The organism is Methyloversatilis sp. NSM2, assembly GCF_038066675.1.
GTDB lineage: Bacteria > Pseudomonadota > Gammaproteobacteria > Burkholderiales > Rhodocyclaceae > Methyloversatilis > Methyloversatilis discipulorum_A.
The window spans coordinates 53,905-169,247 of record NZ_JBBUKV010000017.1 but is presented as its reverse complement, the minus strand read 5'-3'; the positions used below and the strand labels follow the sequence as shown (position 1 = coordinate 169,247).

Sequence of the window (115,343 nt, the reverse complement as noted above, 5' to 3'; positions counted from 1 at the left end):
TTGATGAAGTGGAACGGCACCTTGGTGTGCAGCTTGTGCGTGGCATCGACGCGCTGGAAGTCGACATGCAGCACCTGCAGCTTGTAGGCGTGCATCTGGGTGTCGCGCAGCAGCACGGTTTCCTTCGTGCCTTCGACGTTCAGCGTCAGCACGGATGCGTGGAAGGCTTCCTTGCGCAGGGCGTGGAAGATTTCGTTGTGGTCGAGCGTGATCGGCGTGGCGGGCTTGTCGCCGCCGTAGATGATGGCCGGGACCTGGTCGGCGCGACGCAGGCGGCGGCTCGCTCCGGTGCCCTGCGCATCGCGCTTCTTGACGTTCATTTCGATGGACATGATGACTCCTGGTGGATGAAGGGTCGCCCGCGACCAGGCGACCCGGGGTGTCCCGCTTCAATTACTCCATGAAGAGGGACGAAACGGATTCCTCGTTGCTGATGCGCAGCAGGGTTTCGGCCAGCAGCTCGGCGATGGACACGACACGGATGCGGCCGCAGGCCTGGGCGGCCGGCGACAGCGGGATGGTGTCGGTCACGACCAGCTGGTCGAGATCGGAATTCTGGATGCGATTGACGGCCTCGCCCGACAGCACGGCGTGGGTACAGTAGGCCAGCACGCGGGCGGCGCCGTGCTCCTTCAGCGCCTGCGCCGCCTTGCACAGCGTGCCGGCGGTGTCGACCATGTCATCCATGATGACGCAGGTGCGACCGGTCACGTCGCCGATGATGTTCATCACCTCGGACACGTTCGCCTTCGGGCGACGCTTGTCGATGATGGCGAGATCGCACTCGAGACGCTTGGCAAAGGCACGTGCGCGCACCACGCCGCCGACGTCGGGCGAAACGGCCATCAGGTTCGGATATTCCTGCTTCCAGATGTCGCCAAGCAGGATGGGCGTGGCGTAGATGTTGTCGACCGGAATGTCGAAGAAGCCCTGGATCTGGTCGGCGTGGAGGTCCACCGTCAGCAGGCGCTGCACGCCCACGGCCTGCAGCATGTTTGCCACCACCTTGGCGGTGATCGGCACGCGCGCGCTGCGCGGGCGGCGATCCTGGCGGGCGTAGCCGAAATAGGGCATCGCCGCGGTGATGCGGCCGGCCGAGGCGCGCTTCAGCGCATCGACCAGGATGACCAGTTCCATCAGGCTGTCGTTGGTCGGCGCACAGGTCGATTGCAGCACGAACACGTCCTTGCCGCGGACGTTCTCGAGGATTTCGACGTTGACTTCGCCGTCGGAGAAACGGCCCACCTGCGCGCGGCCGAGCGACATGTTGAGCCGCTTGGCAACGTCCGCCGCCAGTTTGGGGTTGGCGTTGCCGGTAAAGATCATCAGGCTGTCGTAAGCCATGCTGCCTCGCGAAACTCGGTGATTGCTGAATTGAAACCGGGAGAACCGGTCCTGCTCTTTCCAGGCGGATGACCGGTTTCAACCCGTCGGCATGCCTGCTGCCCTGAAAACACATCGGGCAGGCCCGCACTCCCTGCGGGCCCGCCCGATCAAATTTGGCTGAGGAGGAAGGATTCGAACCTTCGAATGCCGGAATCAAAATCCGGTGCCTTGACCAACTTGGCGACTCCCCAAACTCTGCATCGACCGTGTCGCGCCTTCGCGCCACCCGGTGTCAAACCTGTGCAGACATCCGGTACAGTGGGTGCTCGTCCAGCCCCTGTGCAACGAATCCCTGCCAGCCCGCCGGCCACGATGCCGACGACGCCTTCATCAAATCCTGTGCTGCCTGCAGATCGGCGCATTGTACAAACACGCACGCGCCCGAACCGCTCATTCTTACCGCGCCGCGCCCGGCCAGTGCCGCCAGCATGTCGATGGCCTGTCTGACTTCCGGGTACAGCCTTGCTGCGACCGGCTCAAGATCGTTGCGCCCGAAAAGCGCCGCCGAGTCGGCTGCTGCAGCAAAGTCCGCTATTGTGCAAGCTTCAGTATTTCGTGTCAATTCCGGGTCGGCAAAAATCCGTGGCGTCGGTACCGACACGCCGGGCGCCACGACGAGGTAGGCCGCCGGCCGCAGTTCGAGCGGTTGCAACAGCTCGCCAACGCCCTCGGCAAAGGCGCTGCGACCGAACACGAAAACCGGCACGTCGGCCCCCAGCCGCAGCCCCAGCGCCTGCAACTGCGCGCGCGGAAGATCAAGTTCCCACAGTCGATTCAAGGCCAGCAGCACGGTCGCGGCGTCGGAACTGCCGCCGCCGACGCCACCGCCCATCGGCAGCCGCTTGTCCAGTTCGATGTCCACGCCACGCCGGCAGCCGGTTTCCGTCTGCAGCAAACGGGCAGCACGCACGCACAGGTCGTCGGCCTCGGGCACGCCGGGCAGCGGGTTGACGCGCCTCACCTCGCCATCGTCCCGTGGCGAGAAGCGCAGGCGGTCGCCGAAATCGACGAAGCGGAAGGCGGTCTGCAGCAGATGGTAGCCATCCGGGCGGCGGCCGGTCACGTGCAGGAACAGATTGATCTTGGCCGGCGCGTCGAGCCAGACCTGCCAGTCGATACGCGCAGTCACGGCAACGGGTACCAGGCGTCGATGCGCAGACGGAAGCTGTGTTCGCCGTCGCTGGCGTCGATCTGTCGCGGCAGCGCGTCCGGGCTTTCACCGTCGTACTCGGTGAATTCGACCCGCCAGGACTGTTCGGTCAGCACCGCGACACGGCCGGCGGCGTCGCGCGACCGCACGTCGGCGCTCCCCGGCCGACCGGTCACCCAGTAGGCGGCCCGCGACAGCGGCAGTTCGGCGCCGAACACCGCACGCGACAGTTCGTCGAGCGTCGCCGCCTCGGTGACGCGCTGGCGCTCGTCGATCAGGCGCACCCCCTGTTCGTCGCGCACCAGCTGCGCCAATACCTTGCCGAGTGGTCCGTTGATCTGCAGTTCGTCGCGATCGCGGGCATGCTGCCAGTCCAGCGCCGCCGAGGCGGTCTGTTCGGGCCCTTTCACGACGAAGCGCCCGCTCAGCGAAAAAGCGGGATTGACCGCGTCACGCGCACGTTCGCGCAGCGCGAGCACCTGCGGATCTTCGACAGCCGGCGGCGGAAGCGCGGCACAACCGGCCAGCGCCAGAGCGCCGGCGCACAGCAGCACCCGCATCACGGGATGTAGCGCTTGATGGTCGATTCCAGCGCGGCGTTGTCCGGATGCTGTGCAGCAACCGTGCGCCACAGCTTCTCGGCGTCCTCGCGACGACCGAGCAGCCACTGCACTTCGCCGAGGTGAGCGGCGATTTCCGGGTCGGGGCGGATCGCGAAAGCGCGCTCCAGATAGGTCAGGGCGCCGTTCAGATCGCCGCGCCGGAACAGCACCCAGCCCATGCTGTCGAGAATGAAAGGGTCATCCGGCGCCAGTTCGAGCCCCTTGGCGATCAGCGCCTGCGCCTCGTCGAGGCGGATGTTGCGATCGGCGAGCGAATAGCCGAGCGCGTTGTAGGCATGGGCATGATCCGGTTTCACCTCGATCACCCGGCGCAGACGCTGTTCGGCGACCTCGATGCGGTTCTGCCGCTCGGCGATCATCGCCGTCTCATAAAGCAGTTCCGCATTGTCCGGCTGCGCCACCAGTGCCTCCTCGAGCACGGCGTAACCTTCCTCGACCCGGTTCGCATCGCGCAGCAGCTGGAATTCCATCAGCGCCGAACGCGCCTTGTCGCCACCCGGCCGCGCGGCCAGTTCGCGCAGGTGGGCACGCGCTTCGTCGAGCCGCCCGGTACGACTGAGCAGCAGGACGTAACGCCCTTGCGCGCCGAGGTAGTGGTCCCCCTGCCCGACCTGGCGATACCAGTCGAGCGCTTCGTCCGGCTGCTTCAGCTCCTCGGCCAACTGACCGAGATAGAGCTTGATCAGGTTCATGTCCTGATAGCGCAGCGTCAGCAGCCGCTTGAAATAGGTCTGCGCGCCAGCGTAGTCCTGCATCTGCATCGCCAGCACGCCGACCGCGAACACGACGTCCGGATTGTTCGGCGCGCCGCCGAGGATGTTCTCGAACTGCTTGCGCGCCTCGGGGAAATTGCGTTCGGCGACCAGCGAGCGTGCATATTGCAGCCGCACGTCGCGCGCCTGCGGATACTTCTTCAGGTAGTCACCCATCAGCCGCGTTGCCGCGTGCGGATCGCTTTCGGCGGTGGCCTGCGCCTTCAGCAGCAGGCCGGGCTCCCATTCCGGACGCATGTCGTGCGCCTTGGTCGCATCGGCCAGCGCACGCTTCGGCTCGCGCGCCTGCATCGCCGCCTGCGAACGCGCGAACCATGCCTCCGGGTACTGCAGATAGGGCTCGGTCAGGCGATCGACCATGGCCAGCACCTCGGCCTTGTCCGACAGGCGCCCCAGCACACGGTTGAGCCGCAGCAGACTTTCGCCTATCTGGTTGCCCTCCTGCGCGAGCAGGCTGGCGAGTTGCGGTTCGAGTTCCTGCGGCCGGTTCGCGTTGACCAGCAGGCCGGTCAGCATCTGCCGCGCCTGTACCGACTCGGGATCAAGTTCCAGCCAGAGCTGGGTGGCCTGCAGCGCGATGTCGTTCTGCCGGCTGAAGGCCGATATTTCGGCCGCGCGTTTGGCGATGCGCGGGTCGCGGGTCGACTGCGCCAGATCCATATAGGCCGACGCCGACAAACCCAGTTCGCCGCGCTGTGCCGCCACTTCGCCGAGCAGCAGCTGATAGGTGATCTGGCGCGTCAGTTCGATTTCGGGCAGCTGCGGTGCGCGTGGCGGCGCGGCCTCTGCCGGAGCCTCGGTCGGCGCAGCCGCCACCGGCGGCCGCTTGGCGGTCTGCGCGCAGGCGCCGAGCACGAGAGGAAGAAGGACAGCGAGCAGGAGGGGTCGGGTCGTCATGGGCATGATCGCCAGTGGCCAGGGTGATTTCGCAACGGACTGAAGCGCTTACGGCCTTTGAGTGTGACGGCTAGAATTCGTTGCAGCGCCCCCGGCGCACCGCCCTATGCGGCGCCAATGCCGGAAACGGCTTCGATCTTATTCCAAAACACGCCCCCGCCGCCGTGCCGCGGCTCACCTTTCCGATGCCTGAACTGCCCGAAGTCGAAGTGACACGCCGTGGCATTGCCGCGCCCCTGACCGGTCGCGTGGCGACCGCGGTCACGCTCCGCAACGCGCGGCTGCGCTGGCCGGTGCCCGCCGACCTGCCCGCCACGCTGCCCGGCCAGACGCTGCGCGACATCGACCGGCGTGCCAAATACCTGCTGCTGCGCTTCGACCGCGGCACGCTCATCCTGCACCTCGGCATGTCCGGCAGCCTGCGCGTGCTCGACCGCGACGTGCCGGCGGCCACGCACGATCATGTCGACATCGTTTTCGGCGACCGCGTGCTGCGGCTGCGCGACCCCCGCCGCTTCGGCGCGGTGCTGTGGCACGAGGGCGCCGACGCGACCCACCCGCTGCTCGCCGGCCTCGGTCCCGAGCCGCTGGGCGAGGACTTCAGCGCCGCCGGGCTGCACGCCGCACTGACGCGGCGGCAGTGCGCGATCAAGCTGGCCATCATGGACAGCGCGGTGGTGGTCGGCGTCGGCAACATCTACGCGTCGGAGAGCCTGTTCCGTGCCCGCCTGCGCCCGGGCATGGCGGCCCGACGCCTGACCCGGCCGCAGTGCGCGCGTCTGTACGACGAGATCCGCGCCACGCTGCGCGACGCGCTCGACGCCGGCGGCAGCACGCTGCGCGACTTCATGCATGCCGACGGCGAACCCGGCTATTTCCAGCAGTCCTATTTCGTCTACGGACGGGATGGCCAGCCCTGCCGCGTCTGCGGCACGGCGGTGCGCAACCGCCGGATGGGCGGACGTTCGACCTTCTTCTGTCCAGCCTGCCAGCGATAGCGCGCAGCGCCTGTGCTAGATTGACATTTGCGTGGAGGAGACGGCGATGGGCATGCAGGAGGAATTGTCGGCATATGGCGCCTGGCGTACGCGGGTCGAACAGACCATCGTGCGTCTGCGCGGCTGGCTGTTCGAAAGCAACCTGAACGACAGCCACAACGATCTGTGCATCGAACAGCTGCTGCAGAAGCTGCGCGACGACCGCCTGGTCGTCGCCTTCGTCGCCGAGTTCTCGCGCGGCAAGTCCGAACTGATCAACGCCATCTTCTTCGGCGACCAGGGCGCGCGCGTGCTGCCGTCCAGCTCGGGCCGCACCACGATGTGCCCGACCGAACTGATGTACGACGGCTCTCGCCCGGCCTGCATAGACCTGCTGCCGATCGACACCCGGCGTGGCACCACGACGGTGTCCGACCTGAAAGCACAGCCCGGCGCCTGGAAGCGCATCGAGCTCGACACCACCTCGACGGCGGCGATGCAGCAGGCGCTCGGACGCGTCAGCGAACAGCGCAAGGTGGCCATAGGCGAAGCCGAAGCGTTGGGCTTCCGCATCGACCTGAGTGGCGAAAACGGCCTGCAGCCCGATTCGCAGGGCATGGTCGAGGTGCCGGCGTGGCGCCATGCCATCATCAATCTGCCGCACCCGCTGCTGCGCCAGGGGCTGGTCATCCTCGACACACCGGGCCTGAACGCGATCGGCGCCGAACCCGAACTGACGCTGTCGCTGCTGCCGTCGGCACACGCGGTGCTGTTCGTGCTCGGCATGGACACCGGCGTCACGCAGAGCGACCTCGGCGTCTGGAAGACGCATGTCACTGCAGCCGGCGGTTCGCGTCAGGGCCGCATCGCCGTACTGAACAAGATGGACAGCCTGTGGGACGGCCTGCGCTCGGAAACCCAGATCGAGTCGGAAATCGCGCGCCAGATCGCCTCCTGTGCAGCCACGCTGGACATCCCGGAGTCGCGCGTGTTTCCGGTGTCGGCGCAGAAAGGGCTGCTGGCGCGCATCCAGCATGACGGCGCGCTGCTGTCGCGCAGCCGTCTGCCGCAGCTCGAACGCGCACTGGTCGAGGATCTGCTGCCGGCCAAGCGCGACATCGTCGGCGCCGCCGTCGACAAGGACGCACGCGAGCTGATCGCCCGCACGCGCGAGGTGCTGGCCGGCCGCCGACGCAGCATCGACGACCAGCTGGCCGAATTCTCCGACCTGCGCGGCAAGAACCGCGGCGTCATCCAGTACATGCTGAAGCGGGTGCGGGCGGAAAAGGAGGAGTTCGAACGCGGCCTCGAACGTTTCTACGCCACACGAAACGTGTTCTCGTCGCAGACCAATGTGCTGTTCGCCCACCTCGGCATGGACGCGCTGCGCGCGCGCACCAACCACACGCGCGAACAGATGGAGGCAGCCAACTTCTCGCTGCAGCTGCGCGACGCGATGAACGCCTTCTTCGACGACGTGCGTGACAGCCTGACCCGCTCGGCCGCCAGCGTGGATGAAATCTTCCGCATGATGGAAGCGATGTACCAGCGCTTCTCGACCGAACACGACCTGCGGCTGGGCGTGCCGGTGCCGTTCTCGGTCCATCGTTACGAGAAGGACATCACCCGGCTGGAAAAGGCCTTCCACCAGCAGTTCAATACCTGGCTGAACATGCTCACCACCGAAAAGCGCCAGCTCACGCAGCGCTTCTTCGAAACCGTCGCTGTGCAGGTGCGCAAGCACATGGAAGTGGTGAACCGCGACGTCGAGCACTGGCTGCGCGCCATCATGGCGCCGCTCGAGAACCAGGTGCGCGAGCACCAGAAACAGCTGAAACGCCGGTTGGAGAGCGTCAAGCGCATCCACGAGGCGACCGACACGCTGGAGGAGCGGATCGAGGAACTCCGGCAGAACGGCGCGGCGATCGATCAGCAGCTGGAGGAACTGGCACGCCTCGAAAGCGCGCTCGATTCGGCGCTCAAGGCGCCGGTACTGCGGGTCATCTCGGCCGCGGCCGCCTGAGCACGCCGCGGCCGGCGAGCGTCAGGCCTTGGCGGTGAGGTGGTTGTACTTCTCCAGCAGCTGTTCGCGGGTTTCCTTGTTGTTCGGATCCAGCGGAATGCAATCGACCGGGCAGACCTGCTGGCACTGCGGCTCGTCGAAATGGCCGACGCACTCGGTGCACTTGGACGGATCGATCACATAGATCTCCGGTCCCTGCGAAATCGCCCCGTTCGGGCACTCCGGCTCGCACACATCGCAGTTGATGCATTCGTCGGTGATTATCAAAGACACTTCATTTGCCTCCACGCATTGCTTCAACCTTGTCGCCTATCCGTGCCAGCACCGAAGGCTGCACGAACTTGCTGACGTCACCGCCCAGCGAGGCGATTTCCCGGACCATCGTCGCCGAGATGAACATGTACTGATCGGCCGGCGTCAGGAACACCGTTTCGACGTCAGGACGGAGCACCCGGTTCATGCCGGCCATCTGGAATTCGTATTCGAAGTCGGACACCGCGCGCAGACCGCGCACGATGATCCGCGCCTGGCACTCGCTCAGGAAGTCCATCAGCAGGCAGGAAAACCCGCGCACCTCGACGTTAGGATAGGCCGCGAGTATTTCGCGCGCCATGTCGACCCGTTCTTCGGTGGTGAAGAAGGGCCGTTTGGAACGGCTTTCGGCGACGCCGACGATGACGCGGTCGAACATCGCCGCTGCGCGCCGCACGAGGTCTTCGTGGCCGCGCGTGATCGGGTCGAAAGTGCCCGGATAGACCGCAATGGTGCCGTTCATGATCGTTCCAGCAGCTGGTAATGGACTTGCCCTGCCCGCCCCGCCCGCGTCGCCCGGTAATCGCCGAGCGCCGGCACGGGCTGTTCGGCCTCGCAGTAGATCACCGCGTCGTCGGTCAGCAGGTGCGGCAGATGCGGTACCACGCGATCGAGCAGGCCCTTGCCGTAAGGCGGGTCGATAAAGAGTACATCGAAGCGCTGCGGTGGCTGGGCGGCGAATTCTAGCGCATCGCCCCTGACCAGCCTGACCTGTGGTGCAGGCAGCAGTTCGACCGCTTCGCGCAGCTTGCCGAATGCGCGGGCATCGCGCTCGACCAGCGTGACCGAGGCGGCGCCGCGGGACGCGGCCTCGAAGCCGAGCACGCCGGTGCCGGCAAAGAGATCGAGGCAATGCAGCCCGTTCAGGTCCTGGCCCAGCCAGTTGAACAGGCGCTCGCGCACCGAATCCGGAGTGGGACGCAGCCCCGGCACCGCCGCGACCGGAAGGAGGCGGCTGCGCCACTGGCCGCCGATGATGCGTATGCGGGACATGCCGAGATTCTACCTGCGCGCCCGCAGGCACTTGTGGCGGCTTGTTTCGTGAAGCCGGGCGCCGCCGCAGGCCGCAGCCGGTCCTCAGTCGCCGGCGACGATCACCCGCACCATGTGATCGGCGGACAGGCGGCGCTGGAAAGCCTCCTTCACCTGTGCCGCCGTCACCGCCTCGACCCGCTCCTGGAACTTGCTGAGCCAGTCCAGCGGCAGCCCGTAGAAACCGATGGTCGCGAGGCTGTCGAGCAGCTTGCGATTGCTGTCCAGGCGCAGCGAGAAGCCATCGACCAGATTGCGCTTGGCCGCCTTCAGCTCGTCAGCGGTCGGACCTTTGGCGATGAAGGACGCCAGCGTTTCATCAACCACCTTCAGCGCATCCGCCGCCTGGGCCCGCTGCGTCTGCAGACCGATCTGGAACGGACCGGGCTGGCGCTGCGGGCTGAAATAGCTGTACACGCTGTAGGCGTATCCGCGCTTCTCGCGCACCTCCTTGGTCAGCCGCGACACGAAGCCACCGCCGCCGAGGATGTAGTTGCCGACCTGCAGCGGGAAGAAATCCGGGTCACCGCGGCGGGTCACCGGCTGACCGACGAAGATGTGGCTCTGGTTGGCCGGATGCGCGACGCGCTCGGTCGCCGCCTTGGGCATCGTCACGTCGGCGATCGGCGGCAGCGGTTCGCCGGCCGGCAGGTCGCCGGTCAGCTGCAGCGCGATCGCTTCCGCCTGTTCGCGCGTCACGTCGCCGACGATGGACACCACCGCGCGCGAGGCGACGTAATGGCGGCGGTAGTGCGCCAGCACGTCGTCGCGGGTGATGGCGGCGATCGACTCGACGGTGGCGCTGCGGCCGTAGGGGTGGTCGCCGTACAGCGCTTTCGCGAAGCGCTTGGCGCCGATCTGGTCCGGTTTGGTGTCGGCTTCGCGCAGGCTGGCGATGGCACGCGCCTTCTCGCGTTCGAGCACGGCGGCCGGAAATTCGGGCGCCGTCAGCACGGTGCGCATCAGCGCCAGCGCGCCCTCGCGCTCACGTGCGCTGGCCAGTGTGCGCAGCGACAGCCCGGCGCGGTCGTTGTCGGCCGAACCGGACAGGCGGGCGCCCAGATCGCTGAGCTTTTCGGCCAGCGCGTCCTCGTCGAGGCCACCGGCACCGGAGTCGAGCAGGCCATGGGTCATGCCGGCGAGGCCGCTGCGTCCCTCGGGGTCACGCGCCGAGCCGGCGTCGAAATCGACCTGTACGTCGAGTATCGGCAGCACGTGGCTTTCGACGAAATAGACGCGTGCGCCGTTGGCGGCCGTCCAGTGCTGGATATCGACATTGGCCAGCGCCGGCGTTGCGAACGCCAGCACGCTGACTGCGCGCAGCAGCGCGCTGCGGAAGAATCGGATCATCGGAATCACCTGCAGGAAATCGTTGTGCGTACGCATCAGTGGCGCAGACCGGCCGGCTTGGCGCGGGGCTTCGCGTCCGGGTCGAGCGGCTGCGGATCGAGCACGGCGACAGTCAGCGTGTCATCGCCGAAATACTTGCGCGCGACCGCCTGCACCTCGTCGGCGGTGACCGAGCGCAGCTTTTCCAGCATGCGGTCGGCGTCCTGCCAGCGGTAGCCGGACGCTTCAAGGCGACCGATCTCCATCGCCTGCACATAGGTGGAATCGAGCTTGTATATCTGCGAAGCAACGGTCAGCGTCTTGATACGCTCAAGTTCGGCCGCCGACACACCTTCATCGGCGATGCGCTTCACTTCCGCCCGCAGCGCGGTCTCCAGTTCGGCCACCGTGTGCCCCTTGGCCGGCGTACCGCCGAGCATGAAAGTCACCTCGCCGCGCGCGGTCGAGTCGTAGTAGGCGCCCACCTCGACCGCGATCTGGCTGCTGCGCACCAGCGCACGCGGCAGTCGCGACGCCGCGTGACCGTCGAGAATGCCGGCCAGCACCTCCAGCGCGTACGGTTCGCGATCGTTCTCGACGTCGCTCAGCTTCGGCACCTTCCACGCCATCGCCAGTTGTGGCAGTTCGGCCGGCGCCTTGACGGTGATGCGGCGCTCGCCGGTCTGTGGCGGCTCGGCAGTCACCTTGCGCACCGGCTGCGCCACCGGCTTCATGTGTCCGTAGTGCTTCTTCACCAGCTCGAACACCTTCTTGTGGTCGACGTCGCCGACCACCACCACGTAGGCGTTGTTCGGCGCGTACCAGAGCCGGTACCAGTCGCGCGCGTCGTCCGGACGCATGTTCTCCAGATCGTTCATCCAGCCGATGACCGGACGGCGGTAGGGGTGGGCGATGAAGGTGCTGGCCATCAGCTGTTCGTGCAGCTGCGACTGCGGCTGGTCGTCGGTACGCAGCCGGCGCTCTTCCATCACCACCTTCAGCTCACGCGCGAACTCGTCGTCGCCGATGACCAGATTGCGCATGCGGTCCGCTTCCAGCGCGATCATCTTCGGCAACGCCGCGGCGGGTACGCGCTGGAAATAGGCGGTGTAGTCGTGGCTGGTGAAGGCGTTGTCGTTGCCGCCGGCGCGGGCGACGATGTCGTTGAACTCGCCCGGCTTCAGTTTCTTCGTGCCCTTGAACATCATGTGTTCGAGCAGGTGGGCGACACCGGTGGTGCCGTCCTTCTCGTCCATCGCGCCGACGCGGTACCACACCATGTGCATCGCCACCGGCGCCCGGCGATCTTCCTTGACGATGACGCGCAGGCCGTTGCTCAAGGTGGTTTCAAAGGGGTTGGCGCGGGCCGGTGACGCCACTGCAAGCGTCAGGGCCAGTGCGCCACACAGTGCGATGCCATTGGAAAAACGGCGCAAATCCATCTGATACACTCTCCGCCAAAGTACGCGATCCGGGCCAAACCCTTGATCGCGCCTGTATTTTCAAGCCGTGCGGCTGTCTGCACGGTGCTTCACTGACCGTCCCCCACATGTTTGGTTTCTTCAAGAAGGACAAGCCGGCCGCACCCGAAGCGGTCGCGCAGCCGGAAACTGCGCCGACTGCGGTCGCGCAGGATAGCGCGCCCGAGGCGGCCGCGCCGAAACTGTCCTGGGCGCAGCGCCTGCGCGCCGGGCTGTCGAAGACCCGTGCTCAGCTCGGCGGCCAGCTCAGCGCGCTGTTTTCGCGCACCAAGGTCGACGACGAACTGCTGGAAGAGCTGGAAACCCTGCTCATCACCTCCGACGTCGGCCTCGACGCCACCACCCACCTGCTGGACGTGCTGCGCGAGCGCGTGCGCCGCGAGCGGATCGAGGACCCGGCCAGGCTGCGTGACGTGCTGAAGGAAGAGCTGACAAAGCTGATCGCACCGCTGGAAAAGCCGCTCGATCTGGACGCGCACAAGCCCTTCATCATCATGATCGCCGGCGTCAATGGCGCCGGAAAGACCACCTCGATCGGCAAGCTGGCCAAGCACTTCCAGGCCCAGGGCAAGAGCGTGCTGCTGGCTGCCGGTGACACCTTCCGTGCCGCCGCGCGCGAGCAGCTGGAAACCTGGGGCGCCCGCAACAACGTGGCGGTGATCGCGCAGGATTCCGGCGACCCTGCTGCGGTCGTGTTCGACGCCGTCAATGCCGCCCGCGCACGCAATATCGATGTCGTGCTGGCCGACACTGCCGGCCGCCTGCCCACCCAGCTGCACCTGATGGACGAGATCGCCAAGGTGAAGCGGGTGATAGCCAAGGCCGACCCGACCGGCCCGCACGAGGTGCTGCTGGTACTGGACGGCAACATCGGCCAGAACGCGCTGGCGCAGGTGAAAGCCTTCGACGCCGCCATCGGTGTGACCGGCCTGGTCATGACCAAGCTGGACGGCACCGCGCGCGGCGGCGTCATCGCCGCCATCGCCAAGCAGCATGCGCCGTCGCGCCCGATCGCGCTGCGCTACATCGGCGTCGGCGAAGGCGTGGACGACCTGCAGCCCTTCCGCGCCGCCGAATTCGTCGACGCGCTGTTCGACTCTCCGCAAGGCGCCTGATCGACGCATGATCCGTTTCGAACAGGTCACCAAGCGTTACCCGGGCGGCCACACCGCACTCGAACGCGTCGACATCGACATCGCACGCGGCGAAATGGTGGTCGTGACTGGCCACTCCGGCGCCGGCAAGAGCACGCTGCTCAAGCTGCTGGCCGTACTCGAACGGCCGACCGAAGGCCAGGTGCTGGTCGGCGGCGAGAACGTATCGGCGCTCAAGCGCGCCGCCCTGCCCTACTGGCGCCGCTCGATCGGTCTCATCATGCAGGACCAGCGCCTGCTGTTCGATCGCAGCGCCTTCGACAACGTGATGCTGCCGCTGGCCATCAGCAGCCACCCGCCGCGCGAGGCGGCAAAGCGGGTCAGCGCCGCGCTGGAACGGGTCGGCCTGGCCGGTCGCGACAAGGCGATGCCGGTCGAACTGTCCGGCGGCGAACAGCAGCGCCTCACCATCGCCCGCGCCATCGTGAACCGGCCGCAGATCCTGCTTGCCGACGAACCGACCGCCCACCTCGACGACGCCTACGCGCGCGACATCGCCGACCTGTTCCGCTCGTTCAACGAAGCGGGCGTGACCGTGCTGCTGACCACGCACGACGGCGGGCTGTTCGAACGCTACGCACCGCGCCGGCTGTCGCTGGCACACGGGAAGCTGCAATGAACTGGCTGCGTCTACAGATGCGCGCAGGGCTGCGCGCCGCCCGGCAGATGGTCCGCCAGCCCTTCAACACGCTGCTGGCCGCACTGGTGGTCGGCATCGCCGCCGCACTGCCGGCCACCGGCTACATGCTGCTCGGCAATCTGCAGCGGCTGGCCGGCAATGTCAGCGCCGCGCCGGAAATATCGGTGTTCATGCAGCCGGGTGCGAGCGCCGACGTGGTGAAGGACAGCGAGAAGAAGATCCGCGCGCTGGCCAAGGAGGGCCGCGTCGAACTGATTTCGCGCGACGCGGCGCTGAAGCGCTTCCGCGACAACGACGCGCTGGCCGAAATCCTCGACGCGCTGCCGGACAACCCCTTCGCCGACGCCTTCGTCGTGCGACTGAAGGACGCCGACGCCGAGCGCCTCGAAGCGCTGCGCGCCGATCTGGCGAAGCTGCCCGAAGTCGAACACGTACAGCTCGATTCCGACTGGGCCAAGCGGCTGGACGCGCTGATCGCGCTTGGCCGGCAGGCGCTGTCCATGCTGGCCGGCGTGCTCGGCCTCGGTCTGGTCGCGGTGACCTTCAACACGATACGGCTGCAGTTGCTGACCCAGCGCGACGAGATCGAAGTGAGCCGCCTGCTTGGCGCCACCGACGCCTGGATACGCCGCCCCTTCCACTGGTTCGGCGCGCTGCAGGGCCTGCTCGGCGGCGCGCTTGCCGGCCTGCTGACGCTGGTCGCCACGCGCATGCTGGCGCAGCCGATGAGCGAACTGGCCGGCCTCTACAGTCTGGAATTCGTGCTGCGTCCGCTGGCCGTCCTCGACTGGGCGGCGCTGCTGGCCCTCTGCGCACTGCTCGGCTGGCTGGGTGCCAGCGCCTCGGTGCGCCGCCACCTGTCGCGCATCGCCTGAGCCGATGCGTCTGCTGCTCGGTGCGCTGCTGACCCTGCTGTCGCCGCTCGCGCTGGCGGTGCTGCCGGCGCCAGTACTGCAGGCGCTGCGCTCGGCCGACATCCCGCCGTCGGCGATATCGGTGGTGGTGCAATCGGTCGAAGGCGGTCCGGCACGGATCAGCCACCGCGCGAAGCAGCCGATGAACCCGGCGTCGGTGATGAAGCTGGTCACCACCTACGCCGCGCTCGATACGCTGGGCCCCGCCTACAGCTGGCGCACTGAACTGCTCGCCACGGTAGCACCGCGCGACGGCGTACTCGACGGCGACCTCTACATCCGCGGCAGCGGCGACCCGGCGCTGTCGATGGAACAGTTCTGGCTGCTGCTGCGCGAATTGCGCAGCCGCGGCATCCGTGACATCCGCGGCGACGTGATCACCGATCGCAGCCGCTACGCTCTGCTCGCGCACGACCCTGGCGCCTTCGACAACGAACCGCTGGCGCCCTACAACGTCGGCCCGGACGCGCTGCTGCTGGCTCACAATGCCTTGCGCATCCGGCTGCAGCCCACCGAAGGTGGCGCCCTCGTACTGTGGTCGGAACCGCCGCTGGATGGCGTGCAGATCGACAACCGGGTACAGCTGGTGGCAGGCGACTGCGGCGACTGGAAGGACACGCTGTTCGCCGCCGTCCAACCGGCCGGCAATGGTGCGCTGACCTTGCAGATCAGCGGCCGCTACGCGCGCGATTGCGGCGAGCGCATCTGGAATGTCGCGCCGCTGCCGCACGCCGACTTCTTCGCCCGCGCGCTGCGCGCGATGTGGGCGGAACTGGGCGGACGCATCACCGGCCGCGTGCGCGAAGGGGTTGTGCCGATCAACGCAGCGGTGCTCGGCGGCATCGATTCGCCGCCGCTGGCCGAGGTGATCCGCGACATCAACAAGTACAGCAACAACGTGATGGCGCGCCAGCTCTTCCTCGCGCTGTCCCCGTCCGGTGTGCCGGCGGACACGGTCGGTGCGGCCGCTGGCGTGCGTGCCTGGGCGGCGCAGCGCAACCTGCCGCTGCCCAGCCTGGTGATGGACAACGGCTCGGGTCTGTCACGGACGGAGCGGCTTTCGGCCTATGACCTGGCGGCGCTGCTGCGCCGCGCCTGGGCCAGCCCGGTCATGCCCGAATTCGTGTCGTCGATGCCGGTGCTGGCGGTCGACGGCACGCTGCGCCGGCGGCTGAAAACATCGCCGCTGGCCGGCCAGGCCCACCTGAAGACCGGCTCGCTGGCCGATACGCGCTCGATCGCCGGCTATGTGCTGGACCGCAACGGTCAGCGCGTGCTGATGGTCGCCTGGCTTAACCACCCGAACGCGAAGCGCGCTCAGCCAGTGCTGGAGGCGCTGCTCGAATGGGTGTGGAACGGCAATCCGCAGCCCTTGCCGACTACGGACTGAAGCGCGCCGCAAGGAGCCCGCGCATGCGCGGGGGCGGGCTAGCCCGCTCCCGCGCACGACGGGCGCCGATCAGAGGCCTTCCAGTTCCTTCTGCAGTTCGCCCGACTGGAACATCTCCTTCATGATGTCGCAGCCGCCGATGAACTCGCCGCGGATGTAGAGCTGCGGGATGGTCGGCCAGTTGGCGTAATCCTTGATGCCCTGGCGGATTTCGGCGTCTTCGAGCACGTTCACGGTGTGCAGGTTCTGCACGCCGAGGTGCTTCAGGATCTGGATGGCAGTGGCGGAGAAGCCGCACTGCGGGAACTGCGGCGTGCCCTTCATGTACAGCACGACCGGGTTGCCGGTAACGGTTTCCTTGATGCGTTCCTGGGCGCTCATGTCTCTTTCCTTTGCGGATGTTTGAAAGTCAGCTGTCTGACCGCGCCTGCGCACGGACAGTGTGTAGGGACGCAGACGGGGCGCAAACGCCTCATCCACGTCGGATCATTCCGGGGCCAGCCGTCCTCCGCTGACCCGTTCGATGCCGGCAATATCGCGCCACGACGCGACGTCGGCAAGCCCGGCGCAACGCATCAGCGCGCGTACTGCCGGCGCCTGATCGTAACCGTGTTCGCACAGCAGCCAGCCGCCTTCGGCCAGTCGCTGCGGAGCCTGCCGGCACAGCGTGCGCAAGGCATCCAGCCCGTCCTCACCACTGGCCAGCGCTGCCGGTGGCTCGAAACGCAGGTCGCCCTGCGCCAGATGCGGATCGTCCGCCCGAATATACGGCGGATTCGACACGATGCAATCGAAGCCTTCGTCGACGATCGCTTCCAGCCAGTTTGAGGCGACGAAGCGGACTTCAAGCCCGAGCCGCTGCGCGTTGCCGCGGGCGATCGCCAGCGCCGCTTCGGAGCGGTCGAGCGCGGTCAGTTGCGCCTGCGGACACTGCGCCTTGATCGCCAGCGCGATGGCGCCGGAGCCGGTGCCGGCGTCAAGCACGCGCGGCGACGCGAGGCCGGCGATACGCGCCAGCGCCAGGTCCACCAGCCCCTCGGTTTCCGGCCGCGGAATCAGCACGCCGGGCGCGACCGCCAGATCCAGCCCGAAAAATTCACGCCGGCCGACCAGATAGGCCACCGGCTCGCCGGCCGCGCGCCGTTCAAGCAGGGCATCGAGAGTGGCCAGCGCGGCCTCGTCCAGCGCGTCGCGCCCGCGCGCGATCAGGCCGGCGCGGTCGCAGCCCAGCGCGTGCGCGGCCAGAACCTGGGCATCGCGACTGTCGATGCGGGCGCGCGCGGCGCGCAGCCAGTCGTCGAGCGTCATGCATGGGCGCCGGTCAGGCGCCCTCCTCCGCCAGCTGCGCGAGCTGTTCGGCCTGGTGCTCGTGCGCCAGCGCGTCCATCAGTTCGCCCAGGTCGCCGTCCATGATGGCGTCCAGCTTGTACAGCGTCAGGTTGATGCGGTGATCGGTCATCCGGCCCTGCGGGAAGTTGTAGGTGCGGATGCGTTCCGAACGGTCGCCGCTGCCGACCAGGCTCTTGCGGGTCGAGGCGATCTGGCTGTCGCGCGCGCGCACCTGTGCGTCGCGGATGCGCGCCGCCAGCACCGACATCGCCTGCGCCTTGTTGCGGTGCTGACTGCGGTCGTCCTGACACTCGACCACGATGCCGGTCGGAATGTGCGTGATGCGCACCGCCGAGTCGGTCTTGTTGATGTGCTGACCGCCGGCGCCGGAGGCGCGGAAGGTGTCGATGCGCAGGTCGGCCGGATTGATGTCGATCTCGGCCACCTCATCGACCTCGGCCATCACCGCAACGGTGCACGCCGAGGTGTGGATACGGCCCTGGGTTTCGGTTACCGGCACGCGCTGCACGCGATGGCCGCCGGATTCGAACTTGAGCCGCTGATAGACGCCGTCACCGGTCACCCGGGCGATGATTTCGCGGTAGCCGCCCAGATCCGACTCGCTGGCCGACACCACTTCGACCTTCCAGCGATTGCGCTCGGCGTAGCGCGAATACATGCGGAACAGGTCGGCCGCGAAAAGCGCCGATTCGTCGCCGCCCGTGCCGGCCCGGATTTCCAGGAACACGTTGCGACCGTCATCCGGGTCCTTCGGCAGCAGCGCACGCTGCAGCTCGCCCTCCAGCCGCTCCATGTCGGCGGCCGATTGCTCGATTTCGAGCTGGGCCAGTTCCTTCATGTCGGCGTCGGCCAGCAGGCCACGCGCCGCCTCACCGTCGTCGCGCGCCCGGCACCAGGCCTGGTACAGCGCGATGACCGGCGTCAGCTCGGCGTGTTCGCGCGTGAGCTTGCGGTAATGATCGATGTCGGCGGTGACGCCCGGATCGGCCAGCGCGGCGTCGAGATCGGCCAGACGGGTCGACAGCTGTTCGAGTTTTTCGGCGATGCGCGGCTTCATGCGGAGGAATTCGGGGAGAGGAACGAGCGCCGGACAGGCCGGCACGGCGGACGGACAGGCGCGCCGCTAGGCGTCCCGGTCGTGCTGCGGGAACAGGCGCTGGACCAGCCCTTCGATCTGCTCGCGCGCTTCCGGCGGCGCTTCGTTGAGCAAGCGCGTCGGCCCGTGCAGCAGCTTGTTGGTCAGATTGCGCGACAGCGTGTCGAGCACGCGGTCCGGCGCTTCGCCGCGGGCGATGGCGCGCAGCGCGCGTTCGAGTTCGGCGGCGCGCATTTCCTCGGCGTGACCGCGCAGCGCACGGATGGCCGGCACCGCCTCGCGTGCCTGCACCCACTGCAGGAAGTTGGACACCCGCGCATCGATGATGGCCTGCGCCTCGACCACGGCCGCCTGTCTCGATTCGAGGCCGGAATCGACGATCTGCGCCAGATCGTCGACGGTGTAGAGGAATACGTCGCCCAGCTTGTCGACTTCCGCTTCGATGTCGCGCGGCACGGCGAGATCGACCATCACCATCGGTCGATGCCGGCGCTGCTTCAGCGCCCGCTCGACCATGCCCAGACCGATGATGGGCAGCGGACTGGCCGTACAGGACAGCACGATGTCGAAGTCGGCCAGGCGCTCGCCCAGTTCGTCGAGGCGGATCGCACCGACCTTGAGATCGCTGCGCGCGAAGCGCTCGGCCAGCACCTGAGCGCGATCCAGCGTGCGGTTGGCAATCACCATGTCGCGCGGCGTACAGCCGGCGAAGTGCGCCGCACAGAGCTCCATCATTTCGCCGGCACCGACACAGAGCACGCGCTGGCCGGAAATGCTGCCGAAGATGCGCTCCGAAAGGTGCACGGCCGCCGCCGCCATCGACACGATGTTGGCGCCGATCGCAGTGGTCGAACGCACTTCCTTGGCGACGGCGAAACTGCGCTGGAACAGCGTGTGCAGCAACGCGCCCAGCGTGCCTGCGCCCTCTGCGAGGCGCACCGCCTGCTTCATCTGGCCAAGTATCTGCGGCTCGCCCAGCACCATCGAATCGAGGCCGCTGGCTACCCGGAACACGTGGCGCACCGCCTGCTGGTGTTCCAGCCTGTATATATAGGGGGCGATCTCGGATGGGCCGATGCGGTGGTACTCGGCCATCCAGTCGAGCGCGCTGTCCGGGTCGTTGGTCGCGCAGTACAGCTCGGTGCGATTACAGGTGGACAGGATGGCCGCCTCCTGCACCGGTCGCACGCGCGTCAACTGGCCGAGCGCATCGGGCAGCGCTTCCGGCAGGAAGGTCATGCGTTCGCGCACGGCAAGCGGTGCCGTGTGGTGGTTGAGACCGAGCGCAAACAGGGACATGGACGGGCGTTGGGGCAGCAGGTTCGGCAGGATTGATCGGCAGAATAAGCCGAAAGTGCCGCGAATTATAGCAGCCGCGGTTTTCGCGCCCGCGCCGCCTCAGCGCACGGTGGCGAGCAGGGCCGACAGATGGCTGGCCGGTATCGCGTAACTGATGCCGCTCGGCTGCGACAACACGCTTTCCTTGCCCGCCTTGACCAGCACCATATTGATCACGCCGATCACTTCGCCGCTGTCCGGATCGAACAGTGGACTGCCGCTGTTGCCCGGGTAGGCGGTGGCGTCGAGCTGGAACACGGTGAAGGTGCCTCGCGCCAGCCGGTTGCGGTTGGCCGCGTTGAGCTGGCTCACGTTATCGACCGGAATCACCATCGGGGTGATGGCCGACACGATGCCGCGATGGGTGACCGGGGTGAAGCCCAGTACGCTGCCGATCGGGAAACCGGTGAAGGCCACCGACTGGCCTTCACGCACGTTGGCCGAGTCGCCGATCTTCAGCGCCGGCAATGCGGCACCCTGGATCTTCAGGATCGCCAGATCATTCTCGGTGCTCGACGCGACGATACGCGCCTCGCGCAGTTGCTGACGGCCGTCGACGCTGGCGATCACCGCCAGCGTTTCGAAACGGTCGGCGTCGAGCGGCACGCTGGCCACGTGTGCATTGGTCGCGACCAGCGTGCCGTCACCGATGACGAAGCCGCTGCCCTTCAGTTCGAAGCTGGGCGCGCGCGATCGCATATTGGTGCCGACGATGACGATGGACGGCTTGACGCGCACGATGGTGTCGCTCAGCGCGGCGCGCGCCAGCAGCGGCGACGACAGCAGCGCTGCGCAGACGAGGCGGCGCCGGCGATCGTCCGGTGCGCGCTCAGCCACGACGGGACACGAGCGTGCGCAGCACCGGCGAAGGCGTGGTCACGTTCTGGTCGTAGCGATGCTCGGTCTTGCGGAACAGGGTCTGGATGCGCTTCACGTACTCGCGTGTCTCGCGGTAGGGCGGTACGCCCTTGTAGCGGTCAACCGCCCCTTCGCCGGCGTTGTAGCCGGCGGTTGCCAGCACGACGTCACCTTCGAAATAGGCGAGCAGCCAGCGCAGATAGGCCATGCCGCCGCGGATGTTCTGTACCGGGTCATACGTGTCGCGCACGTTGAAGCGCTGCGCGGTTTCCGGAATCAGCTGCATCAGGCCCTGCGCGTTCTTCGGTGAGCGCGCCTTGGGATTGAAGTTCGACTCGGTGCCGATCACGGCCAGCACCAGTTGCGGGTCGATGTCGAAATGCGGTGCCAGTTCGCGCACGATTTCGATCACGCGCTTGCGGTCGGCGGTAGTACCGAAGGCCGCTTCGAGATCGGGATCGATGTCGGCAACCATCACCGGTTCGGGCTCCGGTGGATCCTGCATGCACAGCGGCAGTTCGCGCGTCGGCGCACCGGTGAAGCGCAGCATGCGCTGCGCGTGTTCGTGACCCTGGCGGGCCGCCAGATCGAAGAAGGTCGCCGCCAGCGCGTCGTCGCGGTCCACACCGCGTCCGTTGGCGTACATCCAGGCCAGGTTGAACTGCGCCTCGGCGTCGCCGAGCTTGGCCGCCTGGCAGTAGAGCGCCGCCGCGCGGGCGGTGTCGCGTCGCACGCCCTCGCCGTGCTCGAAGGATCGCGCCTCGGCAAGCAGGCTGCGCGCAGCCGCTTCGGGCTCGAGCGCGTGCACCGGCGCGCTGGCGCAGCAGGCAATCAACAGGGCGAGTCGTACAGGCTTCATCGTCAGGCAAGCGTCGCCGGCGCAAAACGCGCCACATACCAGTTCATCGCCTCGGCCAGACCGCGCGACACGTCGTGTGTCGGCGCGTAGCCAAGAAGTGTTTGCGCGCGGGTGATGTCGGCCAGCGAATGGCGCACGTCACCAGCCCGGAAATCGCGATAGTGCGCCCGGGCGCCGGCAATGTCCGGGAATCGTTTCACGAGTTCGTCGCGCATCGCTACAAACAATTGATTCAGCGAGGTCTGACGGTGAGCGGCGACGTTGTAGACGGTGTTCACCGCGTCGGTACGCTCGGTCAGCCCGGCCAGCAGATTGGCCTGCACCGCGTTGTCGACGTAGCAGAAGTCGCGACTGGTTTCGCCGTCGCCGTTGATCTGCACGGTATCGCCGAGCAGCAGCGCGCGCGCCCAGCGCGGAATCACCGCGGCGTAGGCGCCTTCCGGGTCCTGCCGCGCGCCGAACACGTTGAAGTAGCGCAGGCCCACGCAGGGCAGGCCATAGCAGCGGCCGAACACGTCGGCGTACAGCTCGTTGATGTACTTGGTCACCGCGTAAGGCGACAGCGGCTTGCCGATCACGTCCTCGACCTTGGGCAGAGTGGGCGAATCGCCGTAGGTCGAACTCGACGCGGCATAGACGAAGCGACCGACGCCGGCGTCGCGCGCCGCGACCAGCATGTTCAGGAAGCCGTTTACGTTCGAATCGTGCGAGGTGATCGGGTCGGCCAGCGAACGCGGCACCGAGCCGAGCGCCGCCTGGTGCAGCACCACGTCGACACCGCTGCACACCCGGGCGCAGGTCGCCAGATCGCGGATGTCGCCCTCGACGAAATCGAGGCGTGCGGCGGCCTGCGACGGCAGGCCGCCGAGCACCTCGTCGAGGTTGCGCTGATGACCGGTCGAGAAGTTGTCCAGCGCCACCACGTTCTGGCCGGCGTGCAGCAGCACTTCGACCAGATGCGAACCGATGAAGCCAGCCGCACCGGTCACCAGCCAGCGGCGCGGGCGCGCGGCCAGCGCGGCGGACAGGGACTCGGGCAGGGTTGCAGGCAGGGTCACGGGCGGCTCACAGGCGCCAGACGCTGACGCCCTGCGCCTCGAGCGCGGCCGTATCGAACTGGTACTTGATGTCGGCCAGCACGCCGCCAGCCTTCAGCTTGCCGACGTAATCGGACAGCGGACGGGCGGCAAACTCCTTGTGCGACACGGCGGCGACGATGGCCTCGACCTTGGGAATGTCGTCCCAGTCGGTCAGCGACACGCCGTATTCATGTTCGGCTTCCTTCGACTCGGCCACCGGGTCATGCACGATGACCTCGACGCCGTAGCTCTGCAGTTCGCGGATCACGTCGATCACGCGCGAATTGCGCAGGTCGGGACAGTTCTCCTTGAAGGTAAGGCCAAGCACCAGCGCCTTCGCGCCCTTGACCGACGCACCGCTCTGGATCAGCTTTTTAACCGTCTGTTCGGCGACGTACTTGCCCATGCCGTCGTTGATGCGGCGACCGGCCAGGATGACCTGCGGGTGATAACCCAGCATGTCGGCCTTGTGGGTGAGGTAGTACGGATCGACGCCGATGCAGTGGCCGCCGACCAGGCCCGGACGGAAGGGCAGGAAGTTCCACTTGGTGCCCGCCGCCTTCAGCACCTCTTCGGTATCGATGCCGATCTTGCCGAAGATGATGGCCAGTTCGTTCACGAAGGCGATGTTGAGGTCGCGCTGCGTGTTCTCGATCACCTTGGCCGCTTCGGCCACCTTGATGCTCGAGGCCTCATAGACGCCGGCGGTGATGACCGCCTTGTACAGGTCGGACACCTTCTTCAGCGTATCCGGCGTGTCGCCCGATACCACCTTCAGGATCTTGGTAACCGTGCGTTCCTTGTCGCCCGGGTTGATGCGTTCCGGCGAGTAGCCGACATTGAAGTCCTGCAGCCACTTCAGGCCGGAGAACTTCTCGATCACCGGAATGCACACCTCTTCGGTCGCGCCCGGATAGACGGTCGATTCGAACACGACGATGGCGCCGCGCTTCATGTACTTGCCGCAGGTTTCCGAAGCGCCGACCAGCGGCGAGAAATCCGGCTGGTGCGCGTCATCGACCGGGGTCGGCACGGCGACGATGATGTAGTCCGCTTCGGCCAGCGCCGCGCCGTCGGTGGTCACCGTCAGCTGGGTGGCGGCGCGCAGGTCCTCGCTGCTCACCTCCCCGGTCGGATCGACGAACTCGCGGTAGGCGGCCACCTTGGCGGCCGACATGTCCACACCGATGGTCGGCATCTTCTTGCCGAATTCGACAGCCAGGGGCAGGCCGACGTAGCCGAGGCCGATCACAGCAACTTTGGTCATGATTTTCTATCCGGATTCAGTTCAAAGAGTTTTCATCAGATCGGCCACCTCGGCGGCACGTTCGTACTTGCTGCCCAGCGCAACCAGCGGCTCCAATTCCTTGCGCGCATCGTCCTTGCGTCCGGCGCCGGCAAGCCCACGCGCCAGATTCAGGCGAAGATCGTTGGCGAACGGCGCCGCCGAAACCGCCTGGCGCATCATCTGCAGGCCACGATCGGCGTCGCCAGCGGCAAGCAGAATGCCGCCGTAGGTGTCGAGCACGGCGGGATTGCGCGGCGCCAGCGCGTAGGCTTTTTCGGCGTAGCTGCGAGCCCGCGCATCCTTCTGCTGGGCGGCGATCCAGGCCAGGTTGTTCAGCGCGATCACGTTGTTCGCGGAGCGCGCGAGCGCGGCTTCGTAACGCATCCGAGCCTCATCGAGCGACTTGCGGACCAGCGCGACGTCGCCCAGGTAGAGCAGCACCTCGACGTCCTTCGGATTGTCCTTGAGCCAGCCATCGACCAGCGTGCGCGCATCGGCTGCCTTGTCGTCCCGCTCGAGGGCCGCGTGCAGGCGGGTCACGTTGGTGGCCGTGCGCTCACGGCTCAAGGCCTCGCGATACGCCTTGATCGCCTGGTCCGCCTTCGACGAGGACATCATCAGCTCGCCTTCCATCACGTAACCCAGCGCCGCCTTGGGCCGCTGACGCTGGACGTCGCGCGCCACGCGGAGCGCTTCGTCGACCGCGTTCCGGCTGCGGTGGATGGTGATCAGCATGTTCTGAGCCTCGACCGTTTCCGGCTGCAGCGCCAGCACCTTGCGCAGCGTCTGGATCGCCTCGGCGTCCCGCTTGGCGGCAACCTGGGTCGCCGCGAGGTTCAGTTGGGCGCGGACCGATGTCGGGTCGCGCTCGACCAGCTTGGTACGCGTGGCGACCGATGCCTCCAGTTCGCCGGCACGTGCCTGCGCCAGCGCCAGTGCGTCGAGTACTCGCGGTTCGTCCGGCATCGCGTTGAGTGCCTCGTTTGCGGCCGCCAGCGCCTTGCCACGGTCGCCCGAAAGTTGGTGCAGCTCGATCAGCGCAAGCCGCGGATTCACCTGCTTCGGATTGGCGTCGATGGCCTGCCGCAGCAGTTTGAGCGACTCCGGCGTGCCCTCCGGCGTGCGTGCCTTGAGACCGGCGAGCGCCATCAGCGCGTCGGCGTTCTTCGGCGACTTGGCGACGAACTGCTGCAGCACCGCCTCCGCGTCGGCGATCTTGTCTTCGGTCACATACATGCGGGCGAGGTTGTTGGCCGCGCTGAAATACGCTGGATCGACGTCGAGCGCACGCTTGAACTCGGCGCGCGCGCGGTCGGGGTCGTTCTTCAGCAGATAGGCAGTGCCACGCAGATTGATGCTGACCGGGTCGGTCTGGCGCTTCTTTTCCAGCGCATCGATCGCCGCCAGCGCGCGGTCGGCGTCGCGGTTGCGCAGATGCGCAACGATCAGCACCAGGTCCGGCCGGCCGCTTTCCGTATCAAGCCTGACCGCCTGCTCCAGCGCGGCGATACCGCCCTCACGATCGCCTGCCGCCAGCCGGCTCAGGCCCAGCCGCGATTGCGCGTCGGCATCTTCGCTCTGCTTTTTCGCGGCGATCTCGAACGCTGCCTCGGCGCCCTTGGCGTCGCCACCCGTCAGATAGACCTGACCGGCGAGCGCCTGCACCTCGGGGTTCCCCGGGCTGGACTTGAGCAGCGGCGCCAGCGCCTGTCTCGCCTTGTCCAGCCGGCCGGTCCTCAGATAGGCACCGACCAGCACCTTACGGATGAACAGGGAGTCACCGCCATGCGCGATCACCTTTTCGGCGTGCTGTTCGGCCAGCGCATAGGATTGCAGCTCGAATTCGGTCAGCGCGGCCAGTCCGAGCGCCGGCACGTAGTTCGGCGCGACAGCGAGCGTCTTGTTCAGACGGTCCCGCGCCTCGATGAACTTGCGCTCCTTCACCAGCAGCAGACCGTCCAGATAGTTGGCTTCCGGCGCCTTCGGCGACACCTTGCGCAGCGCCGTCAGTTCCTTGCGCGCTTCGTCGATCTTGCCTTCGTTCGCCAGCGCCGATACGACGACGAAGCGCGCCGTGACATTGCTCGGCTTGACCTCGTAGACCTTGCGATAGGACGCCATCGACTGCTCGAACTGCCCCTGCGCCGATCTCATCTCGGCATCGAGGAACCAGGCCTCGGCACTCTTCGGGTCGGCGGCCAGCACCTTGTCGAGCAGCGCGTGGGCACTGGCGAATTCGCGCTGCGTACCGAGCAGGCGCGCCTTGCCCAGTCCGGCGTAGAGATGGTTGGGGTCGGCCGCGAGCACCTCGTCGAAAGCCGCTTTCGCGCCGTCCTTGTTGCCCACCGCAAGCTGCGCATGACCGATCGCGGCCCTGAGGTCGGCGCTGGCGGCCGGCGTCGACAGCTTGGTCGTGCCCAGACGTTCGATCGCCTGCTTGCTCTCGCCGGCCTCGACCATGGCGCGCGCCAGCAGGGGGGCTACCTGTTCCGCCGGATGCCCGGCATCGAGCGCACGGGTCAGTTCCTTGACCGCCGACGGTGCGTCGCCAGTCAGCATGTGGAGACGTCCCAATTCGTAGCGGGCGGCGGCGTTCGAAGGATCCTTCTGCAGCAGGTTCTTCAGCTGGATCGCCGTCGTCTGCAGGTCATTGCGCTCGAACGCCGAACGCGCCTCCGCCAGCAACTCCTCGGGCGGCTTGCTGCGGTCGCACGCAGCCAGCGCAGATGCGCAGAGAAGTATGGCGAGCAGTCGGCTGACTCGCGGAAGGGTCGGGAATGTCGGGTTCAAGAGCGATGCTCCAGGTCGGTTTCAGCGCAGGCCGAAACGATTCATCAGGTCGTAAAGGGTCGGCCGGCTCACGCCGAGCATTTCGGCGGCCTTGACCATATTGCCGTCGACGCGCGCCAGCACGCTGACGACGGCCTTGCGCTCGGCTTCCTCGCGGATCTGGCGCAGATTGAAGAAGCTGCCGTTCTCTTCCGCCGGCTTCAGGCCGAGATCGGGCACCATGATCTGGTTGCCGTCGGCCATGATGGTGGCGCGCTTGATGCAGTTCTCCAGCTCGCGCACATTGCCCGGCCACTTGTGCGCCTCGATCGCCGCCACCGCCTCGCGCGACAGCGACATCGAACTGCGTCCCTGCTCGCCGGCGAAGCGCTTGACGAAGGAATGCGCCAGCAGCGCGGCGTCGCCCTCGCGCTCGCGCAGCGGGGGTATCGTGACGACGATTTCGGCGAGGCGGTAGTAAAGATCCTCGCGGAAGCGGCTTTCGCCGATCAGCGTCTGCAGGTTCTGGTGGGTGGCGCACACCACGCGCACGTCGATCGGAATCTCGTCGCGGCCGCCCAGTCGCTCGATCACCCGCTCCTGCAGGAAGCGCAGCAGCTTGGCCTGCAGCGGGCCCGGCAGGTCGCCGATCTCGTCGAGGAAGAGCGTGCCCTTGTTGGCGACCTCGATCTTGCCCGGCGTCTGCTTGGTGGCGCCGGTGAACGCGCCCTTCTCGTAGCCGAACAGTTCGCTTTCGAGCAGGTTGTCGGGGATGGCCGCGCAGTTGATCGCGACGAAGCGTTCGCCAGCGCGCTCCGAACGGTCGTGCAGCGTCTTCGCCAGCACTTCCTTGCCGGTGCCGCTTTCGCCCAGCAGCAGCACGGTGGCGCGCGTTGCCGACACCTTCTCGATGGTGCGCAGCACGCGCAGCATGTTGGCGTCGCGCGTGATGAAGCGGCCTTCGACACCGAGGTTCTGGTTGGCCAGGCGCGTGTTCTCGGTCTGCAGGTCATGCAGGCGGAAGGCGCGCTCGATCAGCAGCGCCAGCAGTTCGGGTTCGAAGGGTTTGGCGTAGAAGTCGTAGGCGCCCATGCCGATCGCGCGCAAGGCGTTGGCGCGGTCGTTCTGTCCGGTCAGCACGATCACCTTGGACTGCGGCGCCAGCGCCATGATTTCGCCGAGCAGGGCCATGCCTTCGGTCACATCGTCCGGCGCCGGCGGCAGGCCCAGGTCCATCGTGATGACCGCCGGCTCGTGGCGCCGTATCTGCGCCAGCGCCGATTCGCGGTCACTGGCAAGCACCACTTCGTAATCGTCGAAGCTCCAGCGCATCTGCTTCTGCAGCGCAGGATCGTCCTCGACGATCAACAGCGTACGACCCTTGTCAGCCATGTCACTCCCGGTCAGGCGACGGCCGCCGCGGCCGTCTGCTGAGGAAACACGAGCCGGAACAGGCTGCCCCGCCCCGGCTCGCTGATTACTTCGATGCGTCCACCCAGATCCTGGATGTAGCGGAAACTTTCATAGGCACCGATGCCCATGCCGTTCGCCTTGGTGGACTGGAACGGCTTGAACAGGCGCTCGCGCACGAACTCTTCGGTCATGCCGCAGCCGTTGTCCTCGACCTCGACCACGACGCCCTCCTGTCCGCTGCGCGCCCTGATGCTGACTTTACCGTTTTGCGGCGTGGCATCCAGTGCATTCTGCACAAGATGCCCCACAACCCGCTCTATCCGGTCTTCATGAGCACGGATCACCAGTCCGCTCTCGACTTCGAGCGCCAGCGCGCAGCCACTGCGCGCACGTGACCGATGCAGCCTTTCGAGCAGCGGCGTCAGCGATACCGGCGCCGCCTGTTCGATCGGCTGGGTGCCGGAGCGCAGCTGCAGCAGCATGCTGTTCATGCGGCCGACCGCGTGCTCGATGGTGTCCAGCATGTCCTGCTGGAATTCCGGGTTGTCGCGATGCTTCTGTGCGTTGCGCAGCAGCAGCGTGAGCTGGGCAATGAGGTTCTTCAGGTCGTGCACGACGAAGGCGCTCATCTTCGAGAAGGCTTCGAACTTCTTCGCCTCGATCAGCGCCTCCATCGCCTGCGTCTGGTTCAGCACGCCCGCCACCTGGCGGCCCGCCGTCTTCAGCAGGTCGCGCACCTCCCAGTTCAGGTCGACCAGGGCGCGCGGGCGGCACAGCACGACGAAGCCGAGCGGCATGTCCTCGCTGCCGAGCGGGCAGATGAGCCAGGCCTCGGGAATCTGCGCCACCCATTCAGGCAGGCGCATGTGGCCATAGACGCCGGGGCGCGAGCGGTGCTCCTCGATATTGACCACCCACATGCGACCGAGCAGCAGCGCGATCAGCGGACTGTCGGCCGGCTCGCGCGCGTCGATGGCCGGCAGGTTGAGCCGCGCCGCCGGCGCATACACGCCCTGCTCGTTGCGCAGCCACAGCATGCCGCCCGGGCTTTCGACCAGATCGGCCATCACCCGTATCGACGCCTCGCGCAAGGTGTCGACGTTGGAGGCGCTGTACAGCGTGTCGGCCAGTTTCAGCCACTCCGCCCGGTAGTCATAGCGCAGGCTGAAGAAGTGCTTGTTCACGAATACGCGCAGCCAGGCGCGCACGCTGCCGGAGGCGATGGACGCCACCAGCCCCAGCGCACCGGCTGCCAGCACCACGGTCTGCAGTGCCGCACCCCACTCTCCGCCGAAGAAACGGACGTAGTAGCCGGCCAGCGCGATGATGAGCAGCGCTGCCCCGGTCATCACCAGCGCCGAAGTGTGGAACACCGCTTCGCGCGACACATTGAGCCGGATCGACCACTCGCGGATGCGCGCCGAGGACGCGGCGAACAGCGGAATGGCGATGGCGTGCACCAGACCGCGCACCGCCCACAGGGTCGGATCCAGTTCGCGGAACATCAGCGCTTCGGAAAAGAAGTACAGGTCGAACACCAGCGTGAAGCCCAGACCCAGCGTCATCGGCTTGACGCCCCAGCGCCACTGCTGCGGCGTGTTGCGATAGAACTGCTCGGTCATCACCGCGCCCAGCAGGCTCAGCGCCAGGCCGCACCCCATCAGCCAGACCAGCACCCCCGCGTCGCGCGGCAACACCCAGGACAGCACGGCGTAGGCAAGCGCACAGGGCAGGACCGTGATCAGGGCCAGCCGTATCAGCCAGGAAGGTTTGCGTACCAGCCCGCGCAGGGGCTGGCGCCCATCGGGGTCGACCACGCAGGCGGCCAGGAAGAACAGGAAGAGCAGGTAGTGCAGGGCATCGGCCGCGTGCGCCAGCGTCCACCACAGCGGATGGGGGCGCCACACGAATCCGGTCATCGCGGCACACCACAGGGCGCCGCCCACCATGCACCAGCCGAGCAGGCGGGCGCGCGGCGACCGGCTGGCGCTCATGAAAAGCTGCAGGCAGAAAGCGGCGAATCCGAGCGCGGCCGCAGCGTATGCGTAAAGCGCAAAGGCGGCGGGGAGGGAATCCATCAGGACGCGGCGTCAGGAGTGTTGCAATGAACCGCATTGTGCCCGTGACCCGCCGGACGCGCAGCGCGCGGCCGACCGGACACGGGGGCGACGATCAGCGGGCGCCGTCGCCGGTCAGCACGACACGCACGGTCTGCAGCAGCACCAGGATGTCGAGGAAGAGGGTGTGGTTCTTCACGTAGTAGAGGTCGTACTGCAGCTTCTGCACCGCGTCGTCGACCGAGGCGCCGTAGCTGTAACGTACCTGGGCCCAGCCGGTGATGCCCGGCTTGACGCTGTGACGGGCGGCGTAGAACGGGATCTGGTCGGTCAGCTGATCGACGAAGAAAGGACGCTCCGGGCGCGGACCGACGAAGCTCATGTCGCCGTGCAGCACGTTGAAGATCTGCGGCAGTTCGTCGATGCGGGTCTTGCGGATGAAGTGGCCGACGCGGGTGATGCGGTCGTCGTTGCTACCGGCCCAGCGCGGCTTGCCATCGGCTTCGGCGTCCAGACGCATGCTGCGGAACTTGAGTACCTTGAAGGTACGGCCGCCCTGACCGACCCGCTCCTGGCGGTAGATGACCGGGAAGCCGGATTCGATCGCAATCGCGATGGCAGCCAGCAGCATGATGGGCGCGGTCACGACCAGCAGCACGCTGGCGGCGACGATGTCGAACACGCGCTTGACCGCGCTACGGGCAAAGCCCTGGCGGAAGCCGTCGCCGTAGATGAGCCAGCTGGCACGCAGCGTGTCCAGACGGACCTGGCCGCGCATGCGCTCGAAGAAACTCGACAGGTCGTTCACGGTGACGCCCGCCAACTTGCAGTCCAGCAGCTCGCGCAGCGGCAGCACGCCACCGCGGCGCTCGCGCACCGCCACGACGATCTCGTTGGCGCGGTGGTCGCGGGCCAGCTGCATCACACAGCTGCCTTCCGGCATCACCAGCGTGGCCGGCACTTCGACCGCCTCTTCGGCACCGACCGGCACGAAACCGACGATAGTGTGGGTGGCGCTGGCCGAGGTCGATACGCTGGCCCACACGGAAGCCGCCTCAGCGCCGGTACCGACGACCAGGATGCGCCGCGTGAACATGCCGGCACCGTCGGCCTGCAGGAAGGACGCCGCGCGCAGCAGCAGGATGCCGCCGAAACCCATGCACAGCGACACATCGAGTGCCGGCATCGCGACGCTGCCCTGCGGCAGCAGGCGGAACACCATGTAGGCAACCGGCAGGCCGAGCAGGAAGGCAAACAGCACGCGCCCGACCAGTTCGGACAGATTGCGCGGCTGTTCCCGCTGGTACAGGCCCAGCGCGCTCATCAGCAGCGTCATCAGGATGGCGAACACCGAAGCCGGCAGCAGTGCGGGCAGCAACGATTCCATGCTGGCGGGCGCGCTGATCCAGGCGGCGCCGAAACCGGCGATCAACAGCACGATCGCCTCGGCGATAAGTCTCATGAGCGTGACGGAAGGTACGTAGTGACTGAACAGTCTGACCACAATCAACCCCTTTTCGGCCGCCCGGACGATGCTTCGGACCAGCCGCAAATATTGTCCCGACGCGGGGGCGCCGGCTTGTTGAGCGCGAACGATATGGGCTGAGCCGGGGATCACGCGTGAATCTGGTCACAAGAAGCCGCGGCGCACAGGGGCGGTGATAACTAACGCACGTTGCGACGCCGTTTCAGGGCTACTGGCCAGGCGGGGAGACACAAATTTCCACAATGAAAAAGCGCATTCCGGCGCCCGGAGGCGGCTTCAGGCAGCCAGCGCGACCGCAAACACCGTCAGGAAACAGAGCAGCAGCAGCACCTTGCGCCGACGCCCCGTGGTGAGCAGGCGGGCCGGCAAGGCACGGAGTCTGGCCGGCAGACCGTGGTCGAGCAGTGCCGATCCGCCGGTCGCGTAGGCGTCGGCCAGCGCCTCGACCGACACGAAACACAGCGTCGGGTAGCGCTTGCAGGCCTCGGCGATCAGGCTGTCGATGGCTGCCAGACTGTCCTGGTGCCGGGCCTGCCGACCGACGAAGTTCGAGCGGTGCGTTTCCAGCAGCAGCGGGCGTCGCTGCGCCCACTTGCGCGCCAGCGCCTCCAGCCCGCGCTCAGCGCGGTGGCCGCGCACCGGTTCGTAATAATCGTCGCGCACCAGCGCCGTCAGCCCGGAAGCACAGCGCTGGCCGTTCCGGTAGAGCCGGCCGCTATCGACCGGCAGGCCGTCGGCGCCGCGCCGCTCGTAGCGTTCGCCCGGCGTCACCAGCGCGCGCACGCCAGCCGCCGCCCAGGCGGTCTCGACCTCATCGTTCCAGACGAAGGTCGGTGGCACGGCCACCGCCGGCATCACGCCGAAGACGCGGGCGAAGGTCGACACCTCGGCCGTCGCGCGACTGACGATGTCGGCCCTGTCCAGCGCCTGCGAGGGCAGGCTGGACGCGTCGGTCCAGCGGCTCTGCAACGGCGACGGCAGGTCTTCGGTGGCTGGAAAGGGCTGGTTTCGCCACGCCCGCAGCGCCGGATCCTGCGCGCAGGCCCTGTCGAGCACAGCCGGGTGATAGTGCTGCATGCCATGCAGCTGCAGCGAGAACACGCCGCGCGCCACGCCGGCGCGCATTTCCGCCAGCACTGGCGCCAGCCGGGCGTCGTCCAGCGCGACGCAGGCTTCCGCCTCGTCCGGTCGGGCCGCGTCCGGTCCGGCCAGGATGACGCCCAGCGTCATCACCGGGTGACGGCCCTGCACATCGGCATGCGCCGACAGCACGCGCGCGATGTCGCGCAGCGCGTCGGCCTGTTCCAGCGGGCCATAACCCCAGTCGTCGCCCTCGAACACCATGACCGGGTGGCGCAGGCAGGGCTCGGCCCAGGCGCGCGCAAGATCGCGCCTGACGCAGTAAAGCGCGACCGCCCACAGCAGCAATGCCCCGTAAAGCCCGTACATCGTCCCCTCCTCCGGGTGCGCACTTTCGCACAGACCGGCCGCCGACTCCCGCTCCGGCCCGCGGCCGATCGTGACTGATGGCACTTCCGGCAGCGACAAGCCGCCGCCACCCCCTATCGGCCGCCGGTGCCGGTCCGGATAATCGCCGCGCACGTCCTCTGTCAGTCAGCCCCTCGTCCCCGTCCATGCCCTTCGAAGCGCGCCACACCCGGAACGTCCTCGCGGCATGCGTCGTCTATACCGCGCTGATCCTGTGGGGCAGCCTCTACCCCTTCACCGGCTGGCGACCGACCGCCGATGCACTGGCCTTTCTCGGCGTGTGGAACACGAAGGCGCTGTCGGCGCCCGATCTGGTCGTCAATGCCCTCATATACATACCGCTGGGCATCGGACTGCGCTGGCTGACGCGAAGCTGGCCGGCGCTGCTGTCTATCGCGCTGGCGACGGCCTTCGCCGCCGCCCTCAGTTTCGGGGTCGAAGCTGCGCAGGCGCATCTGCCGCAGCGGGTGCCGTCGCTGGCCGACTTCATCCTGAACACCGGTGGCGGGCTGGTCGGCGCCACGATCGCCGCGCTGCTGACGCCGCGCTGGCGCCTGGTCGCCCGCCTGCAGGCCTGGCGCGCGCGCAGCTTCCAGCCGACGCGCGACGCCGATCTGGCCCTCGTCGCCATTGCCGGCTGGGCCCTGTCGCAGCTGTCACCCTTCGTGCCCTCGCTCGACCTTGGCACCCTGCGCAACGGCCTCGCACCGCTGGCGGCCACGCTGGGCGACCCGGCCAGCTTCGATTTCGCACGGATGGCCGCTTACGCGCTGGAACTGTTCGCGCTCACACTGCTGGCGCGCGACGCCCGCCAGCGCACGGCGTCGCTGACGCGCTTTCTGTGGCTGTTCGTGCTGGCAGTGCTGCTGCTCAAGGTGGCGGTGATCAGTCGCCAGCTTTCGGCCGAAGCGCTGGCCGGCGCGGCGGCCGGCCTGCTGTTCGGGCTGGCACTGCCGCGCCGCCTCAAACCGGCACGCCCCGCGCTGGCGGCGCTGGCCATGGTGCTGGCGCTGTCCATCGGCGAACTGACACCGGAGCCCGGCGCGCTGCGACAGCTGAACTGGACGCCCTTCGTCGCTCACCTGAACAATCCGATGCTGGGCCTGAGCGTGCTGATCGACACCTTCTGGCCCTATGTAGCACTGGCGGCAGCTCTGCACCGTCTGTCGGGCGGCGGGCGCGGCATCACTCCGGTCATCGTGCTGGTCTGCGGCGGCCTCGCCTTCGGGCTGGAATGGATGCAGCAGTACGTGCCTGGCCGCACGCCCGACATCACGACGGTGGTGATGGCGCTGGCCGGCGCCGTGCTGGCGGTCCGGCATCTGGCGCCGGCAGCCGGTGAAGCGCCGCGGCCGCGCTCGCCGGTGCGTCCGCGACTGGCATTCACACTGGTCGCCGCACTGCTGCTGAGCAGCGCCAGCGCGGTGTGGTCGCTCGCACGCACGCCCCCTCCAACCGTACTCGCCTCAGCGCGCAGCAAACCGACGCTGCCACTGCCCGAGGAACTTCAACTGCCCGCCCTGCCCGGCTTCCGCCACGCGCATCCGCGGCTGCCCTACCCGTCGGCCGGCGACATCGTCCGCCTGCGCGCCGAAAACCCCGACTACATCGCTCAGCTCGTCAAGCGCGCCAAAGGCGGCAGCGGCGATCTGAGCGCGGCCATCGAGGCGGCGGTGCTGGCGCCGGAAACGCAGGACGTGCGTGTCATCGTCGAGCGCGTCGTCCGGATGAAGCCCAACTGGCGCGGCCACGCGCAGACCAAGCCGATCGCCCAGGTCTATGACTGGCTGCACGACCGCGTACCGCCGGAACTGATGCCGAAGCTGAAGGACAAGGTGATCGAGGCCTGCAATCACCAGATCCGCGTCATCCGCCTGGAGGCGCTGTCGCCGTACAACGTCTACCTGTACAACGCGCCCTTCCAGGCGCTGATGGCCTGCGCGCTGTCCATCCACGGCGACGATCCACGCGCGGCGCCGGTGATGGCCTTCACCTACGACTACTGGATCAACCGCGTGCTGCCGGTGTGGCGGCAGATCGGCGGACGCAACGGTGGCTGGCACGAAGGCAACGAGTACGTCGGCATCGGCATCGGCCAGGCCATCTACCAGGTGCCCGCCATGTGGCGATCGGCTACCGGCGAGGACCTGTTCCGGCAGGAGCCGGCGCTGCGCGGCTTCCTCGATTTTCTGGTCATGCGCCAGCTGCCGGACGGCAGCAGCGTCAAGATCGGCGACGGCCGTTTCGGCCGCCGCGCGGTGGACGACGCACAGGCGCTGGCGCTCGAATACCGCCACGCGGCCGCCTACACGCTGTACGGCAAGCCCGACCGCAAGCCGGTCCCGACCTCGTGGCCCTGGGGGCCGCTGACCGACACCACGCTGTACTCGCCGGCCGCGGTGCAGACACAGCCGCTCACCCATTACGCCGACGGCCTGGGCTGGCTGCTCGCCCGCAGCAGCTGGCGCGACGATGCCACCCATCTGAGCTTCAAGGCCGGCGACAACTACTGGTCGCACAGCCATCTCGACCAGGGCAGCTTCACGCTGTACAAAGGCGCGCCGCTGGCGCTGGACAGCGGCTGCTACTGCGGCTACGGCACCGACCACCATCTGAACTACCACTACCAGACCATCGCCCACAACACGCTGACGGTGACCGATCCGGCCGACACGCTGCCGATGCCGGCGCGCCAGAACAAGAAGCCGCGCACCATCGCCAACGACGGCGGCCAGCGCCGTGTCGGTTCCGGCTGGGACCTGCACGCCGCGCCGATGGACCTCGAAGACTGGCGCAGCAAGTACGACGACTTCCACACCGGCCGCATGGTGCGCGTGGTCGAACAGGACGGCCTGCTGATCGCGCTGGCCGACATCACAGCCGCCTACACCAGCGCACAGACCGGCGCCCACAGCTTCCACCACCGCACACGGCGGGTCGAGCGCGCCTGGCGCATCTTCATCTACGACCGCGCGGCCGACATGCTGGTCGTGCAGGACACGCTGGAAGCGACGCGCGCCGAATTCACCAAGCGCTGGCTGCTGCACAGCGCCGAGGCGCCGCGCATCGACGGTCGGCGCTTCGTGATCGAACGCGCGCCGGTGATGCAGGTCGCCGGCCTGCCGCGGCTGGAGGGCGAGGTGCTCTACCCGCGCGACGCGCGCATCGTGCCGATCGGCGGCAAGGGCTTCGAGTTCTTCGTCGACGGACTCAATTTCGATGAGAACGGCACGCTGGCCGCCAACATCGCGCGCGGCCCGTCCGACCTCGATCCGGGCGCCTGGCGGCTGGAAATCTCGCCCGCGGCGCCGGCGCTCGAAGACCGCTTCCTGGTCGTGCTGCGCCCGAGTCTGGGCGCACTGCCGCCGCTGGACGCCACGGTGGTCGAACAGGCGGATGGCATCGTCGCCGACATTTCGCTGCCGGGCCGCCGGCTGGCGCTGCGTTACCCGCACGACCGGCTGGCGGTCGAGGCGACCGTCACGCTGGCCGACGGCAGCCGCCGCACGCTCAGCGTCGAGGGCGAAGGCACGCGCGCGCCGGCCGCCGGATGGATAGATCAACTTCGCGCCTGGGTGTCCCGATGAACAGAGGATGGACTGCCGCGCTGGGCCCGGCAGCATGGATTGCGCTGGCCCTGCTGGCCTGCTTCGAACTGGCACTGCACAGCGACGCGGTGCTGCAGCGCTACCGCGCCGTGTTCGCGGTCGGCCGCGCCACCGACAAGATCGATTTTGTCGAACACGCCCAGCCGTCGTTGCTGGTGCTCGGCAACAGCCGCGCCGATAACGGCATCGCGCCCGACGCCCTGCTCGCCGCGGCCGGATCGCCCGCCGGTGTGCGCGCCTTCAACCTCGGCATGCCGGGTGCCAACGCACTGGTGCTGCACGGCGTGGCCGACCGTCTGCTCGAAGCCGGCGCCCGACCCAGTGACGTACTGATCACGCTGGACGAAACGCTGTTCCAGCACGAGGACTCGCTCGGCTACTACGGCTTTCTGGCCGAGCGCGACGCGCTGCTCGACGGCGGCTTTCATGCCGAGCTGTTCGGTTCGCTGCTGCGTACCTGGTATTACAGCGGCAATCTGCGGCAACTGCGCGAACCGGACAAACTGCTGCGCTTCGCCGAGGCGACGGTCGGCGAGGTCGAGCCGGTGGGCGGCAGCGCCGCGCAGAACATGGGCTACCGCGCCGGTTTCAAGGGCCGCTTCCAGAACCGCGAACAGCTGATGGCGCAGGAGGCGGGCACACGTGCGCCACCCGATCCGCGCATGGTCGATGCGATGCACAAGCTGGTCGACCGCCTGGTCAGGGCAGGCGTACGCGTGCACCTGATCGCCACCCCGCTGTTCGGCCGCGAATCGGCCTTCGGCCCCGGCGCCGCGCCCGGCCCCTACGCCAGCGTCACACCGGCGCTGGAAGCGCTCGGCGCGCGCTGGCTCCAGGTCGATGTGCCGGCCCTCGAACCCGACCACTTCGCCGACCCCGGTCACCTGAACGACGGCGGCGCCCGCCTGTACAGCGCCGCCCTGGGCGACGCCTGGCGCAAGGACACCGCACGATGATCTTCAGCCAGCCCGTCTTCTTCGTCTTCCTTGCCGCGCTGCTGGCGATCTACGGCCTGTGCCGCACGCAGCCGCAGCGCGCGGTCGTGCTGCTGGCCGGCAGCCTCATCTTCTACGCGTCGTGGAAACCGGCCTACCTCATCCTGCTGGTGCTGTCGGTCAGCATCAACTACCTGTTCTACAGCGCACTGTCGCGCACACGCAGCAAGCGCACGCTGGTGATCGCGCTGGTGCTAAATCTGGCGCTGCTCGGCGGCATCAAGTACCTGGGCATGCTGATCGACACGGCGATCGCCGTCGCCGCCTTCGCCGGCCATACCGACACCGGCCTCGACAGCCACTGGACGCACTGGGCGCTGCCGCTGGGCATCAGCTTCTACACCTTCCACATGCTGTCGGTGATGATCGACGTGTACCGCGGCGAATGGACCACGCGCATTTCCTTCCGCTCGTGGTGGCTGTACATCAGCTTCTTCCCGCACATGGTGGCCGGCCCCATCCTGCGCGCCTCCGAACTGGTCGAGCAGCTGGAGCGCCTGGGGCCGCTGCAGGCGCGTGACCTCAAGGTGGGTGCGCTCATCTTCATGGGCGGGCTGATCAAGAAGATACTGTTCGCCGACAACTTCGCCGGCCTGGCCGACGAACTGTGGGCCGACCCGTCGCGGCTGGACACTGCCACCGCGTGGCTGGCGGTCACCGCCTTCGCGCTGCAGATCTACTTCGACTTCTCCGGCTACAGCGAAATGGCGATCGGTCTGGCGCGCGGCTTCGGCGTCGATCTGCCGCGCAATTTCCGCTACCCCTACATCAGCCGCAGCCCGCAGGAATTCTGGCAGCGCTGGCACATCACGCTGTCGCGCTGGCTGCGCGATTACCTCTATGTGTCGCTCGGCGGCAACCGCGCCGGCTACGCGCGCACGCTGGCCAACCTGATGATCACCATGGTGCTCGGCGGGCTGTGGCACGGTGCCGCCTGGACCTTCGTCATCTGGGGTTTCCTGCACGGCGCCTGGCTGGTGGCGCACCGCGTCGTCCAGCCCTGGCTGCCGAAGCCGCAGGCGCCGGCAGGGCAGATCGCTTACGCCGTGCTCGCCTGGGGCTGCAGCATGGTCGTCGTCTGGGTCACCTGGGTGTTCTTCCGTGCCGGATCGACCACACAGGCCTTCGACATCTGCGCGCGCATGGCCGGGCTGGCCGGCAGCGACGCCAGTCCACCGGCGGTGCGCAGCTATGTCTGGCTGCTGACCGCGCTCACCTGCGTCCTGGTGCTGCTGGAGTCGCGCATCGTCAGCGCCTGCGCCAGCGGCCTCGACCGCTGGTCGCGGGTGACGCCGCTGCTGCGCGGTGGCGTCTATGCGGCCGCGATACTGTGTGTGGTAGTTTTCGGCGGCAGCACGCAGCGTTTCATCTATTTCGACTTCTGATCCGTGAGCGACATCCAGCGCTACCCCGATTCCCCGCGCAGCGAAATGCAGCGCTTCGTGCCCGCAGGCGCCCGCCGGCTGCTCGACGTCGGCTGCCACACCGGCGCCTTCGGCCACGCGCTGAAACAGGTACGCGACATCGAGGTATGGGGCATGGAGCCGGCCGCCGACGCCGCCGCGCTGGCAGCGACCCGGCTCGACCGGGTGCTCGCCGAGCCGATGGCGGCAGGCTGCGCTCTGCCGGACGCCCACTTCGACGCCATCGTGTTCAACGACGTGCTCGAGCACATGGAATCGCCGTGGCAGACGCTGGAACTGGCGCAGCGCTGGCTCACGCCGGACGGCGTCGTCATCATTTCGCTGCCCAATCTGCTGCACGTCGAGAACGTCGAGCACATGCTGTTCGAACGCGATTTCCGCTACGAAGGCCGCGGCGTGCGCGACCGCACCCATCTGCGTTTCTTCACCCGCAAGAGCGCGCTGCGCATGATCGAGGACTGCGGCTACCGGGTGGACACCGCAGTGGGCATCAACGAATCGTGGTGGTCGCCGTCACCGCTGCGCCGCCTCACCTTCCGCCTGTTCGACCGCTGGCTGGCCGAATTCAAGCCGCAGCAGTTCGCCTTCGTGGCGCGACCGCAACGCTGAGCTGCCATGGATGCGCCGTCGATCAGCGTCGTCATGCCGGTGTTCAACGGCGCAGCACATCTGGCCGAAGCCCTCGATTCGGTGCTCGCGCAGAGCCTGCCGGCGGCGCGCGTCGTCGTCGTCGATGACGGCTCGACCGATGGCAGCGCTGCGCTGCTGCAGCACTACGGCGACCGGATTACGCTGGTGTCGCAGACCAATCACGGCCAGGCGCACGCGCGTCGCACCGGCGCCGCCGCTGCCGGTGGCGAACTGATCGCCTTCATCGACCAGGACGACGTGTGGGATGCCGACAAGCTGGCGCGCCAGGTCGATCTGATGCAGCGCTTTCCGGAAGCGGGTGCCACCTACTGTGATCACCGGCGCATCGACGCCGACGGCAAGCTGCTGGCCGCCACCGGCTCGGGCTATGGCCTGCGCGGCAGCGGTCGCATCCTCGACGCACTGCTGCGCGGCAACTTCATCCTCAGTGCCTCGCTGGTGATGATCCGCCGCAGCGCCTACGAAGCAGCCGGCGGCTTCCTGCCGCAGCGCGGCTTCTGGGCCGACGACTACAGCCTGTGGCTGCGCACGGCCGCACACGCCCCCATCCTCTATCAGGCGGAAACGCTGGTGAGTTACCGCCAGCATGCGAACAACACCTCGGGCGACCGCTATGAGCAGGCGCGCGGCGACATCCAGGCGCTAGAGGAACTGTGCGCCCATCTGCGCGCAGCAGACATGACCGCGGCACTGCCGGCGGCCCGGCGCGCCCTGCGCGACGCCTGCATCGGCACCGCGATGCTGGCGCGACAGCGTGGCGAGTGGCGGCAGGCGCTGCGCCATCGCGTCGCCGCCTGGCGGACATGAGCGCGATCACGGACAGCGCCGCGCCGCTCGTGTCGGTGGTGATACCGACGCACAACCGGCCCGGACTGCTGCGCGAGGCGCTCGCCTCGATCGCCGCGCAGACCTGCACCGACTGGGAAGTGGTGGTGGTCGACGACGGCTCGACGCCGCCGATCGACGCCGCCGAGCTGGAAACCATCGTCGGCCCGCGGCTGCGCCTGGTCCGTCACGAACAGCCGCGCGGTGTCGCCGCCGCGCGCAACAGCGGCTTCGCAGCCGCCCGCGGCGAACTGATCGCGCAGCTCGACGACGACGACAGGCTGGCGCCGGAAGCCCTGTCCGCCGCCGCAGCGGCGCTGCGTGAAGCCGACGTGGCCTTCATCGGGGTGGACGCGTTCGGCGACGAGGCGGACGACGTCAATCTGCGACAGCGGAGTGCGACACGACGAGCACTGCGCCTCGCGAGCGCCCGCGCCGGAGACGACAGAGGTGTCATCACCTTTGATGGTCGCTTGTTTGCGTCGCTGCTGCTCGGCGTGCCGGCTTCGTTCCAGCACCCGGTGTTCCGGCGCACTGCACTGGATTCCATCAGCCCGATGGACAACGACCACTGGCCCGAATCGGCGTGGGCGATCGAGGCCGCTGCACGTGGGCTGCGCTGTGCGCTGGTCGATCAGCCGCTCTACCAGTGGCGGCGCGACGGTCAGAGCTATTTTTCACAGGCCGCGTTGGCCAGCCGCATGCACGAGCACGACGTAAAAATGAAACGCGCGCTGTTCGAGCGACTGCAGCCGGTGCTGCAAGCCGAACAGGGCCGGCTGCTCGGGCGCGCACTCGGCAATGCCCTGTTCGACCGCTGCTGGGCGACGCAGGGTGCCGCGCCCGGTTTCTGGCGAGATTTCATCCGTTCGCTGCGCCTGGCACCGCGGGCAGGCCATCTGGCGCTGCTGCTCAGGCGGCTGCGCGCCGACTGAGAACGCTTACTCGGCCGCTGCGGGCGCCGGCTCAGCCGCGGGAGCAGTCGCCGCGCCCGGCTCCGCCGCGGGCGCCGACTCGGCGGCCGGCGCCGCTTCCGGCGCCGCTTCCGGCGCCGCTGCGCCCTCTGCGGCCGGCGGCGCTTCCGCCGGCTTGGGCTTGGGAACGGACACCACCTCGACCGCCGCCGGCTTGATTCCGGCCGCACGCATCTCGGCGATGCGCAGGTCTATCTTCTTGTTCTCGCCGCAGTACTCACTCGCCTGCAGCAGCACCGACAGCGCATCCGACTTCTTGCCCGCCTGGTAGTACATGTCACTCATCGCGACCCAGGCGTCGACCAGCTTTGGATTGAGCTTGAGCGCCTCGTAGAACTTCTGCCGTGCAATGTCGTACTCCCCGCGGAGCTGGTGGCCGCGGCCGAGATTCACGTAGGCGTCCGGTCGCAGGTAGAAGGTTCTTTCCGTGCTGTCGACGATGTAGTTGAAGTTGCCGACCACCGCATTGGCCATGAACTCGCGCTGCTGCTTGTTGTTCAGATTGGCGTAAGCCAGATTCAGCGCCTTCAGGCCGAAACAGAAGTGGTGGATGTGCAGGTAGTTCTTCGGGCCCAGCCGCTGGGTCCAGTAATCCACCAGTTCCTTCGGCTCGCGTTCGATGCGTGCGCGACAGAACGGCGGATACAGCGCAAAGTCCTGCTCCGTCCAGTTGGTGGTCTCATTTCTGCGCGCTGAGACATCTGCAGCGAACACGAACAGCGGGAGCATCCAGACAAGGTGCCGCCAGCGACGGGAGTTTGGGGATCGCAGGATCGACGGAAGCATGCAAGGTCTCTCCGGTGGGTCACAAGGTCGAACAGTAGACCACGCGAAGCGCGGCGCGAACAGCGACGCAGCTAACGCTTGGCTTCAGACCGGCAACGCTGGCCTGCGCCACGGCGTGACAGGGTGTGCAAGGCATCGACTCCGTCTGATGCGATACTTTCGCGCTCACTCCCGCCGCAGAGGCGGATCTTCCGGAACCTGCCCCTTCATTCGCCCGCATGGCCGCCAGTCACAGCTTCAGACACAGCGTCGGTTGGCTCTTCCTGGGCAACACCAGCATCCAGATACTCACCTTCGCCTTCGGCATCGTGCTGGCGCGCCTGCTCGCGCCGGCCGAGTTCGGCATGCTGGTGACGATACAGGTGTTCACCGGCCTGGCCGGTTTCGTGTCGGGCGGCGGCATGGGTCAGGCGCTGGTGCGCGCCAAGGAGGCCACGAAGCACGACTACGACGTGGTGTTCACGCTGCAGCTGCTGATCGGCATAGCGATCTACGCGGTGTTCTTCTGCGCCGCGCCCTGGTTCGCCCGCTGGTACGACACACCGCTGTACGAGCAGCTGCTGCGCGTGTCGGCGCTCACCTTCATCACGCGGCCGCTGGTCAATCTGCCGAACAGCATTCTGCACCGTGAAATGCGCTTCAAGGCGCAAACCGTCGCCCGCGTGCTCACGCTGTTCGTGGCCAGCGGCACCAGCATCGGGCTGGCCTTTGCCGGCTGGAGCGTGTGGAGTCTGGTGCTCGGCGGGCTCGCCGGCTCCTTCACCAACGCGCTGGCGCTGTCGCTGATCGCGCGCTGGCGGCCGGGCCTGAGCTTCGAGTTTTCGCGCGGGCGCGAACTGGCACGCTACGGCTTCCTGGTGTCGGTGAACGACATCGTGGTCTATCTGCGCAACCAGGCGTCGAACTTCGTGCTCGGCCGCACGCTGGGCATGAGCGCGGTCGGTCTGTTCAACAAGTCCGACAGTCTGGTGCGCATGCCCAATATGTTCATCGTCGGCTCGGTCTACCAGGTGCTGTTCCGGGCACTGGCACGCGAACAGCACGACGACGCGAAATCGCGCCACATGTTCCTGCACAGCATCCGTCTGGTCGCCGTCTATGCGGCGCCCTTCTATGTGCTGCTGCACCTGTTGGCCGCTCCGATGATGAACGTGCTGTACGGTGCCCGCTGGATCGAAGCCGCCGGTCCGCTGTCGCTGCTGGCCATTGCCAGCCCCTTCCTGATGATCGCCAACCTGTGCGGGGCCGTGCTGGCCGCGCGCAACTGGCTGCACCGTGAACTGAAGGTGCAGATCGCGTTGCTGCTGCTGACCGGGGGCGCCACGCTGGCGGGCCTCGAGTACGGACTGAACGGCGTCGCGGCGGCGCTGATCGTGGTCGCCGCCTACAACGCGACGCATATGTACTGGCTGGCGTCGCGCTGCCTGGGCACCCGCTGGCGCGAACTGCTCGGCGCGCTGACGCCGGCGCTGCTGTTGGCCGCATTGATGGTCGCCGTCGCGTTGCCGGTCGAGCACTACGCGCAGAACCTGCCGGAACTGCTGCACCTGATCGTCGTCGGCGGCTGCAGCGCGGCCGTCTACGGGCTGTGTTTCCTGTTCCTGCCGATCGCAGCGCTTGCCGGCGAGCAGCAGAAGTGGAAGGCAAAGATTCCCTTCCTGCGTGCGGAGCCGCGCAAATGAGCGATCCGGTCTCGCGCCTGCTGCTGCGCCGGGCCGGTGGGCACGGCCCCGTCATGCTGATGTACCACTCGGTGGCTGCGGGAAGCGGCCGGCCGGACTGGCCGTGGGCGGCGTCCATGCAGCAGTTCCGCGCGCAGATGGACATCCTGCAGGCAGGTGGCTGGGCGACGCCGACCATGGGCGAACTGCTGGCCGAGCCATCGCGCTGGCAGGGCCGGGTCGCCGTCATCACCTTCGACGACGGCTATGCGGACAATCTGGCCGCCTTCGATCTGCTGCGCGAACGGCAGATGCGTGCCACCTGCTTCATCGTGACCGGTTCGATCGGCGAAGCGCCACGCTGGAGCTCGACGAACCGCCCTCCGCTGACACTGCTCGACCGCGCGCAATTGCGTGCCCTCGCGGAATCGGGCATCGAGATCGGCTCGCACACGGTGAATCACCTGCGCCTGCCGGCGCTCGACGACAACGCATTGGCGAACGAGCTGCGCGATTCACGCGCAGCGCTGGAAGACATCACCGGCGCGCAGGTGCGCAGCTTCGCCTACCCCTACGGCGCCTGGGACGCACGCTGTGCCGCAGCCGTACGCGACGCGGGTTATGCCGGCGCCTGCACCACGCGCACCGGCTGGGCGCTGCGCGACGGTGACCCCTACAGCCTGCGCCGCCTGACGCTGTACAACTCGGACAACAGCGGCAGCTTCATGCGCAAGCTGGCGGCCGGCACCAACGACGTAGGCTGGCCGGCGACGATGCGCCGGCTTCTGCATAGAAAAGGCTGAGCCGGGATGCTGTTCAACTCGTGGGAATTCCTGCTTGTATTCCTGCCGTTGAGCTTCTCCGGTTTCTTCCTGCTCGCTCGCGCGAACCGCCGCATCGCCGCCGGCTGGCTGTTCATCGCGTCGCTCGCCTTCTACGGCTGGTGGGAGCCAATACACGTCCTGCTGCTGCTCGCCTCGATCGCCTTCAATTTCACGGTCGGTTCCGCCATCTCGTCGGCGCATGCGGCCGGCGCGATGGCACGCGCAAAGCGTCTGCTGTGGCTGGGCATCGTCGCCGACCTGGCGCTGCTGGGCTGGTTCAAGTACGCGAACTTCGTCGTGAACAGCGCGAACGCGGTCGGTGACTTCGGCTGGCAGCTCGAACACGTCGTGCTGCCGCTGGGCGTGTCCTTCTTCACCTTCACCCAGATCGCCTTCCTGGTCGACGCCTTCCGCGGCGAAGTGAAGGAACGCAACCCCATCCACTACGGCCTGTTCGTGACCTGGTTTCCGCACCTGATCGCCGGGCCGGTACTGCATCACAAGGAAATGATGCCGCAGTTCGCCGCTGCGGCGACCTACCGCTTCAGCTGGGAGAACGTCGCCGTCGGCGGCACGATGTTCGTCATCGGGCTGTTCAAGAAAGTAGTGCTGGCCGACGGCGTTGCGGTGTACGTGGCGCCGGTTTTTTCGGCCGCCGGCAATGGCGTGCAGCCCGGCATCATCGAAGCCTGGTGCGGCGCACTGGCCTACACGCTGCAGCTCTACTTCGACTTCTCCGGCTACTCCGACATGGCGATCGGCCTGTCGCGCATGTTCGGCGTGCGCCTGCCGCTGAATTTCGATTCGCCCTACAAGGCGGCCAACATGATCGAGTTCTGGCGGCGCTGGCACATGACGCTGTCGCGCTTCCTGCGCGATTACCTGTACTTCGCGCTGGGCGGCAACCGGCGAGGGCCGCTGCGCCGCTACGTCAACCTGCTGCTCACCATGGTGCTGGGCGGTCTGTGGCATGGCGCCGGCTGGACCTTCGTCGTCTGGGGCGCGCTGCACGGGCTCTATCTGTGCGTGAACCACGGCTGGCGGGCACTGCGCGCGCGCCTGTCCTGCCGCCCGGCCGGCAGCGCTGAACGCCTCGCCGGCGCGGCACTCACCTTCGTCGCCGTGGTGCTGGCCTGGGTGTTCTTCCGCGCCAGCGACTTCGATGCCGCCTGGCGGATGATGGCCGCGATGCGCGGCGAGGCAGCCTTGCAGGTGCCCGCCAACTGGCCGCTGGCCTGGCAGCTGACCGCCGCGCTGAAGGCAATCGGACTGAGCGCGACACAGGGCGTGCCGGTGACTGCCTTCGATCCGTCCGGTCACGCGCCGTTCTGGATCGCCGGCCTGCTCGCCATCGTCTGGCTGGCGCCCAATTCACAGCAGATCATGGCGCGCTTCGAGCCCGCGCTCGAACACGCACAGGCATCGAGGATCGCCTGGCGGCCGACCCGGCTGACGGCAATCTGCGCCGGCTGCGCCTTCGGCTTCGCGCTGCTGCACCTGAATCGCGTCAGCGAATTTCTCTACTTCCAGTTCTGACGCGCATGAGCCGACCGCTGATTTCCTTCCGCCGCTACATGGCCCTGACGGCACTCAGCGCGGCGGCAGTCTGCGCCATCGCCTTCGCCATCAATGCGGCGGTCGACCCGCTGTGGCATTTCGGCGGCAACCGCTTCACTGGCGTCAATCCGCATTTCAACGAACGCCTGTCCAAGATCAACCTGCTGCAGCGCCGGATGGCCGATTACGACTGCCTGATCTTCGGCAGCTCACGCGGCACGCTGATGCCGGGTGACGCCTTCGCGCCGCACCGCTGCTTCAACCTGTCCTTCGCGAGCGGGCAGATCGAGGAATTCATCGCCTACGCCGACTACCTGCGCCATCTCGGCATGCGGCCGAAGCTCGTCGTGGTCGGCGTCGATGGCTTCAACTTCCTGCGCGAAGGGCGTGATCCGCCGTCGATTCCCGATTTCGTCCGCGAACTGCGCGCGCCGCCCGGCGTGCTGGCCGACTACCTGTCGGCCGGCAGCCTCGCGCTGTCCTGGCAGGCGCTGACACAGCCCGGCACGCCGCGCTACTACGACCGCAATTTCGACTGCGTCATCCGCGCCGATGCCCCCGCCTTCGACCCGGCGCGCTTCCGCAGCGCGGAAGGCCTGCAGCGCAACGACGCCCGGCGCCGCCAGTCGATTCCGTTCGACAGCGCCAACTCGCGCCTGTACGGCGAACTGGCGAAGCGCTTTCCGGACGCCCGCGTGCTCGCCTACGTGCCGCCGGTCAGCGCCTGGCGCATCGACGAAATGGAGCGCAACGGCCTGCTCGACGGCTATCTCGACGCGCTGTACGCGACCGCCGGGCACTTCCCGCGCCTGATCGACTTTTCGCTGCCCGGCGAGCGGACAGCCCGCACCGACAACACCTACGACGGCTCGCACTACGCGGTAGCGGTGAACCGCGACATGGCCGCACAACTGATGTCGGAGGGGGCGCCCGCCTGGGGCGTCGAGGTCACCGGCACGGGCCGTGACGTATACCAGCGCCGTTATCGGCAAGCGCTGCTAGCATTCCGGGACGCTCAAGAGTTTCGCGCATCCGCCCACCTACCGTGACCACCGCCGTCCGACCGTCCCTCGCCCCTTCCGCAACCCTGCCGCCTTCAGCCCAGCGGAGCAGCGCGGCGTGACGCCTGCCATCTCCATCGTCATGCCGTGCTACAACGGCGCCCGTCACCTCGCCCAGAGCGTGGCCAGCGTTCAGGCGCAGACGCGCGGCGACTGGGAACTGATCATCGTCGACGATGGCTCGCGCGACGACTCCTGGCAGGTCATGCAGGCGCTGGCCAACGCTGACCCGCGCATCGTGCCGCTGCAACAGACGAACGCCGGCGCCGCCGCCGCGCGCAATACCGGGCTGGCGCGGGCACGCGGTCGCCTGCTGGCCTTCCTCGACTCGGACGACACCTGGCACCCGGAATTCCTCGAACGCATGTCGGCCGCGCTGGCCGGCCGCGAAGACGAAGCACTCGCCTACTGCGGCTGGCAGAACATCGGCGTCGGCCGCGAGGGCAGCAAGCCCTTCGTGCCGCCCGACTACGAGACACCGGACAAGGTCGAAGCACTGCTCGGCGGCTGCCGCTGGCCCATCCATGGCGCCATGCTCGGCATGGCGGCGATACGCCGCCACGGCGCCTTCGACACCGCGCTCAGTTCGTGCATGGATTACGACCTGTGGCTGCGGCTGGGCAGCGTGCTGCCTCTGGTGCGTGTCCCCGAGGTGCTGGCCTTCTACCACTTCCACGACGGCGAGCAGATCACCAAGAACCGCTCGCGCATCGCCTTCAACCACCTGCGCGCGCAGCGCAAGTTTCTCGCCGCCAACCCGGACATTGCCGACCGTCTGGGCCGGCACAAGGTACGCGACATCACCGACGGCGAACTGCTGCACCGCGCCTACACCAGCTACTGGAAGGGCGACCTGCTGACCGCGCGTCCACTGTTCCGCGCCGTCATGAAGAGCGGCTATGGCGGCGCAAAGGACTGGCTCTACATGTTGCCCGCCCTGCTGCCGCTGCCGCTGCACCGCCTGTTGCTGAACACCCGGCGCCGCCCGAATGCGGCAGATACCCGGAGCAAGTCGTCATGATCAGTTTCGCCTTCTGTACCTACAACCGCTCGGACCGGCTGGAGGCGCTGGTTGCCGCGATGCGCGCGCAGCAGTGTGCCGAGCCGTTCGAAATCCTCGTCATCAACAACAACAGCAGCGACGACACGCTGGCCGTGCTCGAACGTCTGGCCGCCCAGCCGGGCGTGCCGCTGCGCTACGTGACCGAATCGACCCAGGGCATCGTGCCAGCGCGCAACCGCGGCCTGGCCGAAGCGATGGACAGTGACATCCTGATCTACGTGGACGACGACGAACTGCCGCATCCCGGGCTGGTCGAGGCGGCGCGGCACGCCATCCGCGAAGAAGGCGCCCACTGCGCCGGCGGCCGCGTCGAGGTGAGCTTCGCGCCGGGCCAGCGCCCGCGCTGGCTGGAGAACAATCTGCTCGGCTTCCTCGCCGAGGTGAATCACGGCCCGGATGCGTTCTGGATCAAGGACGACACGACGCCGGTGTGGACCGCCAACGTCGCCTACGACATGCGCATCTTCCGCGACGACCCGACCCTGCGCTTCGACAAGCGCTTCGACCGCGTCGGCAACGTGATAGGCGGCGGATCCGACGCGGTCATGTTCCGCGCCCTGCTCGAACGCAAGCTGAAGCTGCGCTATCGGCCGGACATGGTGGTCGACCATTTCGTCGAAACATGGCGCCTGAAACGCAGCTACTTCCTGCGTCTGCATTACCGCGGCGGCCTGCGCTTCGGCGAACACCGGATGGAACGCGCGCCGAAGGAACTGTTCGGGGTACCGCCCTTCCTGCTGCGGCAGCTGCTGTCGCACACGGCACGCTGGCTGCGCATGTGGGTGACCGCTCAACCCGGCGCACTGCGCCAGGGCATGAACGCGGCGCACACCTTCGGCATGCTGCGCGGCTACCGCCGCCGCGGCCGCAGCGGCGCGCCGCAAGGCAGCGCCGCCTGAGGCTTCGCGCTGCGCAATGCCGTCACTGACCATACTGATCTGCACGCATAACCGCCGCACGCTGCTGGCAAAGGCGCTGGCTTCGCTCGACGCGGCACGCCGGCCAGCGGGCTGGACGGTGCGCATCATGGTCATGGCAAACGCCTGCAGCGACGACACGCTGGCCTGGCTGGCAACGCGCCAGCACGGCCTGCCACTGCTCGCCGACCGCGAGCCAACGCCAGGCAAGTCGCACGCGCTGAACCGCGCGCTGACACGCATCGACAGCGACTGCATCGCCTTCGTCGACGACGACCACCGCGTCGATGCAGGCTATATCGAGGCGGTGTGCGCGGCGTTCGACCGCCATCCGGATGCCGCCCTGCTGTGCGGCCGCATCCTGCCCGACTGGGACGGCAGCGAGCCGGCATGGGCACGCGATACCGGGCCCTACCGCGTCTATCCGCTGCCGGTGCCGCGCTTCGATCTCGGCGACGAAGGCATGGAAGTACCGGTTGGCAGGGCGGTGCCCGGCGGCGGCAATCTGGCGGTGCGAACCGAGTGGGCGACCCGCATCGGCCGCTTCTCGACCGAACTGGGCCCGCAAGGACACGACCTCGGTGGCGCCGAGGACTTCGACTGGGTGACCCGCGGGCTGGCGATGGGCGCACGTCTCGTGTACGTACCCGACATGATCCAGTACCACTATGTCGATGGCGCGCGACTGCGCACCGGCTATGTCGTGCGCAAGGCCTTCATCCGCTCGTCGTCGGTCGCCCACGTCGAAGGCATCCGGCCGGCCGCCTACATGCTGCGCAAGGCGCTGGGCTATCTCGGCGCACTGGCGACCTCGCTGTCGTCCGACCGCCGCCGTCACTATCTCGTGCGTCTGGCCGCCTCGCTCGGCGAGTTGCACGGCGCGCTGAAGAATCGCTGAACGGACCCCGATGCTGAACAAACTGGCCAAGCTGCGCGATCCCGACATCGTCGCCAAGAACATCGTCGAACTGCAGCGCGACGCGCGCGGCCTGTGGTGGGACCTGACCCGCCCGACGCCGCAGCCGCCGGTCTTCCTGGTCGGCTGTTCGCGTTCCGGCACCACGGTCACCTTCGAAACCATAGGCGCGTCGAAACAGCTGGTGAACCTCGGTTTCGAAATCCCGCAGTTCTGGAACGAGCTGTACGGTCCGCTCAACAACGGCTGGCATTCGGAAGCCGCCGGCGCCGAACACGCGAAGCCCGAACACCGCGACGCCGCGCTGCGCTTCTTCTACCGCCGGCTGGGCGGTGGCCGCGTGCTCGACAAGACCTGCATCAACGTGATGCGCATCGGCTATCTGCACGCGCTGTTCCCGGAAGCGAAGTTCGTGTTCATCCAGCGCGACGGCCGCGACAACATCAGTTCGATGATCGATGGCTGGCGCCTCGGCCGCACCGACGGCGACTTCCATCTGTCGCAGTTCCTCGGCGATTTCCCGGAGCCGGTGGCGATCAATGGCGGCGAGTACACCGACTGGGCCTTCTTCCTCGCGCCCGGCTGGCAGGCCTACAACCACGCGCCGATCGAGGAGGTGTGCGCCTTCCAGTGGATCAGCGCCAACCAGCTCGCGCTCGACGCCGCAGCCGCGCTGCCGGCCGACCGCTGGATACATCTGCGCTACGAGGACCTGTTCGAGCGGCCGGTCGACATGTTCCGCGACGTCTATGCGCGGCTCGACCTCGATTTCACGACGGACATCGAACAGCGCTGCCGCACGCTGGACCAGCGGCCGACCAGCATCGTCAAGGGCAAGCCGGCGAAGGCGAAGTGGAAGCAGCAGAACCCGGAACTGATCGAGCGCATCCTCGACCGCATCGCGCCGATGCAGACCCGCCTCGGCTACGACACCGGCGCATGAGCACGCCGCGCGTCAGCATCGTCATGCCGGCGTACAACTGCGCCTGGTGCATTGACCGCGCGATCGATTCGGTACAGGCGCAGACCTTCACCGATTTCGAACTGATCGTCGTAGACGACGGCAGCACCGACGACACGCCCACCCTGCTCGCCCGCCGCGGCGACGCGCTGCGCGTGATCCGTCAGGACAACGCCGGCATGTCGGCCGCGCGCAACACCGGCATTGCCGCCGCACGCGGCGAATTCATCGCCTTTCTCGACAGCGACGACTGGTGGCGCCCGCACAAGCTCGCGCAGCAGGTTGCACTGCTCGACGCGGAACCCGACATCGGCTTCTGCTCGCACGCTACCGAACTGCAGTCGCCGGAGGGCGTCAAGGTCGGCGAATGGGGCTGTCCGCCGGATGCCGAGAACCTCGTGGCACGCATACTCGGCGGCCACTCGGCGGTGGCCGGCGGCGCGTCGTCGGTAATGGTCAGGCGCGGGCTGCTCGAGCGCACCGGCGGCTTCGACGCCCGTCTGCGCGGCGCCGAGGACACCGATCAGTGGGTGCGCCTCGCCGCCGCCGGCCGCTACGCCTGCCTGCCCGATCTGCAGGTCGTGGTGACGCGCAATCCCGGCAGCGTCAGCCGCAACCGCGAGGCGATGCGCCGCGGCGCCCTCGACTGCCTGGACAAGAACCGCGCGCTGCTGCCTGTGGCGCAGCAGTCCGCCTTCTGGCGCAGCTGCCGTGCCAGCGTGCTGGCCGACTATGCCAAGTGGCGCTACCGCGACGGCGAGCGCGCGGCCGCGCTGCGCGATCTCGCACAGGCCTTCGCACTGGCACCGCTGGCGCGCGGCCGCCTCATCCTGTCGCTGGCGCTGGCCATGCTGACCGGCCGCCCGGTCTGACGCTGCCATGCTGAGCGTCGTCATCCCGGCGCATAACGCGGCCCGCTGGATCGCCGATGCGGTCGCCAGCGTGCAGGCCCAGCCGCTGTCTTCCGCACCCGACATCATCGTCGTCGCCAACCACTGCAGCGACGACACCGCGGACATCGCCCGCGCAGCCGGTGCCCGCGTCATCGACAGCCCGGCGCCCGGACCCGCCGCCGCACGCAATGCCGGCGTAGCCGCGAGCAGCGGCGAGTTCGTCGCCTTCCTCGACGCCGACGACCTGTGGCCGGCCGACAGCCTGCCAGCGCGACTCGCGCTGCTGGAAGCGACGCCCGATGCGGCGATGGTGTTCGGCGACTGCCGCCAGTTCGACGACGCCGGCGACGGCACGACTCGGCCACACGCACGGACGCTGTTCGAGCAGGGCGGTCTGGACACCAATTTCTTTGGCGACGCGGCGCGGGTGATCGATCCGCTCGACAAGCTGCTCGACGCCGACTTCGTCACTACCGGCAGCGTCGTGATGCGACGCCACGCCTTCGAGGCGCTCGGCGGTTTCGACAGCTCGCTCGCGCTGGTCGAGGATCTCGACCTGTGGCTGCGCTGCGCCGCACGTGTCCCGCTGCTGTGGCATCCGGGCCTGGCGCTGCTGCGCCGCCGTCATGACAGCAATCTGTCGCGCGACACCACGGCGATGCAGCATGCCTACATCGACGTGCTTGGACGCCTCGCGCAATGGCCGCAGGCACAGCATCTCAAGGCGCGCATCGATGCGCTGCGCCGGCGCGAACTGCGCTCGCTGGCGCGGCAATCGCTGTCCGCCGGTCACCCGCTGACCGCGCTGCGTCAGTGGCTCCGGGCGGTATCGGCATGAACGCGACAGCGCACGGACGTTTCGATCCGCGCAGCGGCCAACTGACGCTGTCGCCGGAATGGTCCCGGCCGCCAGCGGCAGCGGCGGATCTGCATCTCGCCGGCGAGCTGTTCCGCGGCCAGACGCTGAACGACCCGCTGCGTGACGGCGTCGCTCCGGACGCCGACGGCCGTTACGCGCTGGCGGCCTGCGACCGCGCACAACGCCGCCTGCTGCTGGCGCGCGACCCGGCCGGCTCGGTGTCGCTGTTCTGGCACCGTGACGCGCAGGGCTGCCTGCATTTCGCCACCGGTCTCGACACCCTGCTCGCACAACTACCGACCCGGCCCGGCATGTCGCCGCGCGGGCTCGACGAGTTCCTGCGCTTTCTCGACATCGCTGCGCCGAACACGATTCATGACGGCGTCTATGCGCTCGAAGCGGGTGCGGCGCTGTTGTTCGACAGCGGCGGCGTACGCGCGCTGCCGCATGCGGCAGCGCCGCCTTTGCCGGCCAGCTACGACGCCGCCTGCGACGACATCCACGACCGTCTGCTGGCCGCCATCGCTCGCCGGCTGGACGGCGCGCGCGCGCCGGCCGCCTTCCTCAGCGGCGGCGTCGATTCGGCCCTGCTGTGCGCACTGGCCCGGCACGGCGGTCACGCGATCGAGGCGTGGTCGGTCGGCTTCGACGACGCAACGCTGGACGAATCCGCCACCGCGGCGCGCATCGCCGGCCACCTCGGCCTGCGCCACCACGTGCTGCGCCCCGACCTCGACGCACTGGAAGCCGTGTTCGAGCGGGCGCACGCGCAGGCCGAACAGCCCTACTGCGACCCCGCCGGCATGCCGACGCGGCTGCTGTACGAGGCATGCGCGCAGCAGTCCGACCGCGCGCTCGACGGCACCGGCGCCGAAGCACTGGCCGGACTGATGCCGGCGCGCTGGCGACGCATCGCCCACGATCACGTGGCCCGCGTCCCGGCGCCGCTGCGCCGCGCCATCGCCGGCACCGTGCAGGCACTGCCGCTGATCGACGGCTACGCGCGGATGTTCCGCTTCGACGTGGCGCAGGACCTGTTCATCCGCTGGAACGGCTTCAACACCGCCGACATCGCCCGCCTGACCGGTCGCGCGGCTGATCTGTCCGGTACCCGCTTCTACCGCGAGCACGAGGCGCTGGCCGGCAGTTCGCATCTGCAGCGCCTGTCGGTGCTGCAGGGCGAGGCGCAGCCGGACGACCGCATCCGTCAGGCCGCGCTGGCGACCGGCTTGCGTGTCGAGCACCCGTTCGGCGCCGCCGACGTCAGCCGCCTGCTGCAAGCGATGCCGGAGGCGTGGTGCTGGCAGGCAGGACGCGAAAAACGGCTGTTGCGCGACCTGCTGGCGCGGCACGTGCCCGAGGCGATCTGGGATACACCGAAGCGCGGCTTCAATATCGACCTCGTCGCGCTGCTGCGCGGCCACGACCATCGCATGGTGCGACGCCATCTGGGCGACGCGGGCGCCATCGAACGAACCGGCCTCGATCCGGCAGAAGTGGTCCGCTGGCGCGATCGCTTCATCGCCGGAGACGTAGGCGCCGCCCACCGCGTATGGGGGCTGATCAACCTCGCGGCGTGGCGGGCGCGGCACGACAGCTGACCGGGCGAACACCCTGCAGTGCGGCATCTTCCCTCGTCGCCGGGGCACAGGCTCGGCTACAGTAGGCGCCCATTACGCACCCGACCGCCTCCGGCCCGCATGAGCCTGCACAGCGCATCGAGCACACCGTCCCAGCAGGACCTCACGCCCGCCAGTCTGGCTGCGGCGCGGCCGCTGCGCGTGCTCATGTACTCGACCTATTTCCCGCCCGAGTTCAGCGGCGCGGCGCAGCAGGCGCTGATGCTGGCGCGGCAGTTGCGGAGGATCGGCCATCATGTCGAATTCGTGACGGTACGCTGGCGCGACCTGCCCGAGCACGACACGGTGGATGGCTTCCCGGTCACCCGCCTGTATGCCGGGCGCGGCGTGAAGCATCGCGAACTGCGGCTGTGGGCCAATCTGTGCGCCTATGTATGGCGCCGCCGCCACGAGTTCGACGTGCTGCACAGCCATGGCGCCTATTACACGAACGCCATCGTCGGTCCGCTGGCCCGTGCCGCCGGTCTGAAGTCCATCGTCAAGGCCAGTCTGGCCAACGACGATCTGCACGACATCGGCCGCACGCTGAGCGGTCGGCTGCACCGAGCGCTGCTGCGGCAGGTCGACGCCTGCGTCGCGATCAGCCGCGATCTGGTACGCGAATTCAACGACTGCGGACTGCCGGCCGAGCGCATTCACTATCTGCCGAACGGCGTTGACACCGCACTCTTTCACCCGGCCGACGCCGACGCCCGCACGGCGCTGCGCAGTGAGCTCGGGCTGCCGGCCGACGTGCCGGTGGCGCTGTACGCCGGTGTGATGGACGCGCGCAAGAACATCGAATGGCTGGCCACGCAGTGGGTGCAGCAGGACGCCTTCGGCACCGGCGCGCTGCTGGTCGCCGTCGGCCCGCAGAGCCGTGAGGACCCGAACGGCGAACTGATCGCCCGCCTCAACGCACTCGGCAGGCAGGCGCCACAGCGTTTCATGCTGCGGCCGCGCAGTGCCGACGTCGAGCGCTATCTGCGCGCCGCCGACCTGCTGGTGCTGCCGTCGCATCGCGAAGGCCTGCCCAACGTGGTACTGGAAGCGATGGCCAGCGGCCTGCCCTGCGTCGCGGCCGACGTGAGCGGCACCCGCGATCTGGTGCAGCATGGCCGCACCGGTTACACCTATTCGCCGGATGATCCGCAGGCGCTGGCGCTGGCCGTCTGCAGCGGCCTGTCACCGGCCGGCCGCGCCTTGGGCGAGAACGGCCGGCGCATCGCCGAAGAGCAGTTCTCGCTTAACAGCGTCGCACAGGGATACAGCCGGCTGTATGACCGCCTGGTTGGAGCACAACGATGAAGACGTACCGCGCAAACGGCACCAGCGAGTGCGTCCGCACTGAAAAGGAAGAACGATGAGCAAGATCTGCGGCTGGCTTGACGGCCCGAATCCGCCCAATGCACCGCTCGACGATCGCACCGGGCTGATCGGCAGCATGGCCGAGCGGCTCGGTGGTCTGTCCGATGCCGGCGTGCAGTTCCGTCTCGGCGGCCGCGCCGCGGTGGCGGTGCGCGCCCGTCCCGGCGATACGGAAGTGTGCAAGGACGGCGACCTGCTGCTGGCGCTGGCCGGCAAGCCGTCGTGGGCGGACGCCGAGCTGGCCGCGCGCGCCGCGCACACCGGCATGGCGCAGTCCCTGCTGCAGGCCTGGCGCGAGCGCGGCCCGGCATTGCTCGAATCGCTGCACGGACGCTTCTCGCTCGCGTTGGTCGACGGCGCACGGCACGAAGCACTGCTCGCCATCGATCGCGTCGGCGCGCAGGAGCTGTGCTACGCGCTGCGCGGCAGCACGCTGGTGTTCGGTGCAACGACCGACGCGGTGACCGCGCACCCGGCGGTGCGCCCGGCGATCGATCCGCAGTCGCTGTACGACTACCTCTACTGCCACATGGTGCCGGCGCCGGCCACCATCTACCGCGACGTATTCAAGCTGCTGCCGGCGCAATACGTGCATCTGCGCGACGGCGCTCTGCGCACCGGCTTCTACTGGAGCATGCCCTACGCCGACGACACGCCCGACGACTACGCCCGCTACGCGGCGCAGTTCCGCGAACTGCTCGAAGCGTCGGTGCGCGACGCGACCACCCGCGACAGCGTCGGCGCCTTTCTCAGCGGCGGCACCGACAGTTCGACCGTCGCCGGCATGATGGCCCGTGTTGCCGGTCGAGGCCCAGACACCTATTCCATTGGCTTCGACGCCGACGGCTTCGACGAGATGGAATTTGCGCGCATCGCCGCCGGTCATTTCGGCTGCACCGCCCACGAGTACTACGTCACCCCGGCCGACGTTGCCGAAGCGATCCCGAAGATCGCCGCCATCTACGACGAACCCTTCGGCAACGCTTCGGCGGTGCCGACCTATTTCTGCGCCCGCATGGCGCGCGCCGACGGCCGCACGCTGATGCTGGCCGGCGACGGTGGCGACGAGATCTTCGGCGGCAATGCGCGCTATGCAGATCAGGAAGTGTTCGAGCGCTACGGCCGTATGCCGGCGCCGCTGCGCGCGCTGCTGAATGGCGTGCTCGGCCATCTGCCCGACGCGCTGGCGGTCGGCGTGCTGCGCAAGGGTCGCAACTACGTGCAGCGCGCGAGCATTCCGCTGCCGGACCGGATGGAAGTGTTCAACCACGTCGAACGCGAGGGTGCATCGCGCATCCTGCCCGAGCGGCTGCTGCGCGGCATCGACCCGGATCACCCGCGCGCGATCGCGCGCGAGGTGTACGGCCGCACGCGATCGCAGGCGATGGTCAACCGCATGATGCATCTGGACCTGAAGCAGACGCTGGCCGACAGCGATCTGCGCAAGGTGTCGCGCATGTGCGAACTGGCCGACATCGAGGTGCATTACCCGCTGCTCGACGAGCGGCTGCTGGACTTCTCGGCCATGCTGCCGGCCGACTACAAGGTGCGCAATGGCCAGCTGCGCTGGTTCTTCAAGGACGCACTGAAGGACTTCCTGCCGCAGGCGACGATCACCAAATCCAAGCACGGCTTCGGTCTGCCCTTCGGCCTGTGGATGCAGCAGGACCCGCAGCTCAGCCGCATGGCACACGACGCGCTGGACGCGCTGGCGCAGCGCGGCGTCGTGCAGCCCGCCTTCGTCAAGCATCTGCTGGAGCGCCACCGCAGCGAACACGCCTCCTACTATGGCGTGATGATCTGGGTGCTGATGATGCTCGAACACTGGCTGGCCGCGCATCCGAATGCGCGACTGGACGGGTGAGGCGATGAACACGCCCGACGCACGATTCCTGGTCATCACCGAACTGTTCCAGCCCACCAAGGGCGGGACGGCGGTGTGGTTCGACGAGGTGTACCGCCGCATGGGCGGCGCCGGCACGCACATCCTGACCGCCGACGTGCCGGGTGCGGAAGAGCACGACCGCGCCAGCCCGAACACCATCCATCGTCTCGGGCTCAAGCGCTATCCGTGGCTGAGGCCGGAATCCCTTCCGGTCTATCTGGAGTTCTTCCTGAAGACGCTGAGCGTGGGCTGGCGTCATCCGGTCACCCAGATCCACGCTGGCCGCGTGCTGCCCGAAGGTCTGGTCGCCGTGCGCGCAGGCAGATTGCTGCGTCTGCCGGTCGTCATCTACGCGCACGGCGAGGAAATCACCACCTGGCGCCAGCCGCGTCGGGTCAAGGCGATGCGCGAGGCGTATTGCGGCGCGCAGCTGGTGATCGCCAACAGCGAATTCACCCGCGGTCTTCTGCTCGACATGGGCGTGCAGCCTGAACGTGTGGTCATCATCAATCCGGGTGTGGACACCGAGCGCTTCCGCCCGGGGCTGGATGGCTCGAAGCTGCGCGCCTCGCTCGGCCTGAAGCCGGAAGCCAAACTCATCCTGTCGGTCGGCCGGCTGTCGCGGCGCAAGGGTTTCGACTACGTGATGCAGTCGGTGCCGGAACTGGTGCGCCGCGGGCTGGACGTGCATCACGCGGTGATCGGCAAGGGCGAGGACGCCGAGTATCTTGCCGGCATCCGCGCCGCGTCGGAAATGCCGGAACGCATCCACCTGCTCGGCGGCGTCAGCGCCGACGATCTGCCGCTGTGGTACGCGGCAAGCGACCTGTTCGCGATGCCCAACCGCGACATCGGTGCCGACACCGAAGGTTTCGGCATGGTCTATATCGAGGCGGCGGCCTGCGGCCGGACCTCGCTGACCGGCATGGCCGGCGGCACCGGCTCGGCCGTGCTCGACGGCGAAACCGGCCTGCGCTGCGACGGCAATTCACTGCCCGCGGTGACTGAAGCGCTGTTCACGCTGCTCGACCCGGCAACCGGCTTCGGTGCGGCCTGCGCCGCCCGTGCCGAAACGCGGGCACATCGGGATTTCTCTTGGGCGGCGGTGATGCGGCAGACGGTGGAACACACGCGCGACCTGAAACGCTGATACCGAGCCGCTGATCAGTTCGCCTGTTGCCAGAAGCGCCCGACGGTCAGGTCCCATTCGTCCGGACGGAAGCGCATGCGACCACCCAGCGGCGTGAAGGTCATTTCGCCGAAATAGACCTGTCCGTGCACGTTGTACAGATCGACGCGGACGAAATCGAAACCTTCGGCGAGACGGGCGCCGACTTCGAGCAGCCGGTCGAGATTGGCCGGGCGCGGCATGTCGAAGTCCTTCTGGTTGTCGCGGTAGCGGAAGGGCAGCAATGTCCAGTCGCGATCGTAGAAGGCGTTGATGCCATGCCGGCAGTCGTCGACCTGCACGAGCTGCGGCACGCCGTCGAAACACCACAGCTTGTAATCCAGAGGGCCGTTTTCCTGACCATCGTCGAGATAGGCCTCGATCACGACGCGCGGCTTGATCTTCGCGTAGTGATACTCGTGGTCGATCCAGTAGTAGTCCTTGCCCAGCCACTCCGTCAGCCGCGCGATGATTTCATCGCGGTCGAACGCGCCGTCGATCAGGATGTTGCCGCCGGAGCCATTGTTCGTCTTGATGACGCACTTCGGCGGCAGGCGGTCGAAAGGAATGCGCCGCGGGTCGGTGCCCGACCAGATCAGATCGACCAGATGAGCGTCGCCAACCTTCTCGCGCACATAGTCGCGCACCGCGAACTTGTCGCTGAGGCGTGAATAGAGTGCATTGCCGTGCCTGTTCACGACCAGCATGCGCTGCAGCACCTTTTCGGTGAAGCGCTCGACGCGTGCCGGGTCGAATGGGCGCCCGTGCACCTTCTGATAGCGCTTCATCAGTTGCGCTTCGCCGATCGCGCGTCTGTTCAGACGTCGGCGCAGGGTGCGCCAGGCCTCCATCAGATCCATGCAGGGACTCCCGTTCTCAACCCGGAGCACCGGGCTGGGCCGGTTGCGGTTTCGGCTTCCAGGGCCACAGCCGTGGAATGCGGCCACCGGCGAACAGACCGGCCGGCCGCGCGCGGGCCCAGTCGGCGTCGGGCAGGCCTGCGATGCGCCGGCGGATCAGCCAGGTCGTGGCGACGACGATCACGATGAGGGTGTAGTAGTAATCGAAATAGGCCAGACCGAGGAAGAGGCCGGCGGTCGCGTAGGCGATGAGACTCACCTGGACCATGCGCATCATGTCCGCCACCCAGGCGATGTCGGGCATCTTGCGCGCCCGGCGGGCGCTCCAGCCTGCACTGAGCCAGGTGCACAGCCCCAGGGCAAAGAACAGCCCGAGCCCGATGTAACCGTGTTCGCCCAGCACTTCGAACACGACGCTGTGAACGTCGCGCACGTTCGTCGGATCAGGTGCATACATCGCGAATACCTGTCGCTTCCAGCACTCGAAACCGCCGCCGAAAATGCGGTCGTTCGCCATGTTGAAGCTGGTCCACCAGGCGTTGACCCGCCCCTGTGCAGACTTGTCCTCCTCGTGCGTCTCGATCGTACCCATGCGGTCGTACCAGGACTGAGGCATGAAGTTGGCGATCGCGTAGCCGGTCACGGCCAGCAGGATGGCGGTTTGTATCTTCTTGCGACTGTTCAGCCAGATAAAGACCGTCATCGACGCCATGCCCAGCAGCGCGCCACGCGATTGCGTGCCGATCGCCGCAAAGGCGGTCAGCACCACCCAGGTGGTCAGGAAGGCCTTGAGCAGCGGATTGGCCGCCCGCGAACGCATGAAGTAGAGCAGCGGCACCGTCATCGCCAGCGCCAGACCGATCTCGTTATTGCCGCCGATGAAGGTGCCTTGCGGACCCTGCACGCGGAACACGCCGCCGCGCAGGATGGTGAAGATGCCGCCCTTGAAGCCGTAGAAGCCGATGGACGCTGCCGACACCCAGACCAGCGCCTCGATGCGGTCGAAACTGCGCATCATCATCAGGGCGACGAAAATCATCAGCTGGATCTTCAGCACCTTGTCCAACTGGATCTGCGCGTCGGCCGGGTAGATCGCCTGCGTCGTCGTGATGCACATCCAGATGACGAACATCGCGAGAATGATGCTCTCCCGCGTCCAGATGATCTTCTTGATCTCTTTCGAGAACATCAGCGACACCAGCGTGGTCAGCGCCACGATCATCGCGAACGGAAAGCTCAGCGAAAAACCATAGGCCAGCCGGTGCGGGTTCATCAGGCTGAGCCAAGTGAATACAAGGATGCCTATCCACGGCGAGCGCAGGATGAAGGGCAGCATGCCGAATACGGCAATGGTGACGACGATGTCACGCACGGCGCGTCACCTCGATCATGCAGCCACCTTGCTGACGACGTAGCGGAACTTGCCCGAGCCTTCGGCCGCGATCTGCGCGACGTGCTCGACCACGACCTCGACCGATTCGCCGAGCCGCGCCTTCATGCCGACACGGATGCGTGCATCGCCGTCGGCCGGGAAGCCGGGCTCGGTGACCACCTTGACGCGGGTGAGATCGAGGCTTTCCTGCTCGATGCGGAAGCCGGCCACGCCGGGCATGTCGCGCACGATGTAGATCAAGGCCAGACCGTGCATCACCGTGCCGTCCCGGGCAACGATGAAGTCGGTACTGCGGCCCTGCACTTCCTTCAGTACCGGCAGCGTGCGGCCGCAGGCACAGGGCGCATCGTCTGGCGCCGCCAGTACACCGACGTCGCCGGTGCGGTAGCGCACGAAGGGGAAATCACGGGTGGCCAGATGGGTGACGACAATCTCGCCGGACTCGCCCGGCGGCAGCACCCGACCTTCGCGGTCGACGATTTCTACGATGAGGTCCTCGGCCGTGATGTGCAGCGAGCCGGACGGACACTGGTGGGCGATGAAGCCGGCGTCACGCCCGCCGTAGCCGTTGGCCACCGGCGCGCCGAAACTCTGCTCGATCAGCGTGCGCTGGTGGTCGTACAGCCGCTCCGACGTGACGAACACCACCTTGATGCCGAGATCGTCCATGCGCACACCCTGTCGTTGCGCGTGGCGGGCGATGTGGGCGAACGCCGACGGATAGCCGAACAGCATCCTCGGCCGCAGCGTGCGAATTTCGTCGATGAAGCCATCGACCTTCGCGTCGGACATTTCGAAAGCCGGCAGCAGCCGGGTACGCATCAGGCGATCGCGCAGCAGACGCACGCGGTCCTGCGCGCCCAGTTCGATCGGGCTGCCCCACAGCACGATCTCCGGGTCACCGATATCGACGCCCCACCAGCGGGTGGCCCGCCATTTGGCGGCGACGTCGCGGCTGACGCGTTCGAGACCGATGTAGAAGATGAGCGGCACGCCGCTCGACCCGCCGGTGTTGAAACGCGCCAGACCACGTGCGTCATCGGCCTTCAGCGCATCGGTGTGGGCACGGATCAGCGGCTTGTCGAGGAAGGGCAGGCGCTGCAGATCGGTCAGGCTGGACATCGCAGCAGGATCGAAGCCGATGCGCGCGAACAGGTCGCGGTAGTAGGGAACGTGTGCAGCCGCATGCGTCAGCAGCGCGCGCAGCCGCTGCACGCGCAGCGCTTCCAGCCGCTCGCGCGGCCACCACTGGCTATCCTCCATCGCGCGGCGGTCAGCGACCGTGCTGTGCTTCTTCAGTCTTTCCTGCAGCGGAAAGACGAGGCCAGACACCAGACGGGTGCGCAGATCAGGCATGCGTCCCCCGCACGGCGGCAAAGCGCGCCATCAGTTCGTCGCACAGCTGGGCAACGGCCGGTTCGACCGGCGGCGGCGCCTTCTTGCTGATCGAACTGGCGAACACCTTGCGCGTGATGAAGGGTGTGAACGGCAGGTCGATGAAGCGGAAGGCGGCTTCGCACTCCTCGACCGGACGGGTCACCAGCGATTCGTAGGACAGCAGCTTCACCCGCGGATTGCGGTCCAGCTTCATCTGGAAGAACAGCAGGTTGCGGAAATACCAGATCAGCGCGGCAGCGGTCGCCTCATTCATGTCGGGACGCCACAGCTCGCGCACCAGACGCAGCGTGTCGTCCGACATGCCGCCGGCGAACCACTCGCCATCGGCCTTGCCGCGCACGATGCGGTCGATCTGCTGCGAAAAGCGGCCGAAGGACACCAGCGCCGAATTCACCGCGTCACGGTACTCGCGGACGATCCACAGGGCCTTCGACGGCTGGAACTCGCTCATCAGCGCCGGCAGGCGATCGAGTTCGCACAGGCACTTGATGACGAAGTGCGGCGCGCGCGACTGCTCGACCAGCCGACGGATCACCGGCAGCTCGCGCATCATGTAGTTGTCGAAAGCGCGCGGGTCGCGCTCGTGATAGACGTCGGTCAGCATGCTGCGCTCGATCAGGTCCATCAGCATATTGGTGCCCGAACGCTGCATGCCGGCGACAAACACGTGACGGCGCGCGCCCGCTGCGCGCGGCAGGCGCTGCACGCACCACTTGGACGCGAGCAGGGTCCGGTACTCGATCTGCTCGCGCACGTGCGCCCATTTCGATGCTTCAGCCAACTCGTCTGACTCCTTCGTCGGTGGCGGCGACCGCTCCGCTGCGGTACAGCGCCCTGAACGCGGTGACCAGCGCGGCCACGCGTCCATCCCATTCATTGTCCCGCGCATAGGCCAGGATGGCATCCCGGTCCCAGTCGCGCGCGAGCGCGGCGGACAGCGCGGTCTGCAACGCGGCCGCGTCGCCGAAGGGTACGACGGTACCCAGTTCGTCGCGACAGACGACTTCGCGATTGCCGCCGACATCGGTCGTCACGACCGGCAGCCGGCAGGCCATCGCTTCGAGAAACACATTGGCCCAACCTTCATTGCGCGTCGCCAGTACGAACACATCGGCCGCCGACAGCGGCTGCTTGAGCGCCTCCGGCGGCATCGTGCCGAGAAAGCGCACGCAGTCCTCCAGCCCGAGTTCGCGCACCTGTTGCCTGAGCTGCGGCCCCCAGTCACCTTCGGCGCTGGCGCCACCGATAACCAGCAACTGCAGCTTCGGCACTTCGCGGCGCAGCGCCGGCAGCAGCTCGATCACACGGTGGAAGCCCTTGCGCTCGGTCAGGCCGCCGACGCTGATCAGCACCGTGGCGTCGGCCGGAATGCCCAGCGCGCGCCGCGCCTCGTCGCGGTCGACCGGATGGAACTTGCGCGTATCGACGCCATTGCCCACCACCTGCAGCTTGTCGCGGGCAATGCCCAGACCGACGGCGATGTCAGCCAGCGACGAGGAGACCGAAAACACGCGGTCGGCGCGTTCGAGCGCGGCGTGCAGGCGTTCGCGCAGCCCCGGCGTACGTGCGTGTCGGGTTTCCGTGCCGCGCAGCGTGATCGTGAACGGCACGCGCAGCCAGCGCGCCAGCAGACTGGCCGCATGACCATCGGGATACCCGAAGTGGGCGTCGAGCACATCCAGCTTCCCTTCGCGCCGCAGACGCGCCAGCGTGCCGCGCGCGCCGAGCGCCAGCAGCACGCCGTCGAGATTCTTGAACAGGCCGGGCACCGACAGGAAGCGCGGATGCAGCACCGTGACGCCCTGCTGCACCTCGACCCGCGGCACGTCTGGCCGGAAGTGCGGCCGGATCAGACGCAGCAGCGACTGGAACGGAAACCAGGGCACCGGCGCGACCACGGTCAGCGGCAGCTGTGCGCCTACGCGGAACATGCGCTCACGGATGAACACGCCCGCCTGCGGCTGCGCACTGTTCGGGAACAGCGTCGAGAATACGACGATGTGCGGCCCGTCCTGCGTCATGCAGCGGCACGGCCGGTCAGCCGGCCATAGACGTCGCGATAGCGCGCGACCGAGTTCGTCCAGTTGCGTTCGGTTTCGACATAACGACGGCCCGCCTCACGCAACTGCGGCCAGCGGTCCTGCATGGACAGCAGACGCAGCACGCTGCGCGCCAGATCATCTGCGTCGCCGGCACGGAACAGCATGCCGGTCTCGCCGTCGCGGATCAGCTCCTTGTGACCGCCAACGTCGGACGCCACCAGCAGCAGGCCCTGGGCCATCGCTTCAAGCGGCTTGAGCGGCGTCACCAAATCGGTCAGACGCATCGAATGGCGCGGATAGACCAGCACGTCGACCAGGCTGTAGTAGCGCTGCACCTGGGCGTGCGGCACGCGACCGGTGAATTTCACGTGGTCCTGCAGGCCGAGTTCCTGCGTCATCTTCTTCAGGTTCTCTTCCTGCGGACCACCGCCGGTCAGCAGCAGCGCGACATCCGGTGCCTGCTGAAGGATGGCCGGCAGCGCGCGCAGCAGCAGGTCCAGACCTTCGTAGGCGTAGAAGGAGCCGATGAAGCCGAGCACCCGCTTGCCGGTCAGACCCAGTTCGGCGCGCAGCGCATCGTCGCCGGGCACGCCGAAGGCGAAATTGTCGATGTCCACCGCGTTCGGGATGACGGTGATCTTCGACTCCGGCACGCCACGCGCGACCAGGTCACGCCGCAGGCCCTCGCAGATCGTCGTCACCGCATCGACCGTATGCACGGCGCGCGTTTCCATCGCGCGCGTCGCCCGGTAGCGCAGGCTGCCTTCGGTGGTAGTGCCGTGGTCGACCGCCGCGTCCTCCCAGAAGGCGCGGATTTCATAAACGACCGGAATATCCAGCCGGCGCCCGACCAGCAGCGCCGGAAAGGCATTCAGTACCGGCGAATGCGCGTGGATCACGTCCGGCTTCAGTTCAGTCGCCACCTCGAGCAGACGCTTTTCCAGCGCGCGCATCTGTGCGCGCTCGCGCAACACCGGCACACGGTCGATCGGGCCAGGCGTCCACGGCGTGCGGTGGAAGGTGAGGCCATCGACTTCCTCGACCAGCGGGCCGGGCGCGGTGTGTTTGACGCTGGTGACGTGGTGCGTGTCCCAGCCGAGCTTGCGCTGCTCGCGCAGGATGGCGGCGGTGCGGAAGGTGTAGCCGCTGTGCAGCGGAATCGAGTGATCCAGTACGTGCAGGATGCGCATCGGTATCGGTGTCTCTTTCAGGCGGCGGCACGGATGGCCGACGCTTCCTGGTTGCGCAGGAAGGCGTCGAACATGAGCAGGGTCCACAGCGACGCGCTGTAGTCGCGCAGGCCGGACTGGTGCGCGTCGACCAGGTGTTCGAGATAGGGGCGGTTGAACCAGCCGGTGTCGGCCAGACGGCTGCCGAGCACGGCATCGCGCACGCGCTGTTTCAGCGGGCCACGGAACCAGCGTGCCAGCGGCACCGAAAAGCCCATCTTCGGCCGGTACATGATGTCGTGCGGCAGATGCGGTTCGAGCGATTTCTTCAGCAGGTACTTGCCTTCCTGCCCACGTATCTTCAGCGAGGCCGGCAGCGTAGCCAGCCATTCGACCAGCGGATGGTCCATCAGCGGTTCGCGCACTTCGAGCGAATGCGCCATGCTGGCGCGATCGACCTTGGTGTTGATGTCGCCGACCAGATAGGTGTTCAGATCAAGGTACTGCACCAGCGACAGCGGTTCGTCCGAGGTATGGCGCGCCGCGTGGCGGTGGAACACCTCGACCGCGTTGTAGCCACCGAGCGCCGCCTTCATCCGCGGACTGAACAGCTGGGCGCGCATCGGATCGCGCAGGATGGACACCGAGTGGAAATAGGCTTCCACCGAAGTGCGCGCCAGCGATTCGAAGGTGCTCTTGGCGCGGAACACACGCGGCGCCCAGTCGGCCTTCGGATAGATCTGGCCCAGCGTGCCGAACAGCGGCTTGCGCACGCCCAGCGGCAGGCGCGAACGCAGGCGCTCTTCCATCAGGTGCATGCGATAGCGGCGATAGCCGCCGAAGCTTTCGTCGCCGCCGTCGCCGGACAGCGCCACGGTCACGTGCTTGCGCGCCAGCTGGCACACGCGGTAGGTCGGCAGCGCAGAACTGTCGGCATAGGGCTCGTCATACAGCCAGGCCAGCGTGTCGATCAGGTCGAAGTCGTCGGACGCCACCATTTCGACGCGGTGGTTGGTGCGGTAGCGGTCGGCCACCTGCTGTGCGAACTTCGATTCGTCGAAGGCCGGATCGTCGAAGGCGATCGCACAGGTGTTCACCGGCGTGTCGGAGGACTGCGCCATCATCGCGACCACCGCCGACGAATCGACGCCGCCGGACAGGAAGGCGCCCAGCGGCACTTCGGAAATCATGCGCAGGCTGACCGATTCGCGCAGCCGGCGGATCAGTTCTTCCTCGGCCTGCACCTCGTCGATCTGTTCGACCTGGCCGAAGTCGACGTCCCAGTAGCGGCGCGGCGCCGGCGGCGTCTCGCCGCGGCGGATGCGCAGGCTGTGTGCCGGTTCCAGCTTGAAGGCGTGGCGGTAGATGGTGCGCGGGTCAGCCACGTAGCCGAGCGCGAAATACTCTTCGACCGCCAGCGGATCGAGATCGAGATTCAGGCCGCCGTGCGCGGTCAGCGCCTTCAGCTCGGAGCCGAAGATGAGCTGGCCGTCAGGCAGCAGCGAATAGAACAGCGGCTTCACGCCAAGGCGGTCGCGCGCGAGTAAAAGCACGTCCTGATTGCGATCGAACAGCGCGAACGCGAACATGCCGCGGAAACGCTCGACGCAGGCTTCGCCCCACTGCTCCCAGGCGTGCACGATCACTTCGGTGTCGCTGCGCGTGCGGAAGGTGTGGCCGAGCGCGGTCAGCTCCGGAATCAGCGACTGGAAGTTGTAGATCTCGCCGTTGAACACGACGATGACCGAACCGTCCTCGTTGGCCAGCGGCTGCTGACCGCTCGCCACGTCGATGATGGACAGCCGGCGGTGACCGAGACCGACGCCGGGTTCGAGATGCAGATCGCCCTCGTCCGGACCGCGGTGATGCTGTGCCTCGTTCATCCGGTGCAGCACGTCGCGACCTACATCACGCCGGTTGCGCGTGTCGAAAATGCCAACGAAACCGCACATGCGGGAAATCCTGTCAGGTGGTGGAGCTGCCGGGGCGACCTTGCTTCGCGGACAGCGCAAGATAGGCGTCGCGATACGCGGCAACCATGGCTTCAATGCTAAAGGAGGCCTCGATTTTCTGCCGTGATGCACTTCCGTGCGCATCCCGCAGCGCCGCATCGGATGCGTATTCCTGCACGCAGGCCGACAGCGCCGCGACGTCGCCGGGCACGAACAGCCGACCGTTGATGCCGTCGTCCACCAGTTCCGGCGTGCCGCCGACCGCAGTGGACACGATGGGCAGACCACAGGCCATCGCTTCGAGGATGGTGTTGGAAATGCCTTCGCCCAGCGACGGCAGCACGAACAGGTCGAAGGCCTGCATCAGCTCCGGAATGTCCTTGCGCTCGCCAGTGAGCCAGGCGCGGTCGGCCACTCCGGCTTCGTCCAGCAGCGCCTGGCAGCCGGCGCGCTCGCCGCCGTCGCCGACGATGACCAGGCGCAGGCGCTCGCCACCCGGCTGCCGCGCAGCGTCGATGAAAGCGCGCACCAGGGTCGGGTAGTCCTTCACGCCGACCATGCGGCCGACGCTGCCAATCACGAAGGCGTCACCGCGAAAGGTCTCGGGCAAGACATTCCGTGAGGCATCGACACGCGGCCGGAAGCGCTGCTTGTCCACCCCGTTGTAGATCTGCGTAACGCGCGCTGCATCGACGCCGATGGCTTCGCGCAGCCAGTTCTGCAGATCGCGACTGACCGTCAGATAGCGGTGGACGAAGGGACGCACCAGCCGGCGCAGCCGGTTGTAGCGCGTGTTGCTGCCGTCGAGGTCGAACACGTCGCGTCCGTGCTCGCCGTGGATGCGCACCGGCACGCCGGCCAGCCAGCCGATCAGCACCGCTTCCAGCGCCGACAGATTGCGCGTGTGCAGGATGTCGGGACGCAGCGCACGCAGCATCTTCCACAGTCGCAGGTAGTGCGCCGGGTCCTTGCCCGGTGCCTTCTTCACGTCGTGGAAGGTGACCCTCCCGTCGCGGATGCGCTCGACGAAGTGCGAGTAGCCCTGCAGACAGACCACGTGGTGCTCGAAATCACCTGGCGGAAAGTTGTTGAACAGGTTCACCATCCCGTTCTCCATGCCGCCGGTGCCGAAATGATGCACCACGTGAACGACCCGCTTCACGGCGCAGTCGCCTTGCCCAGGTGCGGTTCGATCACGGCGGCGAATGCGGCCAGCCGCGCGCGCGCCGCCGGATCCTCGCCCTGCTGCGGCGTCCACAGCACCACGGCGTAGCCGCTGTCCTCGCCGTCGAGCAGCAAGGACCGGGCGAACATGAGCTTGGCGCGCACGCTGCTGACGGTGGGCTCACCGCCGACGACAAACCAGTCGTGAATCAGCAGGCGCAGCGCGGTCGATCGCAGGCGCGTCTCGCGCACCGGGTGCGCCGACGTGTCGATCACGCGCTCGCCGACGTTGGACCACGTGTCGTGCTCCTGCCGGATCATGAAGTTGCGCGAATTGATCAGTTCGGCGTCCTGTCGCTGGCGACCGTACCAGGCCAGGTGAACGGCCACGACCTCGTCGCCGCGACGGTACTGCACGGAGCGCTCGCGGTCCGGGTTCTGGAAGGTGGGCCGCCAGTCGGTCAGCGCCGGTCGGGCATCGAGCGCCCAGCCGTCGCCCGGTTCGGCCGGCAGCGCCAGTTGCGGCGACGCTGGCAGTTCGCGCTGCGCCAGTTGCGCCGCGTAGAGCGGCGGCAGCAGCAGCACGAGCGCCGCCGCAGCCGCCGTCAGCGCGGTGCGCAGCATCGATACCGGCCGCAGCGCGACCGAGCCGGCGTCGGGTGCGACATCGTCGGCTTCCTTCTCCTGCCAGAACGAGCCGACCCAGAACAGCAGCAGCATGATGACGCCGAAGAACACCCAGCCGTAGATGATGTGGTCTACACCAGTCGCCAGCTTCATGTCCGAATAGTGCGCGAGCAGCACGATCATCAACGCGCGGAAGCCGTTGGCAATGATGGGCACGACGAAGGACGCGACGATGAAGGCGGCGCGACGCCACAGCGTGCGATAGCTCAGGTAGGCGAACAGCGCGCCGACGGTCAGCGACGCGATCAGGTAACGCAGTCCGCTGCAGGCCTCGATCACCGACCAGCTGCCGGACGGCAGTTCGAAGAAGGTACCTTCGCGATAGACCGGGAAGCCGAGCAGTTGCAGCGACGCGACGGTGAAGTCGGCCGTGTAGTTCATCAGCGGCACCATCAGGCCTTCGCCCATCGGTACGCCGAGGAAAAGGAAGGCCAGCGGGTAGGCGATGACCCAGGCGACACGCCAGCCGAGAACGGCGACGACCAGCGACGGAATGCTGGCGACGAAGGCCAGCTGGCGCACCACCTGCACGCCGGCGACGTCGGCCACCAGCCAGCCAGCCAGCGACGCGGCCAGCGCGGCCAGCCCCCACGCGCTGGGCTGCGGCACGTGTGCCGCCAGCGCCGCCCGCTTGCGCCACACCAGCCAGAGGAAGATGGGCGGCACGATGAGGCCGTGCGCGAAGGTTTCCGATCGCCACCAGATTTCCGCCATCGATACGGCGGTACCCCAGTAGAGCCACAGCAGCAGTGCGAACAGCAGCAGGAATACCGGCCCGGCCGTCCGCCAGGACGCAGCACTGCGTCCGGTATCAGCCGCGGGCATGGAGGACGTCGGGTTGTACATCGGGTGTGCTTCCGTGTTGGGTTGAACGCGCCGGAGCAGGCGCATCGAGCCAGGCATCGAGCGCGGCCAGCGCGCTGTCCCAGCGGTAGACCCGTTCGATCCGGGCACGCGCAGCCTGGCCGATCGCCTGCGCGTAAGCAGGATCGAACAATGCCAGCACGCGCTCGGCGTAGCTGGCCGCGTCGGCGGCGAGGAAATCGCGCCCCGGCTGTGCGTCGAGGCTGGCCGACAGCGTATGCCAGACGACCACCGGCCGCGCCAGCGCCATCGCTTCCAGCACCTTGTTCTGGATGCCGCGCGCGACGCGCAGCGGCGCCACCGCGCAGGCAGCGTGGGCGACCCAGGGGCGCACGTTGTCGACGCGGCCGGTCACCGTGACGAAGCCGGTCTTCTCCAGTTCGCGCACGGCAGGCGCCGGATTCATGCCGACGACGAAGAAATGCGCGGCCGGCTCGACGGCACGGATGCGCGGCATCACCTCGTTGGCGAACCAGCAGGCGGCGTCGATATTGGGCCAGTAATCCATCGCACCGGTAAACACGACCGGCTTCACGCCCGAGGCGTACGGGTTCGCGCCGGCGTTCGCCGGGTTGAAGAAGTCGACATCGACGCCGTTAGGCAGCGCCTCGACGCGCCCCTTCAGCGCGGGCGCCAGCGATTCGAACAGCGCCACCTCGGCTGGCGTAACCAGCAGGCTGCGGTCGGCGGCGGCAACCACGCCCGCCTCGAAATCGAGCAGCGTGCGCGCTTCGCGCCGGTACAGCCAGGACATCGGCCAGCGGTGGCGCGGCGCGTACTCGGACCACTTGGCCGAATCGACATCGACCAGATCGACGATGCGGTGCACCTGCGGATGGCGGTCGAGGTACTGCGCCATGGTCGAGCAGAACACGACGGCCTTGGTGATGCCGTGACGAGCGATGGTGTCATCGACCCAGCGCTGCATCGCTGCCGACCGGTAGTAGACGACGCTGAGCGCTTCGCCGGTCGCCAGCGCGCGCAGCGACAGCAGTTTGCGGCTGCGCGGGGCGATGGTTTCGGTGTGCAGTTGCACGCACATCGCCGCCAGTTCGGGCAGGTGAGGCAGGTCGGCCGGGTCGTCGACGAAGGTGCCGACGTGCAGCGCATGGCGACGCGCCAGATGCTTCAGCAGGTGGAAGGAGCGGATCTTGTCGCCCTTGTTGGGCGGAAAGGGCAGCCGATGGGCGAGGAAGAGCAGCGGCTCCACGCCGGTCAGCCCAGATTGCGGACGATGAAGGGCCCGATCGTGTTCGCGAAGCTGCGCGGCATGCGGCGCCACACTTCGATCATCAGCCTGTACTTCGGGTTCGACGGGTTGTTGCGCGGCAGGCTGTCGCGCTTGTACAGACAGTACTCGTAATGCAGCGGCGTCGGTTCGAAGCCCCAGTTCTTCTTGAACGAATAGGAACCGGTGCCCTGCTTGCTGCGACCGTAGTCGAACACGCGGATGCCGCGCTCGCAGGCGTGGCGCATCAGTTCCCAGTACTTGAAGTCGTTCGCCGCGAGGTCGCGCGCCGCCACCGCGTCGCCGGCGTAGTAGGGCAGGATTTCGTCGCGGAAATAGAAGCTCATGACGCTGCTGAGCAGCGCGCCGTCCGGCCCTTCGACCGTCATGACCGAACAGCGCTCGCCGAAGGTGCGGCGCAGCGTGTCGAAGTAGCGGCGCGACATCGCCGGCGTGCCGTGGCGATGCACGTTGTCGGAATACAGCTCGAAGAAACGGCTGTTGTCGGCGTCGAACACCGCCTTCAGGCCGTTGTTGATGCCCTTGCGCACCATCGCGCGCTGCTTGCGCGGGATGGCTTTCATGTTCTCTTCGACGTCCGGCGAAATCTGCTTGCGGAAGGTGACGTACAGGTCTTCGGTCGGCCAGTCGGAATGGCGCGCCTCGACGTTGCGGAATTCGAGGTGATCGACGCCGAGCGACTGCGCGATGCGCTGCGCTTCGGCTTCGAGCGCCAGCGCCGCTTCGTCGTCATCCGCCGCAACACCGCCATAGACCCCGAAGGGCAGCGATACCAGCGAGTGGCCGAACAGCCGGCTCTTCACCTGGGCCAGCGGCAGCACGCCGCAGATGCGACCGCCACGCTCAGCCAGCAGGTAGTGCGTCGCGTGACCGAACACGTCGCGCATGATGTCGCGCCACTCGAACAAGTGAAAGAAGCTTGCCGTCGGGCAGGCTTCGACGAAGGCATTCCAGTTCGCGCGATCGGCGTCGGCCGGGGCGCGCACGGTGACTGCAGTCATGAACTCCGCCTCAGGCCGCACGGGCGATCTCCGGAAACACTTCGTCCATCCGGCCCCAGCGGAAATCACGCATCAGGCGGGCAAGACGGCCCTCGGTGCGGTGCAGGTTGATGTAGTGGCGGAAGCGCGACTTGGCATCCACGCCCTGCACGCGCGGCTGGTCGGCGTCGATCTCCCACGGATGGCAGTAGAACATCGCCGGCTTGCCGTCGCGCTTGTTCACCTGGCTCAGCAGCCAGCGCGAGGTGGCATAGGGCAGCAGACGGAAGTAGCCGCCACCTCCCGCCGGCAGATTGCGGCTGCCCATGCGCACGGTGGTGACCGGCACTTCCATCAGACCGTCGCGCGACGCGAACGGGAAGCGCGGTGCGTCCGGCATGCCGTAGTGGTCGTGCTTGACCGGGTAGATGCTGGAGCTGTAGCGGTAGCCAGCCTGCGCGACACAGTCGAGTGCCCACGGATTGGTGTGGCCGATCGAGAAACTGGGCGCGCGGTAGCCGCGGACTTCGGCGCCAGTAATGTCTTCCAGCACCTTCTTGGCGCGCGTGATGTCGTCGAGGAATTCGGCCGGCGACTGTTCGGTCGCACGCAGATGGGCGGTGCCGTGGCTGGCAATCTCGTGCCCGGCAGCGGCGATGCGCCGGACCATGTCCGGATGGCGCTCGGCAATCCAGCCCAGCGTAAAGAAGGTAGCCCGGTTGCCGCTGTCAGCAAGCAGCGCAAGGATGCGCTCGACATTGCGCTCGACGCGGCATTCGATCGAATCCCAGCGGCTGCGCTCGATATAGGGTGCCAGCGCCGACACCTGGAAGTAATCCTCGACGTCGACGGTAAAAGCGTTGCGGATATCGGTCCGGGCGCTCATGTCAGTGCGCGCTCCGCTGCAGCAGCCAGTCGTGCAGGTCGGCGGCGATGCGCTGTGCGGCATTGCCGTCCCAGTATTCGGGCACGCGACCGCGCTTGCCGCCGGTGGCGAGGATGTCGTCGAGGCTGCGCACGAACAGCGCCTCGTCGGCGCCGATGACGGTGTTCGTGCCCTGCTCCACCGTGATCGGTCGCTCGGTGTTCTCGCGCAAGGTCAGGCAGGGCACCGACAGCGCCGTCGTCTCTTCCTGCAGACCGCCGGAGTCGGTGATCATGACGGTCGCACCACTCATCAGGCCGAGCATTTCGAGATAGCCGAGCGGCGGCAGCAATGCGATGCGCGGATTGTCGAGCAGCGCACCGAGGCCGAACTTCTCCAGATTGCCGCGCGTGCGCGGATGGATCGCGAACAGCAGCGGCAGCCGTGCCGCCGCCTGCGTCAGCATCGCGGCCAGACGCTTCAGTTGTTCGGGATCGTCCACATTGCTCGGACGATGCAGCGTCACGACACCGTAGCGGCCGTCGGCGATCAGCGCCGGGTCGATGTCGTGCTCGGCCAGTGTCTTCGCCGGCGGCACCGCCAGCGCGCGGCTGGACAGCAGCGAATCGATCATCACGTTGCCGGCGAAATGCACCCACGAGGCGTCGACGCCTTCGCCAGTCAGATTACCGAGCGCGCTGCGCTCGGTCGTGTACAGACGGTCGGAAATGCGATCGACGAGGATGCGGTTGATTTCCTCCGGCATCGCGCGGTCGCCGCTGCGCAGTCCGGCTTCGACATGCACCACCGGCACGTGCTTCTTCACCGCCACCAGCGCGCAGGCCAGCGTCGAATTGACGTCGCCCACGACCAGCACGCAGGACGGCTTGAGTTCATCGACCAGCGGTTCGAAGCGTTTCATGATCTCGGCGGTCTGCACCGCGTGCGTACCGGAGCCGACTTCGAGATTGTGGTGTGGCGTCGGCAGACGAAGCCCGCTGAACAGGCGCTCGTTCATCGCGTGATCGTAGTGCTGGCCGGTATGCACCAGCACCCACGGAATCGTCGGCACGTGCTCGTCGAAGGCGCGCAGTATGGGCGCCATCTTCATGTAGTTCGGCCGTGCGCCGACGACGCACAGCACCGGAGCGATCACCTGGGCAGCGCTCATTCCGCCTCCTTGTCCGCCTGCTCGGTCGAGCGCTCGGCGATTTCATACAGCAGGGCCAGTGTCTGTTCGAGCGTACGCTCCATCCGTGACAGTCGTTCTTCGAGATTGCCCGCCTGATGCGCGTTCACGTAGTCGCGCACCCGCTGCGCCGAGTCGGCGTCGAGTCGGAACTGCGACATGTCGAGATCGAACAGCGCCGGCGAACCTCGCAGCCCGGCGCCGTTGAAAGCGGCGTGCGCCGCCGTGTCGGACGGCATCGGGCCGTCCGGCCGCTTGGCCATCGCGGCGGCAGCCGCGGCGTCGCCCGCTTCGTCCTTGATTTCGCTGACCACACCGGCAACGTCCTGCGCGGTGAAGGCTGTCGCACCGCCGAGGAAGCCGGCCAGCATCAGGCGGTCGCATAGCGTATTGATGCGTCGCGGCACACCCTCGGTCGCCTTGAAGATCGCTTCGTGCGCGCCGGCCTGGAAAGCCGGGGACCCGCGCCAGCCGACGTGCTTCAGGCGGTGCTCGATATAGGCCTCGGTTTCGGCCGCGTCCATCGGCCCGAGGTGGTAGGACGCGATCACCCGCTGACGCAGCTGCTCCATGTGCGGGCTCTGCATCGTTTCACGGAATTCCGGCTGACCGACCAGGAAGCTCTGCAGCAACGCGTGCTCGCCGAGCTGGAAGTTCGACAGCATGCGCAGTTCCTCGACCGCGCGCGGCGTCAGGTTCTGCGCCTCATCGACGATGAGCAGTGCGCGCTTGCCAGCAGCGGTCAGCGACAGCAGGAACATTTCGATCGACAGCAGCAGGTCGGCCTTCTTCAGCTGCTTGTTCGGCAGGCCGAAGGCCGCGGCCACGAGGCGCAGCGTGTCCTCGGCGTCGAGGTGGGTGCTGACCAGCTGCGCCGCCACCACCTTCTTCGAATCAAGCTTCTGCAGCAGGCTGCGCACCAGCGTGGTCTTGCCGGCGCCGATCTCGCCGGTAATGACGATGAAGCCCTCGCTCTGATGCAGCCCGTACTCGAGGTAGGCGAGCGCGCGCCGGTGGCCCTTGCTGCCGAAGAAGAACGACGGATCGGGATTGAGCTGGAAAGGCTTGCCGGAAAGACCGTAGAAAGACTCGTACATGGATCTCGATCGTTGGGTACCCGCCCCTCAGGGCTTCGGTGGCGCTGCACGGTTCGGCAGCCTGCGCATCACGGCGCCCGCGTCAGAAGAAGCGCGTACTCACCGTGGCGATCAGTGCATTTTCGTCTACATCGCCGGCGGCGACTGTGCCACGCATCATGCGCAGACCAATGGAGCCGCTGGTGTAGGCACCGAGCGCCGTGGAATAAGTCGCATTGAAGACGTTGCGCTCGGTCGTCGTGCGGGAGGTCACACGACCACTGGTGTCGAAAGAGTTCAGCGAAAAGTTCAGCGAGCTGACTGGCGAGAGCCGATGCGACAGACCGATGGTCCAGCCCTTCTGGACAATGACCGAAGCCTCGGCAAAATCGCCGACCAGGGATCCGCCGACGGAGCCGATTCCGCTGTCGTTGGTCGACTGGTACATCGTGAACGACAGCGTGTTGCGGGCACCGGTATGCACCACGCCGAGCGACCAGCGCGAGCGCCGGTATTCGCGGTCGGTCAGGATGGGCGAATCGAGCGAACCGTAGCCCGGGATACGCCCGGCCAGCGCATCGGCACGGATCGCATCGCGCCGCTCTTCCGGATCGGCGATGCTCGCGTAGGGCTCGACGAAGGCCAGCGTCTCGTAAAGATCTTCGAGGCCCGAACCTTCGAGCAAGGTGTCGATCCGGCTCACGATGTTGCGCGTGTAGGCCGCGTTGAAAGCTGTCCTGGGCAGACGATGCGACAGCTTGTAGTTGGCGGTACTGCCGTACGGCCGCTCGTCGTAATCAAGCGACAGAGCCGTGCGCTGCGACGGACGCCAGTCCAGGCCGCCGCCATAGGTGGCGCCGTCCCGCCGATTGCCTATCGTCGACTTTTCGTAGCCGTAGCGGCCGGTCAGTTCGATCTGGACATCCGGTTTGTAGATCAGCGAACCGACGATGCTCTCGCGTTCGCTGTTGTTGGCATTGCCCGAGTCGGTCACGCGCGAACTGAGCACGCCCTTCCAGCTCAGCGTCGCCGGAGCGCCCTGCAGCGTGCCGGAGAACGTGCGGGTGGTCAGTGCGCCCTCGCGGCGCGACGATTCACTGCGCGCGATGGTGTAGCTGGATTTCCATGTCGCGATGTCGCCGAGCCGGACCGTGCCGCGCATCGACGGCGACAGCGAGAACACCCGCGTCTCGGTCGAATCGCCCAGCGTGCTGTTCAGCAGGTTGGGCTGGGCGTTGAACACCGATCGCCGACGCTGCGTCTGACTCGCCTTGGCGTCGAGGAAGAAGAGGTCGTCGACGACCTCGAACGATCCGTTCGCGCTCATGTTGTTCGCGATGCGCGACGGGAAGGTGTCGTCCGCGTAATACATCATCCGCGGCGAGTAATTGGCATTGAGCTTCAGGCGCGGACTGCTGCGTCGCAGATCGACGGTCGGCGTGACTTCGGTCAGCACGTCGCTCGACGGCGCAACCGGCGAGAAGTTGATGTTGTCGGACACGATCATCTGTACCGACGCGCTGGTCGACAGGCGCCAGCCTTCGGCATGCGCCGAACCGAAACCGCTGGCGATGCCCAGGATGGCCAGGGAGATCGGGCGAAGCATCGGTCGTCCTGTCCTCATTCAACCCGCCTTGGCCGCGTCGCGATAACCGGTTTCGGAGCCGTAGCCGTAACCGTAACCGTAGTAACCGTAGTAGCCATCGGTACGGGCATAGCGCGCCTTGTTCAACACCAGCATCTTGACCGGGCAGCCCTGTACCTTGGCCAGCGCCTGCTTCACCATCGCGTGCGTGGTGCGCCCGGCCTCGACCACCATGACCAGTTGCCCCATCGATTGCGCAAGCACCGGCGCCTCGGTCGTCACCATCAGCGGCGGCGAATCGAAAATGATGATGCGGTCCGGATAGCGGTGCGCCAGTTCGACCAGCAGCGAACGCATCGCACCGCTGGCCAGCAGTTCGGTCGCGTTCTTGTGCGGCATGCCTGCCGGCAGCAGCGTGAGCTTCTCGACATTGGTACGGAGCAGCACGTCGGGCAGACCGACGTCCTCGTCGAGCAGCACGTCCATCAGGCCCTTAGCGGGCGGCAGACCGAGCAGGTTCAGGATGGAGGGGCGCGCCACGTCGGCATCGACCAGCAGGACACGGTTGTCCAGTTCCATCGCGATGCTCATCGCGAGGTTGATCGAATTGAAGCTCTTGCCCTCACCCGGCACCGAACTGGTCACCATGATGAGGTTGCCGTTATCGACCGGCGCGGCACCCTTGCCGTGGGCGTTGGCCAGAATGGGGCGCTTGATCACGCGGAATTCTTCGGCGATCTGCGAACGCGGCGCCGACGGCACGACCAGACCCATCCCGTCGAGCCGCGCCAGATCGAGTTCGACGTAGCGGGATGAATCAATGGACGTTCCGCTCGCCACCTGCACCGGCGCGGCGACTTCACCCGCCGGCGGTACGGCGGCGGCAGGTACCGCCGCAGGAGCGGGCGCGAGAACAGGCGCAGCCGCTGGCGGCGCCTCGGGCGCCGCTGCCGGTTCCTCGCCGATATCGACGCCCGCCCGCTTCAGGTGGGCCATTCGTTCGATTGCTTGTTCGATGATGCTCATGATCTATCCTCAGGCGCTGCGCATCACGAGCGACACGAAAGCCAGCATCGCCACATAGGCGGCCACCAGCCCGCCAAGACCGCCGAAGAACACGACGCTGCGGCGACGCTCGTAACGCTTGCGCTCGTTCGCGAGCAGCATGGACACCGAACCCAGCACCGGTACGCCGGCCACCTCGGCCAGCATCCTGCCGTCGTGGAACACCGGTCGCAGTTGCGATACGGCGAACGATGCTGCACCACCGACGACGATGGCCGCTGCCAGCACGACGGTCAGCAGGATGAGCCGGTTGGGCGCCGCCGGCTTGGGATCGACACGCGGCGGCTCGATCAGACGGAATTCCGCCACGCCGGTCGCGTCCATCTCTTCCGAAATCGAGGCCGATTCGCGGCGCGATACCAGGTTGTTGTAATTGGTCCGATGCACCTCGTAGTCGCGGTTGAGCTGGCTGAACTCCGCTTCCAGTTCCGGCACCAGTCGCGACGACTGCTTCAATGCGTCGAGACGCGTCTGATACTCGCCGACCCGCGCGCTCAGCGAGGCAACCGAGGCCTCGGCCGAAGCCAGTGCGACCTTGATCTGCTGGTAGACCGGATTGGGCATCTGCGCACCGCCGGTCGCCGCGGGCTTCGCTTCGGGCTTGGCGTCCGCCGGCTTGCTTGCGGCCTCCTTGGCCGCTTCGGCCGCGTGCTTTTCGATGATCTGCTTGCGCTCATCCTCGAGATTGCGGATGCGCGCGCGCAGTTGAAGAATGTCCGGGTGCTTGTCGGTGTAGCGCTGCAGCAGGCCTTCGACCTCGTTCTTCATGCCGGAGATGCGCATGTCGATCTCGGCGGTCGACGGCCCCCCCGGGCCGGAGGGCGCGAAGGTCATGGCCGAATTGTCGGCACTGATGGTCGGTTCCTCACCCAGCAGCTGGCGCTTCAGCGCGTCGCGCGAATTGGTCGCCTCACGCAGGTCGAGCTGCGCCTGATTGAGCTGGGCCTGCACCTCGCCCAGGCTGCCGAAGTAGTCCTTCTGTCCACCGCCCGGTCGCTCGAGGTTCTTGAGCTTGAACTCCTTCAGCCGGTTTTCCGCCTCCAGAAGCTTGGCCTCGTAGGCCTTGATCTGCTCTTCGATGAACTTGCGCGCCTGGTCCGCATCCTGTCGCTTGCTGCCGAGGCCGGATTCGACGAACAGTGTCACCATGGCCTGCACCACCTTCTGCGCCCGCGCCGGCTTCTGATCGCGATAGGACACGATGTAGAGGTTGTCGCGGCCGGAACTGGTGAGCTTCACGCTGGCAATCAGATCGTCGATCAGCTTTTCGCGTTCGGTCTTGGTCTTGGCCTCCAGATCGAGGTCAGCCATGCGAATCAGCTTCTCGATGTTCGGCCGGCTGATCAGCGTGCGGCTCAGCATGTTGATCTGCTGGTCGAGATTGGGCTGAACGGCGAGGCCTGACATCAGCGGACGCAGGATGGACTGGGTGTCGACATAGATCTTCGCCGACGCCTGGTATTGGTCCGGCAGCACGAGCACCACGCCCATGCCGATGATGCCGACCACCCAGGCGACCAGCAGCCCTATCCAGCGATAGCCCCACGCCGACCTGAGATAGCCAGAAAACTGGCGCAGAAAATCATCCACAGCTACACGATCCTTCCGGCGGACGCCTCATGACTGAGCTGCTCAGAACCAGCTCTGCGGAATGATGAGAATGTCACCCGGCTTGACGTCGACATTGGCCGTCACGTCGCCGCGGCGGACCAGGTCTTTCAGGCGCACGTTGTACTGCTTGTCGCCCTCGGAGGTGCGCAGAATGGTGGCCGCGTTGCCGTCGGCGAATTCGGTGATGCCGCCAACCGCGATCATCACGTCGAGCAGCGTCATCTTCTGCTTGTAGGCCAGCGCCTGCGGCTTGGCCGCCTCGCCGATCACGCGGATCTGCTCGCTGTAGGGACCGATGCCGCCGGCCACGATGACCGTCACGATGGGGTCACGGATGTACTTCGACAACACCTGCTCGATCTCTCGCGCCAGCGTCGTGGGATCGCGGCCGGCAGCCGGCAGATCCTCGAACAGGGTGCCGGTGATCTTGCCGTCCGGGCGGATGGTGACCGTGGACGAGATTTCGGGATTGCGCCAGACGACGATGTTCACCGAGTCACCGGGACCCAGGATGTAGTTGTAGTCGTCGCTGTAAGCCTGAGTCGGCGCGGCCGGATAGGGCGACGACGAGCAGGCCGTGAAGGCAAGCGGCACGAGCAGCAGCGCAAGCACGCGCAGTGCGGACATTAGACGGTCAGAACTCAACATTGCATCCTCCACAGGACAGCAGCCAGACAAGCCGCGAATCATAGCCAACGCATCCGGACGCGCGCTCTAATGCGTCACGACCGGTCAGATGTTGTACCGCAACGCATCGACGATGGGCGTACGCGAAACCTTGCGTGCCGGCAGCAAGGCCGCCACCACGGTCGCGCCCAATCCCACCGTGAAGGCCAGCAGCACGGTTTCGGGCAGCACACGTATCGACGCCGTGTACCCCACGTTCGAGTTCGGCGGCGGCGGCATCGGAATGCCCACCTCGCTGATCGCCAGCGCGACGAGCACCCCCACTACCACGCCGATCGCCGCGCCGGTCAGACCGAGCAGGGCATTTTCGGCGAGCACGAGCCGGAATACGTATCCTCGCGAATTTCCGAGCGCCATCAGCGTTCCGAATTCACCGACGCGCTCGAAGACACTCATGTTTACAGTATTGAAGACGCTCAGCAGCACCATGATCAGCACGATCCATTGCAGCACGCCGAACTGGGTGCGGTAGAGCTCCACGGTCTTCGAATAGAAATCCGAAAGCTGCACCCAGTCGCGGATGTCGAATCCCAGCGACGCCAGCTTGGGCACCAGCAGATCCTTCACCCGCCAGGTGTCCGCTGTCCGGTGCAGCAGCAGCACGATGGCGTTGGAGCCATCACGCGCAACCAGATTTCGAGCCGCCGCGATGGGAATCCTTACGGCACGGGCGTCGAAATCTTTCGAAAAGCTCTGGAAAACCCCGACCACCGCAAATTCGGTCGTGTTCAATGCGCCGTCGGCAGTGTTCATGATCAGCGTGACGGTGTCGCCCGGCGCCAGTGCCAGGGCCTTGGCGACGCCATCGCCGATCAGGATGCCGCCGGTGTCGCTGTCGCGCAGCGCCCGGCCAGCGGTGATCCGGACGAAGGTGCCGAGCCGGTTTTCCTTGTCCGGCTCCACACCCTCGCCCATGACCGCCCAGTCCGCCTTGCCGTTGTTCAGCAGGCCAGTGAAATTGACGCGCTGCAGCACTGCATCCGCCTCCGGCATGCGGGCAGCAAACTCGGCGACCTTGTCGGCGTCGTCGATCATGAACTTCTCGGGCGAACGCGCACCCTGCTCGTAGAAGCCGCTGCGGAAGACCTGCACGTGGCCGAGCTGGCTGTGTATGGTCGCTTCGCCCAGCTGCGTCAGCACATCGGCGACGAAGCCGCCGCTCAGTATCAGTCCGGCAACGCCAAAGACGATGGCGGCCAGAGTCATCGCTGTCCGCGATTTCTGCCGGAGTATGTTGCGGAGCGCGAGCTTGAACATGGCGTTCAGCGACTCTGCCGCAGTGCGTCGACGATATTCATGCGCGACGCTCGCCAGGCAGGGTAAAGGCTGGACACGAAGGCACTGACCACGGCAATCGCCAGTGCCTTGGCGACGATGCCGAAAGTCAGCCGGATCTCGCCGTCGAACCCCTGCTCCATGCCGGGCGGCGGCGGCAGCGGAATGCCGACCGCCGAGATCGCCAGCGCCAGCGCACAGCCGATGACCACCCCGAGCCCGCCGCCGACCAGACCGAGCATCACGCCCTCCGACATGAAGATGCGCCGTATGCGCGCCCGCGTCAGGCCCAGCGCCATGCAGGTCCCGATCTCGCTGACGCGCTCCATCACGCTCATCGACAGCGTGTTGGAAATGCTGAGCACGATGATCATCAGGATGATGAACTGCACGACGTTGACCTGGCTGGCAAACAGATCGCGCGTCTTGTTGTAGAAGTCGGACAGGCGATACCAGGGCACCAGTTCGAAGTTCGCGGCCGGCAGCACCTTGCCCAGTTCGGCCAGCTTGGCGTCGGTCTTGTCGGTGTCGTCGAGCAGCACCAGCCATTGCTGCGCGCCATTCACCCGCACCAGTTGCTGCGCCAGCGCCAGCGGCATGCGCAACGCCGAATCATCGTATTCCTTGCTGACGGAGATGAAGATGCCGACGACCGGCGCCTCGACTGCATTGACGTTGCCAGCGGCGGTCGTCGTCATCAGCACCACGGTGTCGCCGACGGTGACGCCCAGATTGGCTGCCAGCCCCCGCCCCATGATCATTTCGTTGACGCCGTCGGGCGACAGGTTGCGCCCGCGCGATATCGTGACCGAACTCGACAGCACCGCTTCCGCCTTTGCCGAGACGCCCTGGCCGAGGAAGGCCAGCGTGTTGTCGCCCTTGCTGGCGAGGCCGTTGAAACTGAGACGTGGCGCCACGACCTTGACGCCCTCACCCTGCTCGACCTTGCGCTGCGCCGCGTCCTCACCATCGATCACGAATCCGAAGGGATCGGAGGTGCCTCGTTCCACATACCCTGGTCGCACCACCTGGACGTGGCCCAGCTGCGACTTGATGGTGGATTCGCGCATTCCCTCCATCAACCACTCGATGAACCCGGCCGACAGGATCATCGCAATCACACCGAAGCTCACCGCGCCGATGGCAATCAGCGTGCGTCGCCCCTGGCGGAGCACGCTGCGCATCGCAAGCCAAAGGTCGAGCAGCCAAAACTTCATGCGAATTCAAGACTTCAGATGCTAAGGTATTGCCAGCATAACAGTTTTTACCTCACCATCCGATGTCCCGGAAGCATGCCCCGCAGCCAACGGACATACAAGGCGACGCCATGAGCTCTGCTTTCAGTTACGACGAGGCCTTCAGCCGCAACCTCGGCTGGTTCACCGAGGCCGAACAGGCCCGACTTCGGCGCAGCACGGTCGCCATCGCCGGCCTCGGCGGTGTCGGCGGCGCCCACCTGCTGACGCTGGCCCGGCTCGGCATCGGACGATTCCGCATCGCCGATTTCGACACCTTCGGTGTACACAATTTCAACCGGCAGGTCGGCGCCATGATGAGCACGGTCGATCGGCCCAAGATCGAGGTGCTGGCCGAACAGGCGCGCGACATCAATCCCGAGGCCGACATAACGTGCTTTCCGGAAGGCGTGGCACCGGAGCAGCCGGACGCCTTCCTGCAGGGCTGCGATGTCTATGTAGACGGCCTCGATTTCTTCGCCTTCTCCGCCCGCAGGTCCACCTTCGCAGCCTGCCACCGCCTGGGCATCCCGGCGGTGACGGCAGCCCCGCTCGGGATGGGCACCGGATTGCTCGTTTTTTCGCCGCGCGGCATGAGTTTCGAGGACTACTTCCAGCTGGAGGGCCACGACGAGACCGAACAGGCGCTGAGATTCCTGGTCGGCCTTGCCCCCGCCGGACTGCATCGCCCCTATCTGGTCGAGCCCTGGCGCATCGACCTCGCAGGACGCAAAGGCCCGTCGACGATGATCGGGTGCAATCTGTGCGCGGGCGTCGCTGCGGCGGAAACGGTCAAGCTTCTGCTTGGCCGCGGCGAAGTCCGGGCGGCACCGTGGGCGTTGCAGTTCGACGCCTACCGCAACCGGATGGTGCGCACCTGGCGCCCGGGTGGAAACCGGCACCCGCTGCAGCGGCTCATTCTTGCACTCGGTCGGCGCCAGTTGCTGAAACAAATCAACGCCCGCTGAACACGCAGCTCACTGGAGAAACGAATGCGCACCGTAGACAAGATCCTCGACCTCGCGCGCTGGGCGCCAAGCGGCGACAACACCCAGATCTGGCGTTTCGAGGTGCTCGCCGACGATCACGTGCGGGTGCATGGTTTCGACACCCGACACTGGTGCGTGTATGACCTCGAAGGGCACGCCAGCCAGATTGCGGTCGGCGCGATGCTGGAAACATTGTCCATTGCAGCAACAGCCCACGGCCTTCGCGCCGATATAGCTCGCCGGCCGGACACGCCGGACACTCATCTGCACTTCGACATCCGGCTGGTCGCCGACCCGGCAGTCGCGCCCGACCCGCTGCTCCCGTGCATAACGACGCGCTCCGTACAGCGCCGTGCAATGGGCAGCCGACCGTTGGCGGACGAGGAGCGGCAGGCGCTCGAAGCAGCCGTGTTTCCCTACCGTATCGTCTGGTTCGGCGGATTCCGGGATCGCCTGCGCATCGCCAAGCTGAATTTCGACAGCGCGCAGATCCGCCTGACCATTCCGGAAGCCTTCCAGACTCACAGCCGCGTGATCGAGTGGGGCGCGCGTTTCAGCGAGGACCGCATCCCCGAAGCAGCTGTCGGCGTCGACCCGCTCACCGGCAAGCTGATGCGTTTCGTCATGGCGAGCTGGAGCCGCGTCGAATTCTTTAACAGGTGGCTCTTCGGCACTTTCGCACCACGGCTGCAACTCGACCTGATTCCAGGCATCGCGTGCTCTGCTCACGCCTTCATGATCGCGCCAACCCGCCCAGACCGCATCGACGATTACGTCGCTACCGGCCGCGCCATGCAACGGCTCTGGCTGACAGTGGAAAAGCTGGGGCTCCAGTCACAGCCCGAGATGACGCCGCTCATCTTCAACCAGTACGCACGGGCGGGGCGGCGATTCACGGAGAACGGCGAAGCGCTCGCCCGCGCCGACGATCTGGCGCAAAGACTGGGCAGCCTGCTGCCGGAAGAGGACGTGGAACGCGCGGTCTGGGCGTGCCGCATCGGTCGCAGCCGAAACATCCCCGGCCGCTCACTGCGCCTGCCCCTCGAACGGTTGCAGAACCACGAAGAGTCTTGAAACCAGAATGTCGGTGAACTTTACACGCGGCGGCAGGGCACGTCCGCCAACCGCCACAGCCACCCAAGACACAGATTTTTCTTGTTTATATTCAACAAACTAAAACACACGAAGAAAACTGGCCCGCCGATTGCTTATAGCCAACCGTGGTTCTCCCAAGCCAACAAACGGAGTCAATGAAATGATCAAGTTCAAGCAAATTGCAGTTGCAGTGGCACTGGCAGGCACTTTCGCTGCCGCGCACGCTGCCCCGGTTTCGATCACCACGCCGAACGGCAACGTGAACGGCATCACCGCTTTCGACTGGGCACCGTCCCCGGTTCTGGCGCAAGGCGGCAACCAAGCCTTCGTCAACTTCATCAACAACCCGGCTGGTGGCACCGTCGAAGGCATGAACGGTGGCATGGGCTACGGCTTCAACGTGTTCTCGCAAGGCCGTCTGGCCGTACTGCAGGGCGGCACCGGTGCCGCTGCTAGCGGCCTGTACAACGGTTCCGGCAGCACCGCCGGCAAGTACGAAATCACGTTCGAACTGGCCTACCAGGAAGTCGTGACCACCGCCGTGAGCGTGCCGGGCGCCAACATCGCCGTGTTCGACTTCGCCAAGGTCCAGACCAACAACTACTTCCGCGTCTATGTGAAGGATCTGGATTCCGACGCCGCTGCCAACTACGCGGCCGGCACCGGCTTCAACACCGGCACGCTGGTGTTCGACGGCACGATCGCTCCGGGCGCTGCAGGTTCGGTGTCCAACTTCAACGCGAACACTGGTGCCCTGGGCACGGTGGGCAGCGATGGCCAGCCGCTCAACGGCACTTCGCCGCTGTCCGGCACCCCGTCGGTGACGGGTTCGGGCGCCACGCCGGAATTCGATCTGCTGACCGTTCTGCCGAACTTCATCGACACGGATTTCTGGAATGAAGAGCTGATCTCCTTCCTGGTGACCAACATCAGCCAGAACCTGCCGTTCCAGTCGGTTGATCCGTCGGCCATCATCGCCGGCCAAGTGCCGAACATCGGTGCGGTGAACGGTGGCACGGTTTGCGGCCCGACGGGTTGCGTTGCAGCCGGCCCGGACATCATCTTCCAGACCGACTTCAACGGTCCGGTGCAAGGTATCCCTGAGCCGGGCACGCTGGCTCTGGCCGGCCTGGCACTCGGTGGTCTGGCTCTGGCCCGTCGCCGCAAGGTCTGATTCAGGTAGTCGAAGCAGCATGAAAAACGGGAGCGAAAGCTCCCGTTTTTCTTTTGCGCGTTCGAAAGCGCACGTTCCAAACCCGTCGCTGCCCGGCCAGAACCCCGCTATGCGGATACAACCAGCCCGTTCAGAATCGAGCGGGTATTGAAACTGGCGAAGTCCTGCTGAACCGCTTTTGCGGCCCGCCTGAAACCTGCACCGTCATCCCCGACCATGCGCCCGAGTGCCGTCCGCAACTGTTCATAGTTCGCGCTGCCCGCACGCAATGAAATCCCCGCCCCGGCATCGACCACACGCGACATGGTGAGGAACTGATCCATGTTCGAACACAGACCGATGACCGGCGTGCCGGTCGACAAGGCCTGATAGACCGTCGCACTTCCGCCATTGCAGATGACGAAATCGGCGCGCGCAGCGGCTTCGAGCCCTGGCAGATAGTCGGCAACGAAACAGTGCGGTCCGGGCGAAGCCACGTCGGAGCGCCCCGCCGTGGCCGTCATCGCATTGACCTGCACATCGGCCAGCGCGCGAAATACCTCCGGCAGCAGATCGACCCGCCCGGTGGAACCCAGCGTGACATAGGCAAGCGGCCCGGACGGCATCGACGTCCACCAGTCCGGCAGCGGCATCGAGGGCGACCAGATGATGGGCCCGATGAAATGGTGGTTGGGCGGACAGTCCGGACGCGCCGGCACCAGGCCCGGCGTGTCGGCGTACAGCGTCAGATCACCGTCGGTGTAGGCATGGCGCACATCGGGAAAGCCGCTCAGGCCATGCTTTCTGCGTACCGCGTTGAGCGGCCCGGCGTGCAGCCGGAAGGCGAGTGGCTGCGCGAGCCGGAAAATCGGCTCTGCCAGCGCAGGTCCGAGCACCCGGGTCAGGGTGATGTCAGGCAAGGGGAACCGTGAATGCGCCGACCAGGGACTCCAGTGTGCGTTGCACAGCGCGAAGTAGGGGATGCCGACAAGCCTCGCCGAAACGCTCAGCGACAGACGGAAATCGCCGATCACCACATCGGGACGTTCGCGCTGCAGCAACGCGATGTCGGCCTCGACATAGCGCTCGAGCTCGGCACGAGTGTACAGCGGCGCACCGGCCGCGAGGCGATCGAGAAAGAGCTTGGCCGGAATACTCTCCAGCCCGAGCCTGCGAAGGTCCGTTCTGCGAAAGCACAGATCGAAGGCCGGTGCGGACGCGACCGACACATCATGCTGCGCCGCGAGACCCGATGCCAGCACGACCGGCCGGGCGACATGCGCAAGAGATACCGCCTCCGCCACGAACAGAACGCGGCGGCGGGTCGACATCAGGCGCCCTCGGCACGACCGAACAGGCCGAAGCGCGTCAGTTCGGCGACGGTCTGCTGATAGCGATCCTCCGATGGCTGCCCGCCCGCCCAAGCGGCGAACTCCGCCATGCCCTGATCAAGCGTACGCGCCGGCTCGTAACCGAGCACTGCGCGCGAGTGCGCCAGATCGGCAACGCACCCGAAGATGTCGCCGACACGGAACTCGCCCTTGTCCTCCATCGTTACCGGCTTGCCGACTGCACGTGCGAGCGCGTTGGCGATGTCGGCGATCGTGCTCGCCTCGCCGGCGCCGACGTTGAAGACGGAGCCCGGCGCCACGTCGGCGACCAGCGCACGCATATTCGCCGCAACCACGTCGGACACATGCACGAAATCGCGCACCGGCAGGCCGCCCTCGTACACCGAGATCGGCTGACCGGCGCAGATGCGCGAATAGAAGATCGATACCACGCCGGTGTAGGGATTCTTCAGCGACTGACGCGAGCCGAAAACGTTGAAGTAACGCAGCACGACCGCCGGAATACCGAACGTGTTCGCCGCGTAGCGCACGTAATCTTCCTGATGCTTCTTGGTGATCGCATAGACCGAGAACGGCTCTGACACCTTGTCTTCCGGCGTCGGTACCGCGTCGAGATCATCGCCGCAAACCGGGCAGGGCATCGCGAACTTGCCCGCCTGCAGGCGCTCGCGCGAGCGAGCACCCGGAAACTGGGCGCCGTGCTCACGGCAGACATAGGCACCCTCGCCGTAGATCGCACGCGACGAAGACAGCACCAGCCGCTTCAGCACATGGCCACCCTTTACGATGCCCTCGATCAGGGTGGTCGTACCCAGCCCATTGACCCGCGCGTAATGGGTCATGTCGTACATGCTCTGGCCAACGCCGGTCAGCGCAGCGAAGTGGTAGACCGAGTCGATGCCGTCGAGCGCGCGCGCGACGTCGTCGGCATTGCAGACGTCACCGACCTGCAGTTCCACCTCAGGCGCGAGATAGGCCGGCCGTTGGCGGCTTTCGCCATGTATCTGCGGATCGAGAATGTCCAGCGCACGCACGCTGTGGCCGGCGGCCAGCAGCGCGTCCGCCGTGTGTGAGCCGATGAAGCCGGCACCGCCCGTGATCAGCACTCGCATGTGGCACCTCCGCCCGAATCAGAAGGAGTAGCGCAGCTCGCCGTAGTAGCGGTCCGAGTTGCCGAAACGCCCGAAATAGCCATTGGAATTGCCGCCGAACAGATCCGCACCGAACTGCGCGCGCCAGTTGGACTGCACGCGCCAGATCAGCTTGGGGCGGAACATGTAGTCGTTGCGTACCAGCGACTGCACCCACAGCAGTTCGCCTTCGAGCCGCTCGTCGAACTTGTGGTTGTACAGCACCGCCATGCCGTTCTCGCGCCGGCTCGCCAGCAGGTCTGGCGCCTTGTCCATGTGGGCGCGCTCGAAGTACTGGAGATTGAGCCGCGACTCCGACATGAAGGGAATATCGATGCCGATCGCGTAATCGACCATGTCCTGACGGACCAGTCCGTCGGGCCGTGCCGACAGCGGCGACACAGGGAGGTAGCGATCGTAGGTCAGCACCGCTTCGGCCTTCAGCAGAAAGCTGCCGAAGTCCTTGGTCAGCGTTGCACCATACTGATGAATCCAGTCGTGTCGCGGCGTGTAGACCACCGCAGTCGGGGCGACGAATCGACGACTGAAGGTCGGATTCACGTCCAGGCTACGGTAGTAGAAGGCAGCCAGATCCCAGCCCTGTACCAGGGTACCGACTCGGAGGCCGTAGTTCGAGTTGCTCAGCTTGCGATCCGGTCGCACCTGCGCGTCATAGGTCGCGCTGATGCCCTGCAGGTCGGGTTGCGTCAGGTAGAAATCGCCGCCGAAGCGGCCGATGTTGTCGACGCTCACGTAGGGCACCCAGATCAGCTCGGCGCGCCAGTCGTTCTTGAAGTACTCGGCGCGTGCCGCCCACTGCGGGATGCGCTGCTGGTCGAATTCCTGCGTGAAGAATTCGCGCATGTCACGCGCCGACACCACGTCGGCGAAGAACAGGCCGACCATTTCGCCCCACACGATGTGCTGGCGACCAAGGCGCAGTTCGACGTCGCCGACCGGCATGTCGAGATAGACCTCGCGCCACGCAAATTCGCTGCGCCGGTCGTCGCGTACGGCGGCCGGGTAGAAGTCGCTCTCCCAACCGTAGGCAAAGTCGTAATCGACGCGGCCCACGGCCTTCCACTTGATGCCCTGACCGAAACTGCCGCTGCGGCCGAGTTCGTTGCGCCAGCGCGCCTTCGACCAGTGGCTGTCGCCAGCCACCGTACGCGCCAGTTCGAATTGGCTGAAGCCGCGCCAGCCCGACATCGACGACGAGGCCTCCTCATCGGCCTTCGGCTTGCCCTGCGCATCGCTGGCTGCTTCGGGCGCCGGTTCGACGAACAGGTCATCGAGCGGATCGGCCGCCAGCGCGGGCCGGGCAACGAGCAGGATTGCCAGCGTCAGCGCTGCCAGGGGCAGGCGGCGCAAGGCGGAAAGTAAATCGAAGTGCGTCATGAAGCAGCCTGCAGAGTGGCGGATTTCGGGGGTTTGACGTAGGCCCATTCACCCGGTGATTTCTGTACGCCGAGCGCGGTCAGTTCGCCGTCCTCGATGCGTACCAGACGGTCGGCCATCGACATCACGCGCTTGTCGTGAGTGGAGAAGATGAAAGTGGTCTTCATCGTGCGGTTGATCTCGCGCATCAGCTCGAGTATCGAATCGCCGGTCTTGCGGTCGAGGTTGGCGGTCGGCTCGTCGGCCAGCACGATTGCCGGCTGCACGGCCAGCGCACGGGCAATCGCCACACGCTGGCGCTGTCCGCCTGACAACTGGTTGGGTCGATGATGCATCTTCGGGCCCAGGCCGACGATGTCGAGAAAGTACTTCACCCGCTTCGCGCGCTCGTCCCTGCTGACCTCCGGCAACTGCAGCAGCGGATACTCGACGTTCTCGTAGGCCGACAGGACCGGCAGCAGATTGAAGGTCTGGAAGATGAAACCGATGGTGCGCGCGCGCAGACTGGCCAGTTCGTCCGGCGTCTGCCCCGACACGTCCTGACCGTTGATCAGGATCTGCCCCGAAGTCGGTGTATCGATGCAACCGATCAGGTTCAGCAGGGTCGACTTGCCACTGCCGGAGGGGCCGGCAATGGCAATGAACACGCCGTCCTCGATATCCAGCGTGATATTCTTCAACGCATTGACCTGCTGTCCGCCGAGCATGTAGCTGCGGCTCACATTCCGGATCTGGACGACGTTGTTCATCAGGAAGCCCGGTTCAGAAGACGGGTCATGCGCCCGGTGCTGGAGACAAAAAAATGAATGTTCCGAACACCCCGCTCGGCGTGCGCGAAGCCACCACCACCGGCCCATCGTCGCACCGGCGCAAGACGTTCGCGCGGATCCTTGCAACTGTTGCAGCTCTTGCGGCACCGTTCTGCATCGCGCCGTCCGCCTTTGCCCAAGATGCCGCGAGTATACTTGAAAAGGCCGACACCATCCGCTTCCCGCGGGAGCCCTTCCAGGTCGAGGTCAGCGTCACCTCGACCACGTCCAGCGGCGAAGAATTCCGCAAGTACCGCATCCTGTCCAAGGGCAACGAGAACACCATCGTGCAGACGGTCGAGCCGGCTTCCGAGCGCGGTCAGATCCTGCTGATGAAGGCGCGCGACCTTTGGGTGTTCCTGCCCACCGTGTCGCAGCCGGTACGCCTTTCGCTGGCCCAGCGTCTGACCGGCCAGGTCGCCAACGGTGACCTGGCTCGCGCCAACTTCTCGGGCGACTACACGCCCAAGCTGCTGCGCACCGAGAAGCTCGATGGTCATGACCACCACGTGCTCGAACTGACGGCGGTCGATCGCGGCGTCACCTACTCGCGCGTGCTGCTCTGGGTGCGCACATCGAACAACGCACCTCACAAGGCCGAGTTCTATTCCCTGTCGGACAAGCTGCTGAAGACCTGCATCTATGATGAATACAAGACGCTGGGCGGCAAACTCCGCCCGACCCGTCTGGTCATGCAGGACGCACTGAAACAGGGCGAACAATCGACGCTCGAGTACGCGTCGATGCAGTTGCGCGACATACCCGACAAGGTGTTCGACAAGGAATACCTGAAGAAACTACAGTAAAGGTCAGCAGGCCACGCACGCGGGATGCACCCGCGGCGTCATACACGGTCGGACAACATCATGTTTCTGCTTGAAGTCGGAAACCTCAAGGAAAACTTCGCCAAGTACTTCGCGGTGGAAGCCGCGGTCGATGAGGCGATGAAGCACGAGGTCTATCGTGTCCGGCACGCGGTGTACTGCCAGGAACTCGGCTACGAAGCCACCAACCCCGACCTCGAGGAGACCGACAGCTTCGACGCGCACGCGCTGCAGATCGCGTTGCGCGCCCAGGCAAGTGGCCGCATCGTCGGCTGTGTGCGGCTGGTGCAGACAGACCCGGACGACCTCGCGAAACCGCTCCCGTTCGAACATCTTTGCGAAACGGCAATCGACCGGAGCATCATCGACCCGGCTCGCGTCGACCGCCGGCGCATGGTGGAGATCTCCCGCCTCGCTGTACTGTCGGACTACCGCAAGCGTAAGGGCGACAGCAGCGGTCCGATCGCCATTTCGGAAGAGGACATGGGAACGCGGGACCAGCCCCGCTTCCCCTACATCCCGGTCGGCCTCTACCTCGGCCTGCTTGCCGCCGCGGAGTTGCACGACATCGAACATCTTTTCACGCTGACCGAGGCGCGACTCGCCCGGCATCTGAGTGCACTTGGCTTCCGCATCCACCTGATCGGCCAGGCGGTGGAGCACCGTGGCAAGCGCGTGCCGTCGGTCATCTACCGTAAGGAACTGATGGCACATCTGCCGCCGTTCATGCAGCCGCTGTACGACCAGTTGCTCGAGGAGATGCGCGGAAAATACAGGGCGCGGAACGCCGCATGAGCGCGTAACGTTTCCGGAGGGAGAAAAACAAAAAGGGCCGTCAGGCCCTTTTTGTTTGCGCGCAGAGAGCGCGTCTTGAATTCTGGTGGCCAAGGGCGGAATCGAACCACCGACACGCGGATTTTCAATCCGCTGCTCTACCAACTGAGCTACTTGGCCAAAGAGCCAGTGATATTAGTATCTGATCGCGTTTCTGTCAAAGGTTTTGCGTCGATCATTGCGCGCGCAGCATCGTTTCGGCAACCAGCGATATCTTGGCGATGATGAGCACGAGTTCAATCAGCAACAAGCCGAGGAAAGCCACGAAAGGCAGGTGGCGGTCAGGCACGAAGCGCGGCGTGACGTAACGGAACAGACGGAAAACGCGTGCGCCGACCTGATTGAATGCGCCGTAGATCAGGTTGCCGTGACGACGGCTGCCTGCGAGCAGGTAAAGCGCCGCCTGACCGATCAGCGTCAGCAGCACGATTTCGTTGAGCCCCTTCAGGACGACGACCGCGCGCAGTCCGATATCCAGCGTGTCCATGCCTGCCCTCACACCGGCCACGGCAGCGCCGCGACGTCGTTCGGCACCGGTTCCACCACGCGCGGAAAGGACACGCGCACGATAAGCCCGCCATTGCCGGGCGCATCGAGCAGTTCGACCTCCGCGCGGTGCAGTTCCGCGATCTCGCGCACGATGGGCAGGCCAAGCCCGGAGCCCTCGACCTGCGTGCCGAGCACGCGATAGAAGCGCTCGAACACCCGCTGTCTGTCCTCGACCGGAATGCCGGGCCCGGTGTCCTCGATTTCCAGGATGGCGCGGATGTCCGCCTTCAGTCGCACGGTGACAACCCCGCCGTAGGACGTGTACTTGATCGCGTTGTCGATGAGGTTCTTGAACATTTCGCCGAGCAGGACCGGATTGGCATCAACATGCAGCGGGACGTGCGCCCGCTCGAAGCCGAGGTCGATATGACGCCTGCGCGCCGCCGGCACCCAGTCTGCAATCAGCGATTCGAACAGCGTGTTCAGCTCCACCCGCTCGATCGCATGCACCTTCTCCGTGCTCGCTTCGGCGCGCGCCAGCGCAAGGAGCTGATTGATCAGGTGCCCTGCGCCAGTGGCGCTGACCAGTATCTGCTCCATGCAGGCACGGATCTGTGCCGGATCGTTTTCGAGCAGCGCCAGTTCTGCCTGGCTCTTCAGCCCGGTCAGCGGGGTGCGCATCTGGTGCGCAGCGTCGGCGATGAAGCGCTGCTGTGCGGCGAGATTCACCTCCAGCCGCAGCATCATGTCGTTCAGCGCATTGATCAGCGGACGCAGTTCTTCCGGTACGCGACGCACGTCGATCGGTGACAGGTCGGTCGGCCGCCGCTTCTCGATCACCGCCTGCAGCCGCTTCAACGGCCACAGCCCGCGGCCCAGACCGAAATAGACCAGCACGACGGCGATCGGAATGATGACGAACTGCGGCAGCAGCACACCGGACAGGATGCGCGAGGTCAGTGCTTCGCGCTTGTTCAGCGTCTCGGCCACCTGCACCGTCACGTAGGAACCGGGAATGGTGGTGACCGGCTGGAACATGTAGGCGATGCGCACGTCCTCGTTATTCACGCGGCCGCCGCGGAAATAGAGCTCGCCCGGCTTCCACGGCTTGTCGTCCGGTACGTCCGGCACTTCGCTGTCACCGGCCAGCAGTTCGCCGGCACCGCCGAGCACCTGGTAGTAGATGATGTCTTCGCCGTCGATATGGAACAGATCGCGCATCTGCGGCGGCTTGACGAAGATGGCGCCGACCGGCGTGAAACGCACCTGCCGGCTCAGTTCGTAGACGCTGTCGCCGAGCACCTTGTCATAGGGCGCGTGCGCGATGTCGTCCGCCACGTTGTGGATGATGGCGATGCTGATCGGCCACACGAACATCAGCGGCGCGAGCATCCAGTCGAGGATTTCGCCGAACAGCGAGTTGTACTCACCAGTCCTTTCGCCGGATTTACCGCGACGGTTCTTCAGCTTGTCACGCGACGGCATCCGGTCTTTCCAGGCAGTAGCCCAGGCCGCGCAGCGTCACGATGCGCAGGCCGCTGTGCTCGATCTTCTTGCGCAGCCTGTGAACATAGACCTCGATGGCGTTGTTGCTCACCTCTTCGCCCCAGCCGCACAGATGGTCGACCAGCTGTTCCTTGTTGACCAGCCGGCCGGCGCGCAGCAGCAGCACCTCCAGCAACGCGGTCTCGCGCGCCGACAGTTCGATCGCCTGGCCATTGACGCTGGCCACGTGATCCGTCTGATCGTAGGCGAGGCTGCCGATCTCGATGCGGGTGGGCATGCCGGTGCCGCGCCGCGTCAGCGCGCGCACGCGCGCCTCGAGCTCGGGCAGTGCGAAAGGTTTGCACATGTAGTCGTCGGCGCCGGCATCGAGCCCGCGCACGCGGTCGTCGATGCCGTCCTGCGCGGTCAGTATCAGTACCGGCGTCGTGCACTTGCGCGCGCGCATGCGCTTGATCACCTCGATGCCGGACAGCTTGGGCAGGCCGATGTCGATGATGGCCAGATCGAAGCCCTGTCCATGCAGCGCCGCATCGGCTTCACTGCCGGTGGCCACGCTGTCCACCGCGTAACCGGCGCGGCGCAAGGCGCGCACCACCGCATCGGAAATGACCGGATCGTCCTCGGCAAGCAGGATATGCATAGCAAATCAGCCTTGCGGCCGCCTCCTCCATGAACGTCTTCTGCGTTCGCATTCGGGTTCGGGGTTTGAATAACCCCACCGGACACCAGTGTAAGGGAGATGTAAGCGCTCAAGAATAGTCTGCGCAGCGCTGTTCTTCTTTTGGTCCTCGGGGGCAAACCGGTCAGTCCGGCGCGCCCCGGGGAGCACCCTTCCCCTGCACGGGGTGCTCCCCACCCATTTTTCGGGCGTCCGTCCGAATCGCTCCCGCAGTCGCACTCGTTGCGCCGTCGCACATCCGTCGCGACTGCAGCCCGTGGACGAAAAAAGCCCGCACCGAAGTGCGGGCTTTCCGTGGTCTGGCAGACCGGGCCCGATCGCCTCTCGGCGACCGGAGCGGACATTACATGTCCATGCCCATGCCGCCCATGCCACCCATGCCGCCCGGCATGCCGCCGGCAGCCGGCTTGTCTTCGGCCAGCTCGGCCACCATGCAGTCGGTGGTGAGCATCAGCGAAGCAACCGAAGCGGCGTTCTGCAGTGCGGTGCGGGTAACCTTGGTCGGATCCAGCACGCCCATTTCGACCATGTCGCCGTACTCGCCCGAGGCGGCGTTGTAGCCGAAATTGCCCTTGCCTTCCTTCACCTTGGCCACGACCACGCTCGGCTCGTCGCCGGCGTTGGCGACGATCTGGCGCAGCGGCTCTTCGGCAGCGCGCATGATCAGCTTGATGCCGGCGTCCTGGTCGGCGTTGTCGCCGCGCAGGTCACCGAGGTTCTGCAGCGCGCGCACCAGGGCGACGCCGCCGCCGGCCACGATGCCTTCTTCAACGGCAGCGCGGGTGGCGTGCAGCGCGTCTTCGACGCGTGCCTTCTTTTCCTTCATTTCGACTTCGGTCGCGGCACCAACCTTGATCAGCGCAACACCGCCGGCCAGCTTGGCCTTGCGTTCCTGCAGCTTCTCGCGGTCGTAGTCCGACGTGGCGGCGTCGATCTGGGTGTTGATGTTGGCAACACGTGCGGTGATCGCGTCTTCGGTACCGGCGCCGTCGATGATGGTCGTTTCTTCCTTGCCCACTTCGATGCGCTTGGCCTGGCCGAGGTCCTGCAGCGTGGCCTTTTCCAGCGACAGGCCGACTTCTTCGGCGATCACGGTGCCGCCGGTCAGGATGGCGATGTCTTCCAGCATGGCCTTGCGACGGTCGCCGAAGCCCGGAGCCTTGACGGCGACGGTCTTCAGGATGCCGCGGATGTTGTTCACCACCAGGGTGGCCAGCGCTTCGCCTTCGATGTCTTCGGCGATGATCAGCAGCGGACGACCGGCCTTGGCAACCTGTTCCAGCACCGGCAGCAGATCACGGATGTTGCTGATCTTCTTGTCGTGCAGCAGCACGAAGGGGCTGTCCAGAACGGCGATCTGGCGGTCCGGGTTGTTGATGAAGTACGGCGACAGGTAGCCGCGGTCGAACTGCATGCCCTCGACCACTTCCAGCTCGTCGTTCAGCGACTTGCCGTCTTCGACGGTGATGACGCCTTCCTTGCCGACCTTGTCCATCGCTTCGGCGATGCGGGCACCGACCGAGGTGTCCGAGTTGGCCGAGATCGAGCCGACCTGGGCGATTTCCTTGCTGGTCGAGCAGGGCTTCGAAATCTTCTTCAGCTCGCCGATGATGCCGGTCACGGCCTTGTCGATGCCGCGCTTCAGGTCCATCGGGTTCATGCCGGCAGCCACGTACTTCATGCCTTCGCGCACGATGGCCTGGGCCAGCACGGTGGCGGTGGTGGTGCCGTCACCGGCGACGTCCGAGGTCTTGGAAGCGACTTCCTTGACCATCTGGGCGCCCATGTTCTCGAACTTGTCCTTCAGTTCGATTTCCTTGGCGACCGACACGCCGTCCTTGGTCACGGTCGGGGCGCCGAACGAGCGCTCCAGCACCACGTTGCGGCCCTTCGGGCCCAGGGTCACCTTGACTGCATTGGCCAGCACATTGACGCCGGCAACCATGCGTTCACGGGCGGAATCACCAAAACGTACCTCTTTTGCGGGCATATCTAACTCCTTGAAATTTCAGAAATTCAGGACAAAGGAGGCGATCAGGCCTCGACCACGCCCATGATGTCTTCTTCACGCATGACGAGGAATTCCTCGCCATCGACCTTGACCGACTGACCGGAATACTTGCCGAACAGCACGCGATCGCCGGCCTTGACGGCCATCGGGCGGACCTTGCCGTCGTCCAGGATCTTGCCGGCGCCGACGGCGATGATTTCGCCCTGATCCGGCTTTTCAGCGGCTGCGTCGGGAATCACGATGCCCGAAGCGGTCTTGCGCTCCTCTTCCAGACGCTTGACCAGCACGCGGTCGTGCAACGGACGGATTTTCATGCAATGACTCCTTGAGATTGAAGGCGCGAACCCAGTCGCGACGTTTGACGATATTCGGGGCGATGCGACACAGCGCACCGCTGTGTTAGCACTCACTGCCAACGAGTGCTAATAGTAGTGGCGGGATGTTTCGATTTCAAGAGCGCGCGAACAATGACCGGCCGGATCAGCCGTCGGCCGTCTGCGCCTGTTCGCTGACCAGGCGGTTGCGGCCGGCGCGCTTCGCCTCGTAAAGCATGGCGTCGGCGAGGCGGACGGCGGCGTCCTCGTCCTCGTGATCGGGCTGCGCCATCGCAAGGCCTATGCTCATCGTGACGACGCCGACCGCCGCGGTGGGCGACATCTCGACCGCCCGCCTGACCTTCTCGCCGACGCGACATGCGTCGTCCAGAGACGTGGCGGGCAGCAGCAGCAGAAACTCCTCGCCGCCGAAACGGGCGACGAAATCGCTCTCCCGCAGCGCCGCCTTGAGCACCACCGCGACGTGGCGCAGCACCGCGTCGCCAGCCGGATGGCCATGACCGTCGTTGATGCGCTTGAAGTGATCGATATCGGCCACCAGCACCGCATAGCCCTTGCGCGACCGCCGCATGCGGACGAATTCGTCGCGCAGGCGTTCGTTCGCTGCCAGCCGGTTGGGCAGACCGGTCAGTGCGTCCCGCCGCGCCTGATCGCGCAGTTCGTCGTTCAGGCGCGCCAGTTCGGCGGTGCGCTCGATCACCTTGTGTTCGAGGTCGCGGTTGCTCGCCTCCAGCGCCTCGCGCCGCTGTATCAGGGTTGCCGCCATGCCGCGCAGCGCGTCGACCAGATGCCGCAGTTCGACCGATCCGGCGCCCACTTCGAGCGTGACCCCCTCGTCGCCCTTCTCGATCCGGCGCGCCAGCGTCGCCAGCCGCTCCAGCGGCTGGCTCAGTCGCGACGCCACCACCCACGACAGCAGCAGCAGGATGGCCACCGCGAGCAGCGCAAACCCCAGCACCACCTTGCGCAGCGCCACCACGTCTTCCATCACGCGGTCGAGCGGCTGGCGGATGACGACCTGCCAGCCCAGCGGACTGGTCTGGATGATCTCGCGCACCGGTGCCATCGAGGTTACGTAGGCGGTGGTGCTCGACCAGTTGTCGATGAAGAAACCCGGACGCGTCGGGCGACCGCTCGGTTGCGGCACGGCGAGTCGACTGTCCTCCGGATAGATCACGTCGCCCTGCCCGTTGACGATGAGGATGTCCATGCCCACGCGCTCGGCGTTGCTCGGCCGCAGCACCCGCAGTACGGAGCCTGCCCAGTCCCAATGCACATGGGCGGCCAGTACGCCGCGCACCTGACCATCCTCACCGGACACCGGCACCGCGATGTCGATGAAGCGCATCGGGCCGGCTCCCTTCTTCGGCAGCAGCTTGGCCAGCAACAGGGCCTCGTGCAGATCGCCGACGAAAACCCCGTCGAGCCCGCCGGCAAACCACGGCCTCTGCGCCACGTTCTGCCCGAGCAGCAGATCGTGCGTGGCCGCCTGCACCACGCCGTCGAGATCGGCAACGCCTATCCACGAATACTGCGGATAGGAGTTCTGCAGCCGCTCCAGGCTGCCGCGAAAGGCGCTGTCGTCCAGCGGTTCGCGACGGAACAGTCGGGTGTCGGACAGCAGTTCGATCTCGCGGCGGCGCTCGTTCAGGCTTTCGGCCAGCACCGCGGACATCGCGGTCGCCAGTTCGTGTATCGCGTGGCCGCGCTCGTTCAGCAACTGCTCCGCATAGACGTGGTTGATGTACAGATAGGCCGGTAGACCCACGATCAGCGCCAGGCCGCCACACAGCAGCGCAAGGCGGTTACGGAAACTGCCGGGCATCAACGTCATCGGACTCGCTGTCTCGTACGTGCGGGAACCGGAACGATACGCCAAGCGGCATGCGTACCCCAAGCGGCACGCTTCGCCAAATGCACGCGGCGACGGCCGACTCGCAATACACTCCGGGCACACGTGAACATCGCACCGGACCAGGACCCCGACGGAGCCCCCCATGACCACCCATCTCGAATCGCTGAAACAGCATTCCATTGTCGTCGCCGACACGGGCGACATCGAATCCATCGCCCGGCTGAAGCCGCAGGACGCGACCACCAACCCGTCGCTGCTGCTGAAGTCGGCGCAGGATGCCCGCTACCGTCCGCTGCTCGACGGCGCGCTGGCGCAGGCGAAAGCCGCCGGTGAGGATCTGTCCGGCGCGATAGACCGGCTGTTCGTCGCCTTCGGCTGCGAAATCCTGAAGCACGTGCCCGGCCGGGTGTCGACCGAGGTCGATCCACGCCTCAGCTTCGACACGGAAGCCAGCATCGCCAAGGCGCGCCACCTGATCGCACTGTACGAGGCGGCCGGCATTTCGCGCAGCCGTGTGCTGATCAAGGTCGCCAGCACCTGGGAAGGCATACGCGCGGCGGAAAAGCTCGAACGCGACGGCATCCACTGCAACCTGACGCTACTGTTCGGCATGGCCCAGGCCATTGCCTGCGCCGACGCCGGCGTCACGCTGATCTCGCCTTTCGTCGGCCGCATCTACGACTGGTACTGCGCGCAGCAGAAGGTGACCGACATTTCGCTGGAGCAGGATCCGGGCGTCGCTTCGGTCACTCGCATCTACAACTACTACAAGCAGCACGGCTACCACACCGAGGTGATGGGCGCGAGTTTCCGCAAGGTGGGTCAGGTCGAGGCGCTGGCCGGCTGCGACCTGCTCACCATCGCCCCCGACCTGCTGGACCAGATGGCCGCCCTGCCGGGCGAACTGGAGCGCCGACTCGACCCGACGCGCACGACACCGGCCGAACGCGTCGTGCTCGACGAAAGGGCCTACCGCTGGCTGCACAACGAGGACGCGATGGCAGTCGAAAAGCTGTCGGACGGCATCCGCCGCTTCGACGTCGACGCGCGCAAGCTCGACGCCTTCGTCGCCGGCCTGATGTGATGAGCGAACTGCCGCCGGCCGACGAGCCCGATACCCCCTGCGTCGCCATCTGCAGCACGCTGTTCGATGAAGTGTGCCGCGGCTGCGGCCGCACCGTCATGGAAGTGGCGAACTGGGTATTCATGACGGCGGAAGAGAAGCGTGCGGTATGGACGCGGATACGCGCCGAGGGCTATCCCCGGCGCGACATCCAGGGCCTGACCGACCGGCCGGAGCGGCGATAGCGACCGCTCAGGTGTGCACGTTCAGGAAGGCCTCGTTCAGCTTGCGGTCGTGATAGAAGATCGCGCGCCCGAGGTCTTCCACCTTCCACGTAATGACCGGCTTGTCCGGGTAATGGATGTAGCCGCCGGCGAACACCTCGTTGCGGTTGCCCGACGGATCGAAGAAGTAGATCGTCGCGCCGCGCGTGATGCCGTGCCGCGTCGGACCGATGTCCAGTGACACATCGTTCTTCGAGATCAGGTCCGCCGCCCGCAGCACGTCGTTCCACGTATCCAGGATGAAGGAGCAGTGGTGGAAGCGGCCCTTCTCCGGATTGCGGATGAAGGCGATGTCGTGCGGCTTGGTCGAGCAGGTCAGGAACACGCCCACCATCAGGTCGCCCGCCATCACCTGTTCGGCGATCCTGAAACCCAGCACCTCGGTGAACAGCTTCACCACCCCATCCACATCGTCGCCGTACAGCAGGCAGTGGTCGAAGCGGGTCGGCTGCATGCCGATCAGGCCATCGGGCCAGGGGTCCGGATTCACGTCCGGCAGGCCGTTGCCCACCTTGTCCTTGGTCGCGAACAGTTCGATCGCGTGCCCGGTCGGCACCGTGAAGCGGAAGCGGCGGCCGGTATGCAGATGTTCGCCGGCCGGTATCCATTGCAGGTCGGTCGCCAGACGGCTGCCTTCGACCGCCGCCGCCAGACTGTCCAGCGTCGCCTCGCTGTCCACACGGAAGCCCATGTAGTCCATGCCCGGCGCCTCCGCCGCGCGCAGCACCACACTGTGGTGGTCGTGTTCGTCCCAGGCCTTGAAATACACCCGACCCTGGGCATCCCGCCCGGTCTCGATCAGGCCCAGTACCTGCCCGTAATGCTTTACCGCGGCCTCCAGGTCGGTCACGCGTAGCGCGACATGACCCGGGCGCAGCACGCCGGTCATCGGCATATTTCCATCCTCCATCCGTTTATCGTGGCCCGGCTCGTGACCGGGCACGCTGACAGTGCAATCGCCATACCAGCGGAAGGCTTTGAGGCAAGCACCTGTTTATTCGAAGATTCAATAAAAATCTCGACATTTTTTGACAGCGATTTCATGATTTGGCGAAACCGGGCCCGCGGTCACCTGCGGCATATCCGGCAAACCGACGACTGGAATCCGCCATGCCCCGCTCTTCCCACGGTCCGCTGACCGCCATCACCGACACCATCGACGACCGCACGCTGGCGAAGAACGTCCATTTCGCGCCGGACAGCGGCCACATCCTGCTGTTCGGCCAGCGCATGCTGCTGATGCACGGCGCATCGGTGGCCACACTGCGCCACGAACTGGTGGAACGGCTGGGACTGGATCGCACCCGTGAACTGTTCACCCGCATCGGTTACCAGCAGGGCGTGGACGACGCGCGCTGCCTCCGCGAAGCCGAGGGCGGCGACCTGACGCGCACGCTGGCGCTCGGCCCGCGGCTGCGCGAGATCGAAGGCTTCGTGCGCAACCAGGCTGTGGATCGCATGCAGTTCAACACCGACAGCGGCGAGTTCTGGGGCGATTACTACTGGCAGTCCTCGTGGGAAGCGGAGGCGCATCTGCAGCACTTCGGCGTCAGTGGTTCGCCCGCCTGCTGGATGATGACCGGCTATGCCAGCGGCTTCACGACGACGATGATGGGTCGCCCCATCCTGTGGCGCGAGCTGGAATGCGTCGCCATGGGTCACGCGCGCTGCCGCGTGATCGGCCGCCCGCTGGAGGAGTGCGAGGACAGCGCCGACGACCTGAGCTTCCTGCGCATCGAGGACTTCGTGTCGGCGCCACGCGGACGCCACGCCCCGGTCGACACCGCCGCGACGACGAGCCTGCCCGATCTGGTCGGTGCCTCGGCCGGCTTCAACGCCGTCGCCCACCTGATACGCCGCGTCGCGCCGACCGACGCCACCGTGCTGCTGCTGGGCGAAAGCGGTGTCGGCAAGGAGCGCTTTTCGAAAACCCTGCACGCCATCGGTCCACGCGCAAAAGGACCTTTCGTCGGTGTGAACTGCGCCGCCATCCCGGCCGAACTGGTGGAGGCCGAACTGTTCGGCGTCGAGCGCGGCGCCTTCACCGGCGCGCACGCGTCACGGCCGGGCAAGTTCGAGCGCGCACACGGCGGCACCCTTTTCCTCGACGAGATCAGCAGCCTGCCCATGCCGGCCCAGGGCAAGCTGCTGCGCGCGCTGCAGGAAGGCGAGGTCGAGCGCGTCGGCGACACCCGCGTGCGGCCGGTTGACGTGCGCATCGTCGCCGCCGCCAACCGTGACCTGCGCGCCGAGGTCGCCGCCGGCCGCTTCCGCGAGGACCTGTTCTTCCGCCTCAACGTGTTCCCGATCGAGATACCGCCGCTGCGCGAACGGCGCGAGGACATCGCGCTAATGCTCAACGTGTTCGTCGAACGCTACGCGAAGCGCTTCGGCAAGCACATCGCCGGCCTCACCCAGCGCGCGGCCGAAGCACTGTGGGCCTACGACTGGCCGGGCAATGTGCGCGAACTGGAGAACATCGTCGAGCGCGCGGTCATCCTCGCCGACGACGGCGGCAACCTCGACGTGCAGCATCTCTTTTCCGGCGGCGAGCGGCTGACCCAGCCGATGTTCAACCTGTCGGCCGGTGGCCGGCTGACGCGCGCCGCCGATGCGTCGGCGCCATCGACCGGCACGCCGCCGGACGGCATTGATGCGCACATCGCCTCGCTGGTCGACGCCGGTCTTCGCTTCGACGAACTCGAACAGCGCCTGCTCGACCACGCGATGACGCGCACCGGCGGCAATCTGTCGGCAGCCGCCCGCCTGCTCGGATTGAGGCGGGGGCAGTTCGAATACCGCGCGAAGAAGCGGGAAGCAGGGGCTGGCTGATGCCGCGCCGATGGTCGAGCAGGCTCGGCTCTTGTGGGAGCAACCTCTGGTCGCGATGCAGCATCAACGGGCCGCCGGCTTCGCTTCAGGCCGCCATCGCGAGCAAGCTCGCTCCCACAAAAGCCTGGCCGTAGCGGCAAATCAGGTCTGTTCCCGTGGGAGCGGCCTTGGCCGCGATGCGGCCGTGGCACTCCGCCGGCTTCGATTCACGCTGCTGTCGGGGTCAGAAGACCCCTCCCACAGAACCCCGGCTCCGACCACGGATCAGGCGCACGCACCGTGGGAGCGGCCTTGGCCGCGACAGGGCTGTCGCGAACCGTAGCTTCGTTTCAAAGGCTGCTGTCGCCAGCAAGCACGCGGCCGTCAGACAGCGCCGATGCCCCCATCACTTCCACCCGATACCCCGCCGCCTGCCATCCTTCTATCCCGCCGCGCAGCGGTCGGGCATGGCGCAGGCCGGCCGCGTGCAGCTTCAGTGCCGCGCGCACCGCCGACACGTCGTTCGGGCAGGCGCAGTAGGTCACCAGCACGCCGTCCTTCGGCAGACGGTGCGCGTGTGCGTCGATCTGCTCCAGCGTGATGCTCAGCGCGCCGGGAATGCGCACCGGCTCGGCATCGACGATGAGGCCAGAGCGCACATCGACCACCGTGACCGCGTCGCCGCGGTCGAGCATGGCAAGCAGTTCTTCCGGCGCCAGTCGCTCCGACTGCAGCTGACGCAGCGCCCGACGACGCTCGATCCAGCGCCAGCCGATGTAGAGCGCCAACAGCACGCCGACAAGGGCCGCCGCGTAGGCACCCAGTTCGGCCAACGCATCGAGCACCGCCTCGATCTGCGTCGCGAACAGCAGGCCGATCACCAGCGCGGCGCCCGCCCACAGCACGGCGCCAGCAGTGTTGAACAGCATGAAGGCCGACGGCCGCATGCCCAGCGCGCCAGCCAGCGGCGGCGCAATCGTCGACAGCCCCGGCACGAACTTGGCGATCACCAGCGTCGCGATGCCGTAGCGGGTGAAGGTGGATTCGCTCTGCCGCACGCAGGTATCGGGCGACAGCGAAATGCGGCACAGCAGACGCAGCACGCGGTGGCCCTGCAGTCTGCCGGCGACGTACCACGCAAGGTCGCCGAGCGAGGACGCGGCCACCGCCACCAGCAGCGCGAACACGCCGTACATCGGCTCATCCGCCACCCGCGCGCCGGCCAGCATCACCAGCGGCATCGCCGGTATCGGCAGGCCCAGCTGTTCCGCCAGCACCACCAGAAAAATCAGCCACAGCCCATACTGGGCCAGCAATTCGGTCACGCTCTTCTCCGCAATGAATTTCGGCCGCCACGATGACACGGAATCGTGACGACCGAAAAGTCGTTCCGGGCAGATGAGGGCGACCCGCGGCAATTTCCAGCCGTGACCGCGAGGCACCCCGCGTCAGCCCACCGCGCGCAGCGTGCCGTTGCGTTCGGCCTCGATCAGCTTCTTCAGCAGCTTGCGCACGCGCACCGCGGCGATGTCGTTGCTCATCAAGACCGGGTTCAGCGAGAAGAAATCGGTGGTGCCCATTTCGTCCTGCGTCGCCTGGATGACCGGGCCGTCCTCGTTTTCGAAGGCGGCGTGCATGGCGCGTATCTTCATCGCGTTGTACTCGGCGTTGTCGACGTCGTGATTGCGCCGGGTGGCGAAGTAGTAATGGGTGGTCGTCGCCGATTCCGGCGTGCACGTGTGCAGGTCGTACTGCCCGGTGCAGTGCTCCAGCGTCAGCGGGCCGTCGTCCTGCACCGCCGCCACCGTGAGCTGGATGTTGGCCGGCGGCGTCCAGGTGATGTCGAAGAAGTGCCGGGCGGGCGCGGCAGGATCCGGCAGGAAGTTCGCGAAAATGAGCATGGCCGGCTGCTGGCTCCACTCCCAGCGGGCGTTCACGCTGTCCGCACCCTCTTTCACCGCCGGCACCAGCGGCGACAGCTGGCCGCGGGTACTGATGATTTCGCTGTGCACATGGTCGATGTGGCTCAGATCCATCACGTTATCGATGATGAGCTCGTAGTTCACGTCCATGCGCATATAGGTGTGCGCCAGCGCGTTCGGATGCCCCTCGTCGAGCGGCCCGAAGTCCGGCAGCTTCGCCGGGTCGGCCAGTGCGGCGTCGCCCATCCAGATCCACACGAAGCCGTACTTCTCCAGCAGCGGAAAGCTGCGCACCTTGGCCGCCTTCGGGATCAGGCCGTTGCCGTGCGGGTTGTGGGTGCACGCGCCGCTGCAGTCGAAGCGCAGCGCGTGATAGGCGCACACCACATCGTCGCCGATGCGCTTGCCCAGGTGCAGCGGCGCGAACCGGTGCGGGCAGCGGTCGTGCAGCGCGACCGGCGAGCCATCCGCCTTGCGGTAGATGAGCACCGAGGTGTCGAGTATCCGGCGGTGGAACATGCCGTCGGCCGGTACCTCGCTCGACAGCGCGGCGACATACCAGCAGTCCGTCAGGAACTCGACCTTCTTTTCCAGTGCTTTCGTTTCCATTCTGTTGTCTCCTCCGTCTTGTCGTAATGCGCCCGGCGGACACCGGACGGTCCTGCAGGCCGGCGGGCTCCGATCAGAGATCGAGCACCAGCACGGCGGATTTCGAGCGCGAACAGCAGGGCGTGAAGCAGTCGTTCGCCGCCCTCTCCGCGTCGCTGAAGTACATGTCGCGGTGATCCGGTTCGCCGGCCAGCACGCGGGTGACACAGGTGCCGCAGATACCCTGTTCGCAGGACAGCGGCACCTCGACGTCATGCGCGGCCAGTGCCGCCGCCACCGTCTGCCCGGCGGCCACCGGCACGACGCGACCGCTGCGCGCGAGCTGCACGGCGAAGGCCTGGTCGCCGCTGCGCGCGCCGTCGGTCGCGGCGAAAGATTCAGCGTGGATGTTGGCGTCGGCCCAGCCGGCCGCGCGTGCGCTGCCGATCACGTGATCCATGAAACCCGTCGGCCCGCATACGTACAGGTGCGTGTCGGCTGAGGGCGCGGCCAGCACGGCCGCGGCATCAAGCTTCTGCCGCGCATCGCCGTCGTCGAAATGCAGGCGCACGCGGTCGGCCCAGGGTGCATCGCGCAGCCGGTCGAGGAAGGCGGCGCGCGCCGGCGAGCGAGCGCAGTAGTGCAGCGTGAAGTCGGACTGGCCGTGCGCCAGCTGCTGCGCCATCGCCAGCATCGGCGTGATGCCGATGCCACCGGCGAACAGCAGCGAACGGCGCGCCGGCAGCAGCGCGAACAGGTTGCGCGGTGCGCCGATGCGGATGTGCATGCCGGCGTGCAGGTCGTCGTGCGCGCTGCGCGAACCGCCGCGGCCGGTCGCTTCGCGCAGCACGCCCAGTTCGTACTGCCGCCCCTGCGCCGGGTCGCCGAGCAGCGAGTACTGGCGCACCAGGCCATTCGGCAGTTCGACGTCGATGTGGGCACCGGCCGCGAAGGCCGGCAGCGGCGTGCCCGCCGGCGATTCGAGCACGATGTGGACGATGTCGTCGGCGACCCGCGCGTGGCGGGTGACGACGACCGGGATGTTCGGCGCGCTCATGTGCGGACGCCTTCGGCATGGGCGCGCGACCAAAGCGCGGCGCAGGGACTGTGCTGCATTCTTCCTCCGGATGTTCTTGTCGTGCGCGGCCGTCAGGCCACGCCGACTCCGGTTTTGCAACGAGCGTGCCAAGCTCATCCTTCAGCGCAAGCCATTGATTCGATGCCGATTACAAATATCAGCGCGGCATTCACCGCGCACTCCGGACTGCACTTCCGGATTTGTGAAATCCGCATTTCCGCATATGGAGAAGTGCCGCGGCACCACGACAGACGCACCCGACAGCGGCGAAAAAAAGCCCCGCCGCGGGGGGTACCGGGGCGGGGCGCTTCCCGACGAGCGGGAACGAGGAGTACTGCTCACATCATCGTTGGCGTCACGCGGACAGGCGTGACGGGGGCAGGCTTCAGTTGCCGCCGCGCATGTTCTGCACCTGGAACAGGTTGGCCGGGCTCAGCTTGGGATCGACCTTGCCCTTGAACTGGCCGGTCGTGCAGTGCTTGGCCTGCACGTCCACCATCGAGAAGGAATCGTCGAGCGCAACACCAGTGCCCTTGTTGATCGGCAGGTGGAAGTCCGGGTGCGCCTTGCCGATGGTCCAGCTCTTCCACAGCTCGCCCTTGCGGTCGTACACCAGCGTGCGCGACGCGCCATAGACCTGCGCGTCGAAATGCATGATGCGCTTGCCGACCGGGTGGTTGCTGTTGACCGGCACCGCCTCGACGACGTGCACCTTGCGCAGCTGCCAGGTGATGTCGGGGAAGCATTCGCCCTGACCGGTGAAGCTCACGTACTTGTAGCCGTCCTCTTCCTTGAATTCGTCCGACAGCTTCATGTCGTTGTGCTTGTAGTAGGGCATCAGCAGGTTCTTCGTGCCGACGAACTTCCACTGCATGTCGGACACGCGGCTCTCATACCCCTCGAAGTCCTCGATCATCAGGTCGGAGCCGAGGAAGGAGTCGGTCACCTGGCCTGCCGCCAGGCGGCGCACGCGACGCTGGAAGCCCAGGTAGAGGTAGGCGTCGTCGAACTTGGTGTCGTCTTCGTACTTCTGTATCAGCAGCTGGGTGTTCTTCAGATCCTGCGGTTCCAGCACCTGGGCGTAGATGGCGCGGTAGAGATTGGCCGCGTTCGGCGATACCTCGGGCGTCGGCGCGTGGTCGGTGCGGTGCTTGAAGTTCAGGAAGAAGAAATTGAACTTCAGCGTCCGTTCGAGCTGGCCGGTCGTCATGTTGCGGTACTTCCAGTAGAACGGGTGGATGGCGGCGTTGTCGCCCCAGTTGGCGCCGTACTTGAAGTTCCAGGCCACCTTCTCGCCGGCGCGCGGGTCCGAGGTGCTCGGCTCTTCCGGGAAGGGGCGGCCACCGGCAAAGCCTTCGATCTCGCCGGTCTTGGCGCCCAGCTTGGTCTTGTTCAGATTCTTGCGGGTCGCTTCGACATAGCCCTTGGGGTTGGGGAAGCTCAGCGTTTCACCGACCTTGATCTGGTACCAGCCGTTCTTGATCACCATGTACATGCCGGCGTCCAGCGCGTCCTTGAACTGGTCGACGTTGTCCTTGTTGATGGTCATGCCGGCACTGAGACCAGGGAAGGTCGGGAAGCCCTTCTTGTACGGCTCGAAGGCGGTTTCGACATCGGCTTCGCTGGCGGCGAAGGCCTGGGTGCACAGTCCGGCTGCGAGCAGGCCGGCGGCGAGTAGCTTGTTCATTGCGTGCGTCTCCTGTGAAGCCGGGGCGCACGCCCCGGCACTGCGGTGGAAGGTCAGAACTTGTAGCGAAGGGTTGCGTAGATCTCGTCCTCGGCCCACGCGGCACCGATCGGGCCGGCGCGGAAGCGGCCGAGAGGTTCGAGGCCGGCGAGGCCGCGCGAGAAGGCCTGGGTCGGATCGCCGCCGTAATTGCCCGAGGTGAAGGGCGGCCACGGATTGCAGGCGCGGCAGTCGTCGTACTTGTAGCGATCGTTGTCACTGCCCAGTTTCACGTTGGCGCCGATGGCGAACTTCAGGTTGTCGCTGAGCAGCCATTCGACCTGCGGAGCGGCCACCGTCGCCTGCGCGCGGAAGTCATGCGCGAAGATGATCTGCGGGCTCAGACGGTCGTTCTTCAGGAAGGCCTTGATCAGCAGCGTGCCGATCACGTTGTCCTCCCAGTCCGGGATGCCGATGCGGCCGCCCATCGGGCCGCGTTGGTCGTCGTGGTTGAAGATGTGCTGGTAGAACAGCTGACCGGAAATGAGCGTCGTGCGACGCGGATTGATGAAGGGGATGAAGGTCGGCCGGTCGACACCGATGACCGCACGGAACACGTTGTTCTTCGAGTAAAGCTCCGGCTTGGACGTGTTGGCGAATTCCTCGCCGTCGGTCAGCGCCGCCTCGACGCGCACCGCCGCGTTGGCAGCTTCCCACTCGAAGTCCATCGAACCGCCGATCAGGTTCACGCGCGGGAAGTGCATGTCGAAAGAGATCAGGTAGGGCCAAGAGTCACGGAACTCGCCGGTGAAACCGTTGGTGCCGCGGCGCCCACCGCGCAGGCTTGGGAGCTGCGAGCGGTAGGTCAGTGCGTTCAGCGAGAAGGACAGACCGCTCTGGGTCACGCCTTCGTACTTCACGCCCAGTTGCGTGTTCTTCAGCTTCCAGCCCGGCAGATGCACGTCGGCCAGACCGATCTGGCCGGGGCCGAAGTCGGTCGCGAGATAGGAGCCAGGCACGCCCGGAATGTTGGCGAAGTTGGCCACCGTGCCGCCGTTGTCCCACAGGTTCTTCATGCCACGGAAGAAGCAGCCGGCGTCGAGGATGACGTTGGCCGTGCCGCACTGGCCGAGGTTGTTGGCGCGGAACTGGTCGAAGTTCCACACCACCTGCAGGTTGCGCTCCTGCATGGTTTCACTGCCGCCCATGCGGTACTCGGCCTGGACCATCCACATCGGAATGCGGATGTCTTCCAGCTCGTCATAGATGTTGTTTCGCGAGTAATCGACCGGGTTGATCACGTCGAGCACGCGGAACAGGTCGGTGCGGCCCCACACCACCTGCTGCTTGCCGATCTTGAGGAAGATCGAGCGCTGATCATCGAGCGCGAAGGTCTTCTTCACATAGGCTTCGCGGATGAAATCCAGACGCGAATTGAACTCGGGTGACTCCAGTTCCGACCGCTTCTTGTCGCCATAGCCACCGAAGTCGGTACAACCGCGGCTGTCGTAGTCGCAGGGACGCACCGGCACGCCGAAGGCGGCTCCGCCCTCCACATCGTGCCAGCGATCGCCGAGCACGCGCAGGCCGTCGTTCGGGTTGCGGTTCAGATCGAAGCCGAAGGAGGGCGTGTCGATCAGGCCGTTGTCACCGACCACGCCCTGACCGTGCGGCGTCGAGCGCGTGCCGCCGAAGGCACCGGCCGGATCGGTGGTGTCCAGGTTAATGGCGCCGCCGGCCTCCTTGCCGTATTGGTCGTCGTTGATGCGATAGACGCCGTCGAAGGTGCCCCGCAGCACGCCATGGAACTCCCAGCCGTTGCCGAGCGCCTTGTCCGCCTCGATCTGCAGCGTGTTGCGGAACTTCGAAAGACCGACAGTGCGGTTGGTGTTGTCCTTGCCGCGAAAACGGGTGTCGTTCTCGTAATAGACGTCGACCTTCCACTTGTCCTGGCTGCTGCCCAGGTCCGGCAGGTTGTCCTGCGCCATCGCGTTCAGTGCGGCGAGTGCGCACAGTGCCCCTCCCAGCCCGACACGGGCCGCGAGGTGGCTCCTCTTCTTGTATGTGTCCACCTTGTCCTCCTCCTGTTTGTCCTGCTATCGCACTGCTGACTCTCTCTGTTTTGCCGGGCGGACGGACATCCGCCCGGAGGGTTGAAGCGTTTGATCAGGCGGCTGCACGGGCAACGTCCCGCGGCGCGTCGTCCTCTTCCAGCACACCGTCCTCGTCGTAGTGGGTGGCAACCACGAAGTGCGGGCGGAACACCACGCACCAGGCAGGCACGATGAGCATCGCGGCCAGCGCATTGACGACCAGCATGAAGGACAGCAGGACAGCGGCATCCGACTGGAAGCGCAGGTCGGACATGAAGATCCACATGACGACACCGGCGATCAGCGTCGCGGCGGTGAATGACACGGCGTAGCCGGTGGTGGCGACCGCATTGACGACGGCGCGATGGATGTTGCGGGTGACCGCCATTTCCTCGCGGATGCGGTCCATGAAGTACACCGCGTAGTCGATGCCGACGCCGACGCCGACCGCGATCACCGGCACCGTGTTCACGCTGATGCCGATGTCGGCCCAGCCCATGTAGGCATAGGTCATGACGGTGGCGAACAGCATGGGCAGCACCATCAGCCAGCCAGCGTGCAGCGACTGGTAGTAGGCCATCACCAGGAGGAAGGCCAGCAGCATCACCGCCGGAATGATGATCATGTGGTCGGTGTGCAGCGCCTGGTTGGCCGCTGCGGTGACGCCGATGATGCCGCCACCCAGCTCTATCTTCAGGCCCGGCACCTCGGCCTCGATGCGCGCCTTGCCCTCTTCGGCGAGCGCGACCACCCGGTTGATGGTTTCCGCCTGGTGGTCCTTGTAGAAGAACACCATGTTGGCTTCGTTCTCGTCCGGGTTGATGTACTCCTTCAGCGCCCCCGGAATCGGGCTGGACGCCATATAGGCGAACATCAGGCCGCCCACCTCGTCGGCGTTGTCCGGTATCTGCGCCCAGCGCGGATCGTCGTTGTGAGTGAGCTGGTTCACCACGCGCACCACGCCCGGCAACGCACGCGCGCCGCCCAGCGTCGGGTCGGACAGCATGTGCGCCTGGAAGCGCTCGATCGCGTGCATCACCTCGGGCCGCTTGATGCCGCCCTTCTCTTCGGTACGGGCGACGATGTGCAGCTCTTCCGAACCGGGGAACAGCGTGTTGATGGCCGCCGTCGACACGTTGTAGTCGTGGTCGCGGTTGAGCAGCGGGCTGCCGGGTTCGGACTCGCCGAGCTGCACCTTGGCCACGTACCAGCTGCCGACGACGACGCAGGCCAGCGACGCGAACAGGATGGCGCGCGCGCCGCCGTCAGTGCCGCCGGTACGCGCCATCGCGTTGCCGAGGAAGTTGCGCACGCCCTCGTTGGCGTTCTCCATCGTCTTCGGCTGCGGCAGCACGGTCAGTGCCAGCGGCACCATGAAGTGCACCGTGAAGATGACCGAGAAACCCCAGAAGCCGGCGGCCAGGCCGAGCTTGTAGTTGAAGGGCGCGGCACCCAGCACCAGCACCGCGATGCCCACCGCGTCGACGATGATGGCCAGAGAACCAGGGCGGAACAGCGCATCCAGCGCGTTGCGCGCGGCCTGCTTGCCGTTCTTCACGATGGCCAGTTCCTCGTAGTAGCGCACCACCAGTTGCACGCCGTGCGAAGTGGCGCGGGCGGCGATCAGGAAGGGAATGGGCAGCGACAGCGGTTCGAGGTTGATGCCGGCCATGGCCATGAAGCCCAGGCCCCAGATCGACGACAGCGCGATGCCCAGCAGCGGCAGCGCGATGCCATAGAGGCGGCGGAAATACACGATCAGCAGCGTTGCCAGCAGCGCCAGCGTCCACGCCAGGATCTGCACGATCTGGTCGAGGTAGGTATAGACCCAGCCGGTCAGCACCGGATTGCCGGTCACGTGCACCTTGTGGCCGTCGCGCGCCAGCGTGTCGCGCACCTTCTGCAGCGCGGCGAAGGTTTCGACGTAGTCGAGCTCGCTCTCGTTGAGCTGCGCCTTGATCAGCGCCGCCTTGAAATCCGGCGACACCATCAGACCGAACAGGTTGGGATTGGCGATCACGTCGCGCTGCATCTGCGCAAGTTCGTCCGCCGAATAGGTCTTCGCCGGGTCGTAGTAGGGCTGCGACACGAAGCTGCCCTCGGGCGACAGGAACACCTTGCGCGCGGTACGGTGGGTCAGCGAGGACACCAGGTTGTGGTTCACGCTGGGCAGGTTGTCCACGCCCTGCGTGGCTTCATGCACAAGTTTCAGCGTGTCGTTGTTGAAGATCGTGCCCTGCTCGACCTCGATCGCCATCACGATCATGTTGGCGCCGCCGAAGTTCTCCTTGATGCGGTTGTAGGTCTGGATGTAGCTGTGCTCCTGCGGCAGCAGATCCGAGAAGTCGGAATAGATGCGCAGCTTGGGCAGCGCGGCGGCGAACACCAGCGTTGCCAGGAAGATCAGGCTGAGCACGATCTTCGGGTTGGCGAAGATCCACTCTTCGGCCTTGTGCAGCGAGTGGGTGATGGACTTGCGGATCGGGGCGATCATTTCGCTGCTCCGGGTTTGGATGAGCCGCCGTCGGCGACGGCACGCAGCAGGCCGCCAGGCCCGCCGATCAGAAGGGTGTTGTTCGCGGCGACCGAGGTGCCGGCCGCGAGCGGGACCGGCCGGGCGTCCGGGTAGGCCACGGCCACCCATTCCTCGCCCTGCAGACGCACCACCGCGCCACCGGCGCCGACCGCGTGCGGTGCGCCCGCGTGCACGAAGATGCGATACAGCGGTGCGCCGGCCCGATTCATCTGCGGCGCCCAGGTCAGTCCGCCGTCTGTGGTGTGCACGACCTGCCCGGCCAGACCGCTGACCCAGCCTTCGCTGGCCGACACGAACAGCGCGGCGTACGGGTAGAACTCCTCGGGCAGCGCACCGCGCTTGGCCCAGGTGTGACCGCCGTCCGTCGTGACCACCACGGTGCCGAACTCGCCAGTGGCGAATCCGTTCAGTTCGTCGACCATCTGCACCGTGGTGATCTGCAGGTCTTCCTGCAGGTCGGTCTTGACCCAGCTCTTGCCCTGGTCATCGCTGCGCACGATGAGCGCGCCGGTGCCGGCGACCCACCAGCGGCCCTGACGGTCGCAGTGCACGGCCAGCGCGGTGTGCGGCGCTTCCAGCGGCTGCGCGGTCCAGGCGGACAGCTGGGCGTCGGCCGTCCACAGCTTCCGGTAGAAATCGATGGCGATGAAGCGGCCGTCCGGGCACACGTCCATGCCGGTGATCGACGACGGCCCGGCGATGGGCTGCCGATTCCAGCTGCGGCCGCCGTCTGACGACACCAGCACCGCGCCGCTGCGGGTGCCGGCCGCGACCTTCTCGCCGTGCGCGGCCAGCGCCTGGATGGCGTCGTAACGCTGCACCGGCTTCTGCGCCTCGGCACGCGCCGCCGACAGATCGGGCGCCTGGGTGCAGCCGGTGGCGAACGAAGCGAGCGCAGCGCAGACGGCCAGCGCCCTGAATCCGTGATGGTTCATGTATTTCTCCTCCTTGCCCGGCTCTGCGGCCGGGTCGTCGATTGGGCTGAGTCGTGTGGCGGTGCGCGGCTAGCGCCCGAGGTCCTTTGCGCTGACGCCGCCGATGCCCCAGTGGGACTTCGGCACCTCGACGATCATCACGCGCACCGTTTCACGCGGTGCGCCGACCGCCTCGACCAGCGCCTGCGTCACCTTCTCGATGACGGCGCGCTTCTGGTCCTCGGTCCGGCCTTCGATCAGGTTGATCTGTGCGAATGGCATGGTTCGTTTCTCCTGATGGGCGAAGGGCGGTCAGACGAAGCGGACGCTGGTCGAACCGAGTGACTGGATGCGCAGGCTCACGCTGTCGCCGGCCGCAACGGCGACCGCCTCGGTGATGCCACCG

General features: G+C 66.6%; 98 protein-coding genes and 2 tRNA genes (2 of these 100 only partly in view). 34 read left to right on the top strand and 66 right to left on the bottom strand.

Annotated features, from left to right (window positions below):
* From WJU27_RS19680 to WJU27_RS19655, 6 genes are all read right to left on the bottom strand, one after another.
* On the bottom strand, positions 1–332 hold the 5' portion of the coding sequence (locus tag WJU27_RS19680) for a 50S ribosomal protein L25/general stress protein Ctc (RefSeq protein ID WP_020165832.1). Its footprint begins 280 nt before the window's first position; the window shows 332 of its 612 coding nt (coding positions 1–332); it begins with the start codon at positions 330–332; the stop codon falls past the left edge of the window.
* Positions 333–393: 61 nt separating this feature from the next.
* Positions 394–1,344, bottom strand: coding sequence for a ribose-phosphate pyrophosphokinase (locus tag WJU27_RS19675; RefSeq protein WP_019916805.1), 951 nt, complete (start codon positions 1,342–1,344; stop codon positions 394–396).
* 156 nt (positions 1,345–1,500) lie between these two features.
* Positions 1,501–1,577, bottom strand: a tRNA-Gln gene (locus WJU27_RS19670).
* A gap of 41 nt (positions 1,578–1,618) precedes the next feature.
* Positions 1,619–2,515: a 4-(cytidine 5'-diphospho)-2-C-methyl-D-erythritol kinase gene (gene ispE, locus WJU27_RS19665; RefSeq protein ID WP_341423169.1), complete on the bottom strand. Its 897-nt coding sequence runs from the start codon at positions 2,513–2,515 to the stop codon at positions 1,619–1,621.
* A complete protein-coding gene (lolB, locus tag WJU27_RS19660) occupies positions 2,512–3,096 on the bottom strand; it encodes a lipoprotein insertase outer membrane protein LolB (RefSeq protein WP_020165834.1) in 585 nt (194 codons plus the stop codon). Before lolB ends, ispE begins: the two co-directional genes overlap by 4 nt.
* Positions 3,096–4,829 carry a tetratricopeptide repeat protein gene (locus tag WJU27_RS19655; RefSeq protein WP_029143841.1) on the bottom strand — a complete coding sequence of 578 codons (1,734 nt, stop codon included), beginning with the start codon at positions 4,827–4,829 and terminating at the stop codon, positions 3,096–3,098. Before WJU27_RS19655 ends, lolB begins: the two co-directional genes overlap by 1 nt.
* A gap of 185 nt (positions 4,830–5,014) precedes the next feature.
* On the opposite strand from WJU27_RS19655, the gene mutM reads away from it, so the two are divergent.
* Together mutM and WJU27_RS19645 are read left to right on the top strand one after the other, a co-directional pair.
* On the top strand, positions 5,015–5,827 hold the full coding sequence (gene mutM / locus WJU27_RS19650) for a bifunctional DNA-formamidopyrimidine glycosylase/DNA-(apurinic or apyrimidinic site) lyase (protein ID WP_341423168.1): 813 nt from the start codon (positions 5,015–5,017) through the stop codon (positions 5,825–5,827).
* 46 nt (positions 5,828–5,873) lie between these two features.
* Positions 5,874–7,829 (top strand): dynamin family protein, encoded by a 1,956-nt coding sequence (locus tag WJU27_RS19645; RefSeq protein ID WP_419541946.1) that lies wholly within the window; start codon positions 5,874–5,876, stop codon positions 7,827–7,829.
* A gap of 21 nt (positions 7,830–7,850) precedes the next feature.
* Here WJU27_RS19645 and WJU27_RS19640 read toward each other — a convergent pair whose 3' ends face one another.
* The 5 genes from WJU27_RS19640 to WJU27_RS19620 all read right to left on the bottom strand — a co-directional run bounded on the left by WJU27_RS19640 (position 7,851) and on the right by WJU27_RS19620 (position 11,944).
* Positions 7,851–8,102, bottom strand: a complete 252-nt coding sequence (locus WJU27_RS19640; RefSeq protein ID WP_029143842.1) for a YfhL family 4Fe-4S dicluster ferredoxin — start codon at positions 8,100–8,102, stop codon at positions 7,851–7,853.
* A gap of 1 nt (position 8,103) precedes the next feature.
* Positions 8,104–8,604 (bottom strand): pantetheine-phosphate adenylyltransferase, encoded by a 501-nt coding sequence (coaD, locus tag WJU27_RS19635; RefSeq protein ID WP_020165839.1) that lies wholly within the window; start codon positions 8,602–8,604, stop codon positions 8,104–8,106.
* The gene (rsmD, locus tag WJU27_RS19630) at positions 8,601–9,134 is read right to left on the bottom strand and encodes a 16S rRNA (guanine(966)-N(2))-methyltransferase RsmD (RefSeq protein WP_341423166.1); all 534 of its coding nucleotides are present in this window, start codon (positions 9,132–9,134) and stop codon (positions 8,601–8,603) included. The genes coaD and rsmD overlap by 4 nt, the downstream gene beginning before the upstream one ends.
* 84 nt (positions 9,135–9,218) lie before the next feature.
* The gene (locus WJU27_RS19625; protein ID WP_020165841.1) at positions 9,219–10,559 is read right to left on the bottom strand and encodes a M16 family metallopeptidase; all 1,341 of its coding nucleotides are present in this window, start codon (positions 10,557–10,559) and stop codon (positions 9,219–9,221) included.
* Entirely contained in the window at positions 10,559–11,944 is a 1,386-nt protein-coding gene (locus WJU27_RS19620; RefSeq protein WP_341423165.1) for a M16 family metallopeptidase, read from the bottom strand. Before WJU27_RS19620 ends, WJU27_RS19625 begins: the two co-directional genes overlap by 1 nt.
* Before the next feature lie 107 nt (positions 11,945–12,051).
* On the opposite strand from WJU27_RS19620, the gene ftsY reads away from it, so the two are divergent.
* Genes ftsY through dacB form a run of 4 tightly spaced genes read left to right on the top strand, consistent with a single transcriptional unit; the run spans position 12,052 to position 16,081 of the window.
* A complete protein-coding gene (gene ftsY, locus WJU27_RS19615) occupies positions 12,052–13,098 on the top strand; it encodes a signal recognition particle-docking protein FtsY (RefSeq protein WP_341423164.1) in 1,047 nt (348 codons plus the stop codon).
* Between the two features lie 7 nt (positions 13,099–13,105).
* The gene (locus tag WJU27_RS19610) at positions 13,106–13,756 is read left to right on the top strand and encodes a cell division ATP-binding protein FtsE (RefSeq protein WP_020165844.1); all 651 of its coding nucleotides are present in this window, start codon (positions 13,106–13,108) and stop codon (positions 13,754–13,756) included.
* Complete coding sequence (gene ftsX, locus WJU27_RS19605; protein ID WP_296813264.1) at positions 13,753–14,652, top strand: permease-like cell division protein FtsX; 900 nt, start codon at positions 13,753–13,755, stop codon at positions 14,650–14,652. The genes WJU27_RS19610 and ftsX overlap by 4 nt, the downstream gene beginning before the upstream one ends.
* Before the next feature lie 4 nt (positions 14,653–14,656).
* Positions 14,657–16,081, top strand: a complete 1,425-nt coding sequence (dacB, locus tag WJU27_RS19600; protein ID WP_341423163.1) for a D-alanyl-D-alanine carboxypeptidase/D-alanyl-D-alanine endopeptidase — start codon at positions 14,657–14,659, stop codon at positions 16,079–16,081.
* Positions 16,082–16,150: 69 nt separating this feature from the next.
* Here dacB and grxD read toward each other — a convergent pair whose 3' ends face one another.
* From grxD to WJU27_RS19535, 13 genes are all read right to left on the bottom strand, one after another.
* Positions 16,151–16,462, bottom strand: coding sequence for a Grx4 family monothiol glutaredoxin (gene grxD / locus WJU27_RS19595; RefSeq protein WP_020165847.1), 312 nt, complete (start codon positions 16,460–16,462; stop codon positions 16,151–16,153).
* A 105-nt stretch (positions 16,463–16,567) separates the two neighbouring features.
* Positions 16,568–17,389, bottom strand: a complete 822-nt coding sequence (gene prmC / locus WJU27_RS19590) for a peptide chain release factor N(5)-glutamine methyltransferase (RefSeq protein WP_341423162.1) — start codon at positions 17,387–17,389, stop codon at positions 16,568–16,570.
* A 13-nt stretch (positions 17,390–17,402) separates the two neighbouring features.
* Entirely contained in the window at positions 17,403–18,488 is a 1,086-nt protein-coding gene (gene prfA, locus WJU27_RS19585; RefSeq protein WP_020165849.1) for a peptide chain release factor 1, read from the bottom strand.
* Between the two features lie 66 nt (positions 18,489–18,554).
* Positions 18,555–19,826: a glutamyl-tRNA reductase gene (hemA, locus tag WJU27_RS19580; protein WP_020165850.1), complete on the bottom strand. Its 1,272-nt coding sequence runs from the start codon at positions 19,824–19,826 to the stop codon at positions 18,555–18,557.
* A 99-nt stretch (positions 19,827–19,925) separates the two neighbouring features.
* Complete coding sequence (locus WJU27_RS19575) at positions 19,926–20,702, bottom strand: S1C family serine protease (protein ID WP_020165851.1); 777 nt, start codon at positions 20,700–20,702, stop codon at positions 19,926–19,928.
* Positions 20,695–21,582 (bottom strand): lytic transglycosylase domain-containing protein, encoded by an 888-nt coding sequence (locus WJU27_RS19570; RefSeq protein ID WP_341423161.1) that lies wholly within the window; start codon positions 21,580–21,582, stop codon positions 20,695–20,697. The genes WJU27_RS19575 and WJU27_RS19570 overlap by 8 nt, the downstream gene beginning before the upstream one ends.
* A gap of 2 nt (positions 21,583–21,584) precedes the next feature.
* Positions 21,585–22,640: an SDR family oxidoreductase gene (locus WJU27_RS19565; protein ID WP_341423160.1), complete on the bottom strand. Its 1,056-nt coding sequence runs from the start codon at positions 22,638–22,640 to the stop codon at positions 21,585–21,587.
* A gap of 7 nt (positions 22,641–22,647) precedes the next feature.
* Complete coding sequence (locus WJU27_RS19560; protein WP_020165854.1) at positions 22,648–23,928, bottom strand: nucleotide sugar dehydrogenase; 1,281 nt, start codon at positions 23,926–23,928, stop codon at positions 22,648–22,650.
* A gap of 21 nt (positions 23,929–23,949) precedes the next feature.
* Positions 23,950–26,739 carry an XrtA/PEP-CTERM system TPR-repeat protein PrsT gene (gene prsT / locus WJU27_RS19555; RefSeq protein WP_341423159.1) on the bottom strand — a complete coding sequence of 930 codons (2,790 nt, stop codon included), beginning with the start codon at positions 26,737–26,739 and terminating at the stop codon, positions 23,950–23,952.
* Between the two features lie 21 nt (positions 26,740–26,760).
* Entirely contained in the window at positions 26,761–28,110 is a 1,350-nt protein-coding gene (gene prsR / locus WJU27_RS19550; RefSeq protein WP_020165856.1) for a PEP-CTERM-box response regulator transcription factor, read from the bottom strand.
* A gap of 11 nt (positions 28,111–28,121) precedes the next feature.
* On the bottom strand, positions 28,122–30,209 hold the full coding sequence (gene prsK / locus WJU27_RS19545; protein ID WP_296813258.1) for an XrtA/PEP-CTERM system histidine kinase PrsK: 2,088 nt from the start codon (positions 30,207–30,209) through the stop codon (positions 28,122–28,124).
* A 94-nt stretch (positions 30,210–30,303) separates the two neighbouring features.
* Positions 30,304–31,650, bottom strand: coding sequence for a TIGR03013 family XrtA/PEP-CTERM system glycosyltransferase (locus WJU27_RS19540; RefSeq protein WP_081629131.1), 1,347 nt, complete (start codon positions 31,648–31,650; stop codon positions 30,304–30,306).
* 300 nt (positions 31,651–31,950) lie between these two features.
* On the bottom strand, positions 31,951–33,123 hold the full coding sequence (locus WJU27_RS19535) for a hypothetical protein (protein ID WP_341423158.1): 1,173 nt from the start codon (positions 33,121–33,123) through the stop codon (positions 31,951–31,953).
* Positions 33,124–33,308: 185 nt separating this feature from the next.
* Between WJU27_RS19535 and WJU27_RS19530 the strand changes: the two genes are divergently transcribed.
* The 6 genes from WJU27_RS19530 to WJU27_RS19505 are packed head-to-tail and all read left to right on the top strand — an operon-like array spanning position 33,309 to position 41,600.
* Complete coding sequence (locus WJU27_RS19530; protein ID WP_341423157.1) at positions 33,309–36,749, top strand: VanZ family protein; 3,441 nt, start codon at positions 33,309–33,311, stop codon at positions 36,747–36,749.
* Positions 36,746–37,726 carry a hypothetical protein gene (locus WJU27_RS19525; RefSeq protein WP_020165861.1) on the top strand — a complete coding sequence of 327 codons (981 nt, stop codon included), beginning with the start codon at positions 36,746–36,748 and terminating at the stop codon, positions 37,724–37,726. The genes WJU27_RS19530 and WJU27_RS19525 overlap by 4 nt, the downstream gene beginning before the upstream one ends.
* Positions 37,723–39,150 carry an MBOAT family O-acyltransferase gene (locus tag WJU27_RS19520; RefSeq protein ID WP_020165862.1) on the top strand — a complete coding sequence of 476 codons (1,428 nt, stop codon included), beginning with the start codon at positions 37,723–37,725 and terminating at the stop codon, positions 39,148–39,150. Before WJU27_RS19525 ends, WJU27_RS19520 begins: the two co-directional genes overlap by 4 nt.
* A 3-nt stretch (positions 39,151–39,153) precedes the next feature.
* Entirely contained in the window at positions 39,154–39,798 is a 645-nt protein-coding gene (locus WJU27_RS19515) for a class I SAM-dependent methyltransferase (RefSeq protein ID WP_020165863.1), read from the top strand.
* 6 nt (positions 39,799–39,804) lie between these two features.
* Complete coding sequence (locus WJU27_RS19510; RefSeq protein ID WP_020165864.1) at positions 39,805–40,647, top strand: glycosyltransferase; 843 nt, start codon at positions 39,805–39,807, stop codon at positions 40,645–40,647.
* Positions 40,644–41,600, top strand: coding sequence for a glycosyltransferase family 2 protein (locus tag WJU27_RS19505; protein ID WP_020165865.1), 957 nt, complete (start codon positions 40,644–40,646; stop codon positions 41,598–41,600). Before WJU27_RS19510 ends, WJU27_RS19505 begins: the two co-directional genes overlap by 4 nt.
* A gap of 6 nt (positions 41,601–41,606) precedes the next feature.
* Here WJU27_RS19505 and WJU27_RS19500 read toward each other — a convergent pair whose 3' ends face one another.
* The gene (locus WJU27_RS19500; RefSeq protein ID WP_341423156.1) at positions 41,607–42,368 is read right to left on the bottom strand and encodes a tetratricopeptide repeat protein; all 762 of its coding nucleotides are present in this window, start codon (positions 42,366–42,368) and stop codon (positions 41,607–41,609) included.
* 275 nt (positions 42,369–42,643) lie between these two features.
* Between WJU27_RS19500 and WJU27_RS19495 the strand changes: the two genes are divergently transcribed.
* The 14 genes from WJU27_RS19495 to WJU27_RS19430 all read left to right on the top strand — a co-directional run bounded on the left by WJU27_RS19495 (position 42,644) and on the right by WJU27_RS19430 (position 59,159).
* A complete protein-coding gene (locus WJU27_RS19495) occupies positions 42,644–44,107 on the top strand; it encodes a lipopolysaccharide biosynthesis protein (RefSeq protein WP_020165867.1) in 1,464 nt (487 codons plus the stop codon).
* The gene (locus WJU27_RS19490) at positions 44,104–44,889 is read left to right on the top strand and encodes a polysaccharide deacetylase family protein (protein ID WP_020165868.1); all 786 of its coding nucleotides are present in this window, start codon (positions 44,104–44,106) and stop codon (positions 44,887–44,889) included. Before WJU27_RS19495 ends, WJU27_RS19490 begins: the two co-directional genes overlap by 4 nt.
* Positions 44,890–44,895: 6 nt before the next feature.
* Entirely contained in the window at positions 44,896–46,446 is a 1,551-nt protein-coding gene (locus WJU27_RS19485) for an MBOAT family O-acyltransferase (protein ID WP_296813247.1), read from the top strand.
* Positions 46,447–46,451: 5 nt separating this feature from the next.
* Positions 46,452–47,516, top strand: a complete 1,065-nt coding sequence (locus WJU27_RS19480) for a hypothetical protein (protein ID WP_341423155.1) — start codon at positions 46,452–46,454, stop codon at positions 47,514–47,516.
* Positions 47,517–47,586: 70 nt separating this feature from the next.
* Positions 47,587–48,549 (top strand): glycosyltransferase family 2 protein, encoded by a 963-nt coding sequence (locus WJU27_RS19475; RefSeq protein ID WP_020165871.1) that lies wholly within the window; start codon positions 47,587–47,589, stop codon positions 48,547–48,549.
* Positions 48,546–49,490, top strand: a complete 945-nt coding sequence (locus WJU27_RS19470; RefSeq protein WP_341423154.1) for a glycosyltransferase — start codon at positions 48,546–48,548, stop codon at positions 49,488–49,490. Before WJU27_RS19475 ends, WJU27_RS19470 begins: the two co-directional genes overlap by 4 nt.
* A 16-nt stretch (positions 49,491–49,506) precedes the next feature.
* The gene (locus tag WJU27_RS19465) at positions 49,507–50,406 is read left to right on the top strand and encodes a glycosyltransferase family 2 protein (protein ID WP_341423153.1); all 900 of its coding nucleotides are present in this window, start codon (positions 49,507–49,509) and stop codon (positions 50,404–50,406) included.
* Between the two features lie 10 nt (positions 50,407–50,416).
* Positions 50,417–51,367 carry a sulfotransferase family protein gene (locus WJU27_RS19460; protein ID WP_341423152.1) on the top strand — a complete coding sequence of 317 codons (951 nt, stop codon included), beginning with the start codon at positions 50,417–50,419 and terminating at the stop codon, positions 51,365–51,367.
* The gene (locus WJU27_RS19455) at positions 51,364–52,257 is read left to right on the top strand and encodes a glycosyltransferase family 2 protein (RefSeq protein ID WP_341423151.1); all 894 of its coding nucleotides are present in this window, start codon (positions 51,364–51,366) and stop codon (positions 52,255–52,257) included. The genes WJU27_RS19460 and WJU27_RS19455 overlap by 4 nt, the downstream gene beginning before the upstream one ends.
* Positions 52,258–52,264: 7 nt before the next feature.
* The gene (locus tag WJU27_RS19450) at positions 52,265–53,116 is read left to right on the top strand and encodes a glycosyltransferase family 2 protein (RefSeq protein WP_341423150.1); all 852 of its coding nucleotides are present in this window, start codon (positions 52,265–52,267) and stop codon (positions 53,114–53,116) included.
* Entirely contained in the window at positions 53,113–54,738 is a 1,626-nt protein-coding gene (locus WJU27_RS19445; RefSeq protein WP_341423149.1) for an asparagine synthetase B family protein, read from the top strand. The genes WJU27_RS19450 and WJU27_RS19445 overlap by 4 nt, the downstream gene beginning before the upstream one ends.
* Positions 54,739–54,837: 99 nt before the next feature.
* Positions 54,838–56,064, top strand: a complete 1,227-nt coding sequence (locus WJU27_RS19440) for a glycosyltransferase family 4 protein (protein ID WP_020165878.1) — start codon at positions 54,838–54,840, stop codon at positions 56,062–56,064.
* 55 nt (positions 56,065–56,119) lie between these two features.
* Complete coding sequence (locus tag WJU27_RS19435; protein ID WP_341423148.1) at positions 56,120–57,988, top strand: asparagine synthetase B family protein; 1,869 nt, start codon at positions 56,120–56,122, stop codon at positions 57,986–57,988.
* Entirely contained in the window at positions 57,969–59,159 is a 1,191-nt protein-coding gene (locus tag WJU27_RS19430; RefSeq protein WP_445928445.1) for a glycosyltransferase family 4 protein, read from the top strand. The genes WJU27_RS19435 and WJU27_RS19430 overlap by 20 nt, the downstream gene beginning before the upstream one ends.
* 14 nt (positions 59,160–59,173) lie before the next feature.
* Here the strand turns inward: WJU27_RS19430 and WJU27_RS19425 are convergent, their stop codons facing one another.
* The 20 genes from WJU27_RS19425 to WJU27_RS19330 form a co-directional block, all read right to left on the bottom strand.
* Positions 59,174–60,037, bottom strand: coding sequence for an ATP-grasp fold amidoligase family protein (locus WJU27_RS19425; RefSeq protein WP_341423146.1), 864 nt, complete (start codon positions 60,035–60,037; stop codon positions 59,174–59,176).
* A gap of 16 nt (positions 60,038–60,053) precedes the next feature.
* On the bottom strand, positions 60,054–61,409 hold the full coding sequence (locus WJU27_RS19420) for a putative O-glycosylation ligase, exosortase A system-associated (RefSeq protein ID WP_296813234.1): 1,356 nt from the start codon (positions 61,407–61,409) through the stop codon (positions 60,054–60,056).
* A gap of 15 nt (positions 61,410–61,424) precedes the next feature.
* A complete protein-coding gene (locus WJU27_RS19415) occupies positions 61,425–62,786 on the bottom strand; it encodes a phenylacetate--CoA ligase family protein (protein WP_296813233.1) in 1,362 nt (453 codons plus the stop codon).
* Positions 62,779–63,609, bottom strand: a complete 831-nt coding sequence (locus WJU27_RS19410; protein WP_296813232.1) for a sulfotransferase domain-containing protein — start codon at positions 63,607–63,609, stop codon at positions 62,779–62,781. The genes WJU27_RS19415 and WJU27_RS19410 overlap by 8 nt, the downstream gene beginning before the upstream one ends.
* The gene (locus WJU27_RS19405) at positions 63,602–64,849 is read right to left on the bottom strand and encodes a glycosyltransferase (RefSeq protein WP_341423145.1); all 1,248 of its coding nucleotides are present in this window, start codon (positions 64,847–64,849) and stop codon (positions 63,602–63,604) included. Before WJU27_RS19405 ends, WJU27_RS19410 begins: the two co-directional genes overlap by 8 nt.
* Entirely contained in the window at positions 64,846–66,060 is a 1,215-nt protein-coding gene (locus WJU27_RS19400; protein WP_341423144.1) for a TIGR04063 family PEP-CTERM/XrtA system glycosyltransferase, read from the bottom strand. Before WJU27_RS19400 ends, WJU27_RS19405 begins: the two co-directional genes overlap by 4 nt.
* A 17-nt stretch (positions 66,061–66,077) precedes the next feature.
* Complete coding sequence (locus tag WJU27_RS19395) at positions 66,078–67,991, bottom strand: XrtA/PEP-CTERM system amidotransferase (protein ID WP_341423143.1); 1,914 nt, start codon at positions 67,989–67,991, stop codon at positions 66,078–66,080.
* Between the two features lie 13 nt (positions 67,992–68,004).
* Positions 68,005–69,153: a TIGR03088 family PEP-CTERM/XrtA system glycosyltransferase gene (locus tag WJU27_RS19390; RefSeq protein ID WP_341423142.1), complete on the bottom strand. Its 1,149-nt coding sequence runs from the start codon at positions 69,151–69,153 to the stop codon at positions 68,005–68,007.
* Positions 69,150–70,667, bottom strand: a complete 1,518-nt coding sequence (xrtA, locus tag WJU27_RS19385) for an exosortase A (RefSeq protein ID WP_341423141.1) — start codon at positions 70,665–70,667, stop codon at positions 69,150–69,152. The genes WJU27_RS19390 and xrtA overlap by 4 nt, the downstream gene beginning before the upstream one ends.
* Positions 70,654–71,916 carry a TIGR03087 family PEP-CTERM/XrtA system glycosyltransferase gene (locus WJU27_RS19380; protein ID WP_341423140.1) on the bottom strand — a complete coding sequence of 421 codons (1,263 nt, stop codon included), beginning with the start codon at positions 71,914–71,916 and terminating at the stop codon, positions 70,654–70,656. The genes xrtA and WJU27_RS19380 overlap by 14 nt, the downstream gene beginning before the upstream one ends.
* Positions 71,917–71,921: 5 nt before the next feature.
* Positions 71,922–72,977 carry a FemAB family XrtA/PEP-CTERM system-associated protein gene (locus tag WJU27_RS19375; RefSeq protein ID WP_296813225.1) on the bottom strand — a complete coding sequence of 352 codons (1,056 nt, stop codon included), beginning with the start codon at positions 72,975–72,977 and terminating at the stop codon, positions 71,922–71,924.
* A complete protein-coding gene (locus WJU27_RS19370) occupies positions 72,967–73,821 on the bottom strand; it encodes an XrtA system polysaccharide deacetylase (RefSeq protein ID WP_296813224.1) in 855 nt (284 codons plus the stop codon). The genes WJU27_RS19375 and WJU27_RS19370 overlap by 11 nt, the downstream gene beginning before the upstream one ends.
* Position 73,822: 1 nt before the next feature.
* Positions 73,823–74,971 carry a non-hydrolyzing UDP-N-acetylglucosamine 2-epimerase gene (gene wecB / locus WJU27_RS19365; RefSeq protein ID WP_296813223.1) on the bottom strand — a complete coding sequence of 383 codons (1,149 nt, stop codon included), beginning with the start codon at positions 74,969–74,971 and terminating at the stop codon, positions 73,823–73,825.
* Positions 74,968–76,086, bottom strand: a complete 1,119-nt coding sequence (locus WJU27_RS19360; RefSeq protein WP_020165894.1) for an XrtA/PEP-CTERM system-associated ATPase — start codon at positions 76,084–76,086, stop codon at positions 74,968–74,970. The genes wecB and WJU27_RS19360 overlap by 4 nt, the downstream gene beginning before the upstream one ends.
* Positions 76,087–76,168: 82 nt before the next feature.
* Complete coding sequence (locus WJU27_RS19355; protein WP_020165895.1) at positions 76,169–77,671, bottom strand: TIGR03016 family PEP-CTERM system-associated outer membrane protein; 1,503 nt, start codon at positions 77,669–77,671, stop codon at positions 76,169–76,171.
* A gap of 18 nt (positions 77,672–77,689) precedes the next feature.
* Entirely contained in the window at positions 77,690–78,676 is a 987-nt protein-coding gene (locus WJU27_RS19350; protein ID WP_341423139.1) for an XrtA-associated tyrosine autokinase, read from the bottom strand.
* Between the two features lie 9 nt (positions 78,677–78,685).
* Positions 78,686–80,305 (bottom strand): XrtA system polysaccharide chain length determinant, encoded by a 1,620-nt coding sequence (locus tag WJU27_RS19345; protein ID WP_020165897.1) that lies wholly within the window; start codon positions 80,303–80,305, stop codon positions 78,686–78,688.
* Positions 80,306–80,347: 42 nt separating this feature from the next.
* Positions 80,348–80,974 carry an XrtA/PEP-CTERM system exopolysaccharide export protein gene (locus tag WJU27_RS19340; protein WP_019916726.1) on the bottom strand — a complete coding sequence of 209 codons (627 nt, stop codon included), beginning with the start codon at positions 80,972–80,974 and terminating at the stop codon, positions 80,348–80,350.
* Positions 80,975–81,058: 84 nt separating this feature from the next.
* Positions 81,059–82,270 (bottom strand): ABC transporter permease, encoded by a 1,212-nt coding sequence (locus WJU27_RS19335; RefSeq protein WP_296813221.1) that lies wholly within the window; start codon positions 82,268–82,270, stop codon positions 81,059–81,061.
* Positions 82,271–82,275: 5 nt separating this feature from the next.
* The gene (locus WJU27_RS19330) at positions 82,276–83,505 is read right to left on the bottom strand and encodes an ABC transporter permease (protein WP_341423136.1); all 1,230 of its coding nucleotides are present in this window, start codon (positions 83,503–83,505) and stop codon (positions 82,276–82,278) included.
* Positions 83,506–83,615: 110 nt separating this feature from the next.
* Here WJU27_RS19330 and WJU27_RS19325 point away from each other — a divergent pair, with 110 nt between their 5' ends.
* The 3 genes from WJU27_RS19325 to WJU27_RS19315 all read left to right on the top strand — a co-directional run bounded on the left by WJU27_RS19325 (position 83,616) and on the right by WJU27_RS19315 (position 86,781).
* Positions 83,616–84,491 carry a ThiF family adenylyltransferase gene (locus tag WJU27_RS19325; RefSeq protein WP_341423135.1) on the top strand — a complete coding sequence of 292 codons (876 nt, stop codon included), beginning with the start codon at positions 83,616–83,618 and terminating at the stop codon, positions 84,489–84,491.
* 24 nt (positions 84,492–84,515) lie between these two features.
* Positions 84,516–85,586 (top strand): molybdopterin biosynthesis protein MoeY, encoded by a 1,071-nt coding sequence (locus WJU27_RS19320; RefSeq protein WP_341423134.1) that lies wholly within the window; start codon positions 84,516–84,518, stop codon positions 85,584–85,586.
* Between the two features lie 181 nt (positions 85,587–85,767).
* On the top strand, positions 85,768–86,781 hold the full coding sequence (locus WJU27_RS19315) for a PEP-CTERM sorting domain-containing protein (RefSeq protein WP_304005861.1): 1,014 nt from the start codon (positions 85,768–85,770) through the stop codon (positions 86,779–86,781).
* Positions 86,782–86,888: 107 nt separating this feature from the next.
* On the opposite strand, the gene WJU27_RS19310 is transcribed toward WJU27_RS19315, so the two are convergent.
* The 4 genes from WJU27_RS19310 to WJU27_RS19295 are packed head-to-tail and all read right to left on the bottom strand — an operon-like array spanning position 86,889 to position 91,389.
* The gene (locus WJU27_RS19310) at positions 86,889–88,091 is read right to left on the bottom strand and encodes a glycosyltransferase (RefSeq protein ID WP_341423133.1); all 1,203 of its coding nucleotides are present in this window, start codon (positions 88,089–88,091) and stop codon (positions 86,889–86,891) included.
* Complete coding sequence (locus tag WJU27_RS19305; protein ID WP_341423132.1) at positions 88,091–89,224, bottom strand: NAD-dependent epimerase/dehydratase family protein; 1,134 nt, start codon at positions 89,222–89,224, stop codon at positions 88,091–88,093. The genes WJU27_RS19310 and WJU27_RS19305 overlap by 1 nt, the downstream gene beginning before the upstream one ends.
* Before the next feature lie 18 nt (positions 89,225–89,242).
* Complete coding sequence (locus WJU27_RS19300) at positions 89,243–90,640, bottom strand: DUF1302 family protein (protein ID WP_020165906.1); 1,398 nt, start codon at positions 90,638–90,640, stop codon at positions 89,243–89,245.
* Positions 90,637–91,389 (bottom strand): ABC transporter ATP-binding protein, encoded by a 753-nt coding sequence (locus WJU27_RS19295; RefSeq protein ID WP_020165907.1) that lies wholly within the window; start codon positions 91,387–91,389, stop codon positions 90,637–90,639. Before WJU27_RS19295 ends, WJU27_RS19300 begins: the two co-directional genes overlap by 4 nt.
* Positions 91,390–91,442: 53 nt before the next feature.
* Between WJU27_RS19295 and WJU27_RS19290 the strand changes: the two genes are divergently transcribed.
* Both WJU27_RS19290 and WJU27_RS19285 read left to right on the top strand, forming a co-directional pair.
* Positions 91,443–92,255: an outer membrane lipoprotein-sorting protein gene (locus WJU27_RS19290; RefSeq protein ID WP_020165908.1), complete on the top strand. Its 813-nt coding sequence runs from the start codon at positions 91,443–91,445 to the stop codon at positions 92,253–92,255.
* A gap of 60 nt (positions 92,256–92,315) precedes the next feature.
* Positions 92,316–93,068 (top strand): PEP-CTERM/exosortase system-associated acyltransferase, encoded by a 753-nt coding sequence (locus WJU27_RS19285; RefSeq protein WP_029143847.1) that lies wholly within the window; start codon positions 92,316–92,318, stop codon positions 93,066–93,068.
* Positions 93,069–93,151: 83 nt separating this feature from the next.
* Here the strand turns inward: WJU27_RS19285 and WJU27_RS19280 are convergent.
* The 7 genes from WJU27_RS19280 to WJU27_RS19250 all read right to left on the bottom strand — a co-directional run bounded on the left by WJU27_RS19280 (position 93,152) and on the right by WJU27_RS19250 (position 99,961).
* A tRNA-Phe gene (locus WJU27_RS19280) sits at positions 93,152–93,227 on the bottom strand.
* A gap of 55 nt (positions 93,228–93,282) precedes the next feature.
* Positions 93,283–93,594 (bottom strand): hypothetical protein, encoded by a 312-nt coding sequence (locus WJU27_RS19275; RefSeq protein ID WP_020165910.1) that lies wholly within the window; start codon positions 93,592–93,594, stop codon positions 93,283–93,285.
* Between the two features lie 8 nt (positions 93,595–93,602).
* Positions 93,603–95,081 (bottom strand): sensor histidine kinase, encoded by a 1,479-nt coding sequence (locus tag WJU27_RS19270; RefSeq protein ID WP_341423131.1) that lies wholly within the window; start codon positions 95,079–95,081, stop codon positions 93,603–93,605.
* Positions 95,068–95,742 carry a response regulator transcription factor gene (locus WJU27_RS19265; protein ID WP_341423130.1) on the bottom strand — a complete coding sequence of 225 codons (675 nt, stop codon included), beginning with the start codon at positions 95,740–95,742 and terminating at the stop codon, positions 95,068–95,070. Before WJU27_RS19265 ends, WJU27_RS19270 begins: the two co-directional genes overlap by 14 nt.
* A gap of 382 nt (positions 95,743–96,124) precedes the next feature.
* On the bottom strand, positions 96,125–97,771 hold the full coding sequence (groL, locus tag WJU27_RS19260) for a chaperonin GroEL (RefSeq protein WP_024300804.1): 1,647 nt from the start codon (positions 97,769–97,771) through the stop codon (positions 96,125–96,127).
* Between the two features lie 44 nt (positions 97,772–97,815).
* Positions 97,816–98,106, bottom strand: a complete 291-nt coding sequence (groES, locus tag WJU27_RS19255; RefSeq protein WP_304004262.1) for a co-chaperone GroES — start codon at positions 98,104–98,106, stop codon at positions 97,816–97,818.
* A 166-nt stretch (positions 98,107–98,272) separates the two neighbouring features.
* Positions 98,273–99,961: a sensor domain-containing diguanylate cyclase gene (locus WJU27_RS19250; RefSeq protein WP_341423129.1), complete on the bottom strand. Its 1,689-nt coding sequence runs from the start codon at positions 99,959–99,961 to the stop codon at positions 98,273–98,275.
* A gap of 163 nt (positions 99,962–100,124) precedes the next feature.
* Here WJU27_RS19250 and tal point away from each other — a divergent pair, with 163 nt between their 5' ends.
* Positions 100,125–101,066, top strand: coding sequence for a transaldolase (gene tal, locus WJU27_RS19245; protein ID WP_341423128.1), 942 nt, complete (start codon positions 100,125–100,127; stop codon positions 101,064–101,066).
* Complete coding sequence (locus WJU27_RS19240) at positions 101,066–101,290, top strand: DUF1289 domain-containing protein (protein WP_341423127.1); 225 nt, start codon at positions 101,066–101,068, stop codon at positions 101,288–101,290. The genes tal and WJU27_RS19240 overlap by 1 nt, the downstream gene beginning before the upstream one ends.
* A 7-nt stretch (positions 101,291–101,297) precedes the next feature.
* Here WJU27_RS19240 and WJU27_RS19235 read toward each other — a convergent pair whose 3' ends face one another.
* Positions 101,298–102,224 (bottom strand): catechol 2,3-dioxygenase, encoded by a 927-nt coding sequence (locus WJU27_RS19235; RefSeq protein WP_341423324.1) that lies wholly within the window; start codon positions 102,222–102,224, stop codon positions 101,298–101,300.
* Between the two features lie 215 nt (positions 102,225–102,439).
* On the opposite strand from WJU27_RS19235, the gene WJU27_RS19230 reads away from it, so the two are divergent.
* A complete protein-coding gene (locus WJU27_RS19230; protein WP_341423126.1) occupies positions 102,440–104,161 on the top strand; it encodes a sigma 54-interacting transcriptional regulator in 1,722 nt (573 codons plus the stop codon).
* A 329-nt stretch (positions 104,162–104,490) separates the two neighbouring features.
* On the opposite strand, the gene WJU27_RS19225 is transcribed toward WJU27_RS19230, so the two are convergent.
* The 9 genes from WJU27_RS19225 to dmpH all read right to left on the bottom strand — a co-directional run.
* Positions 104,491–105,465, bottom strand: a complete 975-nt coding sequence (locus tag WJU27_RS19225; protein WP_341423125.1) for a VTT domain-containing protein — start codon at positions 105,463–105,465, stop codon at positions 104,491–104,493.
* Between the two features lie 123 nt (positions 105,466–105,588).
* A complete protein-coding gene (locus WJU27_RS19220; protein ID WP_341423124.1) occupies positions 105,589–106,671 on the bottom strand; it encodes an aromatic ring-hydroxylating dioxygenase subunit alpha in 1,083 nt (360 codons plus the stop codon).
* Positions 106,672–106,744: 73 nt separating this feature from the next.
* Positions 106,745–107,707 carry a PDR/VanB family oxidoreductase gene (locus WJU27_RS19215; protein ID WP_341423123.1) on the bottom strand — a complete coding sequence of 321 codons (963 nt, stop codon included), beginning with the start codon at positions 107,705–107,707 and terminating at the stop codon, positions 106,745–106,747.
* A gap of 406 nt (positions 107,708–108,113) precedes the next feature.
* Entirely contained in the window at positions 108,114–109,415 is a 1,302-nt protein-coding gene (locus WJU27_RS19210; protein ID WP_341423122.1) for a DUF1329 domain-containing protein, read from the bottom strand.
* 53 nt (positions 109,416–109,468) lie between these two features.
* The gene (locus WJU27_RS19205) at positions 109,469–111,466 is read right to left on the bottom strand and encodes a DUF1302 family protein (RefSeq protein ID WP_029143849.1); all 1,998 of its coding nucleotides are present in this window, start codon (positions 111,464–111,466) and stop codon (positions 109,469–109,471) included.
* 94 nt (positions 111,467–111,560) lie between these two features.
* Positions 111,561–113,981 (bottom strand): efflux RND transporter permease subunit, encoded by a 2,421-nt coding sequence (locus WJU27_RS19200; RefSeq protein WP_341423121.1) that lies wholly within the window; start codon positions 113,979–113,981, stop codon positions 111,561–111,563.
* A complete protein-coding gene (locus WJU27_RS19195; protein WP_341423120.1) occupies positions 113,978–114,958 on the bottom strand; it encodes a WD40/YVTN/BNR-like repeat-containing protein in 981 nt (326 codons plus the stop codon). The genes WJU27_RS19200 and WJU27_RS19195 overlap by 4 nt, the downstream gene beginning before the upstream one ends.
* 69 nt (positions 114,959–115,027) lie before the next feature.
* Positions 115,028–115,219, bottom strand: coding sequence for a 4-oxalocrotonate tautomerase (locus WJU27_RS19190; protein ID WP_008064271.1), 192 nt, complete (start codon positions 115,217–115,219; stop codon positions 115,028–115,030).
* Between the two features lie 30 nt (positions 115,220–115,249).
* Positions 115,250–115,343, bottom strand: the 3' end of a protein-coding gene (gene dmpH / locus WJU27_RS19185; protein WP_020165927.1) for a 2-oxo-3-hexenedioate decarboxylase. 695 nt of this gene lie beyond the right edge of the window; 94 of the gene's 789 nt are visible here — the last part of the coding sequence; its start codon lies off the right edge, out of view — the gene reads right to left on this strand; its stop codon occupies positions 115,250–115,252.

Excerpts from the sequence above, each read along its gene's own strand:
- WJU27_RS19230 (WP_341423126.1), top strand. The coding sequence starts at position 102,440 with ATGCCCCGCTCTTCCCACGGTCCGCTGACCGCCATCACCGACACCATC.
- lolB (WP_020165834.1), bottom strand. The coding sequence starts at position 3,096 with ATGCGGGTGCTGCTGTGCGCCGGCGCTCTGGCGCTGGCCGGTTGTGCC.
- WJU27_RS19355 (WP_020165895.1), bottom strand. The coding sequence starts at position 77,671 with ATGCTTCGCCCGATCTCCCTGGCCATCCTGGGCATCGCCAGCGGTTTC.
- WJU27_RS19290 (WP_020165908.1), top strand. The coding sequence starts at position 91,443 with ATGAATGTTCCGAACACCCCGCTCGGCGTGCGCGAAGCCACCACCACC.
- WJU27_RS19190 (WP_008064271.1), bottom strand. The coding sequence starts at position 115,219 with ATGCCATTCGCACAGATCAACCTGATCGAAGGCCGGACCGAGGACCAG.
- WJU27_RS19465 (WP_341423153.1), top strand. The coding sequence starts at position 49,507 with ATGCCGTCACTGACCATACTGATCTGCACGCATAACCGCCGCACGCTG.
- WJU27_RS19520 (WP_020165862.1), top strand. The coding sequence starts at position 37,723 with ATGATCTTCAGCCAGCCCGTCTTCTTCGTCTTCCTTGCCGCGCTGCTG.
- WJU27_RS19330 (WP_341423136.1), bottom strand. The coding sequence starts at position 83,505 with ATGAAGTTTTGGCTGCTCGACCTTTGGCTTGCGATGCGCAGCGTGCTC.
- WJU27_RS19490 (WP_020165868.1), top strand. The coding sequence starts at position 44,104 with ATGAGCGATCCGGTCTCGCGCCTGCTGCTGCGCCGGGCCGGTGGGCAC.
- WJU27_RS19210 (WP_341423122.1), bottom strand. The coding sequence starts at position 109,415 with ATGAACAAGCTACTCGCCGCCGGCCTGCTCGCAGCCGGACTGTGCACC.
- rsmD (WP_341423166.1), bottom strand. The coding sequence starts at position 9,134 with ATGTCCCGCATACGCATCATCGGCGGCCAGTGGCGCAGCCGCCTCCTT.
- WJU27_RS19300 (WP_020165906.1), bottom strand. The coding sequence starts at position 90,640 with ATGACGCACTTCGATTTACTTTCCGCCTTGCGCCGCCTGCCCCTGGCA.
- WJU27_RS19530 (WP_341423157.1), top strand. The coding sequence starts at position 33,309 with ATGCCCTTCGAAGCGCGCCACACCCGGAACGTCCTCGCGGCATGCGTC.
- WJU27_RS19455 (WP_341423151.1), top strand. The coding sequence starts at position 51,364 with ATGAGCACGCCGCGCGTCAGCATCGTCATGCCGGCGTACAACTGCGCC.
- ftsX (WP_296813264.1), top strand. The coding sequence starts at position 13,753 with ATGAACTGGCTGCGTCTACAGATGCGCGCAGGGCTGCGCGCCGCCCGG.
- WJU27_RS19370 (WP_296813224.1), bottom strand. The coding sequence starts at position 73,821 with ATGAGCGCCCGGACCGATATCCGCAACGCTTTTACCGTCGACGTCGAG.
- WJU27_RS19540 (WP_081629131.1), bottom strand. The coding sequence starts at position 31,650 with ATGAGACTTATCGCCGAGGCGATCGTGCTGTTGATCGCCGGTTTCGGC.
- wecB (WP_296813223.1), bottom strand. The coding sequence starts at position 74,971 with ATGAGCGCTGCCCAGGTGATCGCTCCGGTGCTGTGCGTCGTCGGCGCA.
- WJU27_RS19525 (WP_020165861.1), top strand. The coding sequence starts at position 36,746 with ATGAACAGAGGATGGACTGCCGCGCTGGGCCCGGCAGCATGGATTGCG.
- WJU27_RS19305 (WP_341423132.1), bottom strand. The coding sequence starts at position 89,224 with ATGCGAGTGCTGATCACGGGCGGTGCCGGCTTCATCGGCTCACACACG.
- groES (WP_304004262.1), bottom strand. The coding sequence starts at position 98,106 with ATGAAAATCCGTCCGTTGCACGACCGCGTGCTGGTCAAGCGTCTGGAA.
- WJU27_RS19400 (WP_341423144.1), bottom strand. The coding sequence starts at position 66,060 with ATGCGCATCCTGCACGTACTGGATCACTCGATTCCGCTGCACAGCGGC.
- WJU27_RS19620 (WP_341423165.1), bottom strand. The coding sequence starts at position 11,944 with ATGGATTTGCGCCGTTTTTCCAATGGCATCGCACTGTGTGGCGCACTG.
- WJU27_RS19240 (WP_341423127.1), top strand. The coding sequence starts at position 101,066 with ATGAGCGAACTGCCGCCGGCCGACGAGCCCGATACCCCCTGCGTCGCC.
- WJU27_RS19560 (WP_020165854.1), bottom strand. The coding sequence starts at position 23,928 with ATGACCAAAGTTGCTGTGATCGGCCTCGGCTACGTCGGCCTGCCCCTG.
- prsK (WP_296813258.1), bottom strand. The coding sequence starts at position 30,209 with ATGGATTCCCTCCCCGCCGCCTTTGCGCTTTACGCATACGCTGCGGCC.
- WJU27_RS19460 (WP_341423152.1), top strand. The coding sequence starts at position 50,417 with ATGCTGAACAAACTGGCCAAGCTGCGCGATCCCGACATCGTCGCCAAG.
- WJU27_RS19315 (WP_304005861.1), top strand. The coding sequence starts at position 85,768 with ATGATCAAGTTCAAGCAAATTGCAGTTGCAGTGGCACTGGCAGGCACT.
- WJU27_RS19320 (WP_341423134.1), top strand. The coding sequence starts at position 84,516 with ATGCGCACCGTAGACAAGATCCTCGACCTCGCGCGCTGGGCGCCAAGC.
- WJU27_RS19500 (WP_341423156.1), bottom strand. The coding sequence starts at position 42,368 with ATGCTCCCGCTGTTCGTGTTCGCTGCAGATGTCTCAGCGCGCAGAAAT.
- WJU27_RS19535 (WP_341423158.1), bottom strand. The coding sequence starts at position 33,123 with ATGTACGGGCTTTACGGGGCATTGCTGCTGTGGGCGGTCGCGCTTTAC.
- grxD (WP_020165847.1), bottom strand. The coding sequence starts at position 16,462 with ATGAGCGCCCAGGAACGCATCAAGGAAACCGTTACCGGCAACCCGGTC.
- WJU27_RS19415 (WP_296813233.1), bottom strand. The coding sequence starts at position 62,786 with ATGCCTGATCTGCGCACCCGTCTGGTGTCTGGCCTCGTCTTTCCGCTG.
- WJU27_RS19450 (WP_341423150.1), top strand. The coding sequence starts at position 52,265 with ATGCTGAGCGTCGTCATCCCGGCGCATAACGCGGCCCGCTGGATCGCC.
- WJU27_RS19265 (WP_341423130.1), bottom strand. The coding sequence starts at position 95,742 with ATGCATATCCTGCTTGCCGAGGACGATCCGGTCATTTCCGATGCGGTG.
- WJU27_RS19215 (WP_341423123.1), bottom strand. The coding sequence starts at position 107,707 with ATGAGCGCGCCGAACATCCCGGTCGTCGTCACCCGCCACGCGCGGGTC.
- WJU27_RS19675 (WP_019916805.1), bottom strand. The coding sequence starts at position 1,344 with ATGGCTTACGACAGCCTGATGATCTTTACCGGCAACGCCAACCCCAAA.
- WJU27_RS19495 (WP_020165867.1), top strand. The coding sequence starts at position 42,644 with ATGGCCGCCAGTCACAGCTTCAGACACAGCGTCGGTTGGCTCTTCCTG.
- mutM (WP_341423168.1), top strand. The coding sequence starts at position 5,015 with ATGCCTGAACTGCCCGAAGTCGAAGTGACACGCCGTGGCATTGCCGCG.
- dacB (WP_341423163.1), top strand. The coding sequence starts at position 14,657 with ATGCGTCTGCTGCTCGGTGCGCTGCTGACCCTGCTGTCGCCGCTCGCG.
- prfA (WP_020165849.1), bottom strand. The coding sequence starts at position 18,488 with ATGAAGCCGCGCATCGCCGAAAAACTCGAACAGCTGTCGACCCGTCTG.
- WJU27_RS19325 (WP_341423135.1), top strand. The coding sequence starts at position 83,616 with ATGAGCTCTGCTTTCAGTTACGACGAGGCCTTCAGCCGCAACCTCGGC.
- WJU27_RS19645 (WP_419541946.1), top strand. The coding sequence starts at position 5,874 with ATGGGCATGCAGGAGGAATTGTCGGCATATGGCGCCTGGCGTACGCGG.
- WJU27_RS19360 (WP_020165894.1), bottom strand. The coding sequence starts at position 76,086 with ATGTACGAGTCTTTCTACGGTCTTTCCGGCAAGCCTTTCCAGCTCAAT.
- WJU27_RS19335 (WP_296813221.1), bottom strand. The coding sequence starts at position 82,270 with ATGTTCAAGCTCGCGCTCCGCAACATACTCCGGCAGAAATCGCGGACA.
- WJU27_RS19195 (WP_341423120.1), bottom strand. The coding sequence starts at position 114,958 with ATGAACCATCACGGATTCAGGGCGCTGGCCGTCTGCGCTGCGCTCGCT.
- WJU27_RS19625 (WP_020165841.1), bottom strand. The coding sequence starts at position 10,559 with ATGCGTACGCACAACGATTTCCTGCAGGTGATTCCGATGATCCGATTC.
- coaD (WP_020165839.1), bottom strand. The coding sequence starts at position 8,604 with ATGAACGGCACCATTGCGGTCTATCCGGGCACTTTCGACCCGATCACG.
- WJU27_RS19570 (WP_341423161.1), bottom strand. The coding sequence starts at position 21,582 with ATGAAGCCTGTACGACTCGCCCTGTTGATTGCCTGCTGCGCCAGCGCG.
- WJU27_RS19440 (WP_020165878.1), top strand. The coding sequence starts at position 54,838 with ATGAGCCTGCACAGCGCATCGAGCACACCGTCCCAGCAGGACCTCACG.
- WJU27_RS19295 (WP_020165907.1), bottom strand. The coding sequence starts at position 91,389 with ATGAACAACGTCGTCCAGATCCGGAATGTGAGCCGCAGCTACATGCTC.
- WJU27_RS19235 (WP_341423324.1), bottom strand. The coding sequence starts at position 102,224 with ATGCCGATGACCGGCGTGCTGCGCCCGGGTCATGTCGCGCTACGCGTG.
- WJU27_RS19430 (WP_445928445.1), top strand. The coding sequence starts at position 57,969 with ATGCGCGACTGGACGGGTGAGGCGATGAACACGCCCGACGCACGATTC.
- WJU27_RS19405 (WP_341423145.1), bottom strand. The coding sequence starts at position 64,849 with ATGACGCAGGACGGGCCGCACATCGTCGTATTCTCGACGCTGTTCCCG.
- WJU27_RS19395 (WP_341423143.1), bottom strand. The coding sequence starts at position 67,991 with ATGTGCGGTTTCGTTGGCATTTTCGACACGCGCAACCGGCGTGATGTA.
- groL (WP_024300804.1), bottom strand. The coding sequence starts at position 97,771 with ATGCCCGCAAAAGAGGTACGTTTTGGTGATTCCGCCCGTGAACGCATG.
- WJU27_RS19505 (WP_020165865.1), top strand. The coding sequence starts at position 40,644 with ATGAGCGCGATCACGGACAGCGCCGCGCCGCTCGTGTCGGTGGTGATA.
- tal (WP_341423128.1), top strand. The coding sequence starts at position 100,125 with ATGACCACCCATCTCGAATCGCTGAAACAGCATTCCATTGTCGTCGCC.
- WJU27_RS19445 (WP_341423149.1), top strand. The coding sequence starts at position 53,113 with ATGAACGCGACAGCGCACGGACGTTTCGATCCGCGCAGCGGCCAACTG.
- WJU27_RS19200 (WP_341423121.1), bottom strand. The coding sequence starts at position 113,981 with ATGATCGCCCCGATCCGCAAGTCCATCACCCACTCGCTGCACAAGGCC.
- WJU27_RS19220 (WP_341423124.1), bottom strand. The coding sequence starts at position 106,671 with ATGGAAACGAAAGCACTGGAAAAGAAGGTCGAGTTCCTGACGGACTGC.
- WJU27_RS19480 (WP_341423155.1), top strand. The coding sequence starts at position 46,452 with ATGAGCCGACCGCTGATTTCCTTCCGCCGCTACATGGCCCTGACGGCA.
- WJU27_RS19350 (WP_341423139.1), bottom strand. The coding sequence starts at position 78,676 with ATGAGCATCATCGAACAAGCAATCGAACGAATGGCCCACCTGAAGCGG.
- WJU27_RS19655 (WP_029143841.1), bottom strand. The coding sequence starts at position 4,829 with ATGACGACCCGACCCCTCCTGCTCGCTGTCCTTCTTCCTCTCGTGCTC.
- WJU27_RS19485 (WP_296813247.1), top strand. The coding sequence starts at position 44,896 with ATGCTGTTCAACTCGTGGGAATTCCTGCTTGTATTCCTGCCGTTGAGC.
- prmC (WP_341423162.1), bottom strand. The coding sequence starts at position 17,389 with ATGACGCTCGACGACTGGCTGCGCGCCGCGCGCGCCCGCATCGACAGT.
- WJU27_RS19270 (WP_341423131.1), bottom strand. The coding sequence starts at position 95,081 with ATGCCGTCGCGTGACAAGCTGAAGAACCGTCGCGGTAAATCCGGCGAA.
- WJU27_RS19340 (WP_019916726.1), bottom strand. The coding sequence starts at position 80,974 with ATGTTGAGTTCTGACCGTCTAATGTCCGCACTGCGCGTGCTTGCGCTG.
- WJU27_RS19510 (WP_020165864.1), top strand. The coding sequence starts at position 39,805 with ATGGATGCGCCGTCGATCAGCGTCGTCATGCCGGTGTTCAACGGCGCA.
- WJU27_RS19470 (WP_341423154.1), top strand. The coding sequence starts at position 48,546 with ATGATCAGTTTCGCCTTCTGTACCTACAACCGCTCGGACCGGCTGGAG.
- hemA (WP_020165850.1), bottom strand. The coding sequence starts at position 19,826 with ATGTCCCTGTTTGCGCTCGGTCTCAACCACCACACGGCACCGCTTGCC.
- WJU27_RS19285 (WP_029143847.1), top strand. The coding sequence starts at position 92,316 with ATGTTTCTGCTTGAAGTCGGAAACCTCAAGGAAAACTTCGCCAAGTAC.
- WJU27_RS19250 (WP_341423129.1), bottom strand. The coding sequence starts at position 99,961 with ATGACGTTGATGCCCGGCAGTTTCCGTAACCGCCTTGCGCTGCTGTGT.
- WJU27_RS19275 (WP_020165910.1), bottom strand. The coding sequence starts at position 93,594 with ATGGACACGCTGGATATCGGACTGCGCGCGGTCGTCGTCCTGAAGGGG.
- xrtA (WP_341423141.1), bottom strand. The coding sequence starts at position 70,667 with ATGCCCGCGGCTGATACCGGACGCAGTGCTGCGTCCTGGCGGACGGCC.
- ftsY (WP_341423164.1), top strand. The coding sequence starts at position 12,052 with ATGTTTGGTTTCTTCAAGAAGGACAAGCCGGCCGCACCCGAAGCGGTC.
- WJU27_RS19310 (WP_341423133.1), bottom strand. The coding sequence starts at position 88,091 with ATGTCGACCCGCCGCCGCGTTCTGTTCGTGGCGGAGGCGGTATCTCTT.
- prsR (WP_020165856.1), bottom strand. The coding sequence starts at position 28,110 with ATGGCTGACAAGGGTCGTACGCTGTTGATCGTCGAGGACGATCCTGCG.
- WJU27_RS19435 (WP_341423148.1), top strand. The coding sequence starts at position 56,120 with ATGAGCAAGATCTGCGGCTGGCTTGACGGCCCGAATCCGCCCAATGCA.
- WJU27_RS19425 (WP_341423146.1), bottom strand. The coding sequence starts at position 60,037 with ATGGATCTGATGGAGGCCTGGCGCACCCTGCGCCGACGTCTGAACAGA.
- WJU27_RS19610 (WP_020165844.1), top strand. The coding sequence starts at position 13,106 with ATGATCCGTTTCGAACAGGTCACCAAGCGTTACCCGGGCGGCCACACC.